Source organism: Bifidobacterium tibiigranuli (assembly GCF_022655035.1).
GTDB lineage: Bacteria > Actinomycetota > Actinomycetes > Actinomycetales > Bifidobacteriaceae > Bifidobacterium > Bifidobacterium tibiigranuli_A.
In genome coordinates, this window is sequence record NZ_JALCUA010000004.1 from 1 (window position 1) to 115,343 (window position 115,343).

106 protein-coding genes, 4 tRNA genes, 2 pseudogenes and 1 riboswitch are annotated in these 115,343 nt (G+C 61.6%); of the genes and pseudogenes, 94 read left to right on the plus strand and 18 right to left on the minus strand.

What is annotated here, in order from left to right; genetic code table 11:
- The coding region (locus tag LKK40_RS05590) for an HD domain-containing protein (RefSeq protein ID WP_304309822.1) at positions 1-995 on the plus strand (995 nt) is incomplete at its 5' end.
- A gap of 160 nt (positions 996-1,155) precedes the next feature.
- Here LKK40_RS05590 and LKK40_RS05595 read toward each other — a convergent pair.
- Complete coding sequence (locus LKK40_RS05595) at positions 1,156-2,550, minus strand: MATE family efflux transporter (RefSeq protein WP_304309823.1); 1,395 nt, start codon at positions 2,548-2,550, stop codon at positions 1,156-1,158.
- Between the two features lie 424 nt (positions 2,551-2,974).
- Between LKK40_RS05595 and dnaB the strand changes: the two genes are divergently transcribed.
- The 3 genes from dnaB (at position 2,975) to LKK40_RS05610 (ending at position 7,137) form a co-directional block, all read left to right on the plus strand.
- Complete coding sequence (gene dnaB / locus LKK40_RS05600) at positions 2,975-4,420, plus strand: replicative DNA helicase (protein WP_152580353.1); 1,446 nt, start codon at positions 2,975-2,977, stop codon at positions 4,418-4,420.
- Positions 4,421-4,815: 395 nt separating this feature from the next.
- Positions 4,816-6,306: a Mur ligase family protein gene (locus LKK40_RS05605; RefSeq protein ID WP_304309934.1), complete on the plus strand. Its 1,491-nt coding sequence runs from the start codon at positions 4,816-4,818 to the stop codon at positions 6,304-6,306.
- 81 nt (positions 6,307-6,387) lie between these two features.
- Positions 6,388-7,137 (plus strand): type 1 glutamine amidotransferase, encoded by a 750-nt coding sequence (locus LKK40_RS05610; protein WP_304309824.1) that lies wholly within the window; start codon positions 6,388-6,390, stop codon positions 7,135-7,137.
- A gap of 89 nt (positions 7,138-7,226) precedes the next feature.
- On the opposite strand, the gene LKK40_RS05615 is transcribed toward LKK40_RS05610, so the two are convergent.
- Both LKK40_RS05615 and LKK40_RS05620 read right to left on the minus strand, forming a co-directional pair.
- Positions 7,227-7,949 carry a TenA family protein gene (locus tag LKK40_RS05615; protein WP_304309825.1) on the minus strand — a complete coding sequence of 241 codons (723 nt, stop codon included), beginning with the start codon at positions 7,947-7,949 and terminating at the stop codon, positions 7,227-7,229.
- Positions 7,946-8,779 (minus strand): TenA family protein, encoded by an 834-nt coding sequence (locus LKK40_RS05620; RefSeq protein WP_304309826.1) that lies wholly within the window; start codon positions 8,777-8,779, stop codon positions 7,946-7,948. Before LKK40_RS05620 ends, LKK40_RS05615 begins: the two co-directional genes overlap by 4 nt.
- A riboswitch (TPP riboswitch) is annotated at positions 8,767-8,861 on the minus strand. It overlaps the preceding gene by 13 nt.
- Before the next feature lie 461 nt (positions 8,862-9,322).
- Between LKK40_RS05620 and LKK40_RS05625 the strand changes: the two genes are divergently transcribed.
- The 8 genes from LKK40_RS05625 (at position 9,323) to rpsI (ending at position 19,238) form a co-directional block, all read left to right on the plus strand.
- Positions 9,323-10,030, plus strand: coding sequence for an IMPACT family protein (locus LKK40_RS05625; RefSeq protein ID WP_304309827.1), 708 nt, complete (start codon positions 9,323-9,325; stop codon positions 10,028-10,030).
- 272 nt (positions 10,031-10,302) lie between these two features.
- The gene (locus tag LKK40_RS05630) at positions 10,303-11,028 is read left to right on the plus strand and encodes an AbrB family transcriptional regulator (protein WP_434735128.1); all 726 of its coding nucleotides are present in this window, start codon (positions 10,303-10,305) and stop codon (positions 11,026-11,028) included.
- Between the two features lie 124 nt (positions 11,029-11,152).
- Positions 11,153-13,321: a 4-alpha-glucanotransferase gene (malQ, locus tag LKK40_RS05635; protein ID WP_304309829.1), complete on the plus strand. Its 2,169-nt coding sequence runs from the start codon at positions 11,153-11,155 to the stop codon at positions 13,319-13,321.
- Between the two features lie 10 nt (positions 13,322-13,331).
- Entirely contained in the window at positions 13,332-14,315 is a 984-nt protein-coding gene (locus LKK40_RS05640) for a DUF6574 domain-containing protein (protein WP_304309830.1), read from the plus strand.
- 153 nt (positions 14,316-14,468) lie between these two features.
- Positions 14,469-15,881, plus strand: a complete 1,413-nt coding sequence (locus LKK40_RS05645) for a DUF6574 domain-containing protein (protein WP_304309831.1) — start codon at positions 14,469-14,471, stop codon at positions 15,879-15,881.
- Positions 15,882-15,914: 33 nt separating this feature from the next.
- Complete coding sequence (locus tag LKK40_RS05650) at positions 15,915-17,921, plus strand: TcaA 3rd/4th domain-containing protein (protein WP_304309832.1); 2,007 nt, start codon at positions 15,915-15,917, stop codon at positions 17,919-17,921.
- Between the two features lie 343 nt (positions 17,922-18,264).
- Positions 18,265-18,717 carry a 50S ribosomal protein L13 gene (rplM, locus tag LKK40_RS05655; protein WP_304309833.1) on the plus strand — a complete coding sequence of 151 codons (453 nt, stop codon included), beginning with the start codon at positions 18,265-18,267 and terminating at the stop codon, positions 18,715-18,717.
- A gap of 23 nt (positions 18,718-18,740) precedes the next feature.
- Complete coding sequence (rpsI, locus tag LKK40_RS05660; RefSeq protein ID WP_304309834.1) at positions 18,741-19,238, plus strand: 30S ribosomal protein S9; 498 nt, start codon at positions 18,741-18,743, stop codon at positions 19,236-19,238.
- Positions 19,239-19,507: 269 nt separating this feature from the next.
- On the opposite strand, the pseudogene glgX reads toward rpsI, so the two are convergent.
- Positions 19,508-21,727 (minus strand): annotated as a pseudogene (glgX, locus tag LKK40_RS05665) (glycogen debranching protein GlgX); the annotation flags it as partial.
- A 437-nt stretch (positions 21,728-22,164) separates the two neighbouring features.
- Between glgX and adhE the strand changes: the two are divergent.
- From adhE to rsmD, 32 genes are all read left to right on the plus strand, one after another.
- Positions 22,165-24,903, plus strand: a complete 2,739-nt coding sequence (adhE, locus tag LKK40_RS05670; protein ID WP_304309835.1) for a bifunctional acetaldehyde-CoA/alcohol dehydrogenase — start codon at positions 22,165-22,167, stop codon at positions 24,901-24,903.
- A 445-nt stretch (positions 24,904-25,348) separates the two neighbouring features.
- Complete coding sequence (locus tag LKK40_RS05675; RefSeq protein ID WP_304309836.1) at positions 25,349-26,095, plus strand: hypothetical protein; 747 nt, start codon at positions 25,349-25,351, stop codon at positions 26,093-26,095.
- A gap of 629 nt (positions 26,096-26,724) precedes the next feature.
- The gene (rpsJ, locus tag LKK40_RS05680) at positions 26,725-27,033 is read left to right on the plus strand and encodes a 30S ribosomal protein S10 (protein WP_003827292.1); all 309 of its coding nucleotides are present in this window, start codon (positions 26,725-26,727) and stop codon (positions 27,031-27,033) included.
- Positions 27,034-27,050: 17 nt separating this feature from the next.
- Complete coding sequence (gene rplC / locus LKK40_RS05685; RefSeq protein WP_152580336.1) at positions 27,051-27,701, plus strand: 50S ribosomal protein L3; 651 nt, start codon at positions 27,051-27,053, stop codon at positions 27,699-27,701.
- Between the two features lie 4 nt (positions 27,702-27,705).
- Positions 27,706-28,371 (plus strand): 50S ribosomal protein L4, encoded by a 666-nt coding sequence (gene rplD / locus LKK40_RS05690; protein ID WP_304309837.1) that lies wholly within the window; start codon positions 27,706-27,708, stop codon positions 28,369-28,371.
- Between the two features lie 5 nt (positions 28,372-28,376).
- Entirely contained in the window at positions 28,377-28,673 is a 297-nt protein-coding gene (rplW, locus tag LKK40_RS05695; RefSeq protein ID WP_152580334.1) for a 50S ribosomal protein L23, read from the plus strand.
- A gap of 35 nt (positions 28,674-28,708) precedes the next feature.
- Positions 28,709-29,539 (plus strand): 50S ribosomal protein L2, encoded by an 831-nt coding sequence (gene rplB, locus LKK40_RS05700; RefSeq protein ID WP_273192341.1) that lies wholly within the window; start codon positions 28,709-28,711, stop codon positions 29,537-29,539.
- A gap of 15 nt (positions 29,540-29,554) precedes the next feature.
- Entirely contained in the window at positions 29,555-29,833 is a 279-nt protein-coding gene (gene rpsS, locus LKK40_RS05705; RefSeq protein WP_024464333.1) for a 30S ribosomal protein S19, read from the plus strand.
- A gap of 16 nt (positions 29,834-29,849) precedes the next feature.
- Positions 29,850-30,209 (plus strand): 50S ribosomal protein L22, encoded by a 360-nt coding sequence (rplV, locus tag LKK40_RS05710; protein ID WP_152580332.1) that lies wholly within the window; start codon positions 29,850-29,852, stop codon positions 30,207-30,209.
- A gap of 2 nt (positions 30,210-30,211) precedes the next feature.
- A complete protein-coding gene (rpsC, locus tag LKK40_RS05715) occupies positions 30,212-31,036 on the plus strand; it encodes a 30S ribosomal protein S3 (RefSeq protein ID WP_152580331.1) in 825 nt (274 codons plus the stop codon).
- Between the two features lie 5 nt (positions 31,037-31,041).
- Positions 31,042-31,461, plus strand: coding sequence for a 50S ribosomal protein L16 (rplP, locus tag LKK40_RS05720; RefSeq protein ID WP_152580330.1), 420 nt, complete (start codon positions 31,042-31,044; stop codon positions 31,459-31,461).
- Complete coding sequence (gene rpmC / locus LKK40_RS05725) at positions 31,461-31,718, plus strand: 50S ribosomal protein L29 (protein WP_152580329.1); 258 nt, start codon at positions 31,461-31,463, stop codon at positions 31,716-31,718. The genes rplP and rpmC overlap by 1 nt, the downstream gene beginning before the upstream one ends.
- A gap of 2 nt (positions 31,719-31,720) precedes the next feature.
- Positions 31,721-31,987, plus strand: a complete 267-nt coding sequence (rpsQ, locus tag LKK40_RS05730) for a 30S ribosomal protein S17 (protein ID WP_152580328.1) — start codon at positions 31,721-31,723, stop codon at positions 31,985-31,987.
- A gap of 71 nt (positions 31,988-32,058) precedes the next feature.
- Positions 32,059-32,427, plus strand: a complete 369-nt coding sequence (rplN, locus tag LKK40_RS05735) for a 50S ribosomal protein L14 (RefSeq protein ID WP_152580327.1) — start codon at positions 32,059-32,061, stop codon at positions 32,425-32,427.
- Position 32,428: 1 nt separating this feature from the next.
- Entirely contained in the window at positions 32,429-32,764 is a 336-nt protein-coding gene (rplX, locus tag LKK40_RS05740) for a 50S ribosomal protein L24 (RefSeq protein ID WP_273220505.1), read from the plus strand.
- Entirely contained in the window at positions 32,761-33,333 is a 573-nt protein-coding gene (gene rplE, locus LKK40_RS05745; protein ID WP_152580325.1) for a 50S ribosomal protein L5, read from the plus strand. The genes rplX and rplE overlap by 4 nt, the downstream gene beginning before the upstream one ends.
- Position 33,334: 1 nt before the next feature.
- On the plus strand, positions 33,335-33,520 hold the full coding sequence (locus LKK40_RS05750) for a type Z 30S ribosomal protein S14 (RefSeq protein ID WP_024464342.1): 186 nt from the start codon (positions 33,335-33,337) through the stop codon (positions 33,518-33,520).
- A 94-nt stretch (positions 33,521-33,614) separates the two neighbouring features.
- Complete coding sequence (gene rpsH / locus LKK40_RS05755) at positions 33,615-34,013, plus strand: 30S ribosomal protein S8 (RefSeq protein WP_304309838.1); 399 nt, start codon at positions 33,615-33,617, stop codon at positions 34,011-34,013.
- Positions 34,014-34,029: 16 nt separating this feature from the next.
- Entirely contained in the window at positions 34,030-34,569 is a 540-nt protein-coding gene (rplF, locus tag LKK40_RS05760; protein ID WP_152580323.1) for a 50S ribosomal protein L6, read from the plus strand.
- 1 nt (position 34,570) lies between these two features.
- Positions 34,571-34,942, plus strand: a complete 372-nt coding sequence (gene rplR / locus LKK40_RS05765; RefSeq protein WP_152580322.1) for a 50S ribosomal protein L18 — start codon at positions 34,571-34,573, stop codon at positions 34,940-34,942.
- Complete coding sequence (gene rpsE / locus LKK40_RS05770) at positions 34,939-35,742, plus strand: 30S ribosomal protein S5 (RefSeq protein ID WP_304309839.1); 804 nt, start codon at positions 34,939-34,941, stop codon at positions 35,740-35,742. Before rplR ends, rpsE begins: the two co-directional genes overlap by 4 nt.
- Entirely contained in the window at positions 35,742-35,924 is a 183-nt protein-coding gene (gene rpmD, locus LKK40_RS05775; protein ID WP_152580320.1) for a 50S ribosomal protein L30, read from the plus strand. The genes rpsE and rpmD overlap by 1 nt, the downstream gene beginning before the upstream one ends.
- A gap of 2 nt (positions 35,925-35,926) precedes the next feature.
- Positions 35,927-36,385 (plus strand): 50S ribosomal protein L15, encoded by a 459-nt coding sequence (rplO, locus tag LKK40_RS05780; RefSeq protein WP_152580319.1) that lies wholly within the window; start codon positions 35,927-35,929, stop codon positions 36,383-36,385.
- A gap of 194 nt (positions 36,386-36,579) precedes the next feature.
- Positions 36,580-37,911 carry a preprotein translocase subunit SecY gene (gene secY, locus LKK40_RS05785; protein ID WP_152580318.1) on the plus strand — a complete coding sequence of 444 codons (1,332 nt, stop codon included), beginning with the start codon at positions 36,580-36,582 and terminating at the stop codon, positions 37,909-37,911.
- A 142-nt stretch (positions 37,912-38,053) separates the two neighbouring features.
- Positions 38,054-38,614: an adenylate kinase gene (locus LKK40_RS05790; protein WP_304309840.1), complete on the plus strand. Its 561-nt coding sequence runs from the start codon at positions 38,054-38,056 to the stop codon at positions 38,612-38,614.
- A gap of 148 nt (positions 38,615-38,762) precedes the next feature.
- Entirely contained in the window at positions 38,763-38,981 is a 219-nt protein-coding gene (gene infA / locus LKK40_RS05795; RefSeq protein WP_003808114.1) for a translation initiation factor IF-1, read from the plus strand.
- Between the two features lie 23 nt (positions 38,982-39,004).
- Positions 39,005-39,118 (plus strand): 50S ribosomal protein L36, encoded by a 114-nt coding sequence (gene rpmJ / locus LKK40_RS05800; RefSeq protein WP_024464351.1) that lies wholly within the window; start codon positions 39,005-39,007, stop codon positions 39,116-39,118.
- 131 nt (positions 39,119-39,249) lie between these two features.
- A complete protein-coding gene (gene rpsM / locus LKK40_RS05805; protein WP_152580317.1) occupies positions 39,250-39,627 on the plus strand; it encodes a 30S ribosomal protein S13 in 378 nt (125 codons plus the stop codon).
- A gap of 87 nt (positions 39,628-39,714) precedes the next feature.
- Positions 39,715-40,113 carry a 30S ribosomal protein S11 gene (gene rpsK / locus LKK40_RS05810; protein ID WP_024464353.1) on the plus strand — a complete coding sequence of 133 codons (399 nt, stop codon included), beginning with the start codon at positions 39,715-39,717 and terminating at the stop codon, positions 40,111-40,113.
- A 78-nt stretch (positions 40,114-40,191) separates the two neighbouring features.
- On the plus strand, positions 40,192-41,187 hold the full coding sequence (locus LKK40_RS05815; protein WP_304309841.1) for a DNA-directed RNA polymerase subunit alpha: 996 nt from the start codon (positions 40,192-40,194) through the stop codon (positions 41,185-41,187).
- Positions 41,188-41,270: 83 nt separating this feature from the next.
- Positions 41,271-41,915 (plus strand): 50S ribosomal protein L17, encoded by a 645-nt coding sequence (gene rplQ / locus LKK40_RS05820; protein ID WP_304309842.1) that lies wholly within the window; start codon positions 41,271-41,273, stop codon positions 41,913-41,915.
- Between the two features lie 113 nt (positions 41,916-42,028).
- The gene (gene rsmD / locus LKK40_RS05825; protein WP_304309843.1) at positions 42,029-42,601 is read left to right on the plus strand and encodes a 16S rRNA (guanine(966)-N(2))-methyltransferase RsmD; all 573 of its coding nucleotides are present in this window, start codon (positions 42,029-42,031) and stop codon (positions 42,599-42,601) included.
- Between the two features lie 42 nt (positions 42,602-42,643).
- On the opposite strand, the gene trmD is transcribed toward rsmD, so the two are convergent.
- Positions 42,644-43,498, minus strand: coding sequence for a tRNA (guanosine(37)-N1)-methyltransferase TrmD (trmD, locus tag LKK40_RS05830; protein ID WP_304309844.1), 855 nt, complete (start codon positions 43,496-43,498; stop codon positions 42,644-42,646).
- 171 nt (positions 43,499-43,669) lie between these two features.
- Between trmD and LKK40_RS05835 the strand changes: the two genes are divergently transcribed.
- The 18 genes from LKK40_RS05835 to LKK40_RS05920 all read left to right on the plus strand — a co-directional run bounded on the left by LKK40_RS05835 (position 43,670) and on the right by LKK40_RS05920 (position 65,720).
- Positions 43,670-44,800: a 3-deoxy-7-phosphoheptulonate synthase gene (locus LKK40_RS05835; protein ID WP_304309845.1), complete on the plus strand. Its 1,131-nt coding sequence runs from the start codon at positions 43,670-43,672 to the stop codon at positions 44,798-44,800.
- Between the two features lie 228 nt (positions 44,801-45,028).
- The gene (locus LKK40_RS05840) at positions 45,029-46,228 is read left to right on the plus strand and encodes a 3-deoxy-7-phosphoheptulonate synthase (protein WP_304309846.1); all 1,200 of its coding nucleotides are present in this window, start codon (positions 45,029-45,031) and stop codon (positions 46,226-46,228) included.
- A 131-nt stretch (positions 46,229-46,359) separates the two neighbouring features.
- Positions 46,360-47,085: a 5'-methylthioadenosine/S-adenosylhomocysteine nucleosidase gene (gene mtnN / locus LKK40_RS05845; RefSeq protein ID WP_304309847.1), complete on the plus strand. Its 726-nt coding sequence runs from the start codon at positions 46,360-46,362 to the stop codon at positions 47,083-47,085.
- A gap of 8 nt (positions 47,086-47,093) precedes the next feature.
- Positions 47,094-48,365: a sensor histidine kinase gene (locus LKK40_RS05850; protein ID WP_304309848.1), complete on the plus strand. Its 1,272-nt coding sequence runs from the start codon at positions 47,094-47,096 to the stop codon at positions 48,363-48,365.
- A gap of 90 nt (positions 48,366-48,455) precedes the next feature.
- The gene (locus LKK40_RS05855; protein WP_304309849.1) at positions 48,456-49,163 is read left to right on the plus strand and encodes a response regulator transcription factor; all 708 of its coding nucleotides are present in this window, start codon (positions 48,456-48,458) and stop codon (positions 49,161-49,163) included.
- Between the two features lie 293 nt (positions 49,164-49,456).
- Positions 49,457-50,584, plus strand: a complete 1,128-nt coding sequence (pstS, locus tag LKK40_RS05860; RefSeq protein ID WP_304309850.1) for a phosphate ABC transporter substrate-binding protein PstS — start codon at positions 49,457-49,459, stop codon at positions 50,582-50,584.
- A gap of 161 nt (positions 50,585-50,745) precedes the next feature.
- Complete coding sequence (pstC, locus tag LKK40_RS05865) at positions 50,746-51,699, plus strand: phosphate ABC transporter permease subunit PstC (RefSeq protein WP_304309851.1); 954 nt, start codon at positions 50,746-50,748, stop codon at positions 51,697-51,699.
- Positions 51,700-52,707, plus strand: coding sequence for a phosphate ABC transporter permease PstA (gene pstA / locus LKK40_RS05870; RefSeq protein WP_304309852.1), 1,008 nt, complete (start codon positions 51,700-51,702; stop codon positions 52,705-52,707).
- Positions 52,708-52,816: 109 nt separating this feature from the next.
- Positions 52,817-53,596: a phosphate ABC transporter ATP-binding protein PstB gene (pstB, locus tag LKK40_RS05875; protein ID WP_304309853.1), complete on the plus strand. Its 780-nt coding sequence runs from the start codon at positions 52,817-52,819 to the stop codon at positions 53,594-53,596.
- A gap of 254 nt (positions 53,597-53,850) precedes the next feature.
- Positions 53,851-55,209: an NCS2 family permease gene (locus LKK40_RS05880; RefSeq protein ID WP_304309854.1), complete on the plus strand. Its 1,359-nt coding sequence runs from the start codon at positions 53,851-53,853 to the stop codon at positions 55,207-55,209.
- Positions 55,210-55,520: 311 nt separating this feature from the next.
- Complete coding sequence (locus tag LKK40_RS05885) at positions 55,521-56,186, plus strand: hypothetical protein (protein WP_304309855.1); 666 nt, start codon at positions 55,521-55,523, stop codon at positions 56,184-56,186.
- Positions 56,187-56,406: 220 nt separating this feature from the next.
- Complete coding sequence (locus tag LKK40_RS05890) at positions 56,407-56,799, plus strand: VOC family protein (RefSeq protein WP_152580301.1); 393 nt, start codon at positions 56,407-56,409, stop codon at positions 56,797-56,799.
- 262 nt (positions 56,800-57,061) lie between these two features.
- Complete coding sequence (fucP, locus tag LKK40_RS05895; protein WP_152580300.1) at positions 57,062-58,411, plus strand: L-fucose:H+ symporter permease; 1,350 nt, start codon at positions 57,062-57,064, stop codon at positions 58,409-58,411.
- Positions 58,412-58,978: 567 nt separating this feature from the next.
- Positions 58,979-59,500, plus strand: a complete 522-nt coding sequence (gene rplJ, locus LKK40_RS05900) for a 50S ribosomal protein L10 (RefSeq protein ID WP_152580299.1) — start codon at positions 58,979-58,981, stop codon at positions 59,498-59,500.
- A 113-nt stretch (positions 59,501-59,613) separates the two neighbouring features.
- On the plus strand, positions 59,614-59,994 hold the full coding sequence (rplL, locus tag LKK40_RS05905; protein WP_304309856.1) for a 50S ribosomal protein L7/L12: 381 nt from the start codon (positions 59,614-59,616) through the stop codon (positions 59,992-59,994).
- A gap of 251 nt (positions 59,995-60,245) precedes the next feature.
- Positions 60,246-61,886, plus strand: a complete 1,641-nt coding sequence (locus LKK40_RS05910; RefSeq protein WP_304309857.1) for an FHA domain-containing protein — start codon at positions 60,246-60,248, stop codon at positions 61,884-61,886.
- Positions 61,887-61,893: 7 nt separating this feature from the next.
- Entirely contained in the window at positions 61,894-65,523 is a 3,630-nt protein-coding gene (locus tag LKK40_RS05915) for a helicase (protein WP_304309858.1), read from the plus strand.
- Complete coding sequence (locus LKK40_RS05920) at positions 65,520-65,720, plus strand: hypothetical protein (protein ID WP_304309859.1); 201 nt, start codon at positions 65,520-65,522, stop codon at positions 65,718-65,720. Before LKK40_RS05915 ends, LKK40_RS05920 begins: the two co-directional genes overlap by 4 nt.
- Before the next feature lie 243 nt (positions 65,721-65,963).
- On the opposite strand, the gene LKK40_RS05925 is transcribed toward LKK40_RS05920, so the two are convergent.
- The 6 genes from LKK40_RS05925 to LKK40_RS05950 form a co-directional block, all read right to left on the minus strand.
- Positions 65,964-66,731, minus strand: coding sequence for an SAF domain-containing protein (locus LKK40_RS05925; RefSeq protein ID WP_304309860.1), 768 nt, complete (start codon positions 66,729-66,731; stop codon positions 65,964-65,966).
- Positions 66,732-66,926: 195 nt separating this feature from the next.
- The gene (locus LKK40_RS05930; protein WP_273296731.1) at positions 66,927-67,088 is read right to left on the minus strand and encodes a hypothetical protein; all 162 of its coding nucleotides are present in this window, start codon (positions 67,086-67,088) and stop codon (positions 66,927-66,929) included.
- A 370-nt stretch (positions 67,089-67,458) separates the two neighbouring features.
- On the minus strand, positions 67,459-67,959 hold the full coding sequence (locus LKK40_RS05935; protein WP_304309861.1) for a hypothetical protein: 501 nt from the start codon (positions 67,957-67,959) through the stop codon (positions 67,459-67,461).
- Positions 67,952-68,182, minus strand: coding sequence for a helix-turn-helix transcriptional regulator (locus LKK40_RS05940; protein WP_304309862.1), 231 nt, complete (start codon positions 68,180-68,182; stop codon positions 67,952-67,954). The genes LKK40_RS05935 and LKK40_RS05940 overlap by 8 nt, the downstream gene beginning before the upstream one ends.
- Before the next feature lie 371 nt (positions 68,183-68,553).
- A complete protein-coding gene (locus LKK40_RS05945) occupies positions 68,554-68,751 on the minus strand; it encodes an FmdB family zinc ribbon protein (RefSeq protein ID WP_152580291.1) in 198 nt (65 codons plus the stop codon).
- Positions 68,752-68,888: 137 nt separating this feature from the next.
- Positions 68,889-69,500 (minus strand): 5-formyltetrahydrofolate cyclo-ligase, encoded by a 612-nt coding sequence (locus LKK40_RS05950; RefSeq protein WP_304309863.1) that lies wholly within the window; start codon positions 69,498-69,500, stop codon positions 68,889-68,891.
- Between the two features lie 232 nt (positions 69,501-69,732).
- Between LKK40_RS05950 and LKK40_RS05955 the strand changes: the two genes are divergently transcribed.
- The 11 genes from LKK40_RS05955 to dapC all read left to right on the plus strand — a co-directional run bounded on the left by LKK40_RS05955 (position 69,733) and on the right by dapC (position 77,519).
- The gene (locus LKK40_RS05955; protein ID WP_152580486.1) at positions 69,733-70,338 is read left to right on the plus strand and encodes a GNAT family N-acetyltransferase; all 606 of its coding nucleotides are present in this window, start codon (positions 69,733-69,735) and stop codon (positions 70,336-70,338) included.
- 40 nt (positions 70,339-70,378) lie between these two features.
- Positions 70,379-71,884, plus strand: coding sequence for a hypothetical protein (locus LKK40_RS05960; RefSeq protein ID WP_304309864.1), 1,506 nt, complete (start codon positions 70,379-70,381; stop codon positions 71,882-71,884).
- 293 nt (positions 71,885-72,177) lie between these two features.
- Positions 72,178-72,471, plus strand: a complete 294-nt coding sequence (gene groES / locus LKK40_RS05965) for a co-chaperone GroES (RefSeq protein ID WP_024464307.1) — start codon at positions 72,178-72,180, stop codon at positions 72,469-72,471.
- A 183-nt stretch (positions 72,472-72,654) separates the two neighbouring features.
- Complete coding sequence (locus tag LKK40_RS05970; protein ID WP_304309865.1) at positions 72,655-73,734, plus strand: histidinol-phosphate transaminase; 1,080 nt, start codon at positions 72,655-72,657, stop codon at positions 73,732-73,734.
- Between the two features lie 230 nt (positions 73,735-73,964).
- A tRNA-Tyr gene (locus LKK40_RS05975) sits at positions 73,965-74,046 on the plus strand.
- Between the two features lies 1 nt (position 74,047).
- A tRNA-Thr gene (locus tag LKK40_RS05980) sits at positions 74,048-74,119 on the plus strand.
- A gap of 4 nt (positions 74,120-74,123) precedes the next feature.
- Positions 74,124-74,197 (plus strand) — tRNA-Met (locus LKK40_RS05985).
- Positions 74,198-74,243: 46 nt separating this feature from the next.
- Positions 74,244-74,414, plus strand: coding sequence for a 50S ribosomal protein L33 (gene rpmG, locus LKK40_RS05990; RefSeq protein WP_024464311.1), 171 nt, complete (start codon positions 74,244-74,246; stop codon positions 74,412-74,414).
- Positions 74,415-74,534: 120 nt separating this feature from the next.
- Positions 74,535-75,764: an FAD-binding protein gene (locus LKK40_RS05995; RefSeq protein ID WP_304309866.1), complete on the plus strand. Its 1,230-nt coding sequence runs from the start codon at positions 74,535-74,537 to the stop codon at positions 75,762-75,764.
- Between the two features lie 297 nt (positions 75,765-76,061).
- A complete protein-coding gene (fdxA, locus tag LKK40_RS06000) occupies positions 76,062-76,385 on the plus strand; it encodes a ferredoxin (RefSeq protein ID WP_304309867.1) in 324 nt (107 codons plus the stop codon).
- Between the two features lie 12 nt (positions 76,386-76,397).
- Entirely contained in the window at positions 76,398-77,519 is a 1,122-nt protein-coding gene (gene dapC / locus LKK40_RS06005) for a succinyldiaminopimelate transaminase (RefSeq protein ID WP_304309868.1), read from the plus strand.
- 281 nt (positions 77,520-77,800) lie between these two features.
- On the opposite strand, the gene dinB is transcribed toward dapC, so the two are convergent.
- The gene (dinB, locus tag LKK40_RS06010; RefSeq protein ID WP_304309869.1) at positions 77,801-79,075 is read right to left on the minus strand and encodes a DNA polymerase IV; all 1,275 of its coding nucleotides are present in this window, start codon (positions 79,073-79,075) and stop codon (positions 77,801-77,803) included.
- 202 nt (positions 79,076-79,277) lie between these two features.
- Here dinB and LKK40_RS06015 point away from each other — a divergent pair.
- The 9 genes from LKK40_RS06015 (at position 79,278) to LKK40_RS06055 (ending at position 96,051) form a co-directional block, all read left to right on the plus strand.
- A tRNA-Ser gene (locus LKK40_RS06015) sits at positions 79,278-79,365 on the plus strand.
- Positions 79,366-79,598: 233 nt separating this feature from the next.
- Positions 79,599-81,119, plus strand: coding sequence for an amino acid permease (locus tag LKK40_RS06020; RefSeq protein WP_304309870.1), 1,521 nt, complete (start codon positions 79,599-79,601; stop codon positions 81,117-81,119).
- Positions 81,120-81,673: 554 nt separating this feature from the next.
- The gene (locus LKK40_RS06025; RefSeq protein WP_304309871.1) at positions 81,674-81,877 is read left to right on the plus strand and encodes a hypothetical protein; all 204 of its coding nucleotides are present in this window, start codon (positions 81,674-81,676) and stop codon (positions 81,875-81,877) included.
- 102 nt (positions 81,878-81,979) lie between these two features.
- Positions 81,980-86,347: an Ig-like domain-containing protein gene (locus LKK40_RS06030; protein ID WP_304309872.1), complete on the plus strand. Its 4,368-nt coding sequence runs from the start codon at positions 81,980-81,982 to the stop codon at positions 86,345-86,347.
- Positions 86,348-87,055: 708 nt separating this feature from the next.
- Positions 87,056-88,807 (plus strand): ATP-binding protein, encoded by a 1,752-nt coding sequence (locus LKK40_RS06035; protein ID WP_304309873.1) that lies wholly within the window; start codon positions 87,056-87,058, stop codon positions 88,805-88,807.
- A complete protein-coding gene (locus tag LKK40_RS06040) occupies positions 88,762-89,439 on the plus strand; it encodes a helix-turn-helix transcriptional regulator (protein WP_304309874.1) in 678 nt (225 codons plus the stop codon). The genes LKK40_RS06035 and LKK40_RS06040 overlap by 46 nt, the downstream gene beginning before the upstream one ends.
- Positions 89,440-89,733: 294 nt before the next feature.
- Positions 89,734-92,721: a SpaA isopeptide-forming pilin-related protein gene (locus LKK40_RS06045; protein WP_304309875.1), complete on the plus strand. Its 2,988-nt coding sequence runs from the start codon at positions 89,734-89,736 to the stop codon at positions 92,719-92,721.
- A 362-nt stretch (positions 92,722-93,083) separates the two neighbouring features.
- Positions 93,084-94,754 carry a SpaH/EbpB family LPXTG-anchored major pilin gene (locus LKK40_RS06050; RefSeq protein ID WP_304309876.1) on the plus strand — a complete coding sequence of 557 codons (1,671 nt, stop codon included), beginning with the start codon at positions 93,084-93,086 and terminating at the stop codon, positions 94,752-94,754.
- 304 nt (positions 94,755-95,058) lie between these two features.
- Positions 95,059-96,051: a class C sortase gene (locus tag LKK40_RS06055; protein WP_304309877.1), complete on the plus strand. Its 993-nt coding sequence runs from the start codon at positions 95,059-95,061 to the stop codon at positions 96,049-96,051.
- A 285-nt stretch (positions 96,052-96,336) separates the two neighbouring features.
- On the opposite strand, the gene LKK40_RS06060 is transcribed toward LKK40_RS06055, so the two are convergent.
- The gene (locus LKK40_RS06060) at positions 96,337-96,501 is read right to left on the minus strand and encodes a hypothetical protein (protein WP_304309878.1); all 165 of its coding nucleotides are present in this window, start codon (positions 96,499-96,501) and stop codon (positions 96,337-96,339) included.
- 871 nt (positions 96,502-97,372) lie between these two features.
- Positions 97,373-98,089 carry an MIP/aquaporin family protein gene (locus LKK40_RS06065; protein ID WP_304309879.1) on the minus strand — a complete coding sequence of 239 codons (717 nt, stop codon included), beginning with the start codon at positions 98,087-98,089 and terminating at the stop codon, positions 97,373-97,375.
- A 196-nt stretch (positions 98,090-98,285) separates the two neighbouring features.
- On the opposite strand from LKK40_RS06065, the pseudogene LKK40_RS06070 reads away from it, so the two are divergent.
- The 4 genes and pseudogenes from LKK40_RS06070 to LKK40_RS06085 all read left to right on the plus strand — a co-directional run.
- A pseudogene (locus tag LKK40_RS06070) lies at positions 98,286-98,492 on the plus strand (phasin family protein); the annotation flags it as partial.
- Positions 98,493-98,736: 244 nt separating this feature from the next.
- Positions 98,737-100,413, plus strand: coding sequence for an ABC1 kinase family protein (locus LKK40_RS06075; RefSeq protein ID WP_304309935.1), 1,677 nt, complete (start codon positions 98,737-98,739; stop codon positions 100,411-100,413).
- Between the two features lie 173 nt (positions 100,414-100,586).
- On the plus strand, positions 100,587-101,678 hold the full coding sequence (locus tag LKK40_RS06080) for a glycerophosphodiester phosphodiesterase family protein (protein ID WP_304309880.1): 1,092 nt from the start codon (positions 100,587-100,589) through the stop codon (positions 101,676-101,678).
- A gap of 126 nt (positions 101,679-101,804) precedes the next feature.
- Positions 101,805-102,602, plus strand: a complete 798-nt coding sequence (locus tag LKK40_RS06085; RefSeq protein ID WP_304309881.1) for a nitroreductase family protein — start codon at positions 101,805-101,807, stop codon at positions 102,600-102,602.
- A 128-nt stretch (positions 102,603-102,730) separates the two neighbouring features.
- On the opposite strand, the gene upp is transcribed toward LKK40_RS06085, so the two are convergent.
- The 4 genes from upp to LKK40_RS06105 form a co-directional block, all read right to left on the minus strand.
- Positions 102,731-103,369: a uracil phosphoribosyltransferase gene (upp, locus tag LKK40_RS06090; RefSeq protein WP_304309882.1), complete on the minus strand. Its 639-nt coding sequence runs from the start codon at positions 103,367-103,369 to the stop codon at positions 102,731-102,733.
- A gap of 539 nt (positions 103,370-103,908) precedes the next feature.
- Positions 103,909-104,721 carry a hypothetical protein gene (locus LKK40_RS06095; protein WP_304309883.1) on the minus strand — a complete coding sequence of 271 codons (813 nt, stop codon included), beginning with the start codon at positions 104,719-104,721 and terminating at the stop codon, positions 103,909-103,911.
- On the minus strand, positions 104,711-105,799 hold the full coding sequence (locus LKK40_RS06100) for an NUDIX hydrolase (RefSeq protein WP_304309884.1): 1,089 nt from the start codon (positions 105,797-105,799) through the stop codon (positions 104,711-104,713). The genes LKK40_RS06095 and LKK40_RS06100 overlap by 11 nt, the downstream gene beginning before the upstream one ends.
- A 286-nt stretch (positions 105,800-106,085) precedes the next feature.
- Positions 106,086-108,323, minus strand: a complete 2,238-nt coding sequence (locus LKK40_RS06105; protein WP_152581803.1) for an RNA degradosome polyphosphate kinase — start codon at positions 108,321-108,323, stop codon at positions 106,086-106,088.
- 1,040 nt (positions 108,324-109,363) lie between these two features.
- Between LKK40_RS06105 and LKK40_RS06110 the strand changes: the two genes are divergently transcribed.
- The 8 genes from LKK40_RS06110 (at position 109,364) to LKK40_RS06145 (ending at position 115,264) form a co-directional block, all read left to right on the plus strand.
- On the plus strand, positions 109,364-110,188 hold the full coding sequence (locus LKK40_RS06110; RefSeq protein ID WP_304309885.1) for a cobalamin biosynthesis protein CobQ: 825 nt from the start codon (positions 109,364-109,366) through the stop codon (positions 110,186-110,188).
- Between the two features lie 2 nt (positions 110,189-110,190).
- Positions 110,191-111,204, plus strand: coding sequence for a CpaF family protein (locus LKK40_RS06115; protein WP_304309886.1), 1,014 nt, complete (start codon positions 110,191-110,193; stop codon positions 111,202-111,204).
- Positions 111,205-111,261: 57 nt separating this feature from the next.
- The gene (locus LKK40_RS06120; RefSeq protein ID WP_304309887.1) at positions 111,262-112,038 is read left to right on the plus strand and encodes a type II secretion system F family protein; all 777 of its coding nucleotides are present in this window, start codon (positions 111,262-111,264) and stop codon (positions 112,036-112,038) included.
- A complete protein-coding gene (locus LKK40_RS06125; protein ID WP_304309888.1) occupies positions 112,035-112,601 on the plus strand; it encodes a type II secretion system F family protein in 567 nt (188 codons plus the stop codon). The genes LKK40_RS06120 and LKK40_RS06125 overlap by 4 nt, the downstream gene beginning before the upstream one ends.
- 309 nt (positions 112,602-112,910) lie before the next feature.
- The gene (locus LKK40_RS06130; RefSeq protein ID WP_304309889.1) at positions 112,911-113,195 is read left to right on the plus strand and encodes a DUF4244 domain-containing protein; all 285 of its coding nucleotides are present in this window, start codon (positions 112,911-112,913) and stop codon (positions 113,193-113,195) included.
- The gene (locus tag LKK40_RS06135) at positions 113,195-113,602 is read left to right on the plus strand and encodes a TadE/TadG family type IV pilus assembly protein (RefSeq protein WP_368491456.1); all 408 of its coding nucleotides are present in this window, start codon (positions 113,195-113,197) and stop codon (positions 113,600-113,602) included. Before LKK40_RS06130 ends, LKK40_RS06135 begins: the two co-directional genes overlap by 1 nt.
- Positions 113,599-114,093, plus strand: a complete 495-nt coding sequence (locus tag LKK40_RS06140; RefSeq protein WP_304309891.1) for an Rv3654c family TadE-like protein — start codon at positions 113,599-113,601, stop codon at positions 114,091-114,093. The genes LKK40_RS06135 and LKK40_RS06140 overlap by 4 nt, the downstream gene beginning before the upstream one ends.
- Before the next feature lie 181 nt (positions 114,094-114,274).
- Positions 114,275-115,264 (plus strand): diacylglycerol/lipid kinase family protein, encoded by a 990-nt coding sequence (locus tag LKK40_RS06145; protein ID WP_304309892.1) that lies wholly within the window; start codon positions 114,275-114,277, stop codon positions 115,262-115,264.
- The last annotated feature ends 79 nt before the right edge of the window (positions 115,265-115,343 follow it).

The window sequence follows — 115,343 nt, forward strand, 5'->3', positions numbered from 1 at the left end:
ACCTGCAGATGCTGCTCGCCCGCATCGGGCGGCAGATAGCGTTCTCGTGGGAGTTCACCTCGTCGCGGGCCAAGCATGCGCTGACGCATGAACGGCCGCGTTTCGCCTTCTTCCAGCTGCTCGACCCGCGTTCGGGCGGCAAGCGGGAGGCGCCTAAGTTTCGTGCGCTTGCGCCCGGCGTGGTGGAGCACGAGGGCGAGGTGTCGCTTGCTGCCGGTACGAAACCGACCGAGCAGACCGATCTGCCGCTGCGTGTCGCTGTCGCCGCGGCGCAGGCCGGACTGCCGATCAATCCGATGACGCTGCGCAACCTTGAGCGCTGCCCGGTGCATGACCATGATTGGAGCGCTGAGGATCGCGAGCTGCTGATTCGCCTGCTCGGTTCGGGAGCAGTGCTTCCGCGGGTATGGGAGGAGCTTGACTTCATCAATATTCCCGGGCGTTGGATACCCGAATGGCTCGGCGTGCGCAACCGCCCTTCGGCGTCCGCTGCGCACCGCTACACCATCGACCAGCATATGATCTATGTGGTTTCGCAGCTGGGGCGAGTTGCGCCTGACGGCACGCAATATGACGATATGCGGTATGCCGCGCTGCTGCTGGCCGGACTGCTGCATGACATCGGCAAGCGGCCTGGCGTGCCGGACCACGCCATCGAAGGCGCGCGCCATGTGCCGGTGATACTGCGCCGCCTGGGCTTCGGCGAGGATATCGTGCGCATCGCGACGCTGCTGGTGCGCGAGCATCTGACGCTTTCGGAATTTGCCACGGGCAAGGACCCTGCGGATCCAGCCGTGGCCGAGGACCTGGCGGCGCGCGTCGACTACGACCCGCTCACGCTCGACATGCTCTTCGATCTGACCCGCGCCGACGGCTCGTCGCTGGGAGCCACCGCCAACGAGGCTATCACGAAGAAGTACGGCTGGTCGCGCTGGCGCGAACGGCTCGTGCGCGCTATGGCTGACGCCGCGCGCGCCCGTATGCCGCGCAGTTAGAACGCCCGCGCCTGCGTTATGCCCCTTTCGTGACGCAAACCCGCCCCGCACAGTCACAAAAGGGGCAGAGCCCCCAGCCCAGTGCCCCTTTCGTGACGCTGAGTTGCGCTAACAGTCACAAAAGGGGCATAGCGTCGAATGCGTCCCGTGTTGCATGCCGTTATTTCATCCAGACGTTGCTGCGTACGCGCAGCCCGTTGAACAGCGCTCGCAGGTCGATGAAGACCAGGTTGAGCACGCCCCAAAGGATGGCCATGCGCCAGGCGTCGCTGAGGTCGATCGCGCCGTCAAGCGTATTGACGCCGCCGAGGGCCGCCAGATATGCCAGCGCGGTAATCGTACAAGTCAGGGCGAGATAGCGGTAGTCCTCGGCGCCGATGAGGATGCCGTCGAGCGCCCACATCCATCCGGCGAGCGGCAGGAACGCGCCCTGCACGAGCATGCCGACCATAATGAGATGCTGCACCTCGGGGGAGGGGCTGAACAGGGCAGTCGCCGCAAGCCCTGCAACTGCCAGTCCCACGCCGATGACCGCGCCCGCGAACAGGCCCGATCTGCCGGCGATCGAGGTCATAGCGTGCGCCCGATCGCGCCGACCCGCTCCGATCTGCGTGGCGACCAGCGTCTGCCCGGCGATGCCGATGGCGTCAAGCATGTTGAGCACGAAGTTCCAGCTCGAATTGACGGTCTGATACGCCGCCAGCACCTGCGTGCCCATGCGGGCCGCCAGCATCACCGTGGCGACCAGCGAGGCCCGCAGCGCCAACGTGCGGATGAACAGCGGCACGCCGTCCGAAGCCGTGCCAAGGATGCCGGCCAGGCGAGGCTTCCAGCTCGCGCCATCCGCACGCGCCCATAGCAGCGCCGGCACGACGAGAAACAGCCCCATGAACCATTGCGCTATCAGGGTCGCGGCTCCCGAGCCGGCCACGCCCCAGTGCAGACCGAAGACGAACAGCACATCGAGTGCCGTGTTGACCACCGCCCCGGCCACGGCCGCGACGAAGGTGATGTTGACCTTGGACAGCCCGCGGAAGATGCCATTGGCGGCGTACACGAGCAGCATGCCGGGCAGCCCGAATACAATGGCCTGCAAATACGCGGTCGCGTTGTCGAGCACGGCATCGCGCGCCCCCATCGCCCAGCACAGCGGACGCGCGGCGGCGAACAGGGCGACTGATACGAGCAGGCCGATGGCCAGCGCCAGCCACAGTCCGTCGATGCCGGCCTCAAGCCCTTCGCGCCGCCTCCCGGCTCCGATGAGCTGAGCCACGCTCGATGTCGTGCCATAGGCCAGGAACACGCACAGCCCCACCGTGGTGAGGATGATGGTGGAACCGATGGAAAGCCCGGCCAGCGCCGCGTCGCCGATATGGCCCACAATCGCCGTGTCGATGAGCACGAAGGCCGGTTCGGCGATGAGCTGGCCGAAGGTCGGCAGCGCCAGCGCGAACAACTGCCGTGTCGCCTGTCTGCGGTCGACATGACCTGCCTGTTCGGGCGATTGGGCAGCGTCATCCCGCTGCTGCGTCGTATCGTGAGTCAATTCATTCATCGCCATTCATTATGCATTCCCTAGCTGTTTCCATAATCGTACTAAGCATACTGAGCCATCGCAGGCATCAGGAAGGGAGGAACCTGCCCATTGTACTTCAGGCAAGACCGAGACGAACGCGATGAATGCCACTATCCGGCAATCCTTAAGGAGGCCTCCTCAGCGAACCGCCCCCGGAAAACTCGACTCGCATATCATCGACGGCGGTCATATGCAAATCGAGATTGGACTGCCACATAACTATCCCCACGTTATGCACTGACTTATCCCCATCATGTGGATAACTGAATGGATTATCCCCTGTGACACGCCTGCAATGTGGATAACTCGATTTTATTGTCCACCGTGAGGATACCGTGCGTGTCGCGTGAGCGATGCCGGGAAACGGCGGATGCGCTCCGCCGGTCTCCCTATACTCGTGCGTATGGCAGATGGAAATTCGTGGGACGAATCGCGGTCCGGCAGCGGGCAGGGCGCATATTCCGGAGGTTCGTCGTACGTTTCGGGCGCGACCGGGACGGCGGTGCGCGATGCGCTGTTCGACCGCGTGCCGCCGCATGACGACGACGCGGAAATGGCGGTGCTCGGCGGCATGCTGATGAGCAAGGACGCCATCGGCGAGGTCTCGCAGATGATCGACGTTACCGACTTCTACCAGCCCAAGCACCAGACCATCTACGAATCCATCATCACGCTCTTCTCCACCTCCCAGCCGGTGGATGTGGTGCTGGTCGCCAACGAGCTGCTCAAGGCCGGAGACCTCGACAAGGTCGGCGGCGCTGACTACCTGCACAGTCTGGTCGCTTCGGTGCCTACCGCCGCGAACGCCACGTTCTACGCCGAAATCGTGCACCAGCGCGCCATCCTGCGCAATGTGATCGCCGCCGGCACGAAGATCGCGCAGCTTGGCTACTCCGCCGAGGGCTCGCAGGCCGAGGACGTCGTCAACCTGGCGCAGTCCGAGGTCTACGAGATGAGTGTGGGTAAGGTACGCCAAGATTATTCGCCCATCGAATCGGTGGTGCATGACGCGCTCGATCAGCTCGATAAGCTGCAGAACCACGAGCTGGAACGCGGTGTGCCGACCGGCTTCCGCGACATCGACGACGTGACCCAGGGCCTGCAGCCCGGCCAGATGGTCGTCGTGGCAGGACGCCCGGCGATGGGCAAGTCCACGCTGGGCGTCGACTTCGCGCGTTCGGCCGCGCTGCATCACAACATGACAGCGGTCATATTCTCCTTGGAAATGAGCAAGGTGGAGCTGGCGCAGCGCATCATCTCGGCCGAGACGAACATTCCGCTCAACGCCCTGCGCCGCGCGGATGAGATCACACCCGAACGCTGGAACACGCTCAATACCTTCTGGGGCACGCTGCAGGAGGCGCCGCTGTTCATCGACGACAGCCCGAATATGAGCCTTATGGAGATCCGCGCGAAATGCCGGCGGCTCAAGCAGACCAATGATTTGAAGCTCGTCGTGATCGACTACCTGCAGCTCATGAGTTCAGGCAAGCGCGTCGAAAGCCGCCAGCAGGAGGTCTCCGAGTTCTCGCGCGCCTTGAAGCTGCTCGCCAAGGAGCTTGAGGTGCCGGTCATAGCGCTGTCCCAGCTCAACCGTGGACCGGAAATGCGCAACGACCGCAAGCCGCAGCTTTCCGATCTGCGTGAATCCGGCTCAATCGAGCAGGACGCCGACGTGGTGCTGCTCGTGCACCGGCCCGACGCCTACGACAAGGAGGACCGGCCCGGCGAAGCCGATATCATCATGGCGAAGCACCGCAACGGGCCGACCGATACCTTCCATTTGGCGTTCCTCGGCGCGACGTCGAAGTTCAAGGACATGCCGCAGGACTACCAGCAGGGGGTGTGAAGTCGATGGAGAACCACGAGGATACGGCAGCAATGTCGGCAATGCCAGCAGAACCCGAACAATCCGATACGCAGCGCGGCAAAGACGCGGACGGGTTGGTGCATGTGGCGAACGTGCCGATTAATACGAACACGCTGGCCGAGTCGGCTATATCGCTGGGCATGCCGGATAACGTGTCGAGCATTCCACTTGACGTGGCGACTGTGCCGAGTCGTCCTGCCCGCACGATTTCCGCCCAGGCGACCCAAACCGCAGTTGTGCCTGAACCTGAATCCGAAGAAGCCCAGGAGTCTGCCGCACAGCAGTCTTCGGAGCAGCAGACCTCGGCGCAGCAGCAAGCCACCGTGCCTCCGCGCGCCCCTTGGTATGCCTTCGCGACCCCGACGCTGGGCAAGATGGTGCGCTGGGCTTCGCGGCTGTCGCGGCATGGCGGCAGTGCCTTGCCCGGGCAGGTCATCGAGCGCTTCGACCGCGGATTTTTGGCCCGCACCTTGGCTGAACTGCCGTACGGCGTGGTGCTCGTGTCGGGCACGAACGGCAAGACGACGACGACCCGCATGGTCGCCTCGGTGCTCGAAAGCCTCGGTCTGCACGTCTTCACGAATCCGACCGGCTCCAATTTCACGCGCGGCGTGGTCTCCGCGCTGCTCGGCGAGGTGAATCTCAAGGGTGAGCTCGATGCGGATATCGCCGTGCTCGAACTGGACGAGGCCTACGCGGTGCATTTCGTGAAGCAGTTCAGGCCTCGATACTCCCTGCTGCTCAATGTGATGCGCGATCAGCTCGACCGCTTCGGCGAAATCGACAACACCGCGCGGCTGCTCAGCCACGTGGCGCAGGCGACGAGCGGCACGGTGGTGCTCAACCGCGAGGACGCGCGCATCGCGCATCTGGCCGCCGACGTGCCGCACAACACCAAGGTCGCCTATTTCGGCCTAGTGAACAGCCTGCGCGTGTTCTTCCCCTCCGACGACGATATGCATGCCTCCGACATGGCGCAGGGCGAGCCGAACGCAGCCGACCGGAGTGCCAGCGTCCGCACGGGTTCAGATGTCTTCGCGAGCGCCCGATCCGGCATGCCCGCCCCCGGCGTGCGCGACACCGGCTCTCCGCGCCTCAATCTGGGCCGCGCGGCCTTCGAATCCACCGCTCAGCCGGCCGATGTGGTGCTCAAGCATGTCGGCGATCACGAGGCCGAATTCCTGATTGACGGGCGCGCGGTGAGCACTTCGGTGAAGCTCGAAGGCGTCTACAATCTGTTCAACGCCGCAGCCGCGCTCGCCGTGGTGCGTGCAGTCGCCGCTGACAGTGCTAATAGTGCTGCCGGCAGCGCCGGCGATGGCGACAGTGCCGGTGATAATGACCATGCCATCAACGCCAGTGCCGTCAACATCAGTGCCATCGACGCCAGCGATGAACGGCTGATGCACGCGCTCGCGCAGGTCACGCCGGCCTTCGGGCGCGGCGAGGTCGTCGATGTGAACGGCACGCCGGTCGAGCTGCTGCTGGTCAAGAACCCTATGGGATTCAGGCTTTCGCTCGCGTCGTTCCCGCCTGAGAATCACGACACGATGATCGCGATTTGCGATGAATACGCCGACGGCCGCGATATGAGCTGGCTGTGGGATGTCGACTTCGGCTCCCTGCGCGGCGAAGGCGTGGCGATGGTCTCCGGCACGAGGGCATGGGATATGGCCCTGCGACTCGAATACGACCAAGTGCCGGTCGGGCAGACCGATACCGACTTGGAGCAGTCCGTCGAGCGCTTCGTCACGGCGAATCCGGGCAGGCCGAAGCACATGTACTGCACGTACACGGCCATGCTGCGCGCGCGGTCGGCGTTGTCGCATATCGCGCAGGTCGCCGACGCGGGCGTCGGACGCTGAACAGGCAGCACAACCGATAACAACGCAAACAACGCATACAATCGAAACGCGCCGAACACGCTGAACGAGGGGAGAACCGCGATGGCCAAGGCAATCGACGTCATGTCCTTGTACCCCAAGGATATGAACATCTACGGCGACTGGGGCAATGTGCTCACGATAACCCGTCGCCTCGCGCTGTATGGCTACGAGCCGCGCCTGCACGTCTACAACCAGGGCGACGCATGGCCCGAGCACGTCGACATGATTCTGGGCGGCGGCGGTCAGGACAACGGGCAGAAGAAAATCACCGAGGACCTGTTCCTGCGTGCCGACGAATTGCGCTCGCTGGCGGCCGACGGCACGCCGATGCTGGCTATCTGCGGGCTGTATCAGCTGTTCGGCGAGTATTTCGAGACGATTGACGGCACGAGGCTCGACGGCATCGGCATCTTCGGCGTGTACACCAAGGGCCGCGACGTGCGCATGATTGGCAATCTGGTCGAGCACGCCGAGCAGTTCGGCGACGTCATCGGCTACGAGAACCACTCCGGGCAGACCTTCCTGCGCGAGGGCGTGCAGCCGCTGGGCGCCGTGGATGCCGAGGGCACCGGCAATAACGGCGAGGACCATACCGAAGGAGCCAGGGTCGGCAACGTGATCGGCACCTATATGCACGGCTCGCTGCTGCCCAAGAACCCGGCCATATCGGACTTCCTCATTCGCACTGCCGTCGAACGCCGCTACGGTGCGTTCCAGCCCCAGCAAAGCGAGCAGCAGCGCGCCGATCTGGCCCGCATCGACGCTGCGGCCGAGCAGGCGCGCACAGTCGCCGCAGCGCGTCCGCGCTAGTGGTTAGGTTCGTGCGTTTCAAAGGCTGAAATGCCCGAACCCAACCAGACATCTAGTGACCTGGCTGGCCGCGCAAACAGCCTGCGGCCTTAGTCCCTCCCCGCGAAGGCATCGTCGAAGAAGCCGAGTTCGTAATGTACGGCCTGCTCGAAGCGGCTGCGCTGCTCGGGGTCGGCGGGGTCGGCGACGCGATTAAGTTCGCCTATCAGGAATGCCACCCATTCAGTGAAATCCTCGCCTCGGTGCACATCGACCCAGCCCCGATTCTGCGCCAGCTTGGGCATACGGGTGCCGTGCTCGGTCTGCAGCTCGGCCCAGTCGAGGTAGAGCGATTCCGCGACGGTGAGCACGATAAGCGCGTCGGCGTAGGAGCGCGTCTCGAGCGTCGAGCGATATAGCTGGCGGAATCCCTGCGCTGACGGCGTAAGCTGCGGATGGTCGATTTCGGCCTGCGGCACTGCGAACTGCTTGAACCGGTTCTGGAAGTACGCGTCCTCGTCGTTGGCGATGAAGCCGAGCTGCCGGGCGAGCCGATTCTTGGCCGGCATCGTGTCAGCCGAGGCAAGCGCCTGACCGAGCAGGGACAGAAAGTCGAAGGAGAACTGATTGTCCTGAATCAGATAGTCGCGCAGCACATCGTCGGGCAATTGATCCGCCACCAGCTCGCGCACGAAGCGGTGGGTGACGGCGGCCTGCCATTCGTCGTGCGCCAAGGCGCGGAAGCTGTCGTATGGCATGTTGGCGGCAGTGTTGGGTGCGGTATCGGATGCAGCGTTGGCCGAAACGGCGGCTGTTGTAGTTGGGTTGCTCATCGAAGGCCTCCTTGCGTGCCGAGCTGCGCATCGGTCTGCGCGTTATCGTTATCAGCTTGTGCATTTTCATCAGGCTGTGTATTTTCACCAGAAAAATCCGGCCAGGGTCTGCGGTGCAGCGCCGAATCCCAGAAGAGGTATTCGTACCGGGTCGCGGTGCGGTAGGCGCGTCGCATCTCGTCGCGTTCCTCGGGCGACGCGGAGGCTGCAGCGCGGTCCACATTGCCGCGCGCCTGCTCGACAGAAGCATGGAACTCCTCACCGTCGTATTCGGCGATCCACTGCGCATAGGGGTGGTCAGGGTTGCGTTCCAGCAATGCGCCGGCCTGATGAGCCAGCCGTTCGGCGACATGCGCATATACCCAGAAGCAGGGGAGCACGGCTGCGGCGCCTACCGGATACGGCGCCTGCGAGGTCTGCGCTACGAGGAATGACGTGTAGCCCAGGCACACCGGCGACGGCAGCTGATCGGCCGGCGAGAGCAGATCGGGGCCGTTCGGCAGCACACTGCGATGCAGCTGGGTTTCCTCCACGCTGGCGCTGCGTGCGGCATCAGCCCAGCTGGCGGTCAGCTCGGACGTGGGGCTTCGGGCCGAGAGCAGGGCGAGCGAGCGCGCGTACCCGCGCAAGTACAGCGTGTCCTGATGCATGTAGAACTGGAAATCGGCGGCGTCCAGCTCGCCCGAACCCAGCAGGTTCAAGAACTCCATCCTGTGGATGGCGGCCAGTTCGGGGGCTATCGACTCCCAGAGCTCATCGGTGAAGCGCGGGCCGGTCGATAATGGTGATAATGATGGTGATTGCGTCTGCGGTCGCGAAAAATCGTTCATGACATCCCTTCGTCAGCATGATCTGCATCAGGTTCAACGGGTGTGGTCTCAGTCGCCGGCGGCGACACCCCGTGTCGATTGCCGATTGTACCAGCGCCGCTGGCTGCGGTCCAGAGCGACGTGCGTCGATTGAGAGCATGCGGTGGCTGGGACCGTTCCAGTAACCGCATGGCGGACCCGTGATGATATTCGTGCGTTCTTCGATACCGTGCTGCGTGAAGTGGAGCCGGAGGTACGCCGTTGTCCGTCCGCCTCCAGTTGCCAGTCTATAGGCATTTCATGGCGGGCATTCGCGCGTCCCATTGCGATATGGCCGTACGCGGCGTGTCGCAAGCGTGCGCCTTGCGCGCCCCCGTATACCGTGCCCCCATGCGTTTCGTCAGCGTACGTTGTATGACACGTTCGCGAGGTCTGTATTGGAAAACGTACACTGCCGACGACTCAGCGTACGTTTTCCAATACGGGGTCGTGCAGCATGCTGGAAAACGTACGCTTGGGGGCTGCGGGTCATGCAGTCGTGGGTCGTGGACACCATAGGTATCGATGAACAATGCAGCACGCACCGGCCACGCACAGTCCGCGGATTCCACAGCATCCACGGACTTCACGGTGCTTAACGCGCCCGAGAGCCCGGCGCAGGGCTCGCTTGTCGAGCGCAAATCCGAGTTCATCGGCAATGCCTGCCATGCGGCTACCCTCGATGAGGCGCTCGCCTTCGTGCAGACGATTCGTGAGCGTCATCCCAAGGCCCGGCATGTGGCCTATGCGGGCGTGTGCGGTGCCAGCGAGCGGCTGAGCGAACGCATGAGCGACGACGGCGAGCCGTCGGGCACAGCCGGCAAGCCCATTCTGGATGTGCTGCGCGCGAAGCATCTCACCGATTGCGTGGTGAGCGTCACGCGCTATTTCGGCGGGATTCTGCTGGGTTCGGGCGGCCTGATTCGCGCCTACGCGACAGCCGCCTCGCTGGCCGTAGAGGCTGCGGACATGGCCGCGCTGATGCCGAGCCGGCACTATCGGGTCGCGTTGGAATACCGGCATTTGGGCGCGTTTGAGCATTTGTTGGAATCGGTGCAGGGCACCAGAGTGGATGCGAGCTATGCGCAGGGGGTCGTATGCGAGGTGCTGGTGCCTTGCGAGCAGTGCGGTCGCTTCGAATCGCGGCTGCGCGACGCTTTCAGCGGCACGGTGCGACCGCAGGCGTTGGACATGGTCAATCATGTCGTGTCGCAGGCTGTGCCGCTGCAATAACTGCGCCTCGTCAAGCTGTGTTTCTGCAAACTGTGTTTCTGTAATAATTGTGTTTCTACAATGAGCCGTGCTTCGGCAGAGCAAACCGCTGCGAGCTGCACCCCAGGGCTCTGCCTCGGCGAGTTCGCACAGCAGGCGATATGCTGGGCGATATGAGCGAATTGCAGGAAACGGTGCCGCAGGCCGGTGTGGAAAACGCCGATCAGTCGCAGGAGGATGCTGTGCAGACAGGAGACGTTGATATCGCTGAGGGTATCGGGGCAGACGCCGAGATAGACAGCGCGGCGGCGGGCGATGCCGCTCCTGTCAACGATGACGACAGCGCCACCGACGATGCCAACGCTAATGACAATGACGGCACCAACACTAACGCCAACGCGAGTGAACCCGCCGGCAACCCCGACGATTTCGAACCGCTGACCGACAGCTACGAGCGGCTGCGGCACTCCCATGACAGCGCCGAGCTGAGCGAGTTCGCCCGCAGGCCCTTGCCTGATAAGGCCAATCAGGCAGCCTTCTCCCGCGCGACCGCATTGCTCGAAGCGGTGGCCGGCAACCCCAGCACCCCCGTCGAGGACCGCGTCTACTTGGCGCAGACCATGCCCTTCCCGAACGTGCTGGTCAAACTCTCCGTCGATCCCGCGCCCGAGGTGCGTCGAGCGGTGGCGGGCAATGCCGATGACAAGAACTGGCTCGTCGGCAGGCTCACCAAGGACGAGGATATCGAGGTGCGCGACATCGCGCTGCGCAACGGCCGCACCTCATGGAAGATGCGCCTGGAAGGCGCGCAGAATCCGCAGACCGGTGCGGAAACGCTTGATTTTCTAGCACAATTAGGAGTCGAGCTTGAGCCTGATGCCTCCGATGTGCTCGCCTCGATGGTGCGCCGCGCGGTCGCGCTCAATCCCCAATGCGCGCAGCCGACGCTGGAACGCCTTGCCGCGGATTCCTCGCCGCAAGTTGCCAAGGCCGCCCGCTCTCGGCTGCAGGAGCGGTAAGTACAGCAATATGGCAGTGCGGCAACACGGCAATACGACGCCTATGAGGTGAGTTCCGCCACATGATTGCCTTGGGATGGCCGCAAGTGCCATACCACACCAAGCTAGGGATTACACTGGAGGAATGACACAGAAAGTCGAAAGCGAAGAACGCCTGGCGCGTCCGCTCATCCGATTGGCTCGACTGGTCGGGGTGGAGACCAGCTACATCGGGCAGACCAGCGATTATCACGAGATCGATGATGATGTCCTCGTCGACGTGCTTGGTGCCTTGGGCGTTGACGCCACGAGCGATGAAGCAGTGGCGCAATCCATCACCGCGATACTTGACGACCGGCATCGGCGCCTGGTCGCTCCCACCGTGCTGCACACCGTCGGCGAGCAGAGCGAGGTTCCGGTCAATACCGGCGTGCTCGACGTCCCCACGGCCAGCATCACCTTGGAGAACGGCGAGAAGTACGACGGTGAGGTGACCATCGACGCGGGAGACGGCTCAGGGGCCTACCCGCTCGGGGATGCCTTCGTGGTCACGGCCTCGATTCTCATTCCCGCCGACCTGCCGATGGGCTACCACACGCTGCATGTCACGGTCGGTGAGCGCGAGCAGGATGCCACGCTGATCAGCGCGCCGGAGCGGATCGAGCCGTTGGAGCCAATCAAGGACGGCCAGCTGTGGGGCTGGATGGCCCAGCTGTATTCGATTCGTTCGGCCGGGTCATGGGGCGTGGGTGACTTCGCCGATCTGAAGACCCTGCTGGTTGAGTCGAAGCACAGGACCGGAGCCGATTTTCTGCTCGTCAATCCGCTGCATGCCGCCGAACCGGTTTCGCCTCTCACGCCCTCGCCTTATCTGCCCGTCTCGCGCCGCTTCGTGAATTTCACCTACATTCGCCCTGAGAGCATCGAAGAATACGACGCACTGGATGAGGAGACGCGCGCTCAGATTACCGAGCTGCACAATCAGACCGAGGCGCTTAACGGCGATGCGCAGCTCATCGACCGCGACGCGATGTGGCGCTCGAAGATGCGCGCGCTCTGGCTGATCTTCAAGGCCGGTCTGGGCGCTGCCCGGCAGGCGCAGTTCGATCAGTTCAAGCAGGCGACCGGCGACGAGCTTGAGGCCTATGCGACCTGGTGCCTGTGCTACGACAAGTGGGGCGCCCCGGACGACAATGATCAGGGCAACTGGATTCATGCGCTATCCAAGGATTCCGAGGCGATCGCGCAGGTGCGCGCGCAGTTCCCCGACACGCTCGACTTCTACCGTTGGCTCGAATGGGTGGCTATCAGCCAGCTCGAAGACGCCCAGCAGGCGGCCAAGGATGCGGGCATGGGCATCGGCATCATGTCGGATATGGCCGTCGGCGTGCATCCGGCCGGTTCCGAAGTGTGGTGGGATCCCGAACGTTTCGCCAAAGGTGCCACGGTCGGCGCCCCGCCGGACTACTTCAACCAGCAGGGCCAGGATTGGAGCCAGCCGCCCCTAAGCCCGCTGTCGCTGGAATCCACGGGCTATCAGACATATCGCAGCCTGGTGCACGGCATGTTCTCGCAGGCCGGCGCAGTGCGCATCGATCATATTCTGGGCCTCTTCCGGCTGTGGTGGATACCGCAGGGCCGCTCGGCCATCCAAGGCGCCTACGTGCATTATGACAGCGAGACCATGATTGGCATTCTGGCCATCGAGGCCGCGCGCGCCCAAGGCGTGATCGTGGGCGAAGATCTCGGCGTGGTGCCCAAATTCGTGGTCGATTCGCTTAAGCGCCACGGGATTCTGGGCTGCACCGTCGAATGGTTCGCGCAGAAGGACGGCGAGTTCCTGCCGCCTGACACTTGGCGTCGCGATGCGCTCGCCTCCGTCAATACGCATGACATGCCGCCGGCCGCAGGGTACTTGGGCTATGAGCATGTCGAGCTGCGCGACCGTTTGCACCTGCTCACTGAGCCGGTCGAGGACTTCAAGGCAGGGGCCGTGCAGGAGCATAACGCGATGCTTGCGATGCTGGTCGACAAGGGTTTCCTCGACCCCGAGCTCATCACCGACGAAACCGAGCACACGCAGCAGATCGTCGAGGCGCTTTACCGCGGTCTCAAGGCCGCGCCGAGCAGGCTGTTGGCTGCTTCGCTGACCGATGCGGTAGGGGAGCGCCGCACCCAGAACCAGCCGGGCACGAACAACGAGTACCCGAACTGGCGCATTCCGTTGGCCGACGAGAACGGCGATGTCGTGCCGCTCGAAGCGCTATTCGACAACCCTCGTCTGCAATCGCTCGCCGCAATCATGAGAGCATGAGGGGCTGATCGTGGATCAGCGGATTGAGGAAGATGCTCACAAAGAGGCCAAGGGAAGCAGGCGCAGTCAGGGCGATGCTGACACGGAGAGCGCACAACTGAGGATTGCGCCAGCCGATTCTGCACTGGGTACATCTGCACTGGGTGAGTCTGCGACGAATGCCGGTGCTACGAGTGCTGACGCCGCCGATAATGCCGCTCCCAGAGGTCTAGGGGCGTGGCTCGCCAGCTCGCTCAAGGCGCCGTCCCGCGATATGCGCGAGAGCGACCGGAGCATCTTCGGCTGGCTCGCCATAGTCGTGACCTCGATATTCGGCGCGCTGATTCCAGCTACGATGGCATGGCGAGCGATCTCTGCATTCGCTGCGTATGCCACCAACAGGGCCGGCAGCCTGCAAGCGCTCGTCCTCGGATATGTGGATCAAGGGATATCCTCGGCCAGAGACGCGCTTCCCAGCGGATCCCTCGCCATGCCGTTCGACTTTGCCGCTTCGTACCTCACCACCATGCTCTCCGACAAGCTCGACGCGGTACAGGCGTCATTCGGCGGGCGCGTGGACCGCTGGGAGTCAACGCTCAGAAGCAATATCACCAGCATCTTCGTCGTCGCCGCGCTCGGTTTTCTCATCTTCAATATCGTGCTGGTGCTGTGCGTGTGGATGGTGCGCCGCGCCCTCCTGCACGATACGACGTTCACGCTCGGCCGGGCGCTCAACCTGGTCGCGCGGCAGTATGTGCTTGTGCTGCTCGTGTTGCTTGCCGCCGAGCTGTTCGCTCTGCTCGACCTTCCGATTCCGGTCGTCATCCTGCTGCTCGTCGCTATTATCCTCACCCAGATGATTGTTCGCTTCGGGGTCTTCGACGCGAGCAATCGCCGCAGGGCAGACGGATACTATCTCAAAGTCTTCGGCTTCATCGTCGCCAACATCCTGCTGCTTGCCGTATTCGCGCTCATAGTCGTGTTCGGATGGCATATCCTGAGCACTTCGCTGTGAGGCGGCATATCTAGTACTCAGACTAGAGCTCAGCCGATGTGAAGAGCTGGTTTTTCTTGGGGGTACTATCGAGACAGGCGGCTTGCGCTGCCGTAGAAAGAGCGATGAGGGACTTCAAGCCGCTTCGTAACGCGGTGGGTGAAAGGATCAATTGTGGACCAGCACGGTTGGGAAGAGTATTTCGAGGCGGTCAATGGTCGAAAGCCTACGCAGGATGATATCGACGAGGGCGTTGCGAAGGGTGAGCTTGAGCTGAGCAACCCGGAGGACGCTGAGAATTCCAGCAATGCTGCTGCTCCTAGTGATGCCGCTGATGCCGCCATTTCCAGCGATGTCGCTGTTTCTGCTGATGCTGCCGTTTCCACCGGTTCCACTGATGCCGTCGTTCCCAGCGTGGCGTCTTCCTTGGCGGATAACGGGCAGGATGCATTGCCAACGCAGGCTATACCATCGGCTCAGCCTGTGGCGATGCCAGTTTCCGTCTCTGCCCAGGGCGCTCAGACTGTTCAACTTGCACAGACTGCCAAGTTCTGCACCAGCTGCGGCGCGAGGATTGTGCCGGGAGGGCGATTCTGCAAGAAATGCGGCGCGCAGGTGCTGCAGCAATTCGCAGGGGCGCAATCCGGCAGCCAGCCTGTGGCTGCGGTCCAGTCGGTTCCGGCGACCCAAGTCATGCCGACTGTCCAGCCCGTGTCAACTCAACAGTCTGTGTCTGCCCAACCAGTGCCATTTCAATCAATGCCGGAGCAGCTTGTACCTACGCAGCCTGCGCCAATTCAGCAACCTGTCCCGCCGACTCAGCCTGCGCCAATCCAGCAGCCTGTGCCAATCCAGCAACCTATTCCAACCCAATCAGTGCCAGCCGCTGCCCAGCCGCCGAGCGCGGCAGGGCTGTTTTTCACCGGTCTGTGGGCGTGGATCGTCGGCTCCATCAAGGCTCCGTGGCGCGATAGGCACGATGCCGATCAGCAGGGCTTCGGCTGGGTGTCCATCGTCGTGACCTCGCTGCTCGGCGCGCTGGTTCCAGCCACATTGGCTTGGCGCGCAGTCTCTGCAGCCAGTTCGTACGCCAGCAATAGCCTCACCAGTCTTTTCGGCGAATCGATGATGGGGCTCGGCGAGTCCGTCGACCAAGGGACATCGACGGCCAACGGCGCGGTCACCAGCGCCTTCTTCGGCATGGTGATTGGCCTTTTCGTCTTCAATATGGCGTTGGTGCTGTGCATATGGATGGTGCGCGGCGTCTTTCTGCTCGACAAGGCATTTACCTTCGACCGGGCTCTCGATCTTGTTGCGCGGCAGTATGTGCTTGTTGCGCTCGCGCTGCTTGTGGCCGAGTTCTTCGCTCTCATCGGAGTTGCAATTCTGGCCGCTCTCGCACTGATTGCCGCTATAGTCATCGTCGGCGCAGTATCGAGTTTCGGCGTGTTCCAAGCGACGAATTATCGCAAGGGCGACGAGTTCTACTGTAAGCTCCTCGGCTTGGTCACGACCAGCGTCATTCTGGGCATTGTGGTGCTGCTCATGTCTGTGCTTGGGCTGCACACGCTGATTGCATCCCTGTAATTTTCTGTAATTCCCGATAAGGTGAGGAAAACCATGAATCCGCAGCAATGGGCATCGTTATTCGCGCAAGCGTTCGATCGCAAGCCGACCATCGAGGAATTCAGCACGGCGAAAGAGGCCGGCTTCCCGATAACGAGCTTGACGGATATCAGTCAGGAAGCACTTCCTCGCGTCTGGGCGCAGGCGTTCGAGACGCTGCAGGGCAGGAAGCCGACCGCGCAAGAGTTTCTGTTTGCCAAGCAGGGAGGTTTCGACCTCACAGTGCTGGACGCTGTTGCGGCGCACGCGCAGCCGGAAATGCCCAATGCAGGCAGTGCGACCCAGAGCAGTGCGGCTCAAAACAGTGCGGCCCAGAGCAGCGCATCGGAGCAAACGCCGTCAGCAGCCGCAACGGACAACACTGTCGCCATGCCGCAGGATGCTCTGCCCAGCACCGTTTTTCCCGCCGATGCCGCTGCGACGACGATCATCGAAGCCGTGCTCAGCGACGACCAGATCAATCTGCGTGCGGTGTCCGATGTGCTGCCCGACCCGCCTGCCGCGCAGATGCCATTGCAGCCGGGAAATGTGATTGGAGCCGCCGGAGCGGCTGGAGCGACCACAGCTACGGCTGCTCGCACGAAGCGGTCGCGGCTCATCATGTGGCTTGCCATTGCAGCGGCGGTACTGCTATGGATCATCGCCTCCGCATTGTACTTCTGCTTCAACTATTTTGGCGCTTCCCCGACAGGCTTCAGCTTTTACTGGACGCATCAGTCAAGCACGCTGACGCGATATGCGGACGACTACGATTCCCACGCACCGCTGGATGAGAGCACGCTCGGCTGGTATGTGTGGCAGGATACCGGCAAGGCTTTGCAGGCATCCGATATCGCCTATAAGCCCACGCTGCCGTCCTCGCTCTCCATCAGCCCGTACACGCCGAATCAGGGCCTGCTGCCCGGTACGTCGGTGCAGCGAACGGGCACGCAGTATTTGATATTCCCCAAGTACCAGATTGCCGTAGCGCCGCAGGAGGTTGTCGTTTCGACGGATACCTCGGGGCTTGACCTCGCGCTGCACGGCAAAGTGGTCGGCACATCCGATTCGACATCGTATTCCGCCTCGGTCAAGCGTCTGTTCCCAGGCAAGTATCAGGCCAGCGCGCGCGGCACCGTCAACAACGTGAAAATCGATCTGGCGAAATCGGTGGATGCCGTGAAGGGGCGGACGCATTCCGATTTCAATCTGCAGTTCGTCACCTTCCATCTGTATTCCAATGTGCTCAATGCCGATGTGTTTATCGGCGACTCCAAAATCGGGACGCTGGACGGCGGCGACTACAAATTCAATCAGATTCCGGTGCTTGTCGATCAGCAGCTTCAGGTGCAGAGGACTTTCCGCGATGGCGTGGTCAAAACGAAGTCAGTGCCGGTCTCCTCAATCGCCGACGGGTCGTCGCTCTATCTCAATTGGGGCCAGGAGCTGAGCAACAGCGCTGCCAACGACCTCTTCTCCAAGGCGCAGGGCATTTTCTCCCAGTTGGCAGCCAACGAATCGGCGGACGATGTCTCCTCGGTGTTCGAAGGCGGAACGGGCAATCCCGCGTATGTCCACTTCCGCGATGGCGTGACGAACATCAAGTCGCCGCTGCCCGGATTCATGCCGAAATCGATCAGTTTCAGCGATGTCAACGTCAACAGCATCGAGCAGACCGGCGTGAACACCTATAACGTCTCATGGACCATGACCTGGGACTTCTATTATCCGGATGTGGAGAACGACGATAATTCGCAGACCGCCGATGGCGACTACCTGCAGACCTGCCAGTATCAGGCGCAGGTCAAGTATGTGCCGACCGGCAGCGCATCCACGCAAACCGACAGCGATTCAGGCTCCGGCTCCTCCTCGTATGACGGCGGCCAGTCGACCTCATCGGGCGGCGCAGGCGACGATTCGTCCAATTTCCTCATTGCATCGCTCGATCCCACGGTTACCGTCGCCAATGAGAGCAATAATGTCACTATCAATTCAGTCGATTCGGGCGATTCTGGCGACTGACGGCAGCGTCGATCGGCCGCTGATTGGCTGCTGGTTGGTTGTCGGCTGGCCGCTAAACGGCACTGATTAGCCGCTAACTGGTGCCGATCGGCTGCCGATCAACTGCGGCACTGCACGGTTGCGCATGCTATGGCATACCGGGCGTGTTGTGCGTGTTGCGTGAAGTCAAGACCCGCGATATACTTGAGGATTGTTGTGTTTCCCTAAGGGGTCCTTCAAAGCGCTTTCCCACTCGCAACCGAGGACTTTCAGGGAGCCCACGGATAATGAGGCTGAAACTGTCGTGACTTTTCACCACGGCTCTCGAAGCCCGGAACACAATAACCTAAGAAAAGGTACACTCGTGAAAACTTTCACACCGAAGCCAGCTGATCTGACTCACGACTGGTACGTCATCGACGCAACCGACGTGGTGCTCGGCCGACTTGCCACCCAGGCGGCGACGCTGCTGCGCGGCAAGAACAAGCCAACCTTCGCGCCTCACGCCGATTCCGGCAACCATGTCATCATCATCAACGCGGCCAAGATCGCGCTGACGGGCAACAAGCTCGGCAGCAAGGAACTCATCACGCACTCCGGACGCCCCGGCGGCCTGCGTCGTGACAGCTACTCCGATCTGCTGCAGCGCAACCCCGATCGCATCGTCATCTCCGCGGTCAAGGGCATGCTGCCCAAGAACCGTCTGTCCAAGGTGCAGCTGGATAGGCTCCACGTCTTCGCTGGCGCCGAGCATCCGCACACCCCCCAGAAGCCCCAGAACTACGAGATCTCCCAGGTCTCGCAGCAGGCCAAGTGAACCGAAAAGGAGACAAGAGAAACATGGCTGGAAACACCAACGACTCCGCGGTTCTCGAGACCGAAGAGGAGCAGGAGCTCACTTCCTACAGCACCGAGACCAACTCCGGCGCAGGCACCGGCACCTCGGCGATCGAACCGGGCTACGGCACCGGCCGCCGCAAGGAAGCCGTCGCCCGCGTGCGACTGATTCCGGGTTCCGGCAAGTGGACCGTCAACGGGCACACGCTTGAGGAGTACTTCCCCTCTCGTCTGCAGCAGCGTGAGGTCAACTCGCCGATCGTGCTGCTCAAGCTCGAGAATAAGTTCGACGCAATCGTCCTCGTCGAAGGCGGCGGCACCACCGGCCAGGCCGGCGCAATCCGCCTGGGCGTGGCTCGTGCGCTTAACGGCATCGACCGCGACGCGAACCGTGCGGCCCTGAAGAAGGCTGGATTCCTGACTCGCGACGCCCGCGCCGTCGAGCGCAAGAAAGCCGGTCTGCATAAGGCACGCCGCGCTCCGCAGTTCTCGAAGCGTTAAGTTCCGCGCGTTATACGCAATACGACATTGGCCCCCTGCGATGCATTCGCAGGGGGCCAATGTCGTTGAGGATAGACATGACTAGTATTCCATACACAAGTCGGTAGATAGTTTTTCTCATCCGCATCATTGCAATGATGCAAATCACCTATCTGCCGACTTGTGTATAGCAGTCCCGGCGTGTCGACGCCGATGCCGCCACGCCGCCTCTACACGATCTGCTGCATCAGGCTGATGCTGCGCCCGGGGATAGCCCAGCCCTGCGTGTGCCCAGCGAAAGCCGTAGCCGCATCGTCGCCCGCCGAAGTCCATAGGCATCGCCAATCGCTGTCCGTGGGCAGGCGGAACTGCTGCGCATCCGCATCGCCATTGATGACGATGAGGACGTTCACCTCGTCATTCGCAGTCAGCCGCATGGTGAAGGCGCGTATCTCGCTGTCGAACCAGTCGCGTTCCATCGGCGTGGTGCCGTCGGGCAGGAACCATTGCACGCGACTGGACTGTTTGAACAGGCCCAGCTGAGTGAGCCTCGTGAAGAAGTCCTCATGGTGGTAGAGATCAAGGGATTTGCGAATCGAGATGAGCCGCGCGACCGATTGCATGCGGCGGGTCTGCGCGCCGGATTCGCCCTGCGCGAGCCAGTCCCATTGCAGCCACGAGATGTCGTTGTCCTGGCAGTACGGATTGTTGTTGCCCTGCTGCGAATTGCCGAACTCGTCGCCCGCCTCCAGCATCGGTGTGCCAAGCGAGAGCAGCAGCGTGCCGAGCATATTCAACGCAGCACGTTCGCGGCTCGCGCATATCGTTGCGTCGTCGCTGGGGCCCTCCACGCCGAAATTGGCGGAATTGTTGATATCCGAGCCGTCGGTGTTGTTCTCGCGGTTGGCCTGGTTGTGCTTGCGCGAGTACATGGTCAGATCGCTCAGCGTAAAGCCGTCATGGCTTACGACGTAGTTGATCGAGGACGTGGCACCGCGCCCCGGCTCGGTGGCGAACAGATCGGCTGAGCCGCACAGCCTGGTGGCCATATCCTGCATGCCCACGGTGCCAGCTGTGGCGGCTTTTTCGGCGTCGGAAAGCCAGAACTTGCGCGTGGCATCTCTGAACCGGTCGTTCCACTCGGCGAAGGGCGAGCCGAACTGACCGGTCCGCCATCCGGCATTGCCTAGGTCCCACGGCTCCATGATGAGCTTGAGATTGCCGAGCAGCAGATCGCTGCGCAGCGCGTACAGGAAGGGATGGTGGTGGGTGAATTCGCCGTCGAGCCGGGCCAGCGAAGCCGCCAGATCGAAGCGGAAGCCGTCGATGCCGATGCGCTTGGCCCAGTAGCGCAGCGAATCAATCGCATAGGTGACGACATGCGTGTTCGTGAAGTCCATGGTGTTGCCGCATCCGGTGGTGTCTTCGAGAATGCCGGGATTGTCCTTCATGCGGCGGTAGTACGACAGCTCGTCCAAGCCGCGCCAGCATACGGTCGGCCCCTCCGGACCGCCTTCGCAGGTATGGTTGTAGACCACGTCCATGATGACTTCCAGACCCGCCTCGTGCAGGGCGTGCACCATGTCGATGACCTCCTGGCGCACCGCCTTGGCCCCTTGGCTGCGCGAGGCCTCGGTCGCATAGGAGGGCTCCGGCGAGAAATAGCCCAGCGTGGAGTAGCCCCAGTAGTTGGTCAGCCCGTTCTCGCGCACGTGCAGCTCGTCCTGCTTGGCTTGGATGGGCAGCAGTTCGATCGAGGTGACGCCCAGCCGCTGCAAGTACGACAGCGTCTGCGGGTGCGCCAGCCCGGCGTAGGTTCCGCGCAGTTCCTTGGGCAGCCACGGTGCGTTCGCGGTGAAGCCCTTGACGTGCAGCTCGTAGATCACCGTCTTGCTCCACGGCACATGCGGGTGCGTGGGGTCGCCGACATGCTTGGCGGTGTCGCGGTCGTCGATGGCGACGGAAATCGGCACTGAACCTAGCGAATCGATGGTGCTCATCCCGTCGAATGCGGAGCCTTTGACCACATTGTCCACGACGTCGCAGGCGTAGGAGAACGCCGCCGGAGTGAGGTCCATATGCCCGTCGATGCCTTTGGCGTATGGGTCGAGCAGCAGTTTGTAAGGGTTGAAGCGCACGCCGTACTTCGGGTCCCAGGCCCCGTCCACGCGGTAGCCGTAGCGCATGCCGTCCCAGGCCTTCGGCAAGTGGACGTACCACAGGCCGTAGTTGGGGCCGCTCATGCGAAACAGCGTCTCGCGCACGCCGAGCGAGCGCACGATGCGCGTGCTGATGTCGTGGGTGCGGATGTGTTTGAGTATGGCGGCGGCATCGCCGTCAAGTACCTGGATGGAGTCGGAGTAGAACGCGGAAGGCCGGGTGACCGGCTCGTAGACGCACAGCCATACCTGATCGGAGGTTTCCGAGCGGACGATGGCATCGGCGCCGTCGTCCTCGGTGAAGTACAGTCCTGGTCGTGTCGCGTAGCGGTGAAGTGGTGGATTGCGCATGCACCCATTGTAGATTGCGGAACCGCACCTTGCCGCAGCATGGCGTAGCTGCGGCGTTGGCGGCGTTTTCGGTGCGTTTCGGCGCGGTGCGGCGCGGTGCGGCAGCGGTGAGACAGCGGCGAGGTGACGGCGTGAGCGAAACCGTTGCGATTATGTGAACTGTTAGCGTGAACATTGGTGCTATTCCAACAGACCGTATGCCAAATGAAACGAAACCGCTCATATTTGATAGTGAATGAACATTTTTCATAACAAAAGATATGCAGCAACGAACAAATGTCACTCGGCTTCACTCATGACACGCTCAAAAAATGGCAGCCTCGACAACGTGCAGAAGCTTCGCTAATTTGTGATGCAAGTCACAGACGCATGCTCTGCGGCTGGACTCTCAAACTGCGTGCGAATGGTCGTATGACCATATCCAAAGGAGGACACAAGTGACCGACGCGAAGAAGAACAACACCGCAGCCAAACCCAGCGCCGAGGACAAGCAAGCTGCGGCTCAGTCCGAGGTCGATGCCTTGGTGAAACGAGGCCTGAAGGCACTCGAGGAATTCGAGGAGCTCAATCAGGAGCAGGTGGACAGGATCGTGGGCAAAGCCTCGGTCGCCGCGCTCAAGAACCATCTCGTGCTCGCGAAGATGGCAGTCGATGAGACCGGGCGAGGCCTGGTGGAGGACAAGGCGACCAAGAACATCTTCGCCTGCGAGCATGTGACCCACTATATGGCGGGTCAGAAGACGGTGGGCATCATCAGCGAGGACGACGTGCTGGGCATCGACGAGGTCGCCGAGCCGGTCGGCGTGGTCGCCGGCGTCACCCCGGTGACGAACCCGACATCGACCGCGATCTTCAAGTCGCTGCTTGCCTTGAAGACCCGCTGTCCGATTGTGTTCGGCTTCCATCCCTTCGCTCAGAAGTCCTCGGTCGAGGCCGCGCGCATCGTGCGCGACGCCGCAGTGGCAGCCGGCGCGCCGAAGGACTGCATCCAGTGGATCGAGCACCCTTCGATCGCCGCGACCGGTGCGCTGATGCAGCATCCCGGCATCGCCACCATTCTGGCCACCGGCGGCCCGGGCATGGTCAAGGCCGCATACACCTCCGGCAAGCCGGCCCTCGGCGTCGGCCCGGGCAACGCTCCGGCCTACGTGGACAACGATGTTGACGTGGTGCGCGCAGCCAACGATCTGGTGCTGTCCAAGCACTTCGACTATGGCATGATCTGCGCCACGGAGCAGGCCATCATCGCGCATGCCGACATCTACGATCAGCTGGCCGCCGAGCTCAAGCGCCGCAAGTCCTACTTCGTCAACGAGGAGGAGAAGGCCAAGCTCGAGCAGTACATGTTCGGCTGCACCTCCTACTCCGGCGGCACGCCGAGGCTCAATTCGATCGTTCCGGGCAAGTCGCCCCAGTTCATCGCCCACGAGGCCGGGTTCGAAATACCCGACGACGTGACGATTCTGGTCGCCGAATGCCGCGAAGTCGGCGAGATGGAGCCGCTGACGATGGAGAAGCTCTGCCCGGTCCACGCGCTGCTCAAGGCGAAGGACAAGGAGCAGGCCTTCGAGATGTGCGAACAGATGCTGGTGCACGGCGCGGGCCACAGCGCGGCTATCCACACGAACAACCAGGAGCTCGTGCGCGAATACGGTCTGCGCATGCACGCCTGCCGCATCATCTGGAACCAGCCCTCGTCGCTGGGCGGCATCGGCGACATCTACAATTCGATCGCGCCTTCGCTCACCCTGGGCTGCGGCTCCTACGGCGGCAACTCCGTGGCGGGCAACGTCCAGGCCGTCAACCTCATCAACGTCAAGCGCATCGCACGAAGGAACAACAACATGCAATGGTTCAAGGTTCCGGCCAAAACATATTTCGAGCCCAACGCCATCCGCTACCTGCGCGATATGTACAACATCCGCAGAGCCGTCATCATCTGCGACAAGGTGATGGAGCAGCTGGGCGTCGTCGACAAGATCATCGACCAGCTGCGCGCACGTCCTGAGCTCGTCACCTTCCGCATCATCGACTACGTCGAGCCCGAGCCGTCGGTGGAGACCGTGGAGCGCGGCGCGGCCATGATGCGCGACGAGTTCGAACCCGACACGATCATCGCCGTAGGCGGCGGCTCGCCGATGGACGCCGCGAAGATCATGTGGCTGCTCTACGAGCACCCCGAAATCTCCTTCGACGATGTGCGCGAGAAGTTCTTCGATATCCGCAAGCGCGCGTTCAGGATTCCGCCGCTGGGCAAGAAGGCGCGGCTCGTGTGCGTGCCGACCTCGTCCGGCACCGGTTCGGAAGTGACGCCGTTCGCCGTGATCTCCGATCACAAGACCGGCTACAAGTACGCAATCACCGATTACGCGCTGACGCCGACCGTCGCCATCGTCGATCCGGTATTGGCCCGCACCCAGCCGCACACGCTGGCGCAGGACTCCGGCTTCGATGCGCTCACGCACGCGATGGAGTCCTTCGTGTCCGTGTACGCGAACGATTTCACCGACGCGATGGCGCTGCACGCCGCGAAGCTGATCTGGGACAATCTCGCCGATTCGGTCAATGCGGCTCCCGGTCTGCGCAAGACCGAGGCGCAGGAGAAGATGCACAATGCGGCCACGATGGCCGGCATGGCCTTCGGATCCGCATTCCTGGGCATGTGCCACGGCATGGCGCACACGATCGGCGCCCTGTGCGGCGTCGCCCACGGGCACACCAACGGCGTGCTCCTGCCCTATGTGATTCGCTACAACGGCAGCATCCCGCAGGAGGCCACGAGCTGGCCGAAGTACAACAAGTACGTCGCTCCGGCGCGCTACCGCGAGTTCGCGAAGGTGCTCGGCGTTGACCCGGGTGCCACGGACGCCGAGGGCGTGGAGAATCTCGCCCGCGCAGTCGAAGACTACCGCAGCAACAAGCTCGATATGGACAAGAGCTTCCAGGCGTGCGGCGTGGATGAGGACTACTTCTGGAGCATCCTCGACCAGATCGGCATGCGTGCCTACGAAGACCAGTGCACGCCCGCGAACCCGCGTGTCCCGATGATCGAGGACATGAAGGACATCGCCATCGCCGCCTACTACGGCGTGCCCCAGGCCGAAGGCCACCGGCTGCGCGCCGAGCGCCAAGGCGCGTCCGCCACGGTCGAGGCCTCGCAAGTAGCCAAGGGCTGAGTCAAGCTGAGTCAGGGTTCGCTGCCTAGGCGTGCCTAGCCGCAGCGAACCCTGAGCTCGCTGAGTCCCTGAGTCCCGCTGGTGTTGCCGGCACAGTGTCACCGCTGTGCCGGCAACACCAACGGGACTCTTGCATGTTCTGCATGTTCTGCCCGTACCAGGCGTCGGGCTCGGCCGATCAGCGTACGTTTTCTGGTGTGATTACGGAAGCCGTATTGGAAAACGTACACTGAGCGCGGGTGAGCGTACGTTTTCCAATACAGACTGCGTGAGCGTGCAGGAAAACGTACGCTGACACGCGCTGCGTGGCACAGATGAGCAGCCGCGGTGTTGGGCATCATGGTTGCGTTGGATGCGGGGCCTCGGCGTGTCGAATCGGCCAGCCTTCGACCACATTGACCGGTTGCGCTATGTAGGGCAGGATCGGTTTCGATAGCGTCATGGTATGAGACGAAACGCGAGACTTGAAGCCATATTCGCTGGGGCCGAGGCGAGCCGCCGCTGCCTATGGGCCGAGAATGACGCCCAGCGCCGGATGCTGCGGCGCAGAGCCGGTTGCGGCGAGCTGGTGCAGCTGTACGGGCACTACTATGCGCGAGCGGCATATTGGGAGACGCTGGGCATGGGCGAGAGATACCGCCACGTCATCCGATCGCACGCAGTGCTCCACCCGAATTGGGTTTTCTGCGATATGACCGCGGCGGCGATGCATGGCCTTGCTGTCGGGCCAGCGGACACTATGGCACTGGCCGAAAACGCGGCATCGTCTGATAGCCCTGATAGCACAGCGCCGAGCTATGCGAAGCTGCGTGCAGAGTCATGGCATGGTGCAGGGTCACGGCGTCGTGCAGAGTCACGGTGTAGTGCAGAGTCGCCAGCTGCACTGCCGCAGCACATGAATCAGCTGCATGTCGCCACGACGAGAAACGGTCGGGCTAGGGACTGTGAGTCGATCAAGTACCATTACGCATGCGCGCTCCGCTACGAAACCGTCGACGGGGTCAAAGTAACTGGCCTGCGGCAGACGCTATTCGACTGCGCGCGGCACCACGAGCTCAATGACGCGCTCCCTGTCATCAAATCCGCGCTGCACGGCGGCTTCGTGGCGCAAGCTGACCTCGCCAACGATTTCGACACCCTGCCCGGCCGCCATCGCGCCCACGCCCTATCGGTCCTCCTCCATGCGATATAAGGTATGCCATCAAAACCGACGATAATTGGAAGAAATCCGCCGCTAAGCGCTGGTCAGCGGCGGATTTCTTCCAATTATCGCTGGTTTACAGGGCGACACGCGACACCGTTAAGCGGGCAACCCTGTGGGTTGCTCGTAGGTGGCGCCGAGTTTCCGCTAAGGAAACGAGGTAGAAAGAACGTATTCGGGCGACATGCGCCGCCGTTAAGTGGGCAGTCCGGTGGACTGCCCATAGGTGGCGCTGAGACCCCGCTAAGGGGACGAAGTAAGAAAGACGATTTGCGCGACACGCGACACCGTTAAGCGGACAACCCTGTGGGTTGCTCGTAGGTGGCGCCGAGTTTCCGCTAAGGAAACGAGGTAGAAAGAACATATTCGGGCGACACGCCCGAATGCTGCTAATACCCCCTCAATGCTTTAATAGAGAAGTTGCCTGTTTTGGGCTCGCATATTGGAATCAAAAAAGCGAGTGCGGCGGCGGGTTCATCGTGTGGATGCATATGGTGAACGTCGCGTGCTGCACACTGATGCGTTGGACCGCGGGGTCGTACCCGGGGGTCCCGTGCGCCGGTGTCCTTGAAGAGCAGGCTGGTAAACAGTAAACGAATCGCTAGAAAGGGCGGACGGCAATGGCGGGACAGAAAATCCGCATCAGGCTTAAGTCCTATGACCATGAGGTCATCGACCAATCGGCGAAGAAAATCGTCGAGACGGTTACGAACGCGGGCGCCACTGTGGTGGGCCCGGTTCCTCTGCCGACCGAGAAGAACGTGTTCTGCGTGATCCGCTCTCCTCATAAGTACAAGGATTCTCGCGAGCATTTCGAGATGCGCACGCATAAGCGCCTCATCGACATCGTGGACCCCACGCCCAAGGCTGTGGACTCCCTGATGCACATCGATCTGCCTGCAGATGTCAATATCGAGATCAAGCTGTAGGGGAGGAGGAAACCGCAATGTCGCAAAAGACTAATCGCACCGCGCTGCTGGGCAAGAAGCTTGGCATGTCGCAGGTCTGGGATGAGAACGGCTTCTTCGTTCCCGTCACGCTCGTCGACGTCTCCACCAACGTGGTCACGACCGTCAAAACCGAGGAAAGCGACGGCTACAACGCCGTGCAGCTCGGCTACGGCCAGATCGACCCGACCAAGGTGACCAAGCCCCTCGCGGGCCACTTCGCCAAGGCCGGCGTGACCCCGCGCCGTCACCTCGCCGAGGTGCGCACCGAGAACGCCGCCGAGTTCGAGGCCGGCCAGGAGCTGAGCGCCGAACTCTTCGGCGAAGGCGCTGTGGTGGATGTCACTGGCACCACCAAGGGCAAGGGCTTCGCGGGCACCATCAAGCGCTGGGGCTTCAAGTCCTATCGCCGTACCCACGGCTCGCACAAGAACGAACGTCGCCCCGGTTCCGTCGGCGCGTGCGCCACGCCGAGCCGCATCCTCAAGGGCAAGCGCATGGCTGGCCGCATGGGCCACGTCACCTCCACCGTGCAGAACCTCACCGTGGTTTCCACGGATGTGGAGAATGGCATCATCGCGATCAAGGGCGCCGTTCCCGGTCCCAAGGGCGCTATCGTGCTTGTCCGTTCCGCAGTGAAGGGAGCCTGAGACAATGGCTAACGTTACTTTGAACGTCACTGACGCCAAGGGCAAGTCCGCTGGATCGCTCGAAGCTCCTGCCGATATCTTCGGGATCTCCGACGAAGACGTGCAGGCGCATGTCCCGCTGATCCACCAGGTGGTCATCGCGCAGCTCGCGGCGGCCCGCCAGGGCACGCACGCCACCAAGAACCGCGGTGCGGTCTCCGGCGGCGGCAAGAAGCCGTGGAAGCAGAAGGGCACCGGTCGTGCTCGTCAGGGTTCGATCCGTGCGCCGCAATGGGCTCACGGCGGCATCGCCCACGGTCCGGTTCCGCGCAGCTACGAGCAGCGCACCCCGAAGAAGATGAAGGCCAGCGCCCTGCGCTACGTCCTGTCCAATCGGGCCAACAACGATCGCATCGCCATCGTGGATCTGGGCATCACCGATGCCCCGTCCACCAAGACCGCGATCGCCGCGCTCACCCCTGTGACCGAGAACAAGTTCACCACGGTCGTGCTTTCGCGCGACAGCGTGAACGAGTGGCTCTCCGTGCGCAACATCCCCACCGTGCATGTGATCTTCGCCGATCAGCTCAACACGTACGATGTGGTCACCGCTCAATACATCGTCTTCACGAAGGAAGGCTTCGATGCCTTCGTCGCCGCGAAGACCGAGCCGACCGTCAAGGAGGTCTGATCACCATGGTCGCTATTCACAAGCCAGCACATGACATCATCCTCAAGCCTGTCGTCTCCGAGAAGAGCTATGCGGCATCCGATCGCGGGCAGTACACCTTCGTGGTGGCGCCCACCGCGAACAAGGTGCAGATCAAGCAGGCCATCGAGGAGATCTTCAAGGTCAAGGTGACGAACGTCAACACCCTCAACCGCTCCGGCAAGCGCCAGCGCACCCGCTCGGGCTTCGGCCAGCGCGTGAGCCAGAAGCGCGCCATCGTGTCCGTGGCCGAGGGCCAGACGATCGACATCTTCGGTAACTGAAGGTTAGCCGAGAAAGTCAAAGGAAGAACTACATTATGGCTATCCGTACATATAAGCCGACCTCTGCGGGCCGTCGCAACGCTTCGGTTTCGGACTTCTCCGAGATCACGCGCTCCACGCCTGAGAAGTCGCTCGTTCGCAAGCTGTCCAAAACCGGCGGACGCAATTCTTACGGCCGCATGACCTCCCGCCATCGCGGCGGCGGTCACAAGCGCCAGTACCGTCTCATCGACTTCAGGCGCTGGGACAAGGACGGCGTGCCGGCCAAGGTCGCTCACATCGAGTATGACCCGAACCGCTCCGCCCGCATCGCGCTGCTGCACTATGCCGACGGCGAGAAGCGCTACATCATCGCGCCCGAAGGCATCAGCCAGGGCGACGCGATTGAGACGGGCGCTCAGGCCGATATCAAACCGGGCAACAACCTGCCGCTGCGCAACATCCCGACCGGTACCATCGTGCACGCCATCGAGCTGCGCCCCTTGGGCGGTGCGAAGATCGCGCGTTCCGCAGGTGCCGGCGTCCAGCTGGTCGCCAAGGATGGAGCCTACGCTCAGCTGCGCATGCCGTCCGGCGAAATCCGCAACGTCGACGCCCGCTGCCGCGCCACCGTCGGTGAGGTCGGCAATGCCGATCACGCCAACGTGGAGCTTGGCAAGGCCGGTCGCGCCCGCTGGAAGGGCAAGCGCCCGATCGTGCGTGGCGAGTCCATGAACGCCGTCGACCATCCACACGGTGGCACCACACGCGGCGGTCGTCCGCCCGTGTCGCCATGGGGCAAGGGTGAAGTCCGTACGCGTCATCCGAAGAAGGCTTCGAACAAGATGATCGTTCGTCGTCGTCCGAATGGTAAGAACCGCAAGTAAGGGAGTGTCGAGCAGATGACTCGAAGCATCAAGAAGGGCCCCTTCGTCGACGCCCACCTACAGAAGAAAGTCGACGTTCAGAATGAGAAGGGCACGCACAACGTCATCAAGACGTGGTCGCGCCGTTCGATGATCACGCCTGATTTCATCGGGCACACCTTCGCCGTTCATGACGGCCGCAAGCATGTCCCGGTGTTCGTCACCGAGGCCATGGTCGGCCACAAGCTCGGTGAATTCGCCCCGACCAAGACCTTCCGAGGCCATGTGAAGGACGACAAAAAGGCACGCCGCTAAAGGAGAGCAGAGACTTATGGAAGCTAAAGCAATCGCTCGTCACGTACGCGTGACGCCGCGCAAGGCTCGCCGCATGGTCGACCTCATCCGAGGCAAGCAGGCGACACAGGCCATCACCACCCTCAAGTTCGCCCCTCAGGACGCTGCCACTCCGGTGCGCAAGGTTCTGGAGAGCGCTATCGCGAACGCTCGCGTCAAGGCCGACAAGGCCGGCGAGGCGTTCCATGAGAACGATTTGTATATCACGGAGACGTATGTGGACGAAGGCGTGACGCTCAAGCGTTTCCGCGCTCGTGCACAGGGACGGGCCGCTCGTATCAACAAGCGCACCAGCCATATCACGGTCGTTGTCGCCAACAAGGAAGGAGCCCGCTAAAGATGGGTCAGAAGATCAATCCCTTCGGATACCGCCTGGGCATCACCGAAGACCACCGTTCCAAGTGGTTCTCAGATTCCAACAAGGCCGGCGAACGCTACCGTGATTTCGTCCTCGAAGACGATGAGATCCGCAAGGTCATGAGCAAGGACCTCGAGCGTGCGGGAGTCTCCCGCATCATCATCGAGCGCACTCGCGACCGTGTGCGTGTGGACATCCACACCGCGCGTCCGGGCATTGTGATCGGCCGCCGCGGAGCTGAAGCCGAGCGCGTCCGCGCCAAGCTCGAGAAGCTCACGGGCAAGCAGGTCCAGCTCAACATCTTCGAAGTGAAGAACGCCGCGCTCGATGCGCAGCTGGTCGCTCAGGGCATCGCCGAGCAGCTGACCAACCGCGTCACCTTCCGCCGCGCGATGCGCAAGGCCCAGCAGGATGCTATGCATGCTGGCGCCAAGGGCATCCGCATCAAGCTCTCCGGCCGTCTCGGCGGCGCGGAAATGAGCCGTTCCGAGTTCTACCGCGAGGGTCGCGTTCCGCTGCAGACCCTGCGCGCCCTGATTGATTACGGCTTCTTCGAAGCCAAGACCACCTACGGCCGCATCGGCGTGAAGGTGTGGATCTACAAGGGCGACATGACCGAGCACGAGTTCGAAGAGCAGCAGGCCCAGCAGGGTGCGAGCCGCCCCGGCCGCCGTGGTGGCGATCGCCGCCCGCGCCGTGGACAGCGCCCCGCCTCGCAGCACAGGACCGACGCCGCGCCAGCGACCGAAGCCCCGGCTGCAGCTCCTGCCGCTGCGGCTGCTCCTGCTACAGAAGTGAAGGAGTGAGCTAAATGCTTATCCCAAAGAGGACCAAGTATCGTAAACAGCAGCGTCCGACCCGCCGTGGCATGTCCAAGGGCGGCAACGAGATCGCCTTCGGCGATTACGGCATTCAGGCGCTTGCCCCCGCATACGTGACCAACCGCCAGATCGAGGCCGCTCGTATCGCCATGACCCGCTACATCAAGCGTGGCGGTCGTGTGTGGATCACGATCTTCCCTGATCGTCCGCTCACCAAGCACGCGCTTGGCTCGCGAATGGGTTCGGGTAAGGGCGTGCCGGAGTTCTGGGTCGCCAATGTGCGTCCTGGGCGCGTCATGTTTGAGATCGGCGGCGTTACCGAGGACATCGCTCACGAGGCCCTGCGCCGCGCGATCGACAAGCTCCCGATGAAGTGCCGTATTATTGCTCGCGAAGGCGGTGACATCTGATGTCAGTCGGAACTGCAGACTACACCATCAAGAATCTCAACGAGAAGACCAATGACGAGATCGAGGGCTTCCTCAAGAAGTCCAAGGAAGAGCTGTTCAACCTGCGCTTCCAGAACGCCACGGGCCAGCTCGACAACTCCGCTCGTCTCAAGGCTGTCAAGCGCGATGTCGCCAGGATGTACACCGTCCTGCGCGAACGCGAGCTGGGCATCAGCCAGGCTCCTGAGGCAAGCGAAACCAAGACCGAGGAGAAGTAAGCATGGCTGAAAAGCAAGAGCGCAACTTCCGCAAGACTCGTAGCGGCTATGTCGTGTCCGACGCTATGGACAAGACGGTCACCGTCGAGCTCGAGCAGCGTTCGACCCACCCCCTGTACGGCAAGGTCGTGCGCACTACCCGTACGGTCAAAGCCCATGACGAACACAACGACGCCCACGTTGGCGACCTCGTGAGTATCATGGAAACTCGGCCTCTGAGCAAGACCAAGCGTTGGCGCGTCGAATCAATCGTCGAGCGCGCCAAGTAACAAGTTCGGCAAGGCTCCGCGAGACACCTGCAAGGGTGCTCGGGGAGAACCAGCTCGGCTAAGGAGAATCAATGATTCAGCAGGAAACGCGGCTTCATGTCGCCGACAACACGGGTGCCAAGGAGATCTTGGCCATCCGCGTGCTCGGCGGGTCGAAGCGACGCTATGCCGGCATTGGCGACGTGATCGTCGCCTCCGTCAAGGATGCGATCCCTGGCGGGTCGGTCAAGAAGGGCGACGTGGTCAAGGCCGTCGTCGTCCGCACTGTCAAGGAGCACCGTCGCACCGACGGCTCCTACATCAAGTTCGACGAGAACGCCGCCGTCATTCTCGGCTCTGGCCGTGAACCCAAGGGCACTCGTATCTTCGGACCGGTCGGTCGTGAACTGCGCGACAAGCGCTTCATGAGGATCGTGTCCCTCGCCCCGGAGGTGATCTGAGATGGTAGCCAAGATTAAGTCCGGCGATCAGGTCAAGGTCATCCGCGGCAAGGACCGCGGCAAGGAAGGCACCGTCACCAGCGTGCTGTCCAACGACCGTCTGATCGTCGAAGGCGTGCAAATCGTCAAGAAGCACGTGCGCGCCACGCAGCAGGGCCAGCAGGCCGGCATCGTCTCCGTCGAGGCGCCGATCCATCGCTCCAATGTGATGCTGATCGACCCCGAGACCAAGGAGCCCACTCGCGTGGGCGTCGCGGTCAAGGAAGAGGCGCGTGAAGGCAAGGTCAAGGTCGTGCGCACCCGCGTCGCCAAGAAGTCCGGAAAGGAGCTGGCATGAGCGCCACAGCAGTTGAAGCCTCAGCGACTCCGCGTCTGAAGCAGAAGTACAACGACGAGATCATCGCCGAGATGGAGAAGGAGTTCAACCACTCCAACCCCATGCAGATCGCTCGTCTGAAGAAGATCGTCGTCTCCATGGGCGTCGGCGCCGCGGCTCGCGACTCCAAGCTCATCGAAGGCGCCGTCAAGGATCTCACGCTGATCACCGGCCAGAAGCCCAAGGTCACCAAGGCCAAGAAGTCCGTCGCGCAGTTCCATCTGCGTGAGGGCCAGGCCATCGGCGCCTATGTGACGCTTCGCGGCGACCGCATGTGGGAGTTCCTCGATCGTCTGCTGACCCTCGCCCTGCCCCGCATCCGCGATTTCCGCGGCATCAACGGCAAGCAGTTCGACGGCCAGGGAAACTACAACTTCGGCCTCACCGAGCAGTCCATGTTCCATGAGATCGATCCCGATTCCATCGACCACCAGCGTGGCATGGACATCACCGTGGTGACCAGCACCAAGGACGACAAGGAAGCAAGCGCGCTGCTGAAGCACCTAGGCTTCCCCTTCAAGGAGAACTGATATGGCAAAAACCGCTCTTAAGAACAAGGCGGCCGCGAGCCCCAAGTTCAAGGTGCGCGGCTACACCCGCTGCCAGGTTTGCGGGCGTCCCCATTCCGTGTACCGCAAATTCGGCCTGTGCCGCATCTGCCTTCGCGAGAAGGCACACCGTGGCGAGCTGCCCGGAGTTACGAAGTCCAGTTGGTAAACATCGACGCTGAAGGTCCGTCCGGAGCGACGCTGCGCTTCATGCGCAGCGAAGAACCGGCGGAAACCACGGCGAGAAAGGGCGTACGCCCACAATGACAATGACAGATCCCATCGCAGACATGCTTACGCGTCTGCGTAATGCGAGTGCGGCAAAACACGAAACCGTGGACATGCCGTACTCCAAGTTCAAGGCGAATATCGCCGAAATCCTCAAGCGCGAAGGCTACATCAAGGATTTCTCGGCGAAGGAAGCCAAGGTCGGCCAGACCTTGGAGATCGCCCTTAAGTACGGCCCGACCGGGGAGCGCTCCCTGCAAGGCATCAAGCGCATCTCGAAGCCTGGACTGCGCCGTTACGCGAAGTCGGACTCCCTGCCCATGCCTTTGGGCGGACTCGGCATCGCCATCATCTCGACCAGCTCGGGATTGCTGACTCAGAAGGAATGCCTCGACCGGGGCATCGGCGGCGAAATCGTCGCCTACGTGTGGTGAGAAAGGAGAGCTGAACATGGCATCGCATATTGGCAAGCTCCCCGTCGCCATCCCGGCAGGCGTGGAGGTCTCCATCGAGGGACAGAACTTCTCCGTCAAGGGCTCCAAGGGCTCTGACTCCTACACGATTCCCGAAGGCATCACCGCTGCTCTCGAAGGCTCCGAAGTCATCCTGACTGCGGCCGACGACGAGCGCCAGACCCGTGCATACCACGGTCTGAGCCGTTCGATCATCGCCTCGATGGTCAAGGGCGTGCATGACGGGTACACCAAGACGCTTGACATCATCGGCACGGGCTACCGCGCGCAGATGAAGGGCAAGGGCATCGAGTTCTCGCTCGGCTACTCGCACACCATCACCGTGCAGCCGCCGGAAGGCATTGAATTCGAACTGCCGAACGCCAACCAGGTCATCGTGAAGGGCACCGACAAGCAGGTCGTCGGCCAGGCTGCGGCGAACATCCGCAAGCTGCGCGCGCCGGAACCCTACAAGGGCAAGGGCATCAAGTACAGCGACGAGCACATCCTTCGCAAGGCTGGAAAGGCTGGTAAGTGATATGAGCGTGAAGATTTACGGCAAAGGCAAGTACGTCGCACGACTTCGTCGCCACGCCCGCCTGCGCAAGCACATCTCCGGCACCGCTGAGCGTCCGCGTCTCGTGGTCACCCGTTCGAACCGCCATATGGTCGCTCAGATCGTGGACGATACTAAGGGCATGACCCTGGCAAGCGTCTCCACGCTGCAGTCTGACTTCAGCGATTTCGAGGGCACCAAGTCCGAGGCCGCCAAGAAGGTCGGCGAGCTGATCGCCGCGAAGGCGAAGGCCGCTGGCATCACCGAGGTCGTCTTCGACCGCGGCGGCAACAAGTACCATGGTCGCGTCGCAGCCGTTGCAGACGGCGCCCGCGAGGGAGGTCTGGCACTGTGAGTGACAACACTGTAAGCGTCAACGATAAGGAAACTCAAGTGGCGCAAGATACGCAGAACACCCAAGGCTCCGCCCAGGGCAGCAGCGACCAGCACGGGGATTCCCGTGACGGACGTCGCGGCCAGCGTGGCGAAGGCCAGCGCGGTGACGGTCGTCGTGGCGAAGGCCGCGGGGATGGTCGTCGTGGGGGCCGTGGCGGCCGTCGCGAGGAGAATCGCGGCGACGAGCTGCTCGACCGCGTGGTGACCATCAACCGTGTGTCCAAAACCCATAAGGGTGGACGTACCTTCAGCTTCGCCGCCCTTGTGGTGGTAGGCGACGGCAACGGCACGGTCGGCGTTGGCTACGGCAAGTCCCGCGAGGTCCCTGCGGCCATCGCCAAGGGCCAGCTGGATGCCAAGAAGCATATGTTCAACGTTCCGCGCGTTCGCGGCACGGTCACCCACCCGGTGATCGGCCATGATGCTGCGGGCACGGTCCTGCTGCGTCCTGCGGCCCCCGGCACCGGCGTTATCGCCGGCGGCCCGGTGCGCGCCGTCATGGAGTGCGCTGGCATCTCCGACATCCTCACCAAGTCGATGGGTTCCACCACGGCGGTGAACGTCGTGCGTGCCACCGTGGACGCCTTGAAGAACCTTGAGGAGCCCGAGGAGATCGCCGCACGTCGTGGCGTTGCCCTTGAGGAAGTGGCTCCCGATGCCATGCTGCGCGCTCGTGCGGCCGGCATCGCCGAGGCTCGCAAGGCCCGTGAAGAGGCTCAGGCCAAGAAGGCCGCCTCCGAAGCAAAGGATGGTGAGTGATGGCTCAGCTCAAGATCACTCTCGTGCACGGCCTGGTCAACAGGAAGCCCGCACAGCGCGAGACGGTCAGGACCCTCGGTCTTCACAAGATCGGCCAGAGCGTCGTCCGTGAGGATTCGCCCGCCAATCGTGGTCTGGTGCACGCCGTGCGTCACCTGGTCACCGTCGAGGAGGTCGACTGATTATGGCAAACGAAGAAAATGGCATCCTGCAGATGCATGATCTGCACCCTGCTCCCGGCGCCAAGAAGGACCGCATTCGTGTGGGCCGAGGCGAAGGCTCCAAGGGCAAGACCTCGGGCCGTGGAGACAAGGGCACGAAGAAGCGCTATCAGGTTCGTATGGGCTTTGAAGGCGGCCAGCTGCCGCTGTACATGCGCCTGCCGAAGCTGCGCGGCTTCAAGAGCCCCTTCAAGAAGGAGTTCCAGGTCGTCAACATCGCGACGCTTGCCGAGCTCTTCCCCAAGGGCGGCGAAGTGAGCGTCGAAGACTTGATCGCCAAGGGCGCTGTGCGCTCCGGCTACCCGGTCAAGGTGCTCGGCGACGGTGAGACCGAAGCTTCCTTCACGCTCAAGGGCGTCAAGGCATCGGCCTCGGCCAAAGCCAAGATCGAAGCCGCAGGCGGTTCCATCTCCGAGGACTGAGTGCCTCTGGGGATACGCTTGATATGAAGCAAAGGATATGGCCCTCCCCGCATTGCGCGGGGAGGGCCATATCCGTTTTTGCCACGCCTTGGCTAGGCATGCGTCTTTCGTAGATGCTCTACGCTAGACTCGCCGATTAGAGTCTGTTTGCATGGGTGCGTAAGCTGCGCACGATACAGGGAAGGAAACCCCAGGTGAGGACGTTAATCCAGGCCTTCAAAACCAAGGAACTCAGGAACAAGATCCTGTTCGTCTTTGGCATGATCATCATCTACCGCATCGGTTCGTTCATCCCCACGCCGGGAGTGGATTACAAAGTGGTGCGCCAGTGCGTCTCCACGCTGTCCTCGAACCAGGAGAACTTCATCGGCCTGGTGAATCTGTTCTCCGGCGGCGCGATGCTGCAGCTGTCGATCTTCGCCCTTGGCGTGATGCCTTACATCACCGCATCCATCGTGATTCAGCTGCTGCGCGTCGTCATCCCGCGCTTCGAAGCGCTGCACAAGGAAGGCCAGTCCGGCGAGGCGAAGCTTACCCAGTACACGCGTTACCTGACCATCGGCCTTGCCATCCTGCAGTCCACCACGATTCTGGTCACCGCACGCTCCGGCGCGCTGTTCAACTACCAGTGCTCGCAGGTCATCCCCGACGGCTCGGTGTGGAATCTGACCGTCATGGTGCTGGTCATGACCGGCGGCACCGGCCTGATCATGTGGATGGCCGAGCTCATCACGGAGAAGGGCATCGGACAGGGCATGTCCGTGCTTATCTTCATGTCCATCTGCTCCGGCTTCCTGCCGCAGCTGTGGGAGATCGGCTGGGGCACCAACGGCAAGAACGGCGACTGGGCCAAGTTCGGCATCGTCACCGCGGTGCTGCTGGTCATCCTCATCTTCGTGGACTTCGTGGAGCTGTGCCAGCGCCGCATCCCGGTGCAGTACACCCGGCGCATGATCGGGCGCAAGATGTACGGCGGCTCCTCGACCTACCTGCCGCTGAAGATCAACATGAGCGGCGTCATCCCGCCGATCTTCGCCTCTTCGATTCTCGCCATCCCGACGCTGATCGCGCAGTTCGGCAAGGACCAGTCCTGGGTCAAGTGGATCAACGCCAATCTGGCCAACACCACCTCCGTGTGGTACATCGGTCTGTACTCGCTTATGATCGTCTTCTTCTGCTTCTTCTACACCGCGATCACCTTCAACCCGGATGAGACCGCCGACAACATGAAGCAGTACGGCGGATTCATCCCCGGCATCCGCGCCGGCAGCGCGACCAGCCGCTACCTGAGCTACGTGATGAACCGGCTCAACACGGTCGGCGCCGTCTACCTGCTCTTCGTGGCGCTGATTCCGACGGTGCTGATCATGGCGCTCAAGCTCAACGCCAAGCTGCCCTTCGGCGGCACGACGATTCTGATTATCGCCGGCGTGGGCCTCGATACGCTGCGCCAGGCGAAGGCGCAGACCGAGCAGTTCCAATACACCGGATTCCTCTTCGAAGGTACCGACCACAAAGAGGGCTGACCTGCACGATGCGCCGGTTCGCTGCGGCTTTGGCTGTGGCGAACCGGCGTTCGTAACGGCCCTCATTCGTAACGATAAGTATTGCAAGGCATTACAAAGCGTTACAAGCATGACAAGAACCACATCAAGCAAAGGATATGATATGCGACTGCTGATCATGGGCCCGCAAGGCGTGGGCAAAGGCACTCAGGCCGCGCTGCTGAGCGAGCATTACGGCATCCCGGCGATTTCCACCGGCGATATCTTCCGCTACAACATCAAGAACCAGACCGCGCTCGGCAAGGAAGCCCAGTCCTACACGGACAAGGGCGAGCTGGTGCCCGACGAGGTGACCAACCGCATCGTCAAGGACCGGCTGGCGCAGGACGATGTCAGGAACGGCTGGATCCTCGACGGCTACCCGCGCAACGCCGCCCAGGTGCAGGCGCTTGACGAGATGCTGGAAGCGCTCGGCACCCCGCTCGACTATGCGGTCACGCTCGAAGCCGACCACGATGTGCTCATGGAGCGCATGAGCAAGCGCGCCGAGCAGGAGGGCCGCGCCGACGACACCCCCGAGGCGATCGCGGAGCGACTGGCGATTTACGAGCGCGAAACCGCGCCGCTGATCGACATCTACAGGAGCCGCAAGCAGCTGGTCACGGTTAACGGCGTCGGCGACATCAAGGAAATCAACGCCAAGATCGTTGAGCTGCTTGGCTGATTGACAGCGGCTTTATAGCATAGCAAGCCACAAAGCGGGGAATACGACACGCCAGGTGCACAGTATTCCCCGCTTTGCTGTATGCTTTGAATTTGGTGTGTTTTCGCAACACCCATAAGTAAGCAGGCCAAGGAACGGATTGAGGCTCATGGCAAAAGACGGTGTGATTGAAGTCGAAGGACAGGTAGTGGAGGCACTGCCGAACGCGATGTTTCGCGTTGAACTCGAGAACAAGCATATCGTGCTCGCCACCATCTCAGGCAAGATGCGGAAGAACTACATTCGCATTCTGCCGCAGGATCGTGTGGTTTTGGAAATGAGCCCGTATGATCTCAACCGCGGTCGTATTACGTACCGTTACAAGTAACTGTACACAGCAAAAGGAAAACCATGAAGGTCAGCCCTAGCGTGAAGAAGATCTGCGAGAATTGCCGCGTGATCCGTCGTCACGGTCGCGTCATGGTGATCTGCTCCAACCCGCGCCATAAGCAGCGTCAAGGCTGAGCAATCCCAGCGACAACCAAATAATACGCTAAGTCGCAGCACTCTCGAAGTGCTGAACCCCGAGCTCGCAGGCTCGGGCCGGATATCCGGATGACTTGGTGCAAGACCTGCGGAAAACAGAAGGAATCGCAATGGCACGTCTTGCCGGAGTCGACATCCCCAATGAGAAGCGCATCGAGATCGCCCTCACCTATATCTTTGGTGTAGGCCGCACTCGTGCGAAGGAAACCCTCGCCGCGACGGAGATCAGTCCCGATACGCGCGTGAAGGATTTGACGGATGAGCAGCTGATTACGCTGCGCGACTATCTTGAGTCCAACTACAAGATCGAAGGTGATCTGCGTCGCGAGGTCGATGCGGATATCCGTCGCAAGATTCAAATCAATTGCTACCAAGGCCAGCGTCATCGTAGGGGACTCCCTGTGCGCGGTCAGCGCACCAAGACCAACGCCCGTACCCGCAAGGGCCCGAAGCGCACGGTTGCAGGGAAGAAGAAGGCCACCAAGTAGTCGGTGGCATGATCTGGGCCACGAGAGGCTTCATGCGTCTCATCGTCCGGACAACCAAATAGTTCGTTACTAGGAAACGAGGGTCAGTTGGCAGCTCAAAAGCAAGCCACGCGCAAGCCGCGTCGCCGGGATCGCAAGTCGGTGCCGGTCGGGCAGGCGCATATCAAGTCCACATTCAACAACACCATCATCTCGATCACCGATCCGTCCGGGGCCGTCGTGTCCTGGGCGTCCGGTGGCGATGTCGGCTTCAAGGGCTCGCGTAAGTCCACGCCGTACGCCGCAGGCATGGCCGCGGAATCCGCAGCCCGCAAGGCGATGGAGCACGGCGTCAAGAAGGTCGACGTCTTCGTCAAGGGTCCCGGCTCCGGCCGCGAGACCGCGATTCGCTCCCTGCAGTCCGCAGGTCTTGAAGTCGGTTCGATCACCGACGTCACCCCGCAGGCACATAACGGTGTCCGCCCCCCCAAGCGCCGTCGCGTCTGAGCACTCAAGAATCCATCCATCCAACCCGCCTATGGCCGGTGAGTGCACCACCGATCAGAAGCTGAAAGGATAACCATAGTGCTTATCGCACAGCGTCCGACATTAACTGAGGAATCACTCAATCCGCAGCGTTCCCGCTTTGTCATCGAGCCGCTTGAGCCTGGCTTCGGTTATACGCTCGGCAATTCGCTGCGTCGCACGCTCCTGAGCTCCATCCCCGGAGCCGCTGTGACTTCGGTGCGCATCTCTGGCGCCCTGCATGAGTTCACCACTCTGCCCGGCGTCGAGGAGGATGTGACCGAGATCCTGCTGAACATCAAGGGCATCGTGCTCACGAGCGAATACGACGAGCCGGTTGTCATGTATCTGCGCAAGAGCGGCAAGGGCGAAGCGCTCGCAGGGGACATCACTCCTCCGGCCGGCGTCACCATTGCCAACCCCGATATGCATATCGCGTCGCTCGCGGACGATGGGGAGCTCGAGATCGAGTTCACCGTCGAGCGTGGCCGCGGCTATGTGCAGTCCCAGATGAACAAGTCGGATGGCGACGAAATCGGCCGTATTCCGGTTGATTCCATCTACTCCCCGGTGCTCAAGGTGAGCTACAAGGTCGAGGCGACGCGCGTGGAACAGCGCACGGACTTCGACAAGCTCATCCTTGATGTGGAGACCAAGCCGGCGATTTCGCCGCGCGATGCGGTCGCCTCTGCAGGATCCACCCTGGTGGAGCTCTTCGGCCTGTGCCGCGAGCTCAACACGCAGGCGGAGGGCGTCGAAATCGGCCCCGCGCCGGTCGCCGAGGAGACGAATCCGGAGATGGCCGTGCCGATCGAGGATCTCAACCTTACGCAGCGCAGCTACAACTGCCTCAAGCGCGAGGGGATCCACACCATCGGCGAGCTGGTCGCCCACACGGAGCAGGATCTGCTGGACATCCGCAATTTCGGTATGAAGTCAATCGATGAGGTCAAGGAGAAGCTGCAGACGCTCGGTCTGTCGCTCAAGGCCTCGCCGCTTGGTTTCGATACCAACAACCTTGAAGGGGGCACGTTCTTCTCGCCGGAAGACGAGTGACGCGCAGCCATTCATCAAACCGCCGTCGGATCCGGACGCTCGGGCATATGCCCACCTGGATCCCCTGGCAATAAGGAGTAATAATGCCTACACCCAAGAAGGGCCCGCGTCTGGCTTCGAGCCCTGCGCACGAGCGCTTGATGCTCGCGAACATGGCGACCAGCCTGTTCGCCAACGGCCACATCAAGACCACGCTGCCCAAGGCCAAGCGCCTTCGCCCGCTGGCCGAGCGCCTGATCACCTTCGCCAAGCGCGGTGATCTGCACTCGCGTCGTCGCGTGATGCGCGTGATTCGCAACAAGTCCATCGTCCACAAGCTTTTCACCGAGATCGCCGAAGAGATGGAGCAGCGCGAGGGCGGCTACACCCGCATCATCCGCATTGCCCCGCGCAAGGGCGATGCCGCGCCGCAGGCCATCATCGAGCTCGTCACCGAGCCGGTGAGCCCCAAGCAGGCCATCGTGAAGGAAGCCGAAGCTGCGGCCAAGACCGCTGCCGACGCCGATGCCCAGGTCGTTGACGCTGCTGCTGATGCCGCTCGCGCCGAGGGTGCTGCGGCCGATGCCACCGAGCAGGCTGTCGAAGCCAATGAGGCTGGCACGGACACCGCCGCTGCCGATGAGGCCGCCGTCGAACTCAACAAGGTCGCCGAAGAGGCGGACGCTGCTGAGCAGACTGCCGAGGAATCCGCGGATGTGGCCGACGAGGCCGCCGCTGCTGAGAAGTGAGCATAAGGGCCTGACGGTCCGTTGCTGACATACTTGCACAACCAAAACCGGTTGCCGGAGTTATTTATGACTCTGGCAACCGGTTTTCTTTATGAAACGGTAGAGTACGAGGCATGCGTGTTATTGCTGGACGATTCAAGGGTGCGACTCTGCCTGCCGCCAAAACCGGGACACGGCCGACGACCGACCGGACGAAGGAGGCGCTGTTCTCCCGGCTGGATGCGCTTGGCCTGATTGAGGATGCGCGGGTCCTTGACCTGTTCGCAGGCACCGGTGCGCTCGGTATCGAGGCTTTGTCCCGCGGCGCGCAGGAGCTGGTGGCTGTGGAATCCGCTGGCGCTGCGGCGGCTTTGCTCGCAACAACCCTAGGCAATCTACGCCATCAGCGCGGTTGGCAGCCGGATATGTCGGCCCGTGCGGTGCGTCGTCGCGCCGAGCGATTCGTGGCGGACTATGCCGGAGCGCCGTTTGAGTTGATTCTCATCGACCCGCCATATGCCTTCGCAACCGCCGAATGCGAAGGGCTGCTTGCAGCGCTGGCCTCAGGCGAGGCGACCGATGCCCGCAGCACCATTATTCTGGAACGTTCCACACGCTCGCAGGACCCCAAGTCGCCAGAGGGCTGGGCTATCACCGACCAGCGCCATTACGGCGAAACCGCGGTGTTCGTCATCGAGCCGGAGTGATATACAGATGCGGTAAGCAGCGCGTCTGGGCAATGCGTTCTACTAATCAATCCGCCGTGGATGCGCGCCGGATACTTCCCAGCCGAGCGCCATCAGGGTTTTGCGGTCGGGCTTGTCGAGCTGCTTGCAGTCAAGCGCCTCGATGAGATCCGGTCGGATCGCGTTGGTGCGTTGCAGCGCCTCGTCGCGGCGGAAACGATCGACTTTGCCGTGGTCGCCGCTGAGCAGGATTTCCGGCACTTCCAAGGAGCGCCAGAGAGCAGGTTTGGTGTACTGGCGATGCTCGAGCAAGGCGTTACCGCCGGTGTAGGACTCCTCCACGATGGACTCGGGATTGCCCATGAAGCCCGGCAGCAGCCGCGTAATCGCCTCAAGCATCACCGACACGGCCACCTCGCCGCCATTGAGTACGTAGTCGCCAATCGAGTATTCGCGCACGTTGACGCCCTGCGCGCGGTAATGCTCGGGGATGCGGGCATCGTAGCCCTCGTAGCGGCCGCATCCGAAAATCAGCCGATCGGCGTGCGAAAGCTCGGTAGCATCGCGCTGGGTGAACAGCGGTGCCGAAGGGTTGGGGAAGATAAGCACGGTGCCGTCATGCCTGGCGGCTGATTCGACCGCGTCGCCTGCCGTACTATTCTGATTGGCGTCCGCGGCGTCCTTGCCACGCAGCCCCAGCAGCTCATCGAGGCATTCGCCCCACACCTCCGGCTTCATCACCATGCCGGCCCCGCCGCCGACCGGCGTATCGTCCACCGAATGATGCACGTCGTGGGTCCAGTCGCGCAGATTATGCGCAGCCACATGCACCAGCCCATTGCTCTGGGCCTTGCCGAGCAGGGAGAGCTGCAGCACGTCGAAATATTCGGGGAACACGCTGACGATATCAATATCCATAAAGTACAACAGTACCGGCAGCCTGGATAGTCAGCGGCCGATTCGTGCCATGGGCGAGCAGTTGGGCGCGCCGCACGCAATCCCACCATGCAACCACTCGTTGTGCATATATGGCCATTCCCATATACTGTGAAGGTTCGTTACGCATATGGCGACAAGGAGAGAAAGACAATGGCAGGTCTTCGTGGTCCGGACAGTTCCGAGGACAAGCGGCGGTTTGACGATCGCGCGGTGCTTCCGGAGACCGTGGATGTGAATATCCGGCAGCTTGACCCGATTCCCGCGCCGCGTGCGTTCCTGAAGGAGCTGCCGTTGCGCGATGAGATGAGGGACCTGGTGCTTTCCTCGCGCCAGGCGATTCGCGATGTGCTGGATGGGCGCGATGACCGGCTGCTGGTGATCGTCGGGCCGTGCTCGATTCACGATCCCAAGGCGGCGCATGAGTATGCCGCGCGGCTTGCGGCGGTGAACAAGGAGCTGGATGACCGACTGCTTATCGTGATGCGGGTCTATTTCGAGAAGCCGCGCACGACCATCGGCTGGAAGGGTCTGATCAACGATCCGGATCTTGACGGGCAGTTCAACATCCGCAAGGGCATGTGGCTGGCGCGCAAGGTGCTCACCGACGTGCTGGCTTTCGGACTTCCTACGGCGACCGAGTGGCTGGACCCGATCACGCCGCAGTACCTGTGCGATCTGATCAGCTGGGGTGCCATCGGCGCGCGCAACACGGAGAGCCAGGTCCATCGCGAGCTGGCGAGCGGCCTGTCGATGCCGGTCGGCTTCAAGAACTCCACCGACGGCTCGATCAAAGCGGCGGCTGATTCCTGCTACGCCGCGTCCTGCGAGCATCATTTCCTCTCCATCAACCTGGACGGGCGCGTGATCGCGGCGGAGACCAAGGGCAACCCCGACTGTCATCTGGTGCTGCGCGGCTCAAGCCATGGGCCGAACTATGACCGGCAATCCGTGGCCGATGCCATGACGGCGCTCAAGGCTTCGAAGGCCGGAGGGCCGAGCGAGCACGGGCTTGTCATCGACGCCGCGCATGGCAACTGCGGCAAGGATGAAACGCGCGAGGCGCAGGTCGTGGAGGAGATTGCGGCGCGCGTCGCCACGGGCGAGCCGGGCATATCGGGCATCATGATGGAGAGCTTCCTCGAAGGTGGGCATCAGAAGCCGGCTCCGCTGAGCCAATTGGTCTACGGGCAATCCGTGACCGACGCCTGCGTGCCCTGGGGCCGGACCGAGGAGCTGCTGCACACCTTGGCCGCTGCGGTGGCCTCGCGCAGGGCGGCCTGACTCGCACTACGCGGAGTGGCTCGGGAGTAGTGCGCATCAAACGAACACACCATGTTCACTTCGTTATGGCGGTATTCGTTGAGATTGCGCCATTATGCGATAGGAATCTACCACGGTGCCTGTTCGTTTCGCTCGCACTACTCGTAGCGACTCGCGAGTAGTGCGAGCCGCTTCTCGTTCATACATGGCCTTATCCTTGGCAGCAGTATGAATGTCAAGGAGAATGCGATGCCGTCTGTCCCAACGCCCCGGCCGTTGAACACCCCCGAGGAGCTGCATGCCATCCGCGCTGCCGTGCGCGAGGGCAAGAATCCGCTGATCGCCACCGATGTGCCTCGCTGGGAGGATGAGGTCGGCGTCAGTCGAATCATCAATCGCCGCGTGCTCGAACTCGAGCCGCTGCCGACGCCGGCGCAGGTGCTCGGCGAACTCTCGATGTCGCAGCAGTCGCAGGATCTGGTGGCGACATCGCGCGACGAGATCCGCGCCTGCCTGTACGGCCAGGACGACCGGCTGCTGGTGATTGTCGGGCCATGCTCGGTACATGACCCGTCTGCGGCGCTCGATTACGCGCATCGGTTGGCGGCGCTGTCCCGCGAAGTATCTGGCGAGCTGCTTATCGTCATGCGGGTCTACTTCGAAAAGCCGCGCACCACCGTGGGATGGAAAGGGCTTATCAACGACCCCGACATCGACGGCACCAATCAGATTCGCAAAGGGCTGCTGCTGGCGCGCAAAACCCTGCTCGGCGTGCTGGACGAGGGGCTGCCCGCCGCCACGGAGTTCCTGGAACCCACTTCGCCGCAGTATCTCGCGGACGCGGTGAGCTGGAGCGCGATCGGGGCGCGCAACACCGAATCGCAGATTCACCGCCAGTTGGCGAGCGGACTGTCGATGCCGGTCGGCTTCAAGAACGCCACCGATGGCTCGGTGAGCGCGGCGGTCAACGGCTGCTTCGCGGCGGCGCAATGCCATACCTTCTTCGGCGTGGACCATATGGGTCGCGCCTGCGCCGTCGAGACGCTGGGCAATCCGGACTGCCATGTGGTGCTGCGTGGCTCGAGCCACGGCCCGAACTACGACGCCGACTCGGTGGCGCAGGCCATGCGCGACGTGCGCAAGACGATGCCAGCCGACAGCGCCGCCGCGCAAGGGCTGATCATCGACGCGGCCCACGGCAACTGCGGCAAGGACGAGAAGCGCGAGGCGCAGGTGGTGCGTGAGATCGCCGAGCGCCTGGCAGCGGGGGAGCGCGGCATCGTCGGCGTGATGATGGAAAGCTTCATCGAAGGCGGCCACCAGAGCGCGGCTCCGTTGAGCGAGCTGATATATGGCAAGTCGATAACCGATAGCTGCATCGCGTGGCCGGACACGCGCGACCTGCTGCACGAGCTCGCCCGCGCGGTCGGCGCACGGCGCTGGCGCTAGATCATGCACTCATGCACCGCGACCGTGAGCCGCCATTCGCCAAACCGCGAGCCATGCTGCCAGACATACCGTCAGTTATGAAGTGCCACGAAATGCTGTGAAATCTTGCGCGAGCAGAAGGAAGCAAGCCTATGAAAACGATAGCCATCATCGGAGCTCTTGAGGAGGAGGTCGCGCATATCGCGGCCTCGCTCAGCAACGTGCGCCACGACCACAGCGCAAGTCTGGATGTCGTCTACGGCACGCTTGAATCGGCTGAACCGGCTGAGCCAACGGCAGCGTCGACAGCATCCAGCGAGCAGATCGCCGTCGCCGCAACCGTCGGCGGCATGGGGCTGGTGAACGCGGCCGCGACCGCGCAGCGCCTGATCGACGCCTACCGCCCCGATGCGATCATCTTCTCGGGCATCGCCGGCAGCCTGAACAAAAGCCTGCATATCAACGATGTCGTGCTCGGCGGCATCTTGCGCTATCTGGACAGCGACATGCGCCTGATCGCCCAGTGGAAGCCGCAGACCGAGGAGTTCCACAGCGATCCGAAGCTGCTTGGCGTGGCCGAACAAGCCTTGGATGAAATGGGCATCACGCATATCACGGGCACCATCGCCTCGGGCAACTACTTTGTCGATACGCCGGAGAAAATCACGCAGGTCATCGCGCAGACCGGTGCCGACGCCGTCGAAATGGAGGGCGCGGCCGTGGCGCATGTCGCGGCGCGCAACGACGTGCCGGCGCTGGTCATCCGGGCGCTGAGCGACAATGCCGACACGGATTACGAGGTGTTCAAGAACTTCGACATCAGCGAATACGCCGACACCGCCGCCCGCCTCGCCATTGCCATCGTCAAGCGATTGTAAGGCTGCACATGTTGGCCGGTATCACTGTGGCGCAGTTCCTCGTCCTTGCCGCGCTGATCGTCGTCGTGGCGACGATTGCGCTCACCTGGCTTGTCGTCTCCGTGCGGGACCGCAACAGCGAGCGCGCCGATGATACGCCGTGGAGCCCAGGGCAACGGCTGTTCGACGACGAATCGCTGTCGCCGCATGTCGTGCACCGGATGATTGAGGCGATGCCCAACGCGCTGATCGTCTGCAGCTCCCAGGGATTGGTCAGCTACTTGAGTCCCGGTGCGGCGCAGCTGGGGCTGGTCGATCGTGACCGGCTGGCTGCGCCTGAGCTCATGGATCTGCTCGCTCAGGTGGATTCGGATGGCGTGCTGCGCGAGCGGGAGCTCACGACGGGTACCGGCGAGCAGGCCACGCATACGCGCGTGCGCATCGGAGCCATCGATGACGATGCGTATGCGGTGTTTCTTGACGATGTCAGCGAGCAGCGGCGTTTCGAGGAGGTGCGTCGCGATTTCGTCACGAACGTCTCGCACGAGCTCAAAACGCCGTCCGGGGCCATCGCCCTGCTCGCGGAGACCATCAGCGACGCAGCCGATGATCCTGACGCGGTGCGGTATTTCGCCGGGCGCATCACGAAGGAATCAGAGCGGCTCAATCAGCTGGTGCGCCATCTCATCGATTTGCAGCGCGTGCAGGATATGAGCGCCATACAGGCCACGCAGCGGGTCGACGCGCTTGTCGCAGTGCGCGAGGCTATCGAGCTGAACGCTACGTCGGCGCAGGAGAGGCAGATTGATGTGCGGCTCACGGTCGATGGTCAGATGCCTCAGATGCAGCCCTCGGCGTCATCAGACAGCCGCTTCGAGGTGCTTGCCGACCGGGAATCGCTGACGACGGCGGTCAGGAATCTTGTCGAGAACGCGATTCGCTATTCGCCGCAGCATGGTTCGGTCGTCGTGGTGCTTGAACGGGCTGGGGACACTGAGCCTATTGACGCTGCGTCTACTCACGCAGTGCCTATTCACACAGTACCTACTCACTCAGTGCGCATTCGCGTCGTCGACCAGGGCATCGGCATTCCCAAGGATGCGCAGGCGCGCGTTTTCGAGCGTTTCTATCGTGTCGACGCCGCCCGTTCGCGTGCGACAGGCGGCTCGGGTCTGGGTCTTTCGATTGCTAAGCACGGCATCGAGGAGCATGGCGGCCGCTTAAGCATGTGGTCCCACGAGGGATTTGGCTCGACCTTCACCATCGAGCTTCCGGCGGCTCCCGAAAACACGGAAGCGTAACGAGTCCGATTAGCGCAATCGTCCACCGTACCTGTATAACTGCTTGTGGAATGGTTTGGAATGGTTCGCCACTCATGGAAGGCATTAGGCATGACGAGAATTCTTATCGTCGAGGACGAGGAATCCTATCGGGAACCGCTGATCTATCAGCTCACCCGGGAAGGCTATGCGGTGAGCGCTGCGGCGACCGGCGAGGAAGGGCTGTCGCTGTTCACGCGCGGCGGCGTCGATCTGGTGCTGCTCGACCTTATGCTGCCTGGCATCGACGGGGTCGAGCTGTGCCGGCGCATCCGCGAGCAGAGTCGGGTGCCGATTATCATGGTCACCGCTAAAAGCGCGGAGATCGACACCGTGGTCGGGCTGGAAATCGGTGCCGATGATTACGTGACCAAGCCGTACTCCTTCCGCGAGCTGCTGGCGCGCATCCACGCGGTGCTGCGTCGCAATCAGGCCGATGAGGAGGACTCGGAGGCGCATGACGACGGCGTGACGCTGCGCTGCGGCGATATCGCGATGCATGTCGGCAGGCACGAGGTCACCGTGCACGGGGAGCCGACCTTCTTCCCGCTCAAGGAATTCGAGCTGCTGCAGTACCTGCTGCAGAACAAGGGCCGGGTCATGACGCGCCACCAGCTCATCGACCGCGTATGGGGCTCGGACTACGTCGGCGACACGAAAACGCTCGATGTGCATGTCAAGCGCATCCGCAGCAAGATCGAAGAGGATTCCGCGCATCCGCACTACCTGATCACCGTGCGAGGGCTGGGATACAAGCTCTCTGCTGAGCCGTTAAGCTGACAGCCCAGTGGGCTGTCAGTAGGCGAGGTGAGCGGCCTCTAAGGCCGCGAAGGATAATTGTTTCTATGCTCTGACCTCAGCCATCCCTCTGTCCCCATCCCATCACACCCAGCCCCCGCACTCAATTCCCAAATGTTCATCTCCCGTTCACCTAGTTCGGCCACGGCCCCGCATGAAGCGTTTTACGCTAGATATGTCATGAAAACACCGTGCGAGTCGAATGACGACGTGGCAACACGAAGGCGATTCGCACACGTTGGCGGCATATGCCGCCGGTTGATGAGGGAAAAGAAATGCGCAAGAATGCACTGACTCGTGTCCTCGCCGTAGGATGCGGCCTGACAATGATGGCCGCGCTCGCGGCCTGTGGCAACAACACCGCCACCACCAGCGACTCCGGAAGCGCGTCCAGCGAATCCACAGCCAAGATCTCCGGACAGTTCTCGGGCGCGGGCTCCTCCGCGCAGCAGGCTGCCGTCGAGGCGTGGATCGCCAGCTATCAGGGGAAGAACCCTGACGCCAAGATCTCCTACAACCCCACCGGTTCCGGTGCAGGCGTCACCACCTTCCTGACCGGTGCCACGGCTTGGGCCGGCTCGGATGCCGCGCTGAGCGCGGACGAAGTCAAGCAGTCCGCGAGCGTATGCGCCTCGGGCACCGCCTTCGACATCCCGGTCTACATCTCCCCGATCGCCATTGTGTTCAACCTCAAGAGCATCTCCGGCAAGGGCAAGCACCTGAATCTTGACGGCCCGACGATCGCGAAGATCTTCGACGGCAAGATCACCACCTGGAACGACCCGGCCATCAAGAGCAGCAACCCGAAGGTGGAGCTGCCCAGCACGCCAATCACGGTCGTGCACCGCTCCGACAAGTCCGGCACCACCAAGAACTTCCTGAGCTACGTCAAGGACGTCGCTGGCAGCGACTGGAACTATGAGGTCGGCGAGAACTGGCCGAACCAGATCGGCCAGGGCGCCAAGGGCACCGATGGCGTGGTCAACACGGTTTCGCAGGCCGACGGCACCATCGGATACGCTGACGCCTCCAAGGCCGGCGATCTGGGCACGGCCGCCGTCAAGGTCGGCGACGCCTATGTGCCGTATTCGGCCGAGGCCGCAGCGAAGGTCGTTGACGCCTCGCCGCTCGACAAGACCGCCACGGAGAAGAACCGCGTGGTCGTCGCAGTGGATCACGCCACCACCGCAGCCGGCGCCTACCCGGTCGTCCTCGTCTCCTACGGCATCGCCTGCCCGGCTTACAAGGACGCCAACACGGCCAAGTTCGTCAAGTCCTGGTTCTCCTACATCGTGAGCGCGGAAGGCCAGAAGGTCGCCGCTGACAACGCCGGCTCGGCCCCGATGAGCGACTCCCTGCGCCAGAAGGTCACCACCTCCATCGACGCCATCGCCACCAAGTAAGCACGGGCTTTAAGTCCCGATGATCGTCATCACCGCGCATTCGTCGATGGCACGCGACACGTCTGATTCGCAACAGCGAGACGTGAACCGTGCCGGGTGCAGCACTTCGCTGCTGCACCTTCGGCGGGTGCGCATGGCGATGCGAGAAATGAGGAGAACTGGTGAGTTCGCAAACTAGCGGTGCCAAACCGCACGGCGACGGAAAAATCGCCGACAATGTCTTCAAGGCCATCGTCTACGCCTGCGGCATTCTGATACTCGTCGCGCTTGCCGCCGTGACGCTGTTCCTGCTCTTCCGCGCCTGGCCACTGATCGGAGGGGATCAGGGAGCGAACAAGGCGACCATAGAGTCCTTCACCGGCGGCGGCGCCCACAACTTCTGGCAGTACGTCGGTCCGTTGGTCTTCGGCACGGTGCTCGTGGCTGCGCTGGCTCTGGTGATTGCCTTCTTCATCGCTGTCGGCATCGCTCTGTTCATCTCGCATTACGCGCCCAAGCGCGTGGCCACGGCACTCAACTACGTCGTGGACCTGCTCGCCGCGATTCCTTCGGTCATCTACGGCCTGTGGGGCGGCCTGGTGCTGGTGCCGGCGATTCATCCCTTCTGGGACTGGGTCGCCACCTATCTGGGCTGGATTCCGATTTTCGCTGGTCCTGCCGCCAACCCCTCGCGTACCGTGGCTTCGGTCGCCGTGGTGCTTGCGGTGATGATCCTGCCGATCATCACCTCGATGTCGCGCGACATCTTCGTGCAGACTCCGCGTCTGCAGCAGGAAGCCGCGTTGGCTCTGGGCGCCACGAAGTGGGAGATGATCAAGCTCGCCGTGCTGCCGTTCGGCCGCTCGGGCATCGTCTCCGCTTCGATGCTGGGCTTGGGCCGCGCGCTTGGCGAGACGATGGCCGTGCTCATGATCCTCTCCCCGGGGCTCAAGTACTCGGTCAAGATTCTCCAGGCTTCGCAGAACCAAACCATTGCGGCCAATATCGCCGCGCAATACCCCGAGGCGAACGCCCTTGGCGTTTCCACGCTGATCGGCACCGGTCTGGTGCTGTTCGTGATCACCTTCGCCGTCAATGCGCTTGCGCGGGCCGTCACGCGAAAGGCAGTTGCATAAATGTCACAGCAAACTTCGCAACCGGTGGGCGATTCCGCGCCCCAGGGCGACGCCCCGGTCATCGACTTCGATAAGTTCAAGCCCTCGCGATCCTACACGGCCGCACGCAAGCGCAAGGATCTCTTCATGCGCGTGCTGATCGCCGCGGCCTTCGTCGTCGCGCTCGTGCCGCTGGTATCGGTGCTGTGGACCGCCATATCCAAGGGCGTCAAGCGGCTCAACATCAACTTCCTGACGTACAACATGGAAGGCGTGATCGGCGGCAACCCGACTCCTTCGGGCGGCTACGGCGGCATCCTGCACGCCATCATCGGCACGCTGCTGGTCACCTTCGGCGCCATGCTGATTTCGATCCCGATCGGCCTCTTGTGCGCGGTCTATCTGGTCGAGTACGCGCACAACGGCAAGCTCGCGAAATCCATCGCGCTGCTGGTGGACGTCATGAGCGGCATCCCGTCCATCGTGGCCGGCCTGTTCGCCTTCTCGATGTTCACAATCGTGTTCGGCCCCGGCTCGCTCAGCGGCTTCCAGGGTTCGGTGGCCTTGTCACTGCTCATGATTCCGACCGTCGTCAAATCGAGCGAGGAGATGCTCAAGGTCGTTCCTGCTGATTTGCGCGAGGCGGCGTATGCGCTTGGCGTCACCAAGCAGCGCACGATAACCAAGATCGTGCTGCGCACCGCGCTTCCGGGCATCGTGTCCGGCGTGATTCTGGCCATCGCCCGCGTGATTGGCGAAACCGCGCCGCTGCTGATGACCGCCGGCTACATCTCGTCGACGAACCTCAACCTCTTCTCCGGCCAGATGACGACGCTTCCGGTGTACGTCTATCAGGAGTACAGCAAGCTTACGGTCACCTGCCCGGCATCTGCCAGCGCGAGTTGCGTCACCACCATCCCCATGGAACGGGCATGGGCCGGTGCGCTGACGCTGATCGTCATCGTGCTGCTGCTGAACCTGCTGGGCCGTTTGGTCGCCAAGGTCTTCGCCGTGAAGACCGAACGGTGATGCCCATGCTGCGAGAACAAGGCACAGCAGACGTCGGCTTCGCGCCGCGCACGGTTCATCCAGATGCCGCAGCGGCGAGTCGACTGCGATAAATACGAAAAGGAATATTATGGGACAACGCATTGATGTCAATCATCTCAACATCTACTACGGCGACTTCCTGGCCGTCGAAGATGTCAATATCGCGATCCAGCCCAACAAGGTCACCGCGTTCATCGGACCCTCCGGCTGCGGCAAGTCGACGGTGCTGCGCACGCTCGACCGCATGCACGAGATCATCCCGGGCGCGCATGTCAAGGGCGAAGTGAAGCTCGAAGGCCGCAACCTATACGCCAAGGACGTCGATCCGGTCGAGGTTCGCCGCGACGTCGGCATGGTCTTCCAGCGCGCGAACCCCTTCCCGACCATGTCCATTCGCGAGAATGTGCTGGCTGGGGTCAGGCTCAACAACCGCAAGATCAACAAGTCGGATGCCGACGAGCTGGTCGAGTGGGCGCTGCGCGGCGCGAACCTGTGGAACGAGGTCAAGGATCGTCTCGACAATCCTGGCATCGGCCTTTCCGGTGGCCAGCAGCAGCGTCTGTGCATCGCACGCGCCGTGGCTGTTCACCCGCAGGTGCTGCTCATGGACGAACCCTGCTCGGCGCTCGACCCGATTTCGACGCTGGCCGTGGAGGACTTGATCAACGAGCTCAAGAACGACTACACGATTGTGATCGTGACCCACAACATGCAGCAGGCCGCCCGCATCGCGGACTACACGGCCTTCTTCAACCTCAAGGCCGTGGGCGAGCCTGGGCACCTGACCTACTTCTCGGATACGAACACGATGTTCAACAACCCGCAGAACGAAGAGGCCGAGCGGTATATCTCCGGACGATTTGGGTGATCGCGAGACTGTCAGACCGGTCAAAGGGCGGGGCGAACGATGCTATTGCAGCATCCGTTCGCCCCGCCCTTCGCGTTGCCTGCAACTGCCTGCGTAAGCTGCATACACGCACTCTATGAAAGAACTCTGGAATCCACATGTAATATGCCTGACTGCTGTGGGTGGTATGGTCTCTCTGTCCGCATCCGGCGGACGAGTCGCAGTAACCTCGGCACGGTTCAGCCCGTGCGCAAACCAAGGAGCAGAAAGCAGTAATGGAACACTTCTTCCATCTGAAGGAGAACGGCACCACGGTCTCCACTGAGATCATGGCCGGCCTGACCACGTTCTTCGCGATGTCCTACATCATCATCGTCAACCCGCAGATTCTGAGCAAAACGGGCATGCCGTGGGGCGGCGTGTTCCTGGCGACCATCATCGCTGCGGTCATCGGCACGCTCGTCATGGGCCTGTTCGCCAATGTGCCTTACGCCCAGGCCGCAGGCATGGGCCTCAACGCCTTCTTCACCTACACGGTCTGCCTCGGTCTGAAGTTCACCTGGCAGGAGACCATGTGCATGGTGTTCCTGTGCGGCATCATCAACATCATCATCACCGTCACCAAAATTCGAAAGATGGTCATCGAGGCCATCCCCGAATCGCTGCAGCAGGCGATCGGCGGCGGCATCGGCCTGTTCATCGCCTACGTCGGCATGCTCAATGTCGGCTTCCTCAACTTCAAGGCCGGTGTCCCCGCGCTTTCCACGCTCAACCAGCCCGTGCTGTGGGTGTTCCTCATCGGCCTGATTCTCGCCATCGTGCTCAACGTGCTCAACGTCAAGGGCGCGATGCTCATCACCATCGCGGTGACGGCCATCATCGGCATTCCGCTCGGCGTGACCAATTTCGGCGCCTCGCATTCCCTGGGCCAGACCTTCTCCGAGCTGCCGACGACCTTCGGCGCGATCTTCACCGAGCAGGGCTTCCCCGCGCTGTTCTCCAACCCGGCCAGGCTGCCGCTCGTCATCGTGACCATCTTCGCGTTCTCGATGTCCGATACCTTCGACACCATCGGCACCTTCATCGGCACCGGCCGTCGCACCGGCATCTTCTCCGAAGAGGATGAGAAGGCCCTGGAGAATGGCTCCGGCTTCAGCTCCAAGATGGACAAGGCGCTCTTCTCCGATTCCATCGCCACTTCGGTCGGCGCGATCTTCGGCACTTCGAACACCACGACCTACGTTGAGTCCGCTGCGGGCATCGGCGCGGGCGGCCGCACGGGCCTGACCTCCGTGATTGTCGCGCTCTGCTTCGTGCTCTCCATCTTCCTCGCTCCGGTCGTTTCCGCGATTCCTGCGGCGGCCACCGCAGGCGTGCTCGTCGTGGTCGGCTGCATGATGGCGGCCAGCCTCAAGGACGTCAAGTGGGACGAGCTCTCCGAAGCGGTTCCCGCCTTCTTCGCGGCCGTGTTCATGGCGTACTCCTACTCCATCTCCTACGGCATCGCCGGCGGCTTCATCATGTACTGCATCGTGATGACCTGCAAGAAGAAGGCCAAGGAGGTCCACCCGATCATCTGGATCGTCTCGGCCCTGTTCATCCTCGACTTCGTGACCATGGCCATTCTGGCCTGATCGCCTGCGTGCTATGCGTATCGGGCCTCTTCGACGTGTTCGAGGAGGCCCGATACGCATTTCTATAGGTATTTTCGTTCCGCGGGCATACGCATACGTATTTCATAGGCATAGCTCATAGGCACAGGTGGAGAATAGGCGCTGCTTGCATTCGGTCACTGCGCGCAATTAAGCTGGTGACTCGGCTGTGAAGACAGGCTGTGAAGCCGCAATATATAAGACTCGCAATATATACGACTATATGAGACTGCAACGTGCAGATTCGCAACGGTTGCAATCTGCAGGAGCCGCCAAGACATCCGGGAGGGAATGTGTCATCGGGAAGCGTCGAATACGCCATCAAGCCGTGGAAGCACAACCATGCTGTGGACGGCAGCGCGCCGCACGGCTACGCGCTGGTGATGCCGGGAACCGGGTACACCTGCGACCGGCCGCTGCTGTACTGGTCCGCGCAGATGCTGGCGCAGACCGGCTGGCATGTCGACCGGCTCAATGTGCACAACACCAAGGACGATCTCTCCGAAGTGACGCCGGTCATCGAAACCGCCATCGACGAATGGCATGCTGCGGCACAGGCACAGGCCACTGACGCCGGATTGCCGCAGCCGCGCATGCTGCTCATCGGCAAATCGCTCACCACGCTGGCGTACGGCCACGCCCGCAAGCTCGGCATCCCCATGGCGCTGTTCACGCCGGTGCTCAACCCGGCGCCCTTCGACCCCAGCGGCCAGCGCATCGCCATGCCGAGCCGGAAAGAGGACGCGGGGACAGGGACCGAGGCAGCACGCAAGCCGCTTATCTGCGCGGGAAGCGCCGACCCGTATTACGATGCGGACCGCGCCCATGCGCTCAGCGCTGACGTCCATGAATTCCCCGGCGCGAATCATTCCATCGAGGTGCCCGGCGACTGGCAGCGTTCACTCGAATATCTCTCCGGCACCGTGGCCGCGCTCGCGCGCTACGCCGCCGCGTTGTAGGCTCGCGGCAGGTCTCCCAGCAGGCTTTATTACGGTATTACAAGCCGCGCAACAGCTGAGCAGCGGTACTCGGCGAAGACGGCGCCGGGGACGTGGCCGACGCTGGGCGCCGACACTCTCGTTTGCAAAATATGTGATTCGTATTACAGTGATGCTGTAAGGTTCACGCCAGACCGTCGTGAGCCGGATGTGCAATGCAAAAGGGGCGATGAAGCTACTTATGACGAATATCACGACGTATCTCAATGGGGTTCAGCACGTCGGCATTCCTACGACTGATCTGCAAAAGACCATCGACTACTACGACAAGCTCGGCTTCGAAGTCGCGGGCAAGTATCCCAACGGCGAGAGCACCTGCGCATTCCTGCGCCTGGCCAATCTGACGCTTGAGGTGTGGACCGTTGACGAAGCGGCCGGCGTGACCGGAGCCATCAATCATTTCGCACTTGACGTGACCGACATCGACAAGGCCTTCGAAGAGGCGCAGAAGCTGAACCTGGACTTCGTCGAAGGCTCGGTACAGTACATTCCGACGTTCTGGCAGAAGGGCATCCGCTACTTCAATGTCCTCGGCCCGAATCACGAGACCATCGAGTTCTGCCAGATTCTGTAATCGGGCGGGCTTGAGGCTGCGCATATTGAACCTTCGTCCGCCTTCGCCAAAAGCGACCGGCGGCAAGAAAGCTGTACGGGCTGCGCGACGCAGCGCAACCTGAATTATCTGGCACTGGTTATCCAGTACTGCATTACCCACCATGTGGTCAGACGCGCCAACACGGCCTAGCGCCGTCATGCGCCTGATCAGACGACGGACCTTGGACGCATTCGCCCTTCGTCCGATCGTCAAGCAACTGCTCAAGAAAGAAGAAGAAACAATGGCAGCAAAATCAGTCTCGTGGAAGGAGCAGCCAGACGGATACCTCGACCGCACCCCGGTCCTGCAATTCGTGCTGGTGTCCATCCTGTTCGCCATGTGGGCGATTGCATCGAGCCTCAACGACATCCTGATCACGCAGTTCAAGGTCGTGTTCAACCTGAGCGATCTGGCGACCGCCTTCGTGCAAAGCGCCTTCTACGGCGGCTACTTCATCATCGCCATCCCCGCCTCGCTGTTCATCAAGAAGTCCAGCTACAAGATGGGCATCATCGCCGGCCTGGCCTGCTTCGCCGCAGGATGCTTCATCTTCTTCCCCGCGTCCCGCATGGCGACGTACGCGCCGTTCCTGTTCGCCATCTTCGTTGAGGCCATCGGCCTGAGCTTCCTGGAGACCTCCGGCGACACCTATGCGACGCTGCTGGGACCGCGCCGACTGGCGACCGTCCGACTGAACATCGCGCAGGTGATGAATGCGGTCGGCCTGATTATCGGCATCCTGCTGGGCAAGTACCTGATCTTCCAGGACTCGAACCTCAAGACGGAAATGGCCAAGATGACGCCTGAGGCCGCTCACGCCTACGGCATCGAGCAGCTGGGTCGCACGCTTTCGCCGTACAAGTACGTGCTGATCGTGCTCATCGTCCTCATCCTGGCGTTCGCCGTGACGAAGTTCCCCTCCGGCCGCCCGAAGACCGCCGAAGGCGCCGATGCGCATGCCGGCTTTGGCGAGACCATCACCCATCTGCTGCACAACCGCCGCTACTGGGGGGGCGTTGCCACCCAGTTCATCTACATCGGCGCGCAGACCGGCATCTGGTCCTTCACCATGCGTCTCGCCCTCAACATGTTCCCGCACTTCACCGAGCGTGACGCGGCCGACTTCATGCTGTGGAGCTATGGCTTCTTCCTCGTCGGTCGTTTCCTGGCAAGCTGGCTGCTCACGAAGTTCCGTGAGACCCGCGTGCTGTCCGTGTACATGATTCTCGGCACCCTGATGCTGCTCGGCACCGTTACCATCCACAGCGTCGTCGCCGTATGGATGGCCGCCGGCGTCAGCCTCTTCCTCGGACCCGGCTGGCCGACCATCTACTCCAGGACCTTGGAGACCGTCGAGGATCGTCGCTACACCGAGACCGCCGGCGCCATCATCGTGATGGCCATCGTCGGTGGCGCGGTGCTGCCTGCTGCACAGGGCGCGCTCTCGGATGCCGCTGGCATGAAGGTCTCCTTCATCCTGCCGGCCATCGAGCTGCTTATCGTGGCGATCTACTTCCTCTTCGAGATGCGCCATGACAAGCTCACCCCGAAGCAGAAGCGCGATTTGGCGCTGCAAGGTCAGACGGCCTGATTGTGACCAGCTGATGGCTGCCGCAGATATCTGACGTAGATATTGTCGTAGATACCTGGCGTAGATATCTGCCGCAGCGGCTATAAACCGCCTGTCATTTCCCGGCATCGTTGCCGAACCGGGAAGTGGCAGGCGGTTTTGCTTGGGGCCGCTTGCGTGCTGCTGTCTGTGCGTTGGAATCCGTGTGTTGAAATCTGTGTTGAAATCTGTGTGTTGGTATCTGCGTGCTGCCATCTGCACGCCGGTGCATGCGTGCCGTTGTGTGCCGTGATGACTCGCGGTGCAGCCAACGACACGCCGTGGGACCAGTCGTTGTGTTTCCAAAGTCCCTGCGCTCGCATAAAGTATTCATCTTGTAAACCACAGACCGTTGGTTAGAGGTGCAAGCCTCTCGAAGTTTGGTTCGCCAAGCCAGCGCAGGTTGAGATGAATGGCTCTTGTGTATCGCTGAGAGTCTGCCGCTTGCGGCCATGTTCGCTCTGCCTGTGCGCAGGGCTTTTTTTATGCCTGCAAGGCGACATCGCGCCGAACTTCTTGCAGCCAATGGTCGACTTAGGAAGGAACGCCATGAAAAGGCCCGAAAAGGCAGCGGTGATCGCGCAGCTTACGGAGCAATTCCGTAATGCTGATGCGATCTACCTGACCGAGTACCGCGGGCTTACTGTTCCGCAGATCTCCGATCTGCGCGAAAAGCTAGGCCGCGATACTTCCTATGCCGTGGCTAAGAACACGCTGGCTCGCATCGCCGCCAAAGAGGCCGGAATCGAAGGTCTCGATGAGACCCTCGCCGGTCCGACTGCCATCACCTTCGTGAAGGGTGACTACGTCGAGGCTGCGAAGACGCTGCGTGACTTTGCCAAGGTCAACAAGCCCCTCGTGCTCAAGGCCGGTTTCGCTGATGGAACCGTCTATGATGCCGAAGGCGTCAAGAAGCTTGCGGATCTCGAATCCCGCGAGGTGCTTCTGTCCAAGATGGCTGGCGCGCTCAAGGGCACGATGGCCAAGGCCGCCTACCTGTTCGTCGCGCTGCCCACCAAGGCCGTGCGCACGATCGACGCCCTGCGCGAAAAGCAGGAAAAGGCCGCCTGATTCCGTTCTTCGTGGCTTGCGCCGCGATGCGAATCAGCATAAGTAAACAACATATTGTTGGCGACGGGTCAACATAACCACCATCCCGCCGCCGTGAAAGAAAGGAAGCCATCATGGCTAAGCTCTCCAACGAGGAGCTCCTCGACGCGTTCAAGGAAATGACCCTGGTCGAACTCTCCGAGTTCGTGAAGACCTTCGAAGAGGAATTCGACGTCGAGGCTGCTGCCCCGGTCGCCGCCGCTGCCGCTGCTCCGGGTGCCGCTGCTCCGGCCGAGGAAGAGAAGGATGAATTCGACGTCATCCTCGCTTCCATTGGCGACAAGAAGATCCAGGTCATCAAGGCCGTCCGCGCCATCACTTCGCTCGGCCTGGCCGACGCGAAGGGCCTGGTCGACTCCGTCCCGAAGGCCGTCCTGGAGAAGGCCAAGAAGGAAGATGCCGAGAAGGCCAAGGCTCAGCTCGAAGAGGCTGGCGCCACCGTCGAGCTCAAGTAGTCGTCGCGGCTTTCTGGCCGCATGATTGCAGAGTTGCAAACCCCGCCGTCCGTGATTGTTCACGGCGGCGGGGTTTTGCGTGTTGGCGGTCGATCAGCCCCGGCGTCGTAGTTCCTCAACCCTGCACAAGGCTGGGATGAAGCTGAAGAATCAGCGCCGAATGCGTGAAAGTTGTCAATTCATGAGGGTAATCCGCGACGTTCGGATGAAAACATGACACAATAGCAAATAGTGTGCGTATATGGGCGTATATGGGAAGGAAGGCCGATACGGTGAGCGAGCAACGGATTGCACGGCGGTGGATCGTCAAGGCCAATGGTGCCGAGCAGACCGAAGTGGCGGTGGGCGAGAGCGTGGAGATTGGGCGCAAGCCCTTGCGGCCGCTGGCCGACGACGGCTTCGAGCGTATGGAGATCGAGGATTCCTCACGCTCGATGTCGAAGCGGCATGCCGTATTCTCAGTCGACGAGCACGGCGCTGCGGTGCTGCGCGATCTCAATTCCACGAACGGCAGCTATGTCGTAGGCGACCGCGGCGGGCTGATGCGGCTGCAGGGCGGCGCGGACTTCCCGCTGCCCATGTCGCCGATGCGCATGCAGTTCGGCGATGTTCCTGTGGATTTCGTGCAGGTGGAGGAAGCGGTCGATGGCGAGGAAGAGGAGCAGCCAGCCGAGCAGACGCCGGATCTGTTCTCCTACGCGGCTGCCGAACCGAAGCCCGCTGAGCCGGGTATGGCGGATATGTCCGTAGACGACATCCTCAACCTGCGCGCAGGCGAGCCCACGACGGCGATTTCCACGGCGACGGTCGCCGGCAAAGTGAACGCCTTGAAAGCCAGTGCGGCATTCTCCTTCCCGCCGACTGATGATGTGGCGGCGGATGATGCAGATGGGGACGATGCGTTTACTGATGGGGCGGCTGCTGATGATGCGGCTGCGGACGCAAGCGTAGCTGAGCATGAGCGAGCTTCACATGAGGCATCTTCGGCTGAGGCGGGTGCAGAGTCACCGGTCGAGAATGCCGCGCAGAAGGCATCGTATGAGGAAGCAGCTGCGGGGCATGCGGCTGCGGAGTCTGCTGCGGACGAATCGGCTGACGCCGGCAAGTCTGACGATCAGACCCGCGCCCTGCCGCAGGGCAGCACGGCTGCGCATGACGGGCAGCCGGCGGATGATGCCATGCTCGGCCATGCCGCAACGCATATTTCGGTGAACATCGTGCAGCCAGGCCAGCGCGACGCAGTACGTCAGCGCGATCTCTTTGTCGACGCGCTCAGCGATGGCAACGACGATAATGACGCTCAGGCTGGTGCTGTCGCTGGCAATGCGGCTGAACCGCGCGGCGAAGCTCAGTCGGGCTTGCAGCAATCAGCGCCTTCTGGTCATGCCGATCATGCCGGGCATCCGGAATTCGCAGGGCGCGAGATTGGCGTCGGTGAGATTTTCAGTGCCGTGAACCGCAATCGGGGCGCTGCTGACGAGCGCACCGAGCAGAGTGCGCAAACTAATCAGGCTGAGCAACCTAGTCAGGCAGCGGTGAAGGAGCCCGCACAAGGCGCGTCAAGCGGTTCGTATGGCGATGAAACCGCTGCGTTCACACCGGTGTTCGAACCTGGCTCGGTGTTCGAGCGGGTGTCCAAAGGCGACTTCGGCAAACGCGAGCCGGCGGTCGACATCGACGGGCTGACTTCGGACGATGCGAAGCGCACCGGGGATTTCACGCAGCAATTTGAAATGGCGAAGCACCCGCAACTGCTGCCTTTCCTCGCGATGAATCCGTCGCTCTACGACGATTTGTACGCATGGTTGGCGGCACTGGGAGACAAGGACATTGACGCGGCGCTGTCGCGTAACGCCGGATATGAGGAATACCGCACAGCGGTAGGGAAGTGAGCGGGGTATGAGCGAAACCATGCAGTCCGGATTCTCCGGAGCAGGCTTGGAACGCATCCGTCGGTGGCGTGAGGAATACCGCACCGGCCTGAACCCGTCGCCGCTTGAGGATGTGAGCCAGCTGACCGCGCAGTTGGATATGACCCATGCGCATCCTTCCGGCATCGCGCAGCTGTTCGCCAGCGGGCAGGCCACGCTCGACGCGCTGTTCCGCGACTCGGGCATGCTGCGCGCCGCAGGGAGGCGTTTGGAGCGCGTCTTGGATGACCGCTCCGCGAAGCGCAGGCTCAGCGGCGTCGCGCCGTTGTCGATGATCGTAGGCGTGGCGACGTGGACCGGCGCAAGCGTCCCGGTGCTGATGTACCCGGTCGACGTGGTACGCAAGCCGAACGGCAGGGAAACCGATGCCACGATTCGATTCACCGGGCGTGTGCGGCTCAACCCGAGCTTCGTGGCCGCGTTGCATGAGCAGGGCGTTGACCTTGATGAGGACGAGCTGTTCGATGGCGGCAACTATGCCAGCGGAACTCCCGAGACCTCGGCTGTTTTCGAGGCCATCACACGGCAGGCCATCGGAGTGTTCGCCGATTTCGATATCGAACGCGACATTGTGCTGGGCTGCTTCATCGATCCCGCATCGCAGATACTGCTGGAAACGCGCCGGATCATCGACAAGCTTGAACATGGCGGTTCCGGCAGCACCGTGCTGGACGCGCTCGCCGGCGACGAGCAGGCGGCGGCTGCGCTCAAAGGCGCTGAACCGCTGTCGTACAGTCCTTTTGACGGCGATCCGCATAACGAATACGAGATCGGCGATGTGGACAACACCGTGCGATACGCGGCGAATATGGTGGCCGCTGGAAACTCGCTGTTCGTGGATGTCTGCGCCGGGCGCGACACCGCTTTGGAATCGGCGGCCATCGCCTCGCGCTGCGTGATGAACGGTCGTTCGGTGCTCTATGTGCCCTGCGTGGCCGAGCAGAAGCGCCGTTTCCTCGGTGCGATCAATGCCGGCGAACTGGAAGGGCAGGTGCTGGATGCCGCCGACGAGCATATCAACCATAGCCTGGACCAGCAGCTGATCGAGGCGGTCGGGTTCCAGCCCGGCGTGGCGACCTCGCGCTTCAACCAGCTCGCCGACGAGCTGGTCGGCGTCAGATCGCGGCTGGCGCGTTATCTGGGCGATCTGCATGGGGTGAGCGAGCAGTGGGGCGTCTCTGCCTACCAGACTATTCAGAATCTGGCGACCATCGCCATGCTTCCCACGCATCCGGCGACGCATGTGCGGCTGAGCAAGACGGCAGCCCATGCGCTCGGCGAGCATATGGACGAATGGGCGGCCAAGCTCAGGCAGGCCGGCGAACTGGGCGAGTACACCGTCGGGCCCGAGGACACCGCCTGGTACAAGGCATCGGTGATGAGCGAAGGGGATGCCGTTGCAGCATACCGTCGCGTCGGCGACGTGCTGCGCAAGCTGCTGCCGGCGACACGCTCCCAAGTCGCCTCCACTGTGCAGACCTGCGGATTCCCGATTCCCACCACGGCTCAGGAGTGGAGCCGTCAGACGATGGTGCTGCGCAATCTGCGCCGCGTGCTCGACGTGTTCCAGCCCGAGATCTTCGAGCGCGACATCGACGCGATGATCGAGGCCAGCAAGCCCAAGTCGGTGCGCAAGGCCGAAGGTACGTCGATGGGCTTCTGGGAACGGCGTCGGCATATCAAGGAGGCCAGAAGCCTGCTGCGCGTCGGCGCGCAGATCGAGGATCTGCATGAGGCGCTTAAAGTCGTTGCCAGGCAGGCCGAGCAATGGCATATGTTCGTACCGCACGGCGGCTGGCCGGTGCTGCCCGCCAAGCTCGACGTGACGCTCGAAACGCAGGAGGCGCTGATGGAGAACATCACGGCGCTCGACGCCGTGCTCGCCACCACACCGCTTGGCGCGAACCTGGAAACGCTCGATTTCAACACGCTCGAAGAACGTCTCAAGGCCTTGTATGACGACCATCTGGCGCTGGACACGCTGCCCGGGCGTTGCCGTTTGGAACGCGAATTCCAGACCGTCGGTCTCATGGAGCTCGTGGATGATCTGCGCAACCGCGGCGTCGCCACTGATGCGGTCGAGGGCGAGCTGCAGCTCTCATGGTGGACGACCGTCTTCGAAGACATCGTGCGCTCCTCGGCGATCATCTCCAATCAGGACGGCTCTGCGATGCAAGCCGCCGCCGATCGTTTCGCGCAGGTCGATGTCGAGCATGTGCGCTCGATCGGGCCGATGGTTCGCCAGGAGGCGATGCGGCGGCTGTGCGATCTGCTGTTTTCGCACACCCAGGAGGCCAACCAGCTGCATACTGTGCTGGCCGGCACTTCGCCCGTGCAGCTCAGCAGGCTGTGGCGTGACCATCCGCAGGTCCTCGCTGCGGCCAAGCCTATCATCGTGGGCACGCCGTCCACGCTCGCCGCGCTGAGCGACCCATCACCGCTGTGCGATGTGGCGATTATCGACGCTGGCGCCCACCTGCCTTCCATTCAGCTCCTGTCGGTTGTCAGCCGCGCCCGTCAGGTCGTGGTGCTTGCGCACCGCGACACCGTAACCTCCGATGCCTTGGCCGTGCTGATCGATATGCTTCCCGCCGTCAAGACCGCAGCGCGTCCGATGCGGCGTTCGCCGCAGCTCGCCGCTTTGCTTGAGCGGCAAGGCTATGGGACGGCACCGAGCGACCCGACAACCGAATCCATGCAGGGGCACGTCGCCTTCCACAGGGTTGAGGCGGTCGGCGTCCCGGTGATGTCCAGCGGGCTGGTGGAGAGCAGCCAGCAGGAGATCGATGAGGTCATACGTCTCATCACGCAGCGCGCCTCGAGTTTCACCATCGTGCCGGCCGGCTATGTGCTGGGCGTCATCACATTGACCTCGGTGTTCAGAACGCGGCTGGGAGCCGAGCTCAAATCGCTGGCGACGAAGAATCCGGCGATGGGCCGTTTCCTGCGCCATGTGCGTCTCATCAGCATCACCGAGGTGACCGGGGCCCGGGCCGACGATGTGATCATCTCCCTGTGCTACGCCAAAACCTCGCATGGTCGCCTCCTGCAGCAGTTCGGCCATCTCGAAGGCGAAGGCGGGCGTGGCCTGCTGCTTGACGCGCTCGCCCTAGCTGACCGCAATGTCGACATCGTCTCTGCATTCGGTGCCGAGGACCTTGACGACGAACGCCTGCATCAGCCCGGCCCACGGCTGCTCAAAACCGTGCTGCTCTGGGCTGAGCAGCAGGACGATGACGAGCCGATACGGCCTGCAGTCAAGAAGACGTCGGACAATGTGCTGTTCAACGATCTGGCCGATCGCATCCGCGCTCGCGGGCTGAATGTGGCGGTGGATTACGGCTTCGCCAACGGGGCTCATATCCCGCTGGTGATAGGCCTGAAGGGCAAGCCCTATGCACTTGCCATAATCACGGATGATTCGCGCTTCATGAGCGTGCAGTCGACCCGTGCGCGTCACCGCGTCCTCACGCAGGATTTGGAGGCGCTTGGCTGGTCGGTCATGAACGTATGGAGCGTGGGCGCCTTCGTGAACCCCGACAAGGAAGTCGACCGAGTCGTCGAACGCATCAGCGAGATCTATCGGGATGTGCGATGAGCGCGTACGATCCTTCCCGTCGCAAGCCCCGCGCCCACACCCGTGTCGTGCGGGCGGGATCCGAGCGTTTTGACGCGGACGGCGTCAAGCTCGAACCTGGCGATATGCGTACCGAGCGCCAGCGTGAGGCCGACGACGACAAGCGCATACTCACCGAGCTTCCCCCGCACTGGGGCGTATTCTCCGAGCGCGACTGAGGGTATGGTGGGGCTCAGGGCTCAGGGCTCAGGGCTCAGGGCTCAGGGCTTGAGCCTGGACTTGGCTTGGTTCTGCGGCTAAGGTAGCGCTCTTGACTTGATTGAGATTTCAGAGGGTCGCGCAGCTAAGGGTCGCCGCCGTGTATCTTGGCGTAGACGCGTTAGCCTTTCTTTATGTCCACGCTCGTTGAGCAGTCTTTTCGAGCTGTCGTAGTGATTCCTCCTGCCAAGTCGCTGTTGTCATCACTTGGCTACGGCCATAATCGCCCCTCGTTCTTGCACAGACAGCATGGTGACGGCGTCGCGGGGCGGCAGCGCGAGCGGTACGGAAACGCCTGCGCCCACGCCGGCATCGTCACGCTGCGCCTCGCCCATGACGATGGCTGTTGCGACGATCATGCAGGTGCCGTCATCCCGTCCGGCAGCATTGCCGTTGCCCTGTGCGTTGCCGTCAGCTTGCGCGTTGCCACCGATCTGCGCACCGTCGGCTTGCGCATGGCCGTCAGCCTCCGCTGCCTGTTGCACGGGGCATCCGGCTGATGCCGCCAGCGACACCTCGTCGCCGAGCCGCATGCCCAAGGATGCGCCGGCCAGCCGGGCTTCGACCACGGTGAAGCCCTTGGGCACCACAGGCGACCCTCTGATCATGGTGTCCAGCAGCGGCTGCCCGGGTTTGATATCGATTTGCGCGATGCGGCCGTTCACCTCGGACGGGCTTCGCGCCGCCGACTGCCATGCGGCTGCGGATGGAACTGTGCGCATCTCGACGTCTGCGGGGCGAATGCGCGTGCCTTGGCGCAGCGACCGGGCGGCTACGAGCACTTCCTGCGTTGCTGTGGCGGATGCTACGCTGTGCAAGGCGAAGAGCACAGCGAGTCCGGCCAGCACCGGTATCAGCACGCGTCGCAGCGTGGCGATAGTCCGGCGCTGGCGCAGCCTAGGGCGAGGAGACGGCTGGCCATCTCGTCGGCTGAGAATCTGCGGCAAAGGCATGTGAAATAAGGTTGTCATACCTGCCATGATGACTGTAGCCGCTCGCTCAGTCCACCCCAATCAGGTCATGTGGTCGAACGCTTCGAGTTATCCACATTCCGGGCGTGTCGCGCTGAACCGTTAAGCGAGCAGGAAAATGAATAGGGACGTATCTTCGTAATCCGTTAGTGACCGTCCCGGTCATGTGCATGAACGGGACGGCTGAGTGTGTCGCTACTTACGACTTGCGTTGTCGGTTCTTATCGCATAACCAGCCAAGGCCAGTATCACGCAGTTGGCTACAGTGGAATCCACCTTAGCCGCCAAAACGATGACAAGCACCGCCATGAACCACAACATCGAGCCGCTGTGCGGCTTCTCATCCAGGTTGCGCATAATATGCACTCCTACTTCATAAGCCGCGCCGCAAGGACGCGGCACGACATCCGGCTGTTGCCGAATGGACGAAACGCTTCCCTGCTAGAGGATTTGCTCGACAGATTTCACACTACAGGGTATGATGGAGCCGCTGGGTAAGGCTCTGCTAGACGTTCTCATATCTAAGCCGCCAAGCAAAGACTTTGGAGAACGTGGCTGAATCCGGTGGATGGCTCCAGGTCCATCCCTTACTGAAACGACATGGGGTTCCCAGATTGCAAAGTCTGGGAACCCTAATGCTCGTAGCCGGCGGTGTCCGTCTCTGCACTAACCTGACCACAATCATGTTGGCCTTAGCCCCAATCTCAGTAGGCATCCCTAGCCAAAGCTACAGCCGATTATCGTAGTATCGGTTGAAGGCAATCAGTGAGGTCAAGAAGATAGCCAATGATAAGGCCATGTCTGCAGCGATGAAGTACAGGACGGTGAGTTTCAGCATTTCAGCCAGAATGACCAATGCGACGGCGAATGCCGTGTTGACGAGCAGCATCACGCAGGCGACTGCTGAGTTCGCTTTGATGCGAATAAGCTCATCTCGCTCGTCACGGTGAATGGTGACTTCAAGCGTCCTGCGCGGCCAGATGGATGTCGCTGCTATCAGTGCGATGCCCGCTATGATTAGCGCCGCGCAGCCAATGCCAGCTGCGGCGGGCGGCAGTTTCAGCACCTCGGGCTTTTCGGCAAGCACGCCGCCGACGGTGACGCCGAGCATCAGCATGACGACTCCGCTGACTGCGGTGGAGCCTCTCGCCTGGCCGCGTGCTGATTTGCGCGAGTTGTGGTTCGATGCTTCCTTGATCTTGTCTTCCTCGTCGGCCGCCTTATTCATAGCCGTTCTCCTCATCGTCGAGTCGTCTGTTCGCTTCGAGTTGGCATATATCTTCGACAGTCGTGGCGAATGCCCGCGCCAGCCGATAGGCGAGCATGAGCGAAGGATTGTACTGTCCCTTTTCGATTGAGATGATCGTGCGTGACGACACATGCACTGCGTCCGCCAGTTCCTGCTGCGTCATTCCCGCCTGATTACGATATTCGCGGATTTTGGTTTTCACTGATTTGCATCACCTCGTCCCTCAATCAATGCCTAATCAATACCGCCTGTCGCTAAGCGGCTCAACATGAAGCTAACTTCATATGAAGTTAGCTTCATGGTATATCGAGTTCCTGTGGCTGTCAATAAGGAGCTGTTGTGGGCAGCAAACAAGCTATCGCGAACGATTTTTCATGTAACTGGAACGATTCGGACGCTTACGTGCGGGCAGCGTCCGAATCGTTCCATTAATCCGGTCCTACTGGGAGAAATACGCCACTGACGCGCGGTCAGTGGCGTATTCCTGCCAATATCATGCGGTTAAGAGCGGCCTCGACGGACGGGCCAAAGGCCGGCTCTGCGAAACTCGCGAAACTTACGAAACTTGTGAAGCTACTTCGAGCCTTTTCCGCTGCCGCTATCCGTGCGGTAGAAGCCGTGGCCCTTGAACTCGATCGGCACCGCCGAGAACACCTTGCGTATCTGCTCTTCGTGGCAGCTCGGGCATATGGTGATCGGGTCGTCATCGAACGATTGGTATTCGGTGAAGTCATACCCGCAGTTCTTGCAACGGTAATGATAGGTTGGCAACGGTCTTCCTCCACAGGCTCAGGTCAGCTGATTGATTGAAATTCAATCCGTTCATATCCTAGTACCAGCCTCGACACGCGAAGTTTCACCAGTCGTGAACGCTGCAGGCCCACTGCTAGGCCAACCGTCGCAACGCGTCACATATCGCCCAGCTCAAGCACCTCGTCGACCGCGATATCGTGGCTTTCGCGCGGCAGAGGCTCGCTCGTTCTCTCCCAAGGCCAGCAGACGGCCACGATGCGTGCGCGCGGCCCGCGTTCGGTAAGCGCGCGATCGTACCAGCCCCCGCCGCGTCCCAGCCGCATATTGCTGCCATCGACCACCAAGGCGGGCACGAAGATCATGCTCGCCTCGCGCAGAGCGTCAGGCCCGAGTACCGGACTATGCGGCTCGCGCGGGCGCATGCCGCCCGAAGCCGTGCGGGGCATGGGCTCAAGCACGCCCGAATCGCCCAGCTCGCTCCATCCGATATCCAATCCGGAGCCGAGCCGGGGAACCAGCACACGCATGCCGCGCTGCTGCAAGGCCGCAATCATGGGCATCGTCGGAATCTCAGTGCCCATAGATACATACGCGGCAATCGTGCTGCGCGCCGGCAGCCCCTCGACGCGCCGTAGCGCGGCCCGCATCAGCAAGTCGCCGGCGCGTTCGAACTCGTCGGGTTCGATGGCTCGGCGTCGCGCCAGCGCGGCTTTGCGCAGGGCCTTTTTCGCAGCTTTCGCAGCCTTCGCATCATCATCCATAGTCATTCTCGTTCCCGTTTCCTTGTCTTGCCTCGAAATGTGCGACATATCGTATTGCCCGCTCTGCGTCATTCGCAAGTGGTGGCTCATGTCTGTGCTGCAAGGCTCAGCTCCTAGTCTAGAGTCCGGCCTCGCGCACGGTTATCGAAAAGAATCATCAAAGCCGTGGGAGAATGGGGCCGTGTCATTATTACGGTCATTGCGCGAGGTGTTCGCGCCCGAAGTCGGCGGCATCGCCATGCCGGATGCGCTTGCAGCCCCGGCGGGAGCGGTGCCCATCACGCTGCGTCCGCTGGATGCGCAGGATTACGATGAGTGGAACGATGTGCGCCGGCGTAACCATGAATGGCTGGAACCTTGGGAATCAGGCGATCCGCAGCATGGACCGGGTTTGAGCTTCAACGCCTGGCTGCAGCGCCAGCATCGCGACGAGAGCAACGGCACGGGCGCGCTGTTCGTGATCGAATACCAGATGCATATCGTCGGGCAGATTTCGCTGGGCGCGATCAGCTATGGCTCGATGCGTACCGGTGTGGTCGGCTATTGGGTCGATCAGCGACACGCCGGGAAGGACATCGCGCCGACGGCCGTTGCGTTGCTGGCCGACTGGGCGCTGCTCGACCCCAGCGGACCTGACCTGCACCGGCTGGAAATCGCCATCTTGCCGCACAACGCCCGGTCCCGGCGCGTGGCCGAGAAGCTCCACGCCCACCATGAGGGCATCCGGCCTCGCTACATGTACGTCGATGGCGCTTGGCGGGACCACGATACGTTCAGCTTGCTATCCGAAGACGCCCCGGAAGGGTTCGCAAAACGGCTTATCAGCCGACACGCCCGGGAATAATCATCCCAAAGTACCAAAAAGTCTTCTATTGTTAGGACACATGGGTTACGAATCGTTGAGCACCGTCATAGTCCTCGCGATTCTCGTGATCGTGATGGTCGGTTGGCTGCCTGGCAAGACGGTCGACAGCATGAAGCGGGTCATCGAACGCCGGCAGGACAGGTTTTCGTCATCGCTGCATCTGGTCGATGAGAACAGCGGCATGCGGTTTTCCGATGGACGTACGTACGAGGTGAAAGGGGCGGTTATGCAGCCACAACAGTCACGAGGCGCTCAGGCGTACCGCGAGCATATCGCGCAGGTGCGCAAGTTGCGTCGCGAGGCGATTCGCCGTCGCAGAATTCTCGTGCTCACGTTGGCTGTGCTCACGCTCGCCGTATTCGGCATGTCATTCGTATGGCACTTCAACCCGTTGTTCGCGCTGATTCCCTTGCTGCTGCTGGCGATGACGCTTGCACTGGGCATACGCGCCGCGAGACAGGCCCAGGAGTGGGAACGCCACGTTGCGGCGCATCGCGCAGGTGCTTCGCACCGCAAGACCGATGCTGCGCTCGAGGCGCACGCTGATTCCTCCGATGAACGCAGGAACATCGACGCTGGCCGCGCGCCACAGGCCGAGCGCGACGATGTTCAGGGCGATGCGGAGAACGCGCAGGGCGCGCGAAACCGCGACGATGCGCCGACAGATATTATGGAGCAGCGTGAAATACGGCGTGCGCTCAAGCGCGCACAGGAGGAGGGCAAGGCGGCCCGTCTTCAGCATCAGTCGCATGCAGCATCCTCGGCTGATGCCGCGGTTGGAGAGTCGGCTCGCAAGATAGCTGGCACAGTGGGTGACAAAGTGGCTGAAGAAACTGTGCCCTCCATTGAGGCAACAGCGAATGCGGACGCCTCCGCCAATAACGAGTCCAGGGAATCCGCGCAATCCACAGGTGTTGCGGATGCAGCGGATGTAGCAGCGCGCAAGGCCTCGGCACACGAGGCCTCGACGCAGAAAACTTCAGCGCAGTCCGATACGGGTCATATGGCCGATGCATCCGATGCCACGTCCGAGCTGGAACGTGTCCATGCCGCCGCCGCGCTTGATGCCTTCGATATGGCTACGCAGCAGGATCTCATCTCCTTCTCGCTGGGTGCCCCTCGCAACGTCGAGGAGTCTGTGCAGGAGCCCCCCGAAAGCCTGGAAATCAAATCGATGCGGCAGGTAGCCAAGGCAGTGCCTCAGGATTCGCACGATGAAGACGCTGCATCCGCTGCCGATACGGCACCATCTGACGACGCTGTGCTGGATAACGACGCTGCTGCAAGTAACGACACTGTGCCAAACGACAACGACGCTGCGCCAGCTAGCGACGATGCCGATCAACCCGCATCGGAGCAGCCCGTGGACACCACGAAAGCTGTGTCACAGGCCACAAGGCGCCCGGTGAACGACGCGCAGGCCTTCCACCGCGCCGAAGTCGAAGCCGACGTTGAGGTGCCCGACGCGACCTCGGACTCGCTCGGCAGCGGCATCGAGGCGGTGCTCGCCCGCCGCGCCTCCTGAGCTGGCTGTAGGCGCGCCGCAGCAATTGCCGTAGCCGACCGTCCCAATGGCGTTGGCGCAATATGGTGCCTAGGTGATTTCTGCCCGCAATTCCCCGAAATCCCTTTGCAATTCCCTGCAAGGACAATGGTTTCACTCTCAGCGTTAGCACTCGAGTTGGCAGAGTGCTAATTTTCGCGCTACGATAAGGCACGAGCGCAACGGGACGATGCGGACAGTGATCGTCAGCCCTGGAAGCGGTGCCCCCGCGCGGGAACAATCGATTTCTCTCACATAGAAAGAGGAGGTCCACAGTGTCGATCTCACTCACACCGTTGGAAGACAAGATCATCGTCAAGCAGGCTGAGGCCGAGACGCAGACCGCTTCCGGCCTGTTCATCCCGGACAATGCCAAGGAGAAGCCCCAGCAGGGCGAAGTCCTGGCCGTTGGCCCCGGCCGCCGTGATGATGACGGCAAGCGCATCCCCGTGGATGTCAAGGTCGGCGACAAGGTGCTGTACTCCAAGTACGGCGGCACCGAGGTGAACTACAAGGGCGAGGATTACCTGATCGTCGCTTCTCGCGACGTGCTCGCTATCCTGAACTGATCGGTTCCGACAGCTCGCATTCGTTTCGGCCCCGGACGGCTTCGTGCCTTCCGGGGCCGAAGCATATCTGCGTATGCGGTTTGGTCGGCATTCGGTTTGGTTGGTATGTGACTGTGACCGACGTGCCGCGCCTGCCACACTTGCCGTGTGCGGGATGCGGCGGGAAGGGATTACGATGGACGCATGACATATAAGCATCGTGCGATCATCGACAGCATCCCCGGATACAAGCAGGGCAAGCCCGCCCCTGTAACGCAAGGGCAGCGCAGCTTCAAAATATCCAGCAATGAGAACCCCTTCGAGCCGCTTCCCAGCGTGGTGAAGGCCATCGAGCAGCAGGCTTTGGGCACCATCAACCGCTACCCCGACATGCGCGGCTGGGAGCTGGTCGAGCGCCTGGCCGCGATGGACGGCGTCGAGCCGGAGAACGTGGTGCTGGGATGTGGTTCGAGCGAGGTCATCACGCAGCTCGTGTCGCTGGTCGCCGGGCCCGGAGACGAGGTCATCTACCCGTGGCGCAGCTTCGAAGCGTACCCGATTATCGTCGCAGGAGCCGGTGCATCTAGCGTGCAGGTGCCGAACCTGCCGGACGGCTCGCACGACATCGATGGCATCATCGGCGCGTTGAACGAGCATACCCGTCTGGTCATCCTCAACAATCCCAACAATCCCACCGCGACTTCCCTGAGCGACGCGGACGCCCGGCGCGTCATGGAGGCCGTGCCGTCGGACGTGCTCGTGCTCTTCGACGAGGCGTATTTCCAATTCAACACCGAGCCGAACACCAACACCGCCCTGAATCTATTCCGCGAGTACCCGAACATTGTGGTCGCGCACACCTTCTCGAAGGCCTATGGCCTGGCCGGGCTGCGCGTGGGGTACGCGGTGGCGCCTGCCGATGTGATCGACGGCATGCGCAAGGTATCGCTGCCCTTCGCCGTAAGCGACGTGGCCCAGCGTGCGGCGAAGGCCTCGCTGGATGTTTCAGTGGAGCTTGAGGAGCGCGTGCAAGCAATCATCGCCGAACGCGGCCGCGTCGTGGCGGCGCTGCGCTCCCAGGGCTGGGACTTCGCCGAGCCATATGCGAACTTCTTCTGGCTGGCGCTGGGAGAGCGGACCGACGAGGCCGCGGCGATCTTCACCCAGGCCGGGCTGTCGGTGCGCGTGTTCAGCGGCGAGGGCATCCGCATCACTATCGGCGAGCCGGAGGCGAACGACATCGTCATCGACGTATGCCAGCAGTTGAAGGCGCAGGGATTCTGAACCACAGAGGTTCTGAATCTTCTGAATTGCAAGGGTTCTGAACCACAGCGGTTCTAAAGACGCAGAGGTGCTGAATCGCAGGGGATGCGCGGCAGGGGCTCAGCAGTTCGGCATCGCGCGAAGTGGGGCTGCCGGGAGCAACACGGCGTGTCTCTGACTTGCGCATGTCGGGCAAACGTGGCATTATAGCCAAGTTGCCAATTTACGGCTTACGTCGTAAGCGGCAGCATGCCGGATTTCCCAAGCGGTCAAAGGGAGCTGACTGTAAATCAGCCGTCTACGACTTCAGTGGTTCGAATCCACTATCCGGCACGCCTCGATAGCTCAGTGGTAGAGCACTTCCTTGGTAAGGAAGAGGTCGTGAGTCCGATTCTCACTCGAGGCTCTCTGGCGGGGTAGCTCAGCTGGTTAGAGCGTACGACTCATAATCGTAAGGTCAAGAGTTCGAGTCTCTTCCTCGCTACAAAGACTGGCATACGCCAGTACCAACGACCACAGAGGTGAACGAAATGGCAAGCAAGAGCGCGGATATCCGTCCCGGCATCACGCTGGCATGCACTGAGTGCAAGGAACGCAACTACATCACGACGAAGAACCGTCGCAACACGCCGGATCGTCTTGAGCTGAAGAAATTCTGCCCGCGCTGCGGCAAGCAGACCGCGCACCGCGAAACCCGCTGACGCTTGGCGGCACAGGCCGCAATCAGCGCAAAATCGTTATAAGCCCGACTTCGGTCGGGCTTTTTGCGTCTGCAGACCCATGAGCTGGTTGGATAGGCCGGTTGGCTAGAATGGCACATCATGAACATATTTCCGTCTTCCGCCGCGCCGACTTTCGCTGATCTGACCACCATCGGGGTCGGTGGCCCTATCTCGCGCTTTGTAGAGCCTGTGAGCCGCGTAGGGATTATCGAAGCTGTTGAAGACGCCGATCGGGCTGGATTGCCGCTGTGTGTTATCGGCGGCGGCTCGAATATGCTCGCCGCGGACGACGCCTTCGAAGGTATCGTCGTGCGCGACGGCTGCCGGGCGATTACTGTGCCTGATGAAGCTGCGCCGGTAGAGAATGGCGAGCATGTCGTGCATGTCAATGCGGAGGCGGGCTGCAACTGGGATGATTTCGTCGCTTTCGCCGTGGGCCTCGGCCTGACCGGCGTCGAAGGGCTTTCCGGCATACCGGGCACGGTCGGCGCCTCGGTGGTGCAGAATATTGGCGCTTACGGCCAGGAGGTCGCTGCAAGCGTGGAATCGGCGGAAGTCTGGGATCGCGAGACCAAACGCGTGCAATGTCTGAGCGCTGCCGACCTGCGCTTCGCCTATCGGTCATCGGCGTTGAAGACCAGCATGTACGCAGCACCGGGCATTCCCGGGCCAAGATTCTTCCCGACGCCGCGCTACGTCGTCCTGTCGGTGACCTTCCGCCTCATCCATCGCAGCTATGGCGAGGTAAGCAACGGCCAGTTGGCCAAGGCGCTGGGTGTGGGCGTTGGCGACAAGCTGGATACTGCCGCCATCCGCGAGGCCGTGCTTGTCGTGCGCGCCGCCAAAGGCATGCTGGAGGATGCCGGGCGCTATGCCAATCCCGCCATGCAGGGCACGAAACGCGAAGAGAATATCCGCGCGGCGCTTGCCTCCCAGCAGGCCACGACCGGCGTCGAGGAGCCCGATTGGGACCGGCACAGCTGCGGCAGCTTCTTCATGAACCCGATTTTGTTGCCATCCGCTGCGGCCGCGCTGCCCGCTGATGCACCGCGATTCCCAGCGAACGCTGCCGATGGTTCGTCCGCAGTCAAAACCTCCGCAGCCTGGCTCATTGACCACGCAGGCTTCCACAAGGGCTACGCGGTGGCCACGGGCGCTCCGGCCGCGCTGTCAAGTCGTCACACGCTGGCGCTGACCAATCGCGGGGGAGCCAAGGCCAGTGATATCGCCGCGCTGTCAACCGCTGTGCGCGACGGCGTGCAGAGCGCCTACGGGGTGTGGCTGATCCCTGAACCGGTTGTCATCGGTATGAATCTGGTTGCCGACTAGCCAGTGTGCTGAGCTGCGCTGACGGTTCTCGGAGTTCTAGTAGCAACGTCACGCAAACAGGGCTGTTTGCGCGACGTCCGTACTAGTAACTGTTGCTTCTAGTAGGAATATCACGCAAACGGCCCAGTTTGCGTGATATTCCTACTAGAAGAGTGAAGAGTCAGGGCTGCGCGCCGGAAGGCACCGGAAGGCCGCACTGCACGAGACCACCAGCGCCATGCGTCCGCTCTCGCGGGTACGCTTAAGGGCAGTTTGCGTGCTGCAATGCACAACGTTTCGCCGCAAGGAGGTCGCCCGATGACGTATGTAATCGCCCAGCCATGCGTGGATGTCAAGGACAAGGCATGCGTGGATGAATGCCCGGTGGACTGCATCTACGAAGGTTCGCGCTCGCTCTACATCAATCCCAACGAATGCGTGGACTGCGGCGCGTGCGAGCCGGTGTGCCCGGTCGAGGCCATATTCTACGAGGACGACGTGCCCGAGGAGTGGGCCTGGTACAAGGATGCGGCGGAAAGCTACTTCGTCGAAGTCGGCGATCTGGGCGGTGCCGCTGCTGTAGGGCCGCTCGGCAAAGACCCCGAGCGGGTCGCCGCGCTGCCGCCCCAGAGCCAGGACTGAGACGCGCGCTCCATGGGTTTCCATACATTCCAGACCTCCTATGACTGGGGTCGGCTTGATGAATGCAAGGCCATCGCACGGCAAGTCGAAGGCGGCATGATTGATCTGTCGGTCGGTTCTCCGGTCGACCCGGTGCCTGAAAGCGTGCGCAAGGCGCTCGCTGAAGCCGCCGACGCGCCGAATGCGCATGGCTATCCGGCCACGATCGGCACACCCGCGCTGCGCACGGCCATCGCCGACTGGTTCCTCAACTGCCGCGGCATCGATCTGCGGCCGCTTGGCGCCGGCGTGGTTCCCACAGTCGGTTCCAAGGAAGCGGTGGCTCTGATGGCTTCGCTGCTGCACTTGGGCGAGGGTGACGTCGTCGTGCAGCCGCGCATTTCCTACCCCACGTATGAGATTGGCACGCAGCTCGCCGGAGCCGGGGTGCTCAAGGTGGATGACGTCTCCGATGTGGAATCGTGGCGGCATGTGCCCGGCGTGAGGGCGATCTGGGTCAACTCGCCGTGCAATCCCACCGGCGAAGTGCTCTCCGCAGCCCGGCTGACCAGCATCGTCGCCGCAGCGCGCCAGACTGGGGCCGTGGTGCTCAGCGATGAATGCTACGCGCTGATGAGCTGGTGCTCCGACGCCTCGCCGAGCGCGCTGAGCGCGAATGTGTGCGCCGGGAGCGCCGACGGTATTCTGGCGCTGTATTCCTTGAGCAAGCAGTCGAATATGGCGGGCTATCGCACGGCGTTCATCGCGGGCGACAAGCGCATCATCGACGAGATGAGCGTCTACCGCAAGCAGATTGGCCAGATCATCTCCGGCCCGGTGCAGGCCGCGATGGTGGCTGCATTGCGCGACACGACTGCGGTCTTTGAACAGCGCAAACGCTACCAGCAGCGGCTCGCCAAGCTGGTTCGGGCATTGGGCGAGTATGGCTACGACGTCAAAATGCCTTCAGGTGCGCTCTATGTCTGGGTGCATGCCCTGTCTGGCGGCTGCTGGCAGGATATCGAGGACTTGGCGAAGCTTGGCATCATCGTGAGTCCTGGCGAGTTCTACGGCGCGCCGGACTTCCTGCGCATCTCCTCGACCGCGACCGACGAGGCCATCGATGTGGCGGCGGAGCGACTGCTGAGCCGTTAAGCGGGCAATCCGGTGGATTGCCCGTAGGCGAAGTGAGCGACCGCTAAGGTCGCGAAGGATGACACCCTATATCGGTACCGTCTCCTGACGGCCTATCTTCCAGCATGTGGAGGTCGGAGCGTACGTTTTCTGTCATGGTGCACGGGTCCGTATCGGAAAACGTACGCTGAGCTGCGATTATCGTACGTTTTCCGATACGAGTTCCGTAATCATGCCATAAAACGTACGCTACGCAAGCGATGCACAGCGCAACGAAGAATCGGCAAACCGGTCAGGTCGCTTCACGCCCCGAAGCTCGCCGCCTTCTTGCCGTAGCGCTGTCGGACGGCGTCAAGCGCCTGTTCGGCCTCGCGCAGCCTTGCGGACTTCGTCACGCCACCGGGCGATTGCGTCTCCTCAAGCAGCTCGTCCAGCGACGGCTGCGTGACCACCTTGTGAATGCTTTCCAATCCGCTGGCGCTGACCCCGGCGAGTCGTACCTCGCGGGGGAGCGGCACTTCGTCGCCTGCGTCGACGGGAAGCCCGGTCATCGCGGCGAGCAGTTCGCAGGCCTGCGGGTACAGAGCGCTCGCAGTGTCCATAGGCCGCTGCAGCGTACGCGCCTTGGTCGCATAGCTCAGATCGGCGAAGCGCAGCTTGACTGTCACCGTGCGCGCGGTGAGGCCGCGCCGGCGCAAGGTGCTGGCTACCTCGTCGCAGCTGTGGCGCAACAGTGAGCGCACGCGGCTGATGTCGCGCGTGTCGTCCAGAAACGTGCTTTCGGAGCCGATGGATTTCTCGGGTGCTCGCATGGTCACGGTTCGTGCGTCCTGCCCGCGAGCCGCAAGAAACAAGGTATGCGCCACGGCTGCGGAGCCGCAGGCCTGCGCCAGCGTGTGCTCGTCCGGCTTGGCCAGATCGGCCACGTTGTTGATGCCCCAGCCGTTGAGCCGCTTCTCAAGCGATGGCCCGATGCCCGGAATGCCGCGCAGGGGCATCATCTGCACGAATTCGGCCTGCCGAGCGCGCGGAATGAGCAGCATGCCGTCCGGCTTCGCATTGGTCGAAGCCATCTTCGCCACGAGCTTGTTCGTCGCGATACCGACCGAGCAGGTGATGTGGAAGCGCTCGGCGACCTGGCTGCGGATCCACGCGCCGATGGCGCTCGGGGCCTGCCAGCGGATGAGCGCCGCAGAAACATCCATATAGGCTTCGTCGACCGAAACCTGCTCAATGCGGTCGGTCACCGCGCCGAACACTTCGCTCACAATGCGGTGCGACATTGAGCGGTAATAGTGCATGTCGACCGGCAGAAACACGCCGTCCGGGCATAGCTGGCGGGCGCGGGCCGAGGCCATTGCCGAATTGATGCCGTAGCGGCGTGCTTCGTAGCTGGCCGCAGAGACTACCGAGCGCGGCCCGGTGCCGATGATGACAGGCTTGCCGCGCAGCGCGGGATTGCGTGCGATTTCCAGCGACGCATAGAAGGCATCCATGTCGATGTGCAGTACCGTGCAGCCGGACTCGTCATGTCCCCAGTCGCGCTTGGCGGCTTGAATCCTCGGTGCGGTGCTCATGATTCCAATGGTAGTCAAAGGCATGCGGTTTCATCGTTCGGCGCACGCTAGTCAGCATTTCAGTTAGCATTGCTGCCAGTATTGCAGTATTGCAAGATGCAGTATGAAAGCCAGCCAACACCGATCGCGCAACGCCGGTGGCTCGAGTCCGCCGCAGATGCTAGAGTAGATTGCTGTTGCGCCACGCACGTGTCGCAATGCCGGAGTCGTGCCTGAGTGGCCGATAGGGGCACCCTGCTAAGGTGTTAGTCGCTTCAAGCGGCTCGAGGGTTCGAATCCCTCCGACTCCGCAAAGTGAGCCGGAAACCGTTGAAAAACAGCGGTTTTCGGCCTTTCCATTCTTGGGTTTAATCCGGGTGCAGACAAGAATGGTACGGGCAAAGATTGCAGCGTCGGCATCTCCATCGTCACCAGCAGCAGCAGGCCGCTATCCGTCCTCGCTCTTGATACTCCTTTGGCTAGGCGGTACTATGTCGGTTTTGGTACCAGCATGACGGCACCGACAAGATAAAGAAGGTCAACGATGCAACTCTTCAGAACCAAGTCGGTCGAGCAGACGCTCGCCGAGACTGGCGACAGCAAACGCAAACTGGTGCGCAACCTCAATGCGTGGGATCTTGCGGTCATGGGCGTGGCGGTCGCCGTGGGCGCGGGCATCTTCTCGGTCGGCGCGCAGGCCGCCGCCTACCATGCCGGGCCTGCGGTCATCCTCAGCTTCATCATCGCCGGCGTGGTGTGCGGCGCGGCCGTGATGTGCTACGCGGAATTCGCCTCGATGATTCCCGTCGCCGGCTCCGCCTACACCTTCACCTACACGACCATCGGCGAGTTCGTCGCCTGGATCATAGGCTGGGACCTCATCCTCGAAATGCTCATGGCCGGGGCGGTGATCGCCAAATACTGGGGCGTTTATCTCAACGATCTGTTCCATCTGATGGGGATCAACTTCAACACCGTATTCCATTTCGGATTCTTCACCTTTGATATCGCGCCGCTGATCATCGTCACCTTCTTCACCGTGCTGCTCGTGCTCGGCACACGCCTGTCCGCCCGCGTGGATGGCGCGCTCACCGTGCTGAAGATCGCCATCGTCGCCTTCGTCGTCATCGTCGGATTCTTCTATGTCAAGGCGTCCAACTACACCCCGTTCATCCCGCCGGCGCAGCCCGCGGGCAGCGTGCCGGGCGCTGCGGCGAGCGGCATCATGGGTCAGCCGCTGTGGCAGTGGGCCACCGGCCTGCAGCCGTCGATCTATGGCGTGGGCGGCATACTTTCCGGCGCGGCGCTCGTGTTCTTCGCCTTCATCGGCTTCGACGTGGTGGCCACGGCCTCCGAGGAGACGAAGGATCCGCACAAGAACGTGCCGCGAGGCATCGGCTTGGGCATGGTGCTGGTGACGGTGCTCTACATTCTGGTCGCCATCGTGACCACCGGCATGGTGTCGTACAAGGATCTCGCCAAGGCCGCAAGCCCCTCGCTGGCTACCGGCTTCGAACTGGTCGGCGCCACTTGGGCTGCCAAGATCATCTCCTTCGGCATCGTCATCGGCCTCACCACTGTGGTCATGGTGCTGCTGCTCGGGCTCACCCGCGTCGTCTTCGCGATGAGCCGCGACGGCCTGCTACCGCAGCAGCTCTCCAAAGTCGGCAAGCATGGCACTCCGGCCAGGCTGCAGATCGTGCTGGGCGTCATCGTCGCGCTGGTCGCCTCGTGCTTCGACGTCGGCGTGCTCTCCGACATGGTGAACATCGGCACGCTCTCGGCCTTCACCCTCGTGGCGATTTCCGTGCCGATCATGCGCAGGAAGCGCCCCGAGCTGCCGCGCGCGTTTAGGATGCCGGGCAACCCGTGGGTGCCGATTCTCATTGCGCTCGCCAACCTATGGCTGATGCTCAATCTCTCCGTGCTGACCTGGATCCGCTTCGTCGTATGGCTGCTCGTCGGCTTCGCCGTCTACTTCGGCTACTCGTACCGCCATTCGCGCCTCGGCAACGAGGAGCTCGCCGCGGATATCTCCGATGAGACGAAGGCAAGCATCGGCTGAGGCGCTGCGCATGGCGCACAATCACAACTGACAGTCCTATATATGCAACGGGCCGTCCGAGCTCAACAGTTCGGACGGCCCGTTGCATATCTCATGCCGTAACGCCAATGCCGGAAGCGGTGGATAAAAGCTTGATAGGGTTATTTTAGGACCATTTCTATAGGCGAAAGTGTCGCGGCGGACGTTGGGATAAGCGGCGCGAATCCCAGTGCTGGCAATGAATCAAGGATGTCAGCCGTGTGTATGTATGCCTGCAATAGGGTTTGTTTCCAGCATATATTGTGCTTTTCCTTCGCTAACGTCAATGAGCAGTCGAGGCGTTTATGACATGGCGTGATACGCGCCATCTGCCTTCTGTCGGCAAGCTGAATTGCGTGGTGAATTCGGCGGTTGGCGATGTAGACGCTTTGCGACTGTGACGCATCCGCGTTGTCAATGTGTGATTCCGATTGCGCAGTAGCGGGTGCGCAGTACAGAAACAGGTTTCCAAAGGTTTGTAAGGAGGCTCTTGGATGAGTAAGAAGGTTTCAGGTAATTTGGGGGTGAGTGCATAGATGTTTGATGGTAAGAAAATCGTACGTTCGGTCGTCGCGCCGGTTTCGGCGGTGGCGATGCTGGCGGGGCTGTCCTTCGTGGCGCCGTCCGCGCTGGCTGCGGACAATCTGAGCTGCGCACAGGGAAACATCTACGGCATTGATAGCAGCACTAACGACAGGTTCATCTACAGCATCAACACTGCAACCGGTGCCACTACGTAGGTTGATGGCGGCAATCTTGGCAATAGCGCCAATGGTCTGGGCATCACCAAGGACGGTTCCGCTGCGTATGCGGTCTCGCAGTCAGGCGGCGCCAATTCCGATGTGCAGATACTGAAGTACTCTGCTGCGGATGGTTCCTCGTCCTCGGTGGGCACTATCAATCTGGGTGGCGCTATTTCGGGTTCGCAGCTTGTCGGCGGCGCGGTAAGCCCCTTCAACGGCATCTTCTACTTCGGCGGCTGGACCACTTCGGGCACGTTCGCGCTCTACGGCTGGGACACGGCGACGGACAAGCCTCTCGGGCTTATGGGATATCTCAAGGCATCCGATGCACAACTCACGGCCAGCGCCAACGGCGATCTCGCGTTTGACGCCAAGGGCAATCTCTACTTCGTCAACAGCATGAGCGGAGACCAGGTTGAGGTCATGGTTCCTGCGGCAAACGTTCCGTCTGTTGCTGGAACTGGGACGATTTCCGGCTCTCAGGTCGCAACGGCCAAGGACAACGGTGCTTTCAATGGCGTTGCCTATGACGCTTCCGGCACCTTCTATATGAGTCAAAGTACCTTCATCGCCCCGGGCTTTGGCGGCCAGGCGATAAACTTCACTGGCGGGCTGAAGACGGTGGATCTCGCGAGCTGTTCGCTTCCGACTCCTCCGACTGCGGGTAACGCCAACGTTGAGGTTGACCCCGGTGCGCCGGCTACGCTGACTCCTCCGGTTACTCCGGGATCGTCGCCGATTACGACAGGTTCCTTCGACAACGGTCAACCCACGAAGACGGTTCCGAACGAGGGCACGTGGAATATCACGGTTGACCCCAAGACCGGTCAGCCGACGGTCACCTTCACTCCTGAGGACGGTTTCACAGGTACTCCTACTCCGCAGCCATACACGGTCGCGGACAAGAATGGCCTGACCTCCGACCCGGGAACCTTGACGGTGACGGTCAAGCCGATCACAGGTCCGACTGCTTCGGACAAGTCGGCGACGACTGATCCGGGCAAGGCTGTGACGCTGAACCCTGATACCACCTTCGGCACGTCGCAGAAGTTCACTTCGGTGACCTTCGACAATGGCGACACCACGAAGGTAGTCAAGGGCGAGGGCACTTGGACGATCAAGCTGAACGACAAGAATCTGCCCGAGGCTGTGTTCACGCCTGAAGCTGGCTTCACCGGCACAACGACCCCGCAGAAGTACACGGTGACTGACGAGAACGGCAAGTCCGCCTCGGCGAATCTCACGGTGACGGTCAACAAGCCGATCACGGGTCCGACTGCGAAGGATGCGTCGGCGACGACGAATCCGAAGACTCCGGTGACCTTGGATCCTGAGACCGGCTTCGGCACGTCGCAGAAGTTCACTTCGGTGGCGTTCCCTGACGGCTCGACCACGAAGACGGTTCCTGGCGAGGGCACCTGGACGATCAAGCTGAACGACTCGGGTCTGCCTGAGGCGACGTTCACTCCTGAGGATGACTTCACGGGCAAGACCACGACTCCGCAGCCCTATGTGGTGACGGACGAGAACGGCCTGACCGCTACGGCCAACCTCACGGTGAGCGTGAATGCGCCTGCTCCGGTCACGCCGCCTACTACTGGCGATGCGTCCAAGGCGATCAACCCGAATGAGACCGCTACGCTGAACCCGGTGACGGTTCCTGGCTCGGGCGATATCACCAAGGTGACTTTCGACAATGGCGATACCACCAAGGTCGTCAAGGGCGAAGGCACCTGGACCATCAAGCTGAACGACAAGAATCTGCCTGAGGCTGTGTTCACGCCTGAGGACGGCTTCACGGGCAAGACGACTGAGCAGCCGTATACGGTGACGGACGGGAACGGCCTGACCGCTACGGCGAAGCTGGATGTGACGGTGAACAAGCCGCTCACGCCTCCCACCACGGGTGATGCGTCGAAGACCATCGATCCGAACGAGACGGCTACGCTGACTCCGAAGACGGTTCCCGGCTCGGGCGATATCACCAAGGTGGCGTTCGACAATGGTCAGCCCACGAAGGATGTTCCCGGCGAGGGCACGTGGTCGATCAAGCTGGACAATGGCCAGCCGGTCGCGACCTTCACCCCGGACAAGGACTACTCCGGCAAGGTCACTCCGCAGAAGTACACGGTGACTGATTCGAACGGCAAGTCGGCTGATGGCACGCTCAATGTGACGATCAGCCCGCCTGCTCCGGTTCCACCGAAGACGGGTGATGCGTCGAAGACCATCGATCCGAATGAGACGGCTACGCTGACGCCGAAGACCACTCCTGGCTCTTCGCCGGTCAAGTCGGTCGTGTTCGACAACGGTCAGCCCACGAAGGATGTTCCCGGCGAGGGCACGTGGTCGATCAAGCTGGACAATGGCCAGCCGGTCGCGACCTTCACCCCGGACAAGGACTACTCCGGCAAGGTCACTCCGCAGAAGTACACGGTGACTGATGAGAACGGTCTGAAGGCGACTGGCAAGCTGGACGTGACGGTGAACACTCCGCCTACGACTGGCGACAAGTCCGCTGTGACCAATCCGGAGACTCCGGTGACGCTCAATCCGGTGACCAAGCCTGGTTCTGCTCCGATCAAGTCGGTGGTGTTCGACAATGGCAAGCCGTCGAAGACCGTTCCCGGCGAGGGCACGTGGACGGTCGAGCTGAAGGATGGCCAGCCTGTTGCGGTGTTCACTCCGGCCAAGGGCTTCACTGGCAAGACCACGCCGCAGCCGTACACGGTGACGGATGAGAACGGTCTGAAGGCGACTGGCAAGCTGGACGTGACGGTGAACACTCCGCCTACGACTGGCGACAAGTCCGCTGTGACCAACCCCGGCACTCCGGTGACGTTGGCTCCGACTGCGAAGCCTGGTTCTGCTCCGATCAAGTCGGTGGTGTTCGATAATGGTCAGCCCAAGAAGGTTGTTCCTGGCGAGGGCACGTGGACGGTCGAGCTGAAGGATGGCCAGCCTGTTGCGGTGTTCACTCCCGAGGATGGCTTCACGGGTAAGACCACGCCGCAGCCGTACACGGTGACTGACGGCAACGGCCTGACCGCTACGGGCAAGCTGGACGTGAACATCAACGTTCCGCCGGCCACGGGCGACAAGTCCGCTGTGACCAATCCGGAGACTCCGGTGACGCTCAATCCGGTGACCAAGCCTGGTTCCGCTCCGATCAAGTCGGTGGTGTTCGACAATGGCAAGCCGTCGAAGACCGTTCCCGGCGAGGGCACGTGGACGGTCGAGCTTAAGGATGGGCAGCCTGTTGTGGTGTTCACCCCGGTCAAGGGCTTCACTGGCAAGACCGCGCCTCAGCCCTATACGGTGACTGACGGCAACGGCCTGACCGCTACGGGCAAGCTGGACGTGACGGTGAACACTCCGCCTACGACCGGCGATGCTGCGAAGACCATCAACCCGAACGAGACCGCTACGCTGACGCCGAAGACCACTCCTGGCTCTTCGCCGGTCAAGTCGGTCGTGTTCGACAATGGCCAGCCCACGAAGGACGTCCCCGGACAGGGCACTTGGACGGTCAAGCTGGACAATGGCCAGCCTGTCGCCACGTTCACCCCGCTCAAGGATTATTCGGGCAAGGTCGATCCCCAGCCGTACACGGTGACTGACGGCAACGGCCTGACCGCTACGGGCAAGCTGGACGTGAACATCAACGTTCCGCCGGCCACGGGCGACAAGTCCGCTGTGACCAACCCCGGCACTCCGGTGACGCTCAATCCGGTGACCAAGCCCGGTTCCGCTCCGATCAAGTCCGCGGTGTTCGACAATGGTCAGCCTAAGAAGGTTGTTCCTGGCGAGGGCACGTGGACTGTGGAGCTGAAGGACGGCCAGCCGGTCGTTGTCTTCACCCCGGTCAAGGGCTTCACAGGTAAGGCCTCTCCTCAGCCGTACACGGTGACGGATGAGAACGGGCTGACTGCTACGGGCAAGCTGGACGTGACGGTGAACACGCCGCCTACGACCGGCGATGCCTCGAAGACCATCAAGCCCGGTGAGACCGCGACGCTGACTCCGACTGCCAAGCCTGGTTCGGCTCCGATCAAGTCCGCGGTGTTCGACAATGGCAAGGACACGAAGGATGTTCCTGGCGAAGGTACCTGGACGATCGTGTTGAAGGACGGCCAGCCGGTCGCCACATTCACCCCGGTCAAGGGCTTCACTGGTCCGGTCACTCCGCAGAAGTATACGGTGACTGACGAGAACGGCCTGACCGCTGACGGCACCCTCACGGTGTCCATCAGCAAGCCTGCGCCGGCTCCGTCGACTCCGGCCAAGCCGGCTCCGTCGACTCCAGCCAAGCCTGCACCTGCTGCTCCTGCCGCTCCGGCCAAGCAGCCGCAGTCTATTCTGGCCACCACTGGTGCCAGCGTGGGAATCGCGCTGCTCGCTATGGTCGTCTTGGCTGCCGCTGGTCTGGGTCTGCGCAAGCTCTCCCGCCGCAACGGTTCGGACTGATCGGGCCTGACCTGATCTGACCTGACCTCGTGGGCCTGCCAGCCGCATAGCTGGCCGGCCCGGGCGGACCACTAACCGAATCCCATAGCACAGAGGTGCTGTCGGAACCACCTAATCGTGGCTCCGACAGCACCTCCTTTGCGTATGAACGCGGCATAGGGCGGGAGGCTAATGGCACAAATACGCCGATGAGTTGCAGTCAGCGGTGTATCCCTGCCAGTCGCATGAGCTATTGGCACGGATCGGCCGCTGAGTCGCGGTCAGAGGCGCATTCTTGCCACAGTAGCCATGCCCGCCTCGGGGCTTATGCATGGCTGGCTGATCGCAAAGGCACCTCCTCTCGCGCAGTCCCAAACTGCTGCAGGACAAGGCTCGGCGGTACTTCACCGATCTCTGAATCACCCGGAAAGGGTTATTTTAGGGTGATAAATTGCTATAAGACCGCTAATTCCGCACTGGCCGCAAGCTGGGAAAATATACTGTGCCCATAGTCACATGCGTGACAAGGGAAAGGTAATTCTCGGATGTGCGTTTGGACATGCTGACGTGTCGCGCCATTCGGCCTCGATTGGCCTCATTGGGTGTCGTTGGAAGACCGGATGCCGGGAAGTCTCCTAGCTGGATGCCTGAATGTAGGTCATAGGGCTCTTCCTCCCCTCATCAGGCAACGCGACTCGTACAATACGCCAGATATATGGGAGGCTGGGCATGGTTTCAGTATCGTCACTGTACACAGAGAGGCCGTGGTTCGCTGAGTGGATTCCCGGGGAGTGGAAAAGCCTATTCGGTGGCCCAGCGGCTATAGTGACCATACGGAGGCGTCGGCTGCTCCGTTCGACTATCGCCGCGAAGCATAGCTGGGTAAATATCAGCGGCGCGCCGGGTCTCGGCAAGACGACGCTGTTGCGGCAGCTCGATGATGAGCTGGGGTACCTGTTTCGGCCGCGCGTGATGGTGAGTGATTGCGCCAATGAGAGCCGCACTCTTTCGCAGATTCTTGGCGCATCGCATACGTATAGCGAAGGCGGTGGCTTGGCCAAGGACAGCGAGGAGCATCCTGCCGGCGTTCTTCTTATCGATGACTTCGACTACTGGCTCGATGACAGTAGAGCCGAGGAGCTGAAGGACATGTTCCGCCAGTCTGCTTCGCTTACAGTCGTCACCGTGACACTCAATCCTTTGAAGCCAAGCGCATGGGTCGATGATTTGGCAAAGGACGATAAATCGTGCTTCGTGCCGTTCAGAGGCAGCGAATTGGCCTTCACCATTGACGAGATCAAAACGCTGGCGCGCGCGATCGTCGAGGTCGCGCCGGGCCTTCCCGCGTTGCATGACGATGAGATCGAGCTGATGAAGGCGACGACCGGCGGTTACCCGCTTGCTGTCGGGCTGGCTTTCGACCGCTGGTATTCGCCGGAATTCAGCCGGCTGGATGGATTCAATGTAGAGCTGGCGCTGCAGGCCATACGCCGGGCGTGCGCCGCGCGGTACTCCGATTCCCAGATAGAAGTCGGCGCTATCCGAGTGTCCATGCTGCTGTCGTTCATGCCGAGGTTCAGTGAGCGCCATATCAGGATGGTATGCGAGTCGATTCCCGGCTTATCCGATTACTCCATCTTTAATGATTCCATCGTGATTGGCTTGCAGGACGCTTCCGGCCCGTCCGCGACAGGTTATGCGTGGAAGGATTCGGCGTGGCGCGTATTCCTCGAATGGAATGAGTCGCAGTGTGATGCGCGCCGGGACCTGCTGCGCATGCTGCTGGACGCGGGGGATCATGCGCGGGCGTTCGATCAGCTGGTGCTGCTGCAGGATATAACAGCGGCCGAGCAATTGCTGGCTCGGCATTTCATGGAAGTGTACGAGGGCTTCGCGCCCGAAGTGCAGGAAATACTGTTCGGTCTTGCCCCTAAGCAGCTGGATCGCGCGCCGTATCTGCGTCTTGCGCTGACGATGCTGAGTCTGGAACGCGGCGATGCGTCGTCGTCTCGACGCCCGGGGACTTTAGCTGGTTTTGCGCAGATCGCGTCGAAGGGCCGGCACGGCAAGCAGATGGTCATTGCCTCTGCGGCGATCGCCCTGCGCCTAGGTAGGATGCGCGACGTGTACAGCAAGGCCGAGCGCGCTCTGGTCGGCGCGGCAGACTCGAATGACGTGTTTCAGGCAGCGCAGCTCATGCTGCGCTGCGGCGTGCTGCCCGAGACGCCGTTCCCGAGCTTGTCTGAGGGGCGCATGGCGAGCGTGAACGAGGCATTGACCGAGGCCCTTGTCGCAAAATTGCGGGGGGGGGGCTTGTCGAGGCTCATAGGGAGAGCATGCGCTTCCGCGCGCTCATTTGCTCTGATGAATGGCTGGGGAGTGAGATTGCCAAATGGGATCTGCTTGACACGATGTTCGGCTCGCAGGAGGCCGACGTGCCCACCATACAGGAGCGCTTCGGCGAGAGCCCGGTGTATTTAGGCAAGCTGTTCGCCTGCGCCAAGCTCCTCGCAGGCGGCAACTTGCCCAAGGCCATCGAGACGGCCGATTCTGGATTCGCTGCTGGCCCGGAGCGTGGCATCGCGCAGGCAGTAGTCCAGCTCGCCTCCGGGCAGGGCAGGCGGCTGCGTGATACGTTGTCCGGCATCCAGTCGGATGGCGGGCAGCGAGTCAATGCGATTCTCGATGCGCTGCGCGTCGCGTCGCTTGATCGCCAGGAGCCGAACACGGCAATCAAGTCGCTGCTTGACGATTTGCTGTCTATGCCGCTTCCGTTCATAGCCTTTGCGCTGAGCCTTCTTCCGCCTGCATGCCTCGCATCATTGCTGGATTTGGAGCCGGGTCTGGCTCCGGCGGCGGCGATTGCCGCGCAGCGCGGGATTGCGGGATTGGGGGCCGTGCTGCCCGCGAATCTCGACGTCGTGGAATTGTCCGATCGTGAGGTGGAGATACTGCATCTGCTGCAGCAAGGTCTGTCCGACCGGCAGATTTCGGATATGTGCTACATCTCGCTGAACACCACCAAGACGCATGTGGCTGCGATCCGGAAAAAGCTCGGGGTGAATAGGCGTCGTGACATCGTCGTGCGCGCCCAGACGCTGCACCTGCTGTGATTGCTTGACTTGTGATCACTAGGCAGTGATCGCTAGGCGGATTGCCTGGTTCCAGGGTTACTTTAGGACCATTTTTACGTGTATGAGGGGCTGGCAGAACAATTGCCAAATCCCCTGAGTTCCTTGATATTGCACTGATTTTTGCATGAGAGACGCCTGAAGGTGTGCTTTGCGCCGGCGTGTGCTTCGGTGCAGCACACGGAGTCCGCAAGTTACCGTGGCAGCAACAGAGAGCTTCATTCAGGGTCATTGAGGGATGGGCATGGCAGTTAAGGGTAAATGGTGAGGAGCGGTATGAATTGGCTGAAAACCAACAGCAGTGAGATGAAGCATAGACTTGACCTCGTTGCTCGCATGCTTGTCGGCGCGCTGGCGGTTGTGATGTGCGGCGTTTTCTTCCAGTCGGATGCGGCATATGCCGACGCGTCACAGAACGGCACAGTATCTTCAAATGGCGCAGTGTCTTCAAACAACGCCGTGTCTTCCGCAGTTGACATCACTCCCAAAGCGAGCGCTTCCAGCGCCAACGTGTATGCCGCCAACGACGTGAATCCGAATCTTGATAATCCGTGGCCATGCCCTGCAGGCACGACGAACGTCAACAAGTCGATTTTCGGCCGTGCCGACATAACGATCTGCACTTGGACGCAGGGCATCCACGGCAAAGGCGAGAAATTCTATCTTCGCGTCATCGATAACACCTATGATTCATCGAATCCCCATCATGTCCCCGATAATCTCGACAAATACTACATCAGCGGTCTTCCGATCTATCAGAATACAGACCCGAATTACAACGACAATCAGGTGCCGTATACCTCCGGCAGCAATCTGGGCTGGAAATACGATGACAACATCAATGCCAAGCCCATCGGCCGGGCGAAGGACGGCACGGTGCTGGAGGAGGTGAGCGGTGCCGATCTGCGGGGCGGAAAGGTGGGCATCACCCCGCCGGCGGACTGGACCGGTCAGATACCGATCAAGGTCTGGCGCGCGGACTTCAGCCAGAACCTCTTCACTGATTTCGATTACGGCACCTTCAACTACATCGGCCAGATTCCTGATCAGAACACCAAGAGCCTGGTCTGCGACTCGAACAATCACCAGAACTGCTCGCGCACCGGCACCACAGTCGGCCAGACCATGCAGCAGAACTACGTGTACCATGATCCCCGCACTGCTACGATAGATACGGAGCCGTATGCCCAGGGCAGCGTTGACTATCATCCCGGCGAGGGCACGGGGCAGTGGGCGCCGCATGACGGGCAGTATTCCATCTGGCCGACTTCATTGATGACCGGCCCCTACGGCCGCTGGGGCAAGGACCCGTCGGACCCTACTGTCAACCTTGGAGACCCCAATACGTGGGGCACGAACTGGATTGCTCGTGGATTCACCTGGAACAACCAGTGGGCGGATCTGCGCAGCGACCCACCGTATGTCAGCTACGGCTCCGACCAGCGAGACAAGGGTGACTTCCTCAATGCAATCCCGTCAAAGCGCTTGCTCGGCGGCGACGACAGCCAACGGTGGGGGAATGTATGCATTCCATTTGATAACAACGGCTGCTTTGCGAGTCTTTCTGTATTGACGAACAACCCTGCACGCACCCCGTTGGGCGTGAACAGCGGCAATGTAGGTCAATTCGATATCCCTAAGTCGTGTATTAGCATGTCCATCTCTTTGATTCCGTCAAAGCAATGCCCGGATAGCAACTCCGCCTGGGGCGACATGGGCAATGACGATACGATCAAGAATGCCGGCAAATTCCTCGTCGTCAACGGGCGCAATCGGGCGAACGGCACCGATACCATCATCAACTCGACGATCAAGCCCTCCTCGGATGACGAGATGTTCGTCTTCCGCGCGCAGCTGGCGAATGTACTTTATGTGGGCACGCCGAAGCCGGTCCAGCTCGCGGTATACACCGGTTCGCCATCCGACAGCAACAACGAAAAACTGATGTTCACCAACTATCTCGCAGGCGATTCCCAAAGCGATTACGACAACGCCCATACGCATTGGACGGATGTCTCCACGGCTCTGACGCTGGGCAGCAGCCAGCCTTTCAACGTCAAGATCAAGAACTGGGGCCAGGCCGGCTACGGCAACGATTTCGCCCTTGACAACATCGTTGTCTCGCCGATCAAGTCTTCGCCCGGAGTCCTGCGCGCCGTCCGGTGGACATCCGACAAGAGCTCCGACCCGGTGACGACGACGGTCGTGAAGCGCGGCCAGACCGTCACCTACAAGCTGACGGTCACGAACAACTCCGAGAGCGACCGCGCCAAAATCGCCGCTCCGGCCCAGCCCACAAACCAATGCAACGATTCGAACAACCCCGGCTGCATCGATGTGCACACCATGCCGCTGCGCGGCTCCGTGCTCGTCGATGATGTCAGCGACGTCATGAAGGACGGCAAGGCCACATGGCTGGGCAACTTCCAGCCCGGCTCCCAGGCCAGCTATGATTCCGGCAAGAAGCAGATAGTCTGGAAGGTCCCCGACGTGCCGGCGAACGGCTCCGTGACGCTGACCTATCAGGTCCAGATGGCCAAGGATCCTTCAGGGCCGCTGACGATCAAGAACACGGTCAAGGCGCTGCCCTATGGCGATAAGGATAACGTGTGGGTCTCCGGATCCGATATGGAGAGCCGCAATAACTCCAGCAGCAACTGGTGGGAACGCGCCGACAGTTCGGATGCCGTGCCCGACCCGGAGAAGTGCAGCAAGGGCCAACCGTGCTCGACCACGCATTATCTCTCCGACGCATGGTGGAACAAGGTCGCCTCGCGCAATCAGAACAATTTCCTGCGCGGCTCCGAATGGAAGATAACCGGCCCGGATCTGATCGATGCGAACGGCAACCATGCCGACTACATCATCGTGAAGGACAACGTCGATTCCGACAAGGATGGCTCGCAAAAGGGCTGGGCCGGCCCGGACAAGGATACGCGCGACGGCTATCTCAAGATCATCGGCATGCTGGGCGCGCCCGAAGCGGGCAAGCCCGATGCGAAGTACAAGCTCGTCGAGACGCGCGCCCCAGCCGGCTATCAGCTCAACACGAGGGAGTACACCATCACGATTCCCGCAGGCAAGCAGGCCGATGTTCCCCCTGACGGCACCGGCGGCGTTATCCCCAACGACCAGACTACCGGCCCGAACCTACCGTTTACGGGCGGCATATCCGCGGACTACATCATCCTTGGCGGAATCGTGCTGACGCTTATCGCCGCACTGCCCGCCGCGATCACCGCAGCAAAGCGTCGGCGGTCCTGATGATGAGGGATAACCGCGATGCGGATCGTGCACCATGGCTGGCGCCTGCAGGCCCCTCGGCCCATCCGGCGCCAGCGACTGCCAGCTTGCCGAGACTCCTGCCCGCTCCGGGCCGCGGTCTCGGCCCCACCCCGCACGCATGCACCATGTGCGCGGATGAACAATTAGATGTTGCTGCGGATGGCAATCCCATCGGCAGCAGCCAGCTCAATGGGCCGAATCTGCCGCTTACTGGCGGCACTCCGGCAGATGCCATGGAGCTGGGTGGATTTGCAGCGGTAACACTTGCTGCATCGTCCGCTGCAATAACCACCAGGCGCCGCCATTTGGCGCGAAAAAGTTCAGAAAGGAACTCATAGAAGATGAACGCAAAAATCTCAATTGGCAGGAGAGTTGCTGCCGCTGTAGGCGCACTGGCCGTCGGCATTGCCGGCTTGGCTCTGGGTGCCACTGCGGCTAACGCCTCCGTCTCCGACATCGACGGAACCGCGCGAGGCTCCATCACCGTGCACAAGTACGCTGGCGATCCAAGTTCGACTCAGAACAAGGCTGGCTCCCGTGACGGGCGCAAGCTTTCCGATGCTGATGCTGCGAAGCTCGGCAAGACGCTTTCCGGTGTGCAGTTCACGCTGCAGGAAGTCCGGAATGCCGACGGCAGCCCGATCGACCTTTCCACCGCTGCAGGTTGGGCGCAGGCCAAGCAGGCACAGCAGGCCTTCCAAGCCGATGGAACGGTTCCCGGTTTCACTATCGTTGGCACTGATTCTGCCAACAACGGCACCGCAACAACCGATGCCAACGGCACCGCAACATTCCCCAACCTGGGGCTTCGCCTGTACTTGGTGTCCGAGGGCAACGACACCGGCAATAACAATATCCTGACGAAGGCCGCGCCGTTCCTGGTGACGGTTCCTTACCCGAGCAAGGGCAACAGCAACAACAACGGCACGGGTGACGACACGTGGATCTATGACGTGCACGCCTACCCGAAGAACGAGATTGCCGACAAGCCGGTCAAGTCCGTTGCCGATCCGGGAACCGGCGTCGCCGTTGGCGATACCGTCGACTGGACCATTAAGCTTCCGTTGAACAGCACCGGCGGTGCATATACCAAGGTGCAAATCAACGATCAGCTCGACCCGACGCTGAAATTCGACACCAAGAAGATGGATGTCTATCTCGGTGATAGTGTCGACCCGGCCAATGCCTTGGATCGCAAGGACAATATCTGCGCGCCTGAAGCTAACTTCCAAATGGGCGACTACTGCGCTCTGCCCAAGGGCGGCACTGAACTTGTCGGCCCCAACGTCAGCATCACGCTGAGCCCCACTGGCCTCGCCAAGCTCAACGCTGCCAATCCGAAGCCGAAGTATTTCATCGTCGTACTCCACACCACGGTCGCCTCGCTCAAGAACGGCGCCATCGGCCAGGTTCCGAACCAGGCGTCGACCGTCACCAACACTGGTTCCGGCGATGTCACGCAGAACACCAACGTCGTTGGCGTCAACTATGGCTCCATCAAGGTCACCAAGAAGGGTGCCGCGGCCGGTAACACCCTTGCTGGCGCTCAATTCGTGCTGTGCGCCGCCGACGTGAACAGCCAAGAAGGCGGCAACAAGCTGGTTGCCAAGACGCAAGACGGTACCCAGAGTGCCAAGGACTGCGATAACTCGAAGGTCTACACTACTGATTCTAACGGCAACTTCCAGATTGATGGCATCTGGGTCGGCATCACCGATGCGAACCAGAGCCTGGATCAGTACTCCCGCGACTACTTCCTGAAGGAGATCAAGGCTCCTGCAGGTTATGTGCTGCCTGACAACCCCTACACCATAGTGAATGTCAACCGCAACAACGCGAACTCCGCTGCGCTGCCGTACACCATCACAAACACTCAGAACCAAGGTTCGAACCTGCCGCTGACCGGTGCCGCTGGTACTGCGCTGCTCGTGGGTATGGGCGCGTTGCTGGTCATCGGTGGCGGTGCGAGCGCTGCAGTGGCTCGCAAGCGTCGCGCCGAAGCCAACCGCTGATTGGCTGATACTCCGTTGCGCTGCGGCCGTATGAGTCTGACTCGGCTGCAGCGGCCAGCGGATTAGCGTATCGGTGAATACGAACAGGCCGGCGAGAGGGGCATACCCGCTCGCCGGCCTTGTTCTGTGCTCGGGCAGCGTCGGTAACAGCTCCCTGCGTTTGCTCCGTGCATCGGTTTTTCGTCACACGCGCTTTTTGCCTCTGGGAATTGCCTCAGTCAGGGCCTATGCCGATGTGCAGGGGGCGCAGCCCCGATGACTGTAAAAGAAGTACTCATAAGAGAAATGTCCGTAAGAGAAGGATATGAAAGTGTTTTCGTCGAAGCGTCAATCGGGTCCTTCTCGTCATAATTCCCAGCGCAAAGTCCTCGCGGCTCATCTGCAAGCGGGGGCAAACGAGACCGTGCGACGGCGCTGGAAACTTTCGTTCTTGGCGCTGTTCACCGTGCTGCTCATCATTGCGGGAACGTCAGCCGCCTCATACCCGACCATTGCGAACTGGTTCTCCGAATATGCCTCATCCAAGGTGCTCAAGAACTACGTCAAGGAAGAGAAGCATGTAGTCCCTTCGTACGTAGAGCAATTGGCGCAGGCGCATGCCTACAATGATGCGCTCGACGCCGGGGCCATCGTGCTGAAGGCTGGGGATCGCAAGCCGAGCTCGAGTGGCGGCGAAAGCGGATCCGGCCTCGACTACGACAAGATGCTGTCTGCCGACGACGAGGGCACCATGGGGTGGCTGACGATTCCGAAGATCCATGTGAATCTGCCCATCTATCATGGCACCTCCGACGAAGTGCTGGAAAAGGGCGTGGGGCACTTGGAGGGAACTTCGCTGCCGGTCGGCGGCCCGAGCACCCGCGCCGTGCTGTCGGCGCACCGCGGACTGGCTAAGGCCACCCTGTTCACGCATCTCGACAAGGTCGGCGTCGGCGACCGGTTCACTGTCAACGTGCTTGGCGAAACAATGACGTACCAGGTAATCACCACCCAAGTGGTCGATCCCGACGACACCGAGGCGCTGCAAATAGAACGTGGAAAGGACCTGGTCACGCTGGTCACCTGCACGCCCTTGGGCATCAATACGTCCAGAATCCTCGTGACGGGCCAGCGTGTATATCCCACGCCCAAAGCCGACATCGCCGCTGCGAAACAAGCTCCCAGAATCCCGCCATTCCCGTGGTGGGCCGTGTGGATGTCCGCAACTGTCGTTGCCTCAGCCGTCTACGTATGGCGCATGGGATACGCGCCTTTGCCAGCTTCAGCGAAGAAGCACGAAGCCACTGGTCGAAGCTGAAGCTGATTCGCGGCCAAGCCTCCAGCTGGGCGTGTATGTAACCATAATGTGGCCGTGATCTCGCGAAGCGATGGATTGCCATTGCGAGGAGGGAGAGACCTCAAGCAACTTGATGCCGCATTCAGGAGGCTAAGGCACTGACCAGCTTGACTCTCGCCTGTAGTGCTCAAGCTTGGCTGTGTCTGGTCTCGACAAGGGTGCCGATAAGGATTATATGGCATCCCCTACTTCTTGTAGGTAGTGGTGCCGCCCCGGCCTTTGACGACCGGGACGGCTGTGGGGCCGCTAGCTGCGCTCCTTGCTGTGTGCTCGCATCGTGTAGCCGGTTATCGCCAGCATCACTGCATCAGCCACGGTGTTGTCCACCTTGGTCGACAGGACGATCACGAGGACCGCCATGAGCCACAGCATTGCCGAGCCGCTGTGCGGCTCCTCTTCTAACTTGCGCATATCTGCGCCCTTCTATTATTGCCGCGCCACGATGACGCGGCGCGTCGTCCGACGGTTGCCGGACGGTCGGTGCCTGTCCCTTCTAGAGGATTTCGCTCGACGTGTTCCAGAGTATCGGTTATGATGGAGATGCTGGACACGGCACTTCTAGGCGTTCCCTACACTCTCGGCAGGCGCTAAGAACTTTCAGGGGACGTTGCCAAATCCGGTGGGATGGCTTCTAACTCCATCCCCTATTATTGCCGCAGGGCCCTCGAACTGTTAAGGTTTGGGGGCCTTACGCTACGGCATCGCATTCGGCCACATCATCAGATCGATGCGCACTATGGTGGCCCGGCTTTGCGTAGTGCGCACAAAACGCACATTTCGTGTTATATCGTCATGAAGGCTAATCGTTGAAATTCCAACATTCCCGTACCAGAAAGCTACCATGCGCAGTGTTCGTTTCGCCCGTACTACGCCAACGGGGATCGCAGTAGTGCGAGCCGCACCTCTGTATCTCTTGGACCACCGGCTTCGACGCCGCCTGGGTCTTAAGCAAGGGTGATGGCAATCGCAACAAGAGGCAGACTTTCCCTGAAGTTGTCCCGCAGCGAGGGCAAGGGCTCCTTTGGTGCAGAAAATTGCAGAATTACACTATTCTTTCGTGCATATTTTTGCATAAAATACTACTTTACTCGTGCACATTTTTGCAGAAAACAGTGCTCTACTCGTGCGGAAAAGTGTTAAGGGGTGATGTCGGTCATATCGCCATGCAGAAACCCACGTAGCTATAGGCGAGGGGCCTGTGCGCAGCGTGATTCATATTCACGTTGCGCACAGGCCCCTCGTTGATGATTAGGAGCAATCAGGCAGAAGCCAAATGCTCGTCTCAGTCCTTCTTGTCGAGGTAGACCGGCGCGAGCACATAGCGGTGCACGAGCGCGCCCAGGGCAGAGCCGACGAGCGGGGCCACGATGAAGAGCCAGACCTGCGAGAGCGCCTCGCCGCCGGTGAGAAGCGCCGGAGCGAAGGAACGGGCCGGGTTCACGCCGACGCCGGTGAAGGGCAGGCCGATGAGGATGAGCCCGGAAAGCGTCAGGCCGATGACCACGCCGGCGACCGAGGAGAACTCGGGCTTCGCGGTGACGCCGAGCACGACGAGCATGAAGAAGAAGGTCAGCACGGTTTCGATGAGGAAGGCCGCACCCACGCCGGTATTCAGCGCCGAAAGATCGCCATAGCCGTTGGCACCGAGCGATTTGTTGGAGCCGGTGAAGGCGACCAGCAGACCGGAGCCGGCCAGTGCGCCGAGCACCTGCGCCACGATGTAGCCGACGAAGTCGGTGACGCTCAGACGACCGTCGATGAGCATGCCGAGGGTGAGCGCGGGGTTGAGCACAGCGCCGGAGACGTTGCCGATGGAGTAGGCGGCGATGATGATTGAGATGCCGAACGCCAGAGCGATGACCAGGGTGCTCAGTGCCAGCGGCGAGCCTTTGAGGCCGGTCGCGCCGGTGAGCGTGGTGGAGCCGGCGACCGCGCCGGTGCCGATGAGCACGAGAATCGCCGTGCCGATGAATTCAGCTACGTATTTACGCAGATTCATATGAATATTCCTTCTTCTTGACATTGCTGCAAGTGCATCCACTTGCAATTCGACACAAGCTTACTTCACCGTTGCCGAAAATCCACGGAGCGGGGTGCTTCGCGGACCGAAAAACCGAGAATTGAGAGGCAATTCACATAAGGTTCGTGATGTAGAGTGAAAGCACGATACGCGATACCTTTGAAGGAGGTACATCATGGCTAACTTTGATTTCGGTGACGGCTTGCGCAAGGTGTTTCTTGCCGGCGTAGGCGCTCTGGCGACTACGGTCGAGAAGAGCCAGGAGATCGTCGATGATCTGGTCAAGAAGGGCGAGATCACCGTCGAACAGGGCAAGGCTCTCAATACCGAGCTCAAGCGCAAGGCCAGCGAGGCCAGGGAAGAGGCTAAGTCCAAAAGCGCTTCCGAGGATACGGCCGAGTAGCGTTAGGCGAATAGCGGTGGCACCGGCGCGGATAGCGTCGGTTGCTTCATGATGCGTGCGCGCATGTGCGTTCATATGTGTGCATATGTGTACCGCTTGAGCCGGTGCGCCGCGAAGGGTGGGTGAATCAGTGAGTCAGCAAGGCAAGGGGTCCGCCGTCGAGCATGCCGTAGACAATGATGAGGATGCACGGCAGACTGCGCCTGCGCCTTCGCATGGCCCGATGGTGTCGTCCATCGATGACGAGGACGACACCATCGGCCTGTTCGGGCGGCGTAAGGATTCCTTCGCTCAGCGCTACCATCTCACCCGCCGCGGCAAGGTGAAGCGGCTCGGGCAGATCGCCGCCATCGCACGCCAATTTGATGTGATGCATGGCTTGACCCCGGTCAGGCTGCGGCTCATGCTGGAGGCGCTCGGCCCCACCTTCGTCAAAGTCGGGCAGATGCTCTCGATGCGCTCCGAGATTCTGCCGCAGCCCTTCTGCGACGAGCTGGCGAAGCTGCGCGCCAACGCCGACCCGATGCCGTATCTCACCGTCCTGGAGACGCTGACACGCGAATACGGCCGACCGGTTGAGGAGATATTCGATCATATCGACACCACGCCGCTCGGCTCGGCCTCGCTGGCGCAGGTCCATCGCGCCACGCTGGTCAGCGGCGAGGACATAGCCGTGAAGGTGCAGCGTCCCGGCGTGCGCGAGACGATGGCGCAGGACGTGTCCATCATGCGTTCGATCGCCCGGCTGGCGACCAGAGTGGTGCCCAGCGCGCAGGTTGTCGACTTGCGCGGGGTCGTCGAAGAGCTGTGGGACACCTTCGAATCGGAGACCGATTTCCTGCTTGAGGCCAGGAATCTCAGTGAGTTCAACCGGTTCTGCGCTCCATATCGCTATATGGACTGCCCGAAACCGTATATGGATCTGTGCAGCGAGCATGTGGTCGTCATGGACTATGTGGAGGGCATCGCGCTGTCCCATCCGGATCAGCTGGCCGAGGCGGGCTACGACCTCAAGGAGATCGGCACCAAGCTCGTCGACAATTTCGCCGCGCAGATGCTCGATGAGGGCTTCTTCCATGCGGATCCGCACCCGGGCAACATCCTCGTCTCGCAAGGAAGCATCGTGCTTATCGACCTCGGGATGGTCGGCAGGCTCAACCAGAAGACCCGCGCGGTGCTGCGCGATATGATCTTCGCCGTCGGATCCCAGGATTCGCCGGCATTGGCTGACGGTCTGCTGCGCTTCGCCGGGACTCAGGCCGACCCGGAGGATTACGCGGCGCTGCTGTCCGATCTCGATGTGATCGTCAAGGAATTCGGCACGGTGGATCTTGCCGATCTCAACATCGCGGATTTTCTTGGCGCGCTCACCCAGATGGCCCAGCGCCACGACATCGAGCTGCCCAGTTCAATCACCACGGTGGGCCGTGCGCTGGTCACGCTCGAAGGCATGCTTGACGAGTTCATCCCGGATGTGAATATGATTCAGATCATCTCGAACCATATCGCCTCAAGCAAAACGGTGTCCGTCGTAGGCAAGGACGAACTCAAAACCTTGGGGCTGGAAGGCCACCAGGCCCTGCACGGCGTGCTCGGCGCGCTGGCGGAGAGCAAGGTCGCCATGCATATGCTCACGCGCGGCCAGCTGCGCGTCAACATGCAGCTCGTCGGTTCGCAGGAGCCCTTCGCCATGCTTTCCGACATGGTCAACCGCCTGACGATGGCCCTGATCGTGGTCGGTCTGTTCGTCGGCTCCTCGATTGTCTACTTCGCCGGCATGAAGCCAATCGTCTTCGGCATCCCCGTGGTCGGATTCATGGGCTACGTGGTCGCCTTCGTCCTGTCCGTGTGGATCGTCTTCGACATCTACTTCAAGGGCCGGCGCAAGAAGAAACGGTAGGAGGCATTGTTTTTGCAGCATCAGGTTGACGTAACGGCTGCAGGTTGTTTGGCGGCGATAATTGATTCAACGCCAACGAATCCAACGCCAAGCAGACTCAAATAACAGACTCAACACCAATCGATTTGACTAACGGATTCGACCAACGGATTCAACCAATGAAAGGGACGCTCATGGCATCCAAAGGATTTCTTTCACGCGTGATGGTAGGCGGTGCACTCGCCGCCGGGGGAGCGCTCTGGGCTTTGGCTCCGCGCTTGGCACATGAGCGCAAGGGCCGCGGAGTTCGGGAGGTGCCCGATGTGCTTTACGCTCACCGGGGCCTGCACGATGCCGGTTCAGGGCTGACCGAGGATTATGCGGCGAGCAGCGGCGAATACGTCGCCTTGGCGCGGCGCACGGCCCTGCAGGCGGGGTACGGCACGGCTGATTTCCTCGGCCCCATTGCCCCGGAGAATTCGATGGCGGCGTTCGCTGCGGCCTGCGAGGCGGGGTATGGCATCGAGCTGGATATTCAGCTCACAGCGGATGGGCAGGTTGTGGTCGTGCATGATGCCGATCTGCTGCGCGTCGCCGGAGACCCGCGCCGCGTCGAGAATCTGAGCTATGAGGAGCTTTCGCGCATCGCGCTGTTCCCTGCGCCTGCGAAGCCAGGGGACTCGAAGGCTTATACGGGTTTGGATGAGGATGGTGATTCCGTTGCCGGCGATTCCGATGCTGCTGACAGCGTGGAAAGCGCGGAAGACGTGGAAGTCGCGGAAACAATGGCTCCGCAAGGCTACTATCAGCACGTTCCGTTGTTCGCCGACGTGCTCAGACTGGTCGATGGCCGAGTGCCGCTGATCGTGGAATACAAGTTCGACACGATGACTTGGGACGCGAGCTGCACCGAGCTGATGGAGCAGGGCGACGCGCTGCTGCGGGACTACGAGGGGCCGTATGTGGTCGAATCCTTCATGCCGCAGGCGATGGGCTGGTACAAGAAGAACCACCCCGAGATATGCCGTGGCCAATTGGCCGTGGAAGCCCAGTTCGACAGCGCGCAGCCGCAGCAATGGGCGGCAGGCAAGCTGCTTGGGGACTGGATTTCGCGGCCCGATTTCATCGCCTACGACTGGAACGGCGGCGAGGGACTTCACGTCCAGACCGCGCGTGCGCTGGGCGCGGCGGCCGTCTCGTGGACGGTGCGCAGCCAGGAGGAGCTGGAACGCAGCGGCGAATGGTTCGACAGGCACATCTTCGAGGCCTTCGTACCGAGGCAGTGAGGCGATTTGGCGGGGTGTGTGTTGCTGGATTCAGCGACGCTGGGCTTACCGTTGCGGCATCACAGACGGAATATATGACCATATCAGTTACGAAAATATCAGTTACGAAAACAAACAAGGAGCAGCATGTCTGATATCTCTTCAGCAGGCGAGGGGCGCGAGACTCCCGAAACCGTCGAGATTCTGCAGCAGCGCAGAACCATTCGCAAGTTCGTCGATAAGCCGATCGAGCCTGATGTCGTCGATGCCATCGAGCAGGCGGCCAGACAGACGGCGACCAGCGAATCGCTGAGCGCATGGTCGGTTGTGCGCGTCAAGGATCCGGAGACACGAGCGGAGATCGCACGCATCTGCGGCCATGCGCGCATCGCCCGCGCCCCGTTGCTGTACGTGTTTCTTGTCGATCAGCATCGCAATCTGCGCATCGCGCAGGAGCTGGGCGTGGACCCCGACGGCGCGAGTCTGCGGTCGTCCAACATCTTCCTTCAGGGCTATGCCGACGCTGTGCTGGCGGTGCATGCCACCGAAACGGCTGCGGAATCATACGGTCTGGGAGCGGTGATTCTTGGGTCGGTGCATAACGACATCCCGCGCATTGTCGAGCTGCTGCACCTGCCCAAGAACGTATTCCCCGTACTGGGATTAGGACTTGGCTATCCGGCGAAGGTTCCCGAGCTCAAGCCTCGGCCGCCGAAGGAGTACCAGTACTTTGACGACGTATACCCCGATGACGCGCAGACGCCGAGCATGGTCAAGGCGCTTTCGCAGTACGACGAGGACGTGCACGACTACTACGAGCGCCGCAATCCTGACAATCCTCTGCAGGGCTTCACAAGCTATGTCGCCGCGCTGGCGCAGTCCAAGCTCGTGGAGCAGGGCCATATATTCCAGTCGATTGCAGATCAGGGATTCAGAATCGACTAATGCTGAGCTTTTAGCTGGAATCAGCAGCCGCTAAAGGCAGCTCTGTCTTGTTTATGACAGTTATCGGTGATAACTGTCATAAACAAGACAGAGCTGTAATTCGTTCTGGCTCTTACACCGAAAGCGTGCTAGTCGATCAGCCCGTAGAGCCGGTCGCCGGCATCGCCCAGACCGGGCACGATGTAGGCCTGCTCGTTGAGCTTCTCGTCGACCGCGCAGACGACGACTTTGAAGTCGATGCTCGGGTCGATGGCCTCTTCAAGCTTCTTGAGGCCTTCGGGCGCGGCGATGATATTGATGGCGGTGATGTCCTTCGCGCCGCGCTCGGCCAGATAATGCGTGGCGGCGACGAGCGTGCCGCCGGTGGCGAGCATCGGGTCGAGCAGGAAGCACTGGCGGCCGGTGAGGTCCTCGGGCAGCCGGTTTGCGTAGGTGATGATGTCAAGCGTGCTTTCGTCGCGCTTCATGCCGAGGAAGCCCACTTCGGCGGTCGGCAGGAGCCTGGTCATGCCGTCGAGCATGCCCAATCCGGCGCGCAGCACCGGCACCACCATCGGGCGCGGGGAGGCGAGATGCTTGCCGACCATCGGCGCGATCGGCGTCTCGATTTCGCGGTCGACAACGTCCAGATTGCGCGTGGCCTCGTAGGCTTCGAGGGTGACGAGTTCGGAGACGAGCTCGCGGAAGATGTTGGAGGGGGTGTTCTTGTCCCGCAGCACGGTCATCTTGTGATCGACGAGGGGATGATTCAAAACGTGAAGTTGCATACCTCTAGAGTAGCCCTTTGCGCTATGCGGCAGCGTCAAAGATTTCAGGGCCGTGTCGCAGGCGATTTCGGCGGTCGTTGTCGGAAACTGTACGGGCGGGTTATAGGTTATGCAGCGTGGCCGCTGAACATAAGAGGCCACGCGTGGGGTGCTGCGTTGCTCGGTGCCTGAAAAAAGAGTAGAACGCTGAACCGCGAAAGCGCCTGTCGGCGCAAACGCCGCTCTCGGCGGCAACAAATGGAGCCCGGGGCTTAAGCACGGTTCAGCGCGAATTCCCAGTATAACCGCTCGCCGTATCCGACATGCTGAGCCGTTAAGCAGACAGCGCAGTGCGCTGTCTGTAGGCGAGGTGAGGCCCCGCCGAGGGTCCGAAGAACGGTGCCCTACATGGCACCGTTGCTGTAAAGGAATCGATATACACAAGTTGGGGGATAGCAAAGTCGAGTGGCGGAATTTCAAGCTTCTGATTTGCTATCGACCGACTTGTGTATGGCATTCCGGGCGTGTCGCGCACGAGATGCGCCATCGCCCGGCTTAGGCTACTCCAATTTGCCCTGTCGCCACAGCTTGGCTCCATGAAGGAAGTCGCTCGATGTGGCCGTGAGATTGCCCGCCATATGCATGAGGCGCGCGGCGGCTGTCTGTGGATCGCGAGCGGCCTTGCGGCTGGCGGCGTTGGATCGAGCGTCGCCCGAATGCGAGATGGAACCCGCGTCCGGGCCTGATTCGGTCGTGGCCGAGCCTGGCGTTGCAGCGCCGTGGTGCGCCACGCGCTTCGCCTCAACGCGCAAGCCTGCTGCGGTCACATCGGTGAAGGCGGCCGCGCGTTCGAGTGCCACGGCAAAGTCGCCGGTGAACGCGCCCGAAAGAATCGAGTCGGCTGTGCGAGCGATATCATCGGCGCTGGGTGCCTGATCGATGCCGGCCACGGCTGAGGCCGACGTGGCCACGGGCTCGCCCATGCGCCACAGCTGCGAAACCGACTCCTGATTGCGATTCATCCAGGTGCGCAGCATGTAGAGCCGCCAGAGCATGCCCGGCAGGGAGTCGGGCTGCGAACGGCTCCACAGCTCGGCGATGATGTCCACGCCTTCGGTGTCGACGATGGTGAGCACGCGCCGCACGATTTCAGGGTCTTCGCTGTGATGCACGCGGTCGAGCAGCGCGGCTGCCGAGACATGACTCATCTCGTCGATCTCCTGCGGGTCCGCGCCTCCGGAAAGGCCTTCGACAATGGCCGGGTCGACCTGCGCAGGTCGCGCGGGGCGAGACGACCCAGTGCCCGATGCGATGAATCCCTCGCGGCTCGAGCGAACCGAGCCGGAGCCGTACCGTGAAGCGCTAGTAGACAAGTGGTGCCAGCCTTTGGATGTCGATGATGCGCGGCCCTTCATCGCTCTGCACGATGAACAGCGCTACAGCGTTGCCGGTCGGCATGTACGGCGACGAGGCGATCAGCTGCTTGGACAATGATTTCGATACGCATATGCTACGCAGATGCTCGAAGATTCCGCCGATAACGGGACGATGCATGCACACGGCGGTTGTGGAATGGGCGTTCATGGAGTGCGTGATCTCCTCTTCGAAGCGCTCCCATGAACCTTCCGGATTCTCGGCGAAAGCATCCTCCGTCAGCTCGTCAGCCGGCACCATCGACAGGCCGGTCTGCCATGAGAACACTTCGATGGTCTCCAGGCAGCGCACCCACGGCGAGGTGACCAGCCGAGAGGGGGCATAGCAGGCGAGCTCGCGGTTGAGCGCATACGCAGTAGCCGCCCCTTTCGGGGTGATCGGTCGGTTAGCGTCACTGCCCTTCCACTGCTTGCGTGCCTCCGCCTTGCCGTGGCGCACGATAAGCAGGGTCTGGCTGTGCTCGGCGCCCTCTTCCACGTAGTCAACGAACAGATCGAGGATGTCGCGGTCCTGGGCATGTGACAGCAGCCGGCGGGCACGGCGCACGCTCACCCAGACGACGTTGTCGATCTCATCGACGTCTGCCGGAGTCACCGGTCCGAGTGCCGGCGCGCGCATTGCGGCCTCATGCTCATCGATGGGCCGCGCCATCCAGAACACGACATGCTTGGTGACGCCGCCCTTGGCTTTCGGTCGTTTGCCCTTCTTGCCCTCCGAACCCAGCGGATACTCGATTTCGCCCAGCCGAGGACCGAGCGCCACATGCACCCCTGTTTCCTCGCCGATTTCGCGCACTGCCGCGTGACGATGCGATTCGTTGAGTTCCAACTTGCCCTTGGGCCAGCTCCAATCGTCGTATTTGGGGCGGTGCACTACGCACAGTTCAAGGCCGTCAACCGCTGAAGGATGCGCCGGATCGGGGGCAGGGCCCTCGTCGTCCGTATCCTGCGTGATATCGTCATCGGACCGCCGCCGATACACAATGCCGCCTGCCGCCTCGACCATCATGCTGCTCATTATCTGCCCCTTCCGTAGCTGTGTTCGCATTCGCACCCAGTGTAGTGCCAAGGTATATTCCTGTGGCACAGTATTTCCACGACACAATGTTTTCATGGCATAGTATTTTTGGCACAGCGTTTCCTCGGCATAGCATTTCCATAGCACAGCGTCTTCATGCCATAATACGACGCAAGAGCGCCGGTACGGGGTGCAGCGATATTGAATCGCCCGCCCCGTACCGGCGCTCAAGCCGTGTCAGCTATGCAGACCAGTGTGGCCTATAGCATCTGACGGACTGACCGGCTCAGTTCGCCCTGTGGTGATGATGCTGGTGCGTGCGAATCAGGTATTCCTGGCAATCGACTAAGGGCCTGTTCTCCTCGTCGCGCGAATGCCTGATATAGGCACCGTCCGGCTGCATATGCCACGAAACCGTGGAATCGGCCATCTGCAAGTCGACGTAATGAATCAGCTCCTCTACCTGATCGGGCTCGCTGATGCGAATCAGCGCCTCGACGCGGCGGTCGAGGTTGCGGTGCATCAGGTCGGCGGAGCCTATCCACACTTCGGGACCGGCGACCGGGCCTTCGCCGATCTGCGGGCCTTCGGCGTTTGCGAAGGCGTAGATGCGGCTGTGTTCGAGGAAGCGCCCGAGAATTGAGCGGACGCGGATATTTTCGCTCAGGCCTGGCACGCCGGGCTTAAGCGCGCACATGCCGCGTTCGACGATGTCGATTTTCACGCCTGCCTGGCTCGCGCGGTATAGCGCGTCGATGGTCTTCTCATCCACCACCGAGTTGACCTTGATCCTGATCCACGCTTCCTTGCCGGCGCGCGCGGCGTCTTCCTCGCGGCGGATGCGCTGAATCAGCCCAGTGCGCACGGTGCGCGGCGCGACGAGCAGCCGATGGAAGCTCGACTTCGGCGCGTAGCCCGAAAGCTGGTTGAACAGGCGCGTGAGATCCTGCCCCACCACCGGATCGCAGGTCAGCAGGCCCAGATCCGTGTAGATTCTGGCGGTCTTGGGGTTGTAGTTGCCGGTTCCCACATGGCAGTAGCGCTTGAGGCCATCGTTCTCCTGGCGCACCACGAGCGAAAGCTTGCAGTGGGTCTTGAGGCCAACGATGCCGTAGACCACGTGCACGCCGGCGCGTTCGAGCTTGCGCGCCCACGCGATGTTGGCATCCTCGTCGAAGCGCGCCTTGATTTCCACCAAGGCCAGCACCTGCTTGCCGGCATGGGCGGCATCGACCAGCGCGTCGATGATCGGCGAGTTGCTTGACGTGCGGTACAGCGTCTGCTTGATAGCCAGCACCTTGGGGTCGGCCGCTGCCTGCGCGAGGAAGGCCTGCACTGAGGTCGAGAAGGAGTCGTAGGGGTGGTGCAGCAGGATGTCGTGGCTGCGGATGGCCGCGAAGATGTCCTGCGCCCGGCTTGACTCGACCTCGGCGATCTGCCGGTTGGTAATCGGTATGAAAGTGCGGTATTTGAGATCCGGCCGGTCCAGGCGCTGCAGCTCGAAGAGCACGGTCATGTCAAGCGGCGACGGCAGGCGGTAGACCTCATCATCGCCCACGCCGAGCTGGCTGGCCAGCAGCTGGGAGAGGAAGGGACTGGTCACGTCCGAAATCTCGAGCCTGATGGGCGGCCCGAAGCGACGGCGCAGCAGTTCCTTCTCCATTGCGTTGAGCAGGTTCTCGGCGTCATCCTCTTCGACGTCGATGTCCTCGTTGCGCGTGACGCGGAAGGAGCGAGCCTCCTTGATGATCATGCCGGGGAAGAGTGATTCGAGGTGCGCGATGATGAGATTCTCCATCGTGATGAAGCCGAAGCGCTCTTCGCGGCTCTCCTCATCGGTCAGGTCGTCGACCTGCACGAGGCGGCTGAGGTTGTCGGGGATCTTGACGCGGGCGAAATGCGATTTGCCCGAGGACGGATTCTCGACGAGGACCGCAAGGTTGAGCGAGCCGCCGGAAATATAGGGGAAGGGGTGGGCGGGGTCGACCGCCAGCGGCGTGAGCACGGGGAAGACCTGCTGACGGTAATAGTGCGAAAGCCGCTCCTGCTCCGAGGTCTTGAGCCGGTCCCAGCTCAGCAGCACGATGTGCTCGCGCTCCAGCGCCGGCACGATGCTGTCGAGCACCGTGCGCGCATGCTCGTTTTGGAGCCGATGCGCCTCTTCGTTGATCGCACGCAGCTGCTGGCGCGGGCTCAGGCCTGAGGCCGCCGTGACCGCAATGCCTGAATCGATGCGGCGCTTGAGACCTGCGACGCGAACCATGAAGAACTCGTCGAGATTCGAAGCGAATATAGCGGCGAAATTAGCCCGCTCAAGCGCCGGCTGGTCTTCGTCCTGCGCCAGTTCGAGCACGCGCTGGTTGAATTTGAGCCAGCTAAGCTCTCTGTCGAAGAACCGGTCCGTAGGCAACGGTGCCTCGCCGGTCTGCTGTTCGCGCTTGTCGGTTTTGTCCGTTTCAGCGATGTGCTCAGCGATCTGGCTGCGCAGTATCGCCTTGGAAGGTGCGTCAAAAATCTGTGCCATGCTCCTACTGTAGGCGGCGGCACGAATTTTGGAAGGCGGATGTGGCAGAATTCGTGCGGTGTTTACAAAAAATTGAATTAGGCGTGTCGGTCTTGGTGTCTGGGAGGTGTTCAGGGGGTGTGGTCGCGTTGGATTTTTGGGTACGGTGCGGTAGCCGATTCGGCCCTGATCGGGCGATGCGGTGGAGTGGCACGGGGAATTGCACGCCGACACGCCGCAGCATGACGCAAGCGCACAAAAGCAAACATCACAAGGATTTTTCGGCACAGTTCAGCGCAAGTAAAGTGCATTCTCCGGCGAGAATGAACACTTTGGAAAATAAGCGCACAAAGTCATGTGCTGGCTTGCGTTCGGAGGTGAATAGGGCATAATAGCAACTACAAGGAAAACTAAAGAGCAGAAGCCCACAAAAAGTGTATGGCCACGATGGCTGTTACGTTGGACGGGCAATGGAAAGACTTACCGTTACAACGATGATGTTGTGTTGCGATTCTGCTTAAGGTTTGACTTGGGGAGGAGACCCACTTCGGTGGGTCTCCTCTTTTCATGTTTCAGGGCTTTCATGCGCGGCGGTGGGGATGCGCGGTTATCGGGGGTTATCGGCTAACTGGCACAAATACGCCGCTGACTGCCTGTTAGTGGCCTATTCTCGCCAGTTATATGGGCTATAACTCGCTATTGGCACAAAACGTTCGCTGACACGCAGTCAGTGTCGTATTCCTGCCAGTAGCCCATGTTCGGGGTCCTTGCGGATACTCACGAAACGCCCGGAATGTGGATAACTCGAAGCGTTCGACCACAGTGGTCTGTTTGGGTTGCGAGCGAATGTGCCGACGTATTTCAATCGAGGTATGGATAGGACTCGCAGCGCGGCATCGCCGCCACAACGTTTTTACACTCCCTCAGCGGAGCGTCACGCAATTGCTGGGCGCGGACGGGGGACGTCGCCTCGCCACGGCAGCGCGCCGCCGAATGCACGCGCTTCGCCGCAGGGCTTCCCCAGTGCGTCTGGCTCACACGGCTCACATGGCGGTGTCAACATGGACGCGGGCACGGGCGCTGACGCAGCAGATTTCGGCGGCAATGTCGTCGTGCTGACTTCGCCCAGTGGCGGCATCGGGCTGAGCGTACTGGCGGCGATGCTGGCATGGGAGCTGCACTCGCGCGAACTGAGCGGGGCGTTGGTCGATGCGGATTTTCGCGCTGGCGGGCTTGACGTTCTGCTGGGTCTCGAAAACGAGGAGGGTCTGCGGTTCGGCGGTCTTGATGCCCCGCTTGGCCGCATCGAAGGCGAGGCTTTGAGCCGTCGGCTGCCGCAATGGGAGGGCATAGGCGTGCTTGCCTTCGACCCGTGGGACGGCGATGCTCCCGATTGGTGGGAGATTCAGGCGGCCATTCGCGCTCTTGCCGAGGCGAATGATGTGGTCGTGGTGGACGCTGCCGATGGTGGTGCGCTCGATACGGTTCCTGGGCTGTCTGGTTCGAGGCAAATCGTCGCGATAGAGCTTTCCGTGCTAGGCGTGGCCCGAGCCAAGGCCCATATGGCTCGGCTTGCAGCGCGTGGTGGCGTTGCAGCGGGCGATGGCGTCAGCGCAGGCAAATCAGGCGGAACGAGCGAGTCGGGCAGCGCGCTTGCCGTAGTCGGGATTCGGCCGCGCGGCGTGCGAGGCAATGCTGGGTGCCTGAACGTGCAGGAGGCGTCGGATTATCTCTCATGTGAAGTCATTGGCCCGCTTCGCTTCGATCGCAAGCTGCAGCGCGATCTGCTGGAAGGCCTTGGCATCCGCAGAATCGGCGCAGGCAGTGCATCATGCGTGTGCCAAGTGGCCGATCAGGTCGAAGCCTGGATGAAGGAGGAGAGGTAACAATGACGAGTCTGGCGTTTGGCCCGCTGGAATATCTGGTGCATGATGCCGCACTGACCGATGTGGCGGTGACCTGCGATGGGCGAGTGTGGGCCGATTATGGCAAGGGCATGGTGCGGGAACACCCTCGTATACCGTTTCGCTCGCCGGAAGTGATACGGGAGTATGCGGTGCAATTGTGCGCGCAACTCGGTCGGCGTCTTGATGATGCCTGCCCGATAGCGGATGCTTCCAGCGTCGAAGGAGTGCGCATTCATGCGGTGATCGCTCCGGTAGTGCCCCAGGGGGCGGCCATCTCCATCCGTTTCCCAAGGCAAGAACGATTCGATCTGCGACAGTTGCACGAACGCGGCTTGTTCCCAGCCTCCTGGATGAGCACGCTGCGCGGATTGGTGCGCGGCCGTGCCAACATGCTCATCACTGGCGGCACGGGAGCGGGAAAAACCACGCTGCTGAAGGCTCTGCTCGGCGGATGCGATTCCGGGGATCGCATCGTCAGCGTGGAGGAGGTGCGAGAACTGGGAACGCTGGGGCGCGGCGATCATGTATCGCTGATGTCGAGGGAGGCGAATGTCGAAGGCGCTGGGGCGGTAGGGCTGACGGAGCTGGTCAAGGCCACGCTGCGCATGCGGCCGGATCGTATCATTCTCGGGGAATGCCGAGGAGCCGAGATTGCGGACCTGCTACGCGCCCTGAATTCCGGGCATCGGGGCGGCATGGTGACGCTGCATGCGGATGGCGTTGGCCGAGTGCCGTCACGGCTGGTTTCCCTGGGGCTGCTCGCGGGCCTTGAGCCCGCTGCGCTGTCGATGCTTGCGCAGGACGCCTTCGATGCAGTGCTGCACCTCGAACGCTCGAAACAGGGACGGCATATCGCGCAGATCGGTGATCTCCACGTCGCACAGGGAGCGCTTGCAGGCCGGACAATAGCACGCTGGAATGGCCGCGAGGTTCCGTCGTATACGCCTGAATGGGAGGCGTTCTCAGCGCAATGGGCCAAGAATGCCGCAGCATAACGGACTCGCCTATAGGGCGATGGGCAGGCAAGGTTCGGACGCCCGAAAGGAGCGCATATGATATGGACCGCATGGGCTGGCGCAGGATGCATCATGGTGGCGGCATGGCTGTTTGCGCATGGGAACCACAGTGCACGGGAGCGGCTGAGCGATTTGGATTACCGTTGGAGCCATCCCAGCACCCGGCAGGAGGATACATTGCGTATTGGCCTTGCTGCGGCGCTCGCTTCGATGCATGCGCGCGTGCGGTCGGGAAGCTCGCTGCGTCAGTCGCTGCAGTTGTCAGCGGCCCCGGGTGAGGCAACATTAGCTGGGGCGGCGTCGGCTGGGGCAGTATCGTCTGAAAAGTGGATGAATGGCATGGCTGGAGTGGTTTCCACTGGTTTGGATTACGAGGGGCTGCGGCGGATGCTGCGTGCGCGGGCCTTCGCAACAGAATCAGATTCGCAGGTGGACAGCACCGCAGCCGAGCTGCAGCTGGCATATCATCTCAGCGAACGGCTGGGATGCGAGGCTGCGCGCTCCATACAGGCGGTCGCGCAATCGCACCGTCATGCGCGGATGGTGCAGGGCTTGCGCGACAACGCCTTTGCGATGCCTCAGGCTACGATCAAGCTGCTTTCCGCACTCCCTTTCGTCACCCTGATATTGGGCGAAGTGCTTGGGGCTGATCCCATCGGATTCCTGTTTGGTTCGGCGGGAGGCATAGCGTGCCTGCTGATCGGCATGCTGTCGTATATGGCCGGAATGCTGTGGGTGCGCGCTATGCTACGTTCCTTCGTCCAGCCTTCGGACGCCCATCCTGTGCGCGACTCCAAGGAGAAGCGCCCATGATTTCGGCAATCTCGGCGATGCTGTCCGCACTTTGCGCTGCGGTAAGCACCACATTGTGCGTCGCACTAGGAAACTATCGAATCAGCCGTGCCCTGCCGGGTCCCCGGCGGCATAGTGAAGCGGCCAGACCATTGCCGTCCGATACCTTGCTGCTGTCGATGATTGCCGTGGCGATGCATCGTGGCGCGTCATTGCCGCGAGCGCTCGAAGCGGTGGGCGAAAGCGCCGGGCATGATTTCGGCGCACTGCTCGCTGGCACCGCCCGTTTGCTCAACGAGGGATATCCTTGGCAGGATGCGTGGAGCCGAGCGCTGTCCGACGGGGCGTATGGCGCGACGATGATGCTGGTACACGATGCGCTCGAAGATTCGTGGGTTCACGGGGCTTCTCCCACGGAGCGGCTTGAGGCGACCATCACGCAGGTGGATGAGGACGAGCGCTCGCGCATCGAGCAGGGCGCTTCACGGCTTTCGATACGGCTGCTGGTGCCAACCGGGCTGTGCTTTCTTCCCGCTTTCCTGTTCATCGGCGTGATTCCGGCGATAGCGTCCTTTGCTTCGTGACGCTTTGTGGTTCCTTGTGGTGCATCAGGACGCGTTGCGACGCTTTCTGCGGTCGCTTGTTGCCGTCTGGCTGCCCGTTATCTGCGGCCCAATGCGGAGGAATGCGATGCAAATAGACGAAGGCGCAAACAGGCGATGTGGATAGCCGCGATGTGGATAACTCTTCCGCGACACGCCGACGATGTGGATAAGTCCGAGCGTTCGACCACATGACCCGGAACCGCGAGACTTTCCCCGAGTGGATAGGCACACTGGAGTTACCGGCGCAACCAGCCGGATTCTTGAAAGACACACGAGAAAGGAACGATCATGGATACGCAAATCCCTGTCAATGCTGATGGTCAGGCGGGCATCTTCCAATATGCCAGAGGCCAAGCGAGCGGATTGATGGACACGATGAAGCGGGAGGCGTGCCTGCTTGATGCCAAAGTGCGGACTATGGGCAGCGAGGCGGATGAAGGAGCAGCCACTGCTGAATATGCAGTCGTGCTGGTGGCCGCAACCGGGTTCGCTGCGCTGCTGGTGGCATTGCTCAAATCGGATGTCACCAGGACATTGCTGAGCAATATCGTGAAAAAGTCGCTGAGCGTGTGATGAATGCGATGAGCCGGGCATCGCTGCGCAGGCATGGGGTCCGTGCCTGGCCGCGTATCGGCAGGCGTATCGCAGGGCCATGTGATCAAGGAGCCGTCACCGCAGAGTTCGCGGTGGTGCTTCCTGCGGTCATCGTCATGGCGGTTGTGCTCATGTCGCTTGCTCGGGCTGTGACCGTGTCGATGGATTGCCAGGATACAGCGGCTTCGATCGCCAGAGAGCTCGTCGTCACCGATGGCGAGACCGATGCGTCAGCGCTTGTGCAGTCAATGGGAGCTGGCGCTTCGGTGTCGGTGGCGCGCGACGGAGGAACCTATGCGGTAAGTGTGCAGTGTCCGGTTCTGCCCGACCCATTCGGCGTCTTGCCGACTCGCATTCGTGCGACTTCGACAGGAATAGTCCAATGAGCGCCGCAGGGAATGATGGCATCACAGCGAATAACATCACAGTGAAGGGCATCACCGCGAACAGTGCGACAGCGAATGGCGCTGCTGTGAACGATGTGGCCGCGAACGTCGTGAGTCGGGCAAAGGACTATGTTCGTCGCTGTCCGCACGGCAGCGACCCGGGCGTAGGAACGATGGCAGGGGTGGCTTTGGTTATGGCTGCGGCTGTGCTGCTGTCCATTCTGGCGATGGTAGGCAACGTGTTCATCTGGCGGGCGCGGGCCGTGGCCGCTGCGGATCTTGCCGCAGTCTCCGCCGCCACGGTGCTGTGGGAGAGTAGCGCAGACCCCTGCGGAACCGCGCAAACGGTTGCTCGCTCGCACAAGGGAAACCTGGAATCATGCAAGGTCGATGGGGACATCGTGGCAGTCGGCGTCTCGGTTCGCACTGCAGTGCCGTTGGTTCCCCGGGTGACGAGTTCGGCGCGTGCCGGGCCGATTGAATGCTCGTAGGCGATGTTGTGCAGCAGCTGTCACGTTGTCATTGGTCAGTCGCGCATGTGCTTTAACTGGCTACGCATGGGCCAGACGTGGACTGAACGCAAAGGAGGGTTGTGAGACTGGACTGTGAAATACGCCGCAAAGCCTCGTGAAACGTTGGTGCGTGCAGGGGATTTTCGTTATCGTTGCCCCTGTGAGTATTGCGAGAGCGGTTGTGGCGATGGTGGGCAATCCCGCCGCGAACAATGGGAACGGCGCCAGAGCCAACGAACTGGTGCTTGGACTCCTGAAACAGGAAGGAGAACAGTATGGTTTCGATGTCGTGGATCTGACTGGCTCCGACTACGAGGACTCGATGACGAGAATACAAGACCGGCTCAGCGGCATCGATGGTGGCTTTGATGGCCTCGTCGTGGTCGGCGGTGACGGCATGGTCGCCCTCGGTGTGAATGCGCTTGCTGGGAACCCGACACCGTTGGGAATCGTCGCTATGGGGTCCGGCAATGACTTCGCACGTGGTCTGGGGCTGCCCGTGAATCGGGCGCAGGCTGCGGTTCATGGGATTGCTGGCGCAATTGTCAATGGCACGCATCGGGACGTGGATGTGGGTGTGATTTCGTCGTCTGCTGCAACGACCGACCGACTGTTTGCCGGGATGCTGTCCTGCGGGCTTGATGCGAGCATCAATGACCGTGCGAACCAATCGTCGCTGCCCTACGGGAAGCTGCGCTATTTCGCTGCAGTGCTCAACGAGGTCAGGCATATACGGAACTATGGCTACCACGTGCGGGTGGTTTTGGAAGACGGGAGCGTGGACGAGCGCGATATCGCCAGCCCGCTGCTGACTATCGCCAACTCGCGTCATGTTGGCGGCGGCATCGAACTGTCACCGAACTCGCTGCTTGATGACGGCCTGCTCGACCTGATCTGGCTGAACCAGGTTCCGACTTTCACGCAGATCGTGCATGCGATATCGAAAGCCTATACCGGAGGGCTGCTCGGCACCGGACTGTTCGATTGGCAGCGGGTGCGCAGCGTTGACATCGGCGAGTCGCCTGCTGGCGAGACACCGCCGGTGCTGATGGCTGACGGCGAATGCGTCGGAAGGATGCCGGTGTCGGTCGGGGTCAGTGCTCGTTCGATGCGACTGCTGGTGCCGCCTGCGGTGCTCAGTCGAAGCTGACTGTTGCCTTTCGTGCCATGAACGCTGCGCGTGCTGTATAAGGCGCATAGTGCGTAGCGTAGCACGTGGTGCATGGTGC

Excerpts from the sequence above, each read along its gene's own strand:
- LKK40_RS05595 (WP_304309823.1), bottom strand. The coding sequence starts at position 2,550 with ATGAATGAATTGACTCACGATACGACGCAGCAGCGGGATGACGCTGCC.
- dnaB (WP_152580353.1), top strand. The coding sequence starts at position 2,975 with ATGGCAGATGGAAATTCGTGGGACGAATCGCGGTCCGGCAGCGGGCAG.
- LKK40_RS05605 (WP_304309934.1), top strand. The coding sequence starts at position 4,816 with ATGGTGCGCTGGGCTTCGCGGCTGTCGCGGCATGGCGGCAGTGCCTTG.
- LKK40_RS05610 (WP_304309824.1), top strand. The coding sequence starts at position 6,388 with ATGGCCAAGGCAATCGACGTCATGTCCTTGTACCCCAAGGATATGAAC.
- LKK40_RS05615 (WP_304309825.1), bottom strand. The coding sequence starts at position 7,949 with ATGAGCAACCCAACTACAACAGCCGCCGTTTCGGCCAACGCTGCATCC.
- LKK40_RS05620 (WP_304309826.1), bottom strand. The coding sequence starts at position 8,779 with ATGAACGATTTTTCGCGACCGCAGACGCAATCACCATCATTATCACCA.
- LKK40_RS05625 (WP_304309827.1), top strand. The coding sequence starts at position 9,323 with ATGAACAATGCAGCACGCACCGGCCACGCACAGTCCGCGGATTCCACA.
- malQ (WP_304309829.1), top strand. The coding sequence starts at position 11,153 with ATGACACAGAAAGTCGAAAGCGAAGAACGCCTGGCGCGTCCGCTCATC.
- LKK40_RS05650 (WP_304309832.1), top strand. The coding sequence starts at position 15,915 with ATGAATCCGCAGCAATGGGCATCGTTATTCGCGCAAGCGTTCGATCGC.
- rpsI (WP_304309834.1), top strand. The coding sequence starts at position 18,741 with ATGGCTGGAAACACCAACGACTCCGCGGTTCTCGAGACCGAAGAGGAG.
- LKK40_RS05675 (WP_304309836.1), top strand. The coding sequence starts at position 25,349 with ATGAGACGAAACGCGAGACTTGAAGCCATATTCGCTGGGGCCGAGGCG.
- rpsJ (WP_003827292.1), top strand. The coding sequence starts at position 26,725 with ATGGCGGGACAGAAAATCCGCATCAGGCTTAAGTCCTATGACCATGAG.
- rplC (WP_152580336.1), top strand. The coding sequence starts at position 27,051 with ATGTCGCAAAAGACTAATCGCACCGCGCTGCTGGGCAAGAAGCTTGGC.
- rplD (WP_304309837.1), top strand. The coding sequence starts at position 27,706 with ATGGCTAACGTTACTTTGAACGTCACTGACGCCAAGGGCAAGTCCGCT.
- rplW (WP_152580334.1), top strand. The coding sequence starts at position 28,377 with ATGGTCGCTATTCACAAGCCAGCACATGACATCATCCTCAAGCCTGTC.
- rplB (WP_273192341.1), top strand. The coding sequence starts at position 28,709 with ATGGCTATCCGTACATATAAGCCGACCTCTGCGGGCCGTCGCAACGCT.
- rpsS (WP_024464333.1), top strand. The coding sequence starts at position 29,555 with ATGACTCGAAGCATCAAGAAGGGCCCCTTCGTCGACGCCCACCTACAG.
- rplV (WP_152580332.1), top strand. The coding sequence starts at position 29,850 with ATGGAAGCTAAAGCAATCGCTCGTCACGTACGCGTGACGCCGCGCAAG.
- rpsC (WP_152580331.1), top strand. The coding sequence starts at position 30,212 with ATGGGTCAGAAGATCAATCCCTTCGGATACCGCCTGGGCATCACCGAA.
- rplP (WP_152580330.1), top strand. The coding sequence starts at position 31,042 with ATGCTTATCCCAAAGAGGACCAAGTATCGTAAACAGCAGCGTCCGACC.
- rpmC (WP_152580329.1), top strand. The coding sequence starts at position 31,461 with ATGTCAGTCGGAACTGCAGACTACACCATCAAGAATCTCAACGAGAAG.
- rpsQ (WP_152580328.1), top strand. The coding sequence starts at position 31,721 with ATGGCTGAAAAGCAAGAGCGCAACTTCCGCAAGACTCGTAGCGGCTAT.
- rplN (WP_152580327.1), top strand. The coding sequence starts at position 32,059 with ATGATTCAGCAGGAAACGCGGCTTCATGTCGCCGACAACACGGGTGCC.
- rplX (WP_273220505.1), top strand. The coding sequence starts at position 32,429 with ATGGTAGCCAAGATTAAGTCCGGCGATCAGGTCAAGGTCATCCGCGGC.
- rplE (WP_152580325.1), top strand. The coding sequence starts at position 32,761 with ATGAGCGCCACAGCAGTTGAAGCCTCAGCGACTCCGCGTCTGAAGCAG.
- LKK40_RS05750 (WP_024464342.1), top strand. The coding sequence starts at position 33,335 with ATGGCAAAAACCGCTCTTAAGAACAAGGCGGCCGCGAGCCCCAAGTTC.
- rpsH (WP_304309838.1), top strand. The coding sequence starts at position 33,615 with ATGACAATGACAGATCCCATCGCAGACATGCTTACGCGTCTGCGTAAT.
- rplF (WP_152580323.1), top strand. The coding sequence starts at position 34,030 with ATGGCATCGCATATTGGCAAGCTCCCCGTCGCCATCCCGGCAGGCGTG.
- rplR (WP_152580322.1), top strand. The coding sequence starts at position 34,571 with ATGAGCGTGAAGATTTACGGCAAAGGCAAGTACGTCGCACGACTTCGT.
- rpmD (WP_152580320.1), top strand. The coding sequence starts at position 35,742 with ATGGCTCAGCTCAAGATCACTCTCGTGCACGGCCTGGTCAACAGGAAG.
- rplO (WP_152580319.1), top strand. The coding sequence starts at position 35,927 with ATGGCAAACGAAGAAAATGGCATCCTGCAGATGCATGATCTGCACCCT.
- LKK40_RS05790 (WP_304309840.1), top strand. The coding sequence starts at position 38,054 with ATGCGACTGCTGATCATGGGCCCGCAAGGCGTGGGCAAAGGCACTCAG.
- infA (WP_003808114.1), top strand. The coding sequence starts at position 38,763 with ATGGCAAAAGACGGTGTGATTGAAGTCGAAGGACAGGTAGTGGAGGCA.
- rpmJ (WP_024464351.1), top strand. The coding sequence starts at position 39,005 with ATGAAGGTCAGCCCTAGCGTGAAGAAGATCTGCGAGAATTGCCGCGTG.
- rpsM (WP_152580317.1), top strand. The coding sequence starts at position 39,250 with ATGGCACGTCTTGCCGGAGTCGACATCCCCAATGAGAAGCGCATCGAG.
- rplQ (WP_304309842.1), top strand. The coding sequence starts at position 41,271 with ATGCCTACACCCAAGAAGGGCCCGCGTCTGGCTTCGAGCCCTGCGCAC.
- rsmD (WP_304309843.1), top strand. The coding sequence starts at position 42,029 with ATGCGTGTTATTGCTGGACGATTCAAGGGTGCGACTCTGCCTGCCGCC.
- trmD (WP_304309844.1), bottom strand. The coding sequence starts at position 43,498 with ATGGATATTGATATCGTCAGCGTGTTCCCCGAATATTTCGACGTGCTG.
- LKK40_RS05835 (WP_304309845.1), top strand. The coding sequence starts at position 43,670 with ATGGCAGGTCTTCGTGGTCCGGACAGTTCCGAGGACAAGCGGCGGTTT.
- LKK40_RS05840 (WP_304309846.1), top strand. The coding sequence starts at position 45,029 with ATGCCGTCTGTCCCAACGCCCCGGCCGTTGAACACCCCCGAGGAGCTG.
- mtnN (WP_304309847.1), top strand. The coding sequence starts at position 46,360 with ATGAAAACGATAGCCATCATCGGAGCTCTTGAGGAGGAGGTCGCGCAT.
- LKK40_RS05850 (WP_304309848.1), top strand. The coding sequence starts at position 47,094 with ATGTTGGCCGGTATCACTGTGGCGCAGTTCCTCGTCCTTGCCGCGCTG.
- LKK40_RS05855 (WP_304309849.1), top strand. The coding sequence starts at position 48,456 with ATGACGAGAATTCTTATCGTCGAGGACGAGGAATCCTATCGGGAACCG.
- pstS (WP_304309850.1), top strand. The coding sequence starts at position 49,457 with ATGCGCAAGAATGCACTGACTCGTGTCCTCGCCGTAGGATGCGGCCTG.
- pstA (WP_304309852.1), top strand. The coding sequence starts at position 51,700 with ATGTCACAGCAAACTTCGCAACCGGTGGGCGATTCCGCGCCCCAGGGC.
- pstB (WP_304309853.1), top strand. The coding sequence starts at position 52,817 with ATGGGACAACGCATTGATGTCAATCATCTCAACATCTACTACGGCGAC.
- LKK40_RS05880 (WP_304309854.1), top strand. The coding sequence starts at position 53,851 with ATGGAACACTTCTTCCATCTGAAGGAGAACGGCACCACGGTCTCCACT.
- LKK40_RS05890 (WP_152580301.1), top strand. The coding sequence starts at position 56,407 with ATGACGAATATCACGACGTATCTCAATGGGGTTCAGCACGTCGGCATT.
- fucP (WP_152580300.1), top strand. The coding sequence starts at position 57,062 with ATGGCAGCAAAATCAGTCTCGTGGAAGGAGCAGCCAGACGGATACCTC.
- rplJ (WP_152580299.1), top strand. The coding sequence starts at position 58,979 with ATGAAAAGGCCCGAAAAGGCAGCGGTGATCGCGCAGCTTACGGAGCAA.
- rplL (WP_304309856.1), top strand. The coding sequence starts at position 59,614 with ATGGCTAAGCTCTCCAACGAGGAGCTCCTCGACGCGTTCAAGGAAATG.
- LKK40_RS05910 (WP_304309857.1), top strand. The coding sequence starts at position 60,246 with ATGGGAAGGAAGGCCGATACGGTGAGCGAGCAACGGATTGCACGGCGG.
- LKK40_RS05915 (WP_304309858.1), top strand. The coding sequence starts at position 61,894 with ATGAGCGAAACCATGCAGTCCGGATTCTCCGGAGCAGGCTTGGAACGC.
- LKK40_RS05920 (WP_304309859.1), top strand. The coding sequence starts at position 65,520 with ATGAGCGCGTACGATCCTTCCCGTCGCAAGCCCCGCGCCCACACCCGT.
- LKK40_RS05925 (WP_304309860.1), bottom strand. The coding sequence starts at position 66,731 with ATGACAACCTTATTTCACATGCCTTTGCCGCAGATTCTCAGCCGACGA.
- LKK40_RS05930 (WP_273296731.1), bottom strand. The coding sequence starts at position 67,088 with ATGCGCAACCTGGATGAGAAGCCGCACAGCGGCTCGATGTTGTGGTTC.
- LKK40_RS05935 (WP_304309861.1), bottom strand. The coding sequence starts at position 67,959 with ATGAATAAGGCGGCCGACGAGGAAGACAAGATCAAGGAAGCATCGAAC.
- LKK40_RS05950 (WP_304309863.1), bottom strand. The coding sequence starts at position 69,500 with ATGACTATGGATGATGATGCGAAGGCTGCGAAAGCTGCGAAAAAGGCC.
- LKK40_RS05955 (WP_152580486.1), top strand. The coding sequence starts at position 69,733 with ATGCCGGATGCGCTTGCAGCCCCGGCGGGAGCGGTGCCCATCACGCTG.
- LKK40_RS05960 (WP_304309864.1), top strand. The coding sequence starts at position 70,379 with ATGGGTTACGAATCGTTGAGCACCGTCATAGTCCTCGCGATTCTCGTG.
- LKK40_RS05970 (WP_304309865.1), top strand. The coding sequence starts at position 72,655 with ATGACATATAAGCATCGTGCGATCATCGACAGCATCCCCGGATACAAG.
- rpmG (WP_024464311.1), top strand. The coding sequence starts at position 74,244 with ATGGCAAGCAAGAGCGCGGATATCCGTCCCGGCATCACGCTGGCATGC.
- LKK40_RS05995 (WP_304309866.1), top strand. The coding sequence starts at position 74,535 with ATGAACATATTTCCGTCTTCCGCCGCGCCGACTTTCGCTGATCTGACC.
- fdxA (WP_304309867.1), top strand. The coding sequence starts at position 76,062 with ATGACGTATGTAATCGCCCAGCCATGCGTGGATGTCAAGGACAAGGCA.
- dapC (WP_304309868.1), top strand. The coding sequence starts at position 76,398 with ATGGGTTTCCATACATTCCAGACCTCCTATGACTGGGGTCGGCTTGAT.
- dinB (WP_304309869.1), bottom strand. The coding sequence starts at position 79,075 with ATGAGCACCGCACCGAGGATTCAAGCCGCCAAGCGCGACTGGGGACAT.
- LKK40_RS06020 (WP_304309870.1), top strand. The coding sequence starts at position 79,599 with ATGCAACTCTTCAGAACCAAGTCGGTCGAGCAGACGCTCGCCGAGACT.
- LKK40_RS06025 (WP_304309871.1), top strand. The coding sequence starts at position 81,674 with ATGTTTGATGGTAAGAAAATCGTACGTTCGGTCGTCGCGCCGGTTTCG.
- LKK40_RS06035 (WP_304309873.1), top strand. The coding sequence starts at position 87,056 with ATGGTTTCAGTATCGTCACTGTACACAGAGAGGCCGTGGTTCGCTGAG.
- LKK40_RS06045 (WP_304309875.1), top strand. The coding sequence starts at position 89,734 with ATGAATTGGCTGAAAACCAACAGCAGTGAGATGAAGCATAGACTTGAC.
- LKK40_RS06050 (WP_304309876.1), top strand. The coding sequence starts at position 93,084 with ATGAACGCAAAAATCTCAATTGGCAGGAGAGTTGCTGCCGCTGTAGGC.
- LKK40_RS06055 (WP_304309877.1), top strand. The coding sequence starts at position 95,059 with ATGAAAGTGTTTTCGTCGAAGCGTCAATCGGGTCCTTCTCGTCATAAT.
- LKK40_RS06060 (WP_304309878.1), bottom strand. The coding sequence starts at position 96,501 with ATGCGCAAGTTAGAAGAGGAGCCGCACAGCGGCTCGGCAATGCTGTGG.
- LKK40_RS06065 (WP_304309879.1), bottom strand. The coding sequence starts at position 98,089 with ATGAATCTGCGTAAATACGTAGCTGAATTCATCGGCACGGCGATTCTC.
- LKK40_RS06075 (WP_304309935.1), top strand. The coding sequence starts at position 98,737 with ATGGTGTCGTCCATCGATGACGAGGACGACACCATCGGCCTGTTCGGG.
- LKK40_RS06080 (WP_304309880.1), top strand. The coding sequence starts at position 100,587 with ATGGCATCCAAAGGATTTCTTTCACGCGTGATGGTAGGCGGTGCACTC.
- LKK40_RS06085 (WP_304309881.1), top strand. The coding sequence starts at position 101,805 with ATGTCTGATATCTCTTCAGCAGGCGAGGGGCGCGAGACTCCCGAAACC.
- upp (WP_304309882.1), bottom strand. The coding sequence starts at position 103,369 with ATGCAACTTCACGTTTTGAATCATCCCCTCGTCGATCACAAGATGACC.
- LKK40_RS06100 (WP_304309884.1), bottom strand. The coding sequence starts at position 105,799 with ATGAGCAGCATGATGGTCGAGGCGGCAGGCGGCATTGTGTATCGGCGG.
- LKK40_RS06105 (WP_152581803.1), bottom strand. The coding sequence starts at position 108,323 with ATGGCACAGATTTTTGACGCACCTTCCAAGGCGATACTGCGCAGCCAG.
- LKK40_RS06110 (WP_304309885.1), top strand. The coding sequence starts at position 109,364 with ATGGACGCGGGCACGGGCGCTGACGCAGCAGATTTCGGCGGCAATGTC.
- LKK40_RS06115 (WP_304309886.1), top strand. The coding sequence starts at position 110,191 with ATGACGAGTCTGGCGTTTGGCCCGCTGGAATATCTGGTGCATGATGCC.
- LKK40_RS06120 (WP_304309887.1), top strand. The coding sequence starts at position 111,262 with ATGATATGGACCGCATGGGCTGGCGCAGGATGCATCATGGTGGCGGCA.
- LKK40_RS06125 (WP_304309888.1), top strand. The coding sequence starts at position 112,035 with ATGATTTCGGCAATCTCGGCGATGCTGTCCGCACTTTGCGCTGCGGTA.
- LKK40_RS06130 (WP_304309889.1), top strand. The coding sequence starts at position 112,911 with ATGGATACGCAAATCCCTGTCAATGCTGATGGTCAGGCGGGCATCTTC.
- LKK40_RS06135 (WP_368491456.1), top strand. The coding sequence starts at position 113,195 with ATGAATGCGATGAGCCGGGCATCGCTGCGCAGGCATGGGGTCCGTGCC.
- LKK40_RS06140 (WP_304309891.1), top strand. The coding sequence starts at position 113,599 with ATGAGCGCCGCAGGGAATGATGGCATCACAGCGAATAACATCACAGTG.